Here is a 111,409-nt window from a genome sequence, read left to right as displayed (position 1 = left end):
AATGGCGGCTATGCGAACGAACCATGGCTGAAATCGCATTTCTCGGGCTGGGCGTCATGGGCTTTCCCATGGCCGGCCATCTGCAACGGGCGGGCCACAGCGTCACCGTCTACAACCGCACCGCGAAAAAGGCGCGGGACTGGGCCGCAAAACATGGCGGGACGGCTGCGGAGACCCCGGCCGCCGCTGCCGAGGGGGCGGAATTCGTCTTCGCCTGCGTCGGCCGCGACGAGGATCTGCGCAAGGTCACGCTTGGCGAGGACGGCTGCTTCGCCGCGATGACGTCCGGCAGCGTCTTTGCCGATCATACCACCGTCAGCGCCGCCATCGCGCGCGAGCTTGCAGAGGAGGGCGCCGCCCGCGGCATAGGCGTGCTCGATGCGCCGATATCGGGCGGCCAGGCAGGCGCGGAAAACGGTGCGCTGACCATCATGGTCGGCGGGGCGGAGGAGGCGTTCGCCCGCGCCGAGCCGGTCATGCAGGTCTATGCGAAGCGTGTCGGCCTGATGGGACCGGCGGGCAGCGGCCAGACGACGAAGATGGTGAATCAGATCTGCATTGCCGGAATCCTGCAGGGGCTTGCGGAGGCGGTGAACTTCACGCTCGAATCCGGGCTCGACCCCGAGGCCGTTTTCGACGTTATCGGCAAGGGCGCAGCGCAAAGCTGGCAGATGGACAACCGCGCCGGCACAATGGCCGCGGGCGAATATGATTTCGGCTTTGCGGTCGACTGGATGCGCAAGGATCTCGGCCTTGTCCTCGGCGAGGCGGAGCGGCTGGGCGTGTCGCTGCCCGTGACCGCGCTGGTCGACCAGTTCTACAAGGACGTGCAGGCGATGGGCGGCGGGCGCAACGATACCTCCTCTCTGCTGCGCCGCTTTCGCGGCTAGGTGAACCGATCCTAGCTTACCGCGGGCTCCAGCAGGGTCAGCGTTCCGGCCTGCGCGTCCATTTCGGCTTCGACGCCCAGCGGCAGCGTCCATTGCCGCGCCACATGGCCGAACTGCGCGCCGGCAAAGGCGGGAATGCCGAGCGGTGTCAGATGCTGGTCCAGCACCTGCATTACCGTGAAGCCGCCATAGCTTTCCCCGCCGGGCGTGCAATCGGTGCACTGGCCGAAGACGACGCCCGCAACCGCGCGAAGGATGCCCGCCAGTGCCAGCTGCGTCATCATGCGGTCGAGGCGGTAGGGCGGCTCGTCGACATCTTCGAGGAACAGGATCGCGCCGGACATGTCGGGCAAGTAGGGCGTGCCGACCAGAGAGGTCAGGACCGTCAGATTGCCGCCGATCAGGCGCCCGCGGGCGCGGCCCGGGCGCAGGACCTCGTGGCTTCCCGCCATTCGCGCCAGCCGGTCCTCTGCCGGCGCCGGGTTGCTGTAGACGGGCGTTGCGCCCTCGAACGCGACGCTGCGGAACGCCTCCCAGCTATAGGCCGGCCAGCTTGCCGCGGCGATCGGGGCGTGCAGCGTCGGGAATCCCGCCACGCGCTGAAAGGCGAGGTGCAGCGACGTGATGTCGCTATAGCCGACCAGCAGCTTCGGGTTCGCCCGGATGGTCTCCCAGTCGAGATAGGGGAGCGTGCGTGCGGATCCCCAGCCGCCGCGCACCGCGAAGACGGCGCGCACCTCGGCATCGGCATACATGGCGGTGAGGTCGGCGGCGCGCGCTGCGTCCTCTCCGGCCAGATAGCCGTAGCGGTCGGTCAGATGCGGGGCCAGGCGCGCCTTCAGTCCCATCGCCTCGATCGTGTCGACCACCCGGTTCAGCTGGAAGCGGTCGGGTGTGAATTTCGCGGGCTCGACCAGTCCCACCACGTCGCCGGGACGCAGGCGCGGGGGTTTTCGGTTGCCGGAGGGGTCAGACGGCGCCGGGGTACTCAGCCGCAGCGCGGCATGGCCGCCACCGCTCAGCGAGAGAGCGGCGGCCGCGGCAAGGCCCTGAACTGTCCGGCGGCGGTCGATCACGACACCAGTCTCTAGACCGTCTCCCCCGCCGGGCAAGCCTCAGGCTGCGTACCGGTCGAGGAGCACTTCCGCGACCTGTACCGCATTCAGCGCCGCGCCCTTGCGCAGATTGTCGCCTACCACGAACAGCGCCAGGCCATGCTTAACCGTCGGATCGCGGCGAATGCGCCCGGCGAACACGGGATCGCGTCCGGCGGCGTCCAGCGGGTTCGGCACCTCGGCCAGTTCGACGCCCGGTGCTGCCGTCAGCAGTTCGGTCGCCCGCTCAGCGCTCAGCGGCCGCGCGAATTCCAGGTTCAGCGACAGCGCATGGCCGGTGAAGATGGGCAGACGTACGCAGGTGCCCGAGACGGGCAGGTCCGGAATATCGAGGATGCGCCGCGTTTCGTTGCGCAGCTTCAGTTCTTCCTCGGTATAGCCGTCCTCCTGCAGCACATAGTTCATCGGCACCGCGTTGTAGGCGATCGGCACGGCCCATTTGCGTCCCTCGGGCAGATCGATGGCACGGCCGTCGCGGGCGAGACCACGAACGTCGCCCGGCGCGTCGAGCTGCTCCTTCAGTTCCTCGATGCCGGCAACGCCTGCGCCGGAGACAGCCTGGTAGGTGCTTGCGATCATGCGCAGCAGGCCCGCTTCCTCATGCAGCGGCTTCAGGACGGGCATGGCCGCCATGGTGGTGCAGTTCGGATTGGCGATGATGCCCTTCGGCAGGTGGGCGAGTTCGTCGGGATTCACTTCCGCAACCACCAGCGGCACGGCGGGATCGTCGCGCCAGGCGGAGCTGTTGTCGATCACCACCGCTCCGGCCGCCGCCGCTTTCGGGGCGATCGCTTTCGACGTGCTGCCTCCGGCTGAAAAGAATATGATGTCGAGGCCGCCAAAGTCTGCGCTGGCCGCATCTTCGACGGCGATTTCCCGCCCGTTCCAGGGGACGGTCTTTCCCGCCGAACGCTCGGACGCGAACAGGCGCAGCTTGCCGACGGGAAACTCCCGCTCGGCCAGCAGGTCTCTCATCATCTCGCCGACCATGCCGGTTGCGCCGACGATGCCGACATTGGGCGTCCGGGGAAGGGTGGGTGCTGAACTCATTTCGCTGCGTCTCCTGTTCGTCGTACCGGAGGGCGCGGGGGGAAAGGGCCGGCCGGGTCGCCGGCGGAAACCCCCGCAATCCGGCGGGGGCTTCGTGGACTGACCGGGCTAGACCATGCCCGCAGCAGCCACCGCCCCGCGCGTGCGGGTCGGTTTGATGCTAATGGATTTGGTCCGGTGGGCGGTCATCGCCGGTTGCGGTACCGGCGTGCGCGCGGCCTGTAAACTGCGTTCCTGGCTGGGGTTCGTTGCGACAGGCAGAAAAGCAATCGCTTTCCTACGGGACATACGCTCGCTTATGCTGGGCCGAAGTGGGGCCGCAGCGGGGAAGTGTTTCAATCGTCATGCCGAAACTCGAAGCCGCTAGCGGCCGTCAGCCAGCCTTCGCCGATCGGTTTGACCAGCCGGCATCTGCCCGCGCGCGCATATGGGCACGCGCAGGTGCACGTGCCCGCACGCCCGCAATCGAGTGTGACCTTCGTGACTTTCGCCCGGCGCTCCCCCTTGCGGCCTTGGCCTTTCTCGCTGCTGCCGCGCTCTTTCTCGCGCTCCTTCCTGCCGGTCCGGCAGCGGCCCGCACGATCATCGTCAACGCCAATGGGTACACGTTCGACGGCATTGGCAGGCTGCAGCATTTCACCACGCTGATCATCGGCGACGACGGGCGTGTCGAGGGCACGCGCGATGCCGGCGACGCCTATCCCGACGGCACCGTGATCGACGCTGACGGGGCCACGCTCCTGCCCGGGCTGATCGATGCGCACGGTCATGTCATGGGCCTCGGCGAAAGCCTGCTCAGTCTCGACCTTTCCGGCACCAGCAGCCTCGAACAGGCGCTCGAGGCGCTGCGCGCCTATGCGGACGCCAATCCCGACTTACCCTGGATTACCGGTCGAGGCTGGAACCAGGTGACCTATGGGATGGCGGATTTTCCCACTGCTGCCGATCTAGACGCCGTGGTTCGGGACAGGCCGGTCGTGCTCGAGCGCGTGGACGGTCATGCCACATGGGCGAACAGCGAGGCGCTGGCGCGCGCTGGCATCACCGCGGCGACGCCCGACCCCGATGGCGGGCACATTGTCCGCCTGCCCGATGGTTCGCCTGCAGGGGTTCTGGTGGATACGGCGTCGGCGCCGCTTAAGGCTGCCATTCCCGCGCCGACCGCTATGCAGCGCGCGGCCCGGCTACAGGCGGCGCTTGCCGTGATGGCCAAAGCGGGCATGACCGCCGCCGCCGACATGGGCACGGCCCCGGAGGACTTCGCCATCATGCGCCAGTTCGCCGAGGAGGGGCGGCTGACCGCCCGCATCGCCAGCTATTCCGCCGGTATGGATGCACTGGCCCAGATCGCCCCGGACGGGCCGACGGGATGGATGTACCGCGACCGTCTCGGCCTTCTCGGTGTGAAGCTTTACGTCGACGGTGCCCTCGGCTCGCGCGGCGCGGCGCTACTTGCGCCCTATTCCGACGCGCCGGGGACCAGCGGCCTGTTCATCACATCCGGCGCGACGCTCCGGAACCGTATGGCGCTTGCCGCGCAGCAGGGACACCAGCTTGCTGTGCATGCCATCGGCGATGCGGCCAACCGGGAAGTGCTCGATTCGCTTGCCGACATTCAGGACTATGTGCCGCTGAGCCGCCCCCGCATCGAACATGCGCAGGTCATCGCACCGGAAGATATTGCGCGCTTTTCGGGCCTTGGCGTGATCGCGTCGGTGCAGCCCACACATGCCACCAGCGACAAGGCGATGGCGGAGGACCGGATCGGCGCCGACCGATTGGAGGGTGCCTACGCCTGGCGCACGCTCGCCTCCTCTGGCGCGCGCCTTGCCTTGGGGTCGGACTTTCCGGTCGAGCCTGTACCGCCGCTCTACGGCCTGCATGCGGCCGTCACGCGGGAGGACCGCGCCGGCCAGCCGCCCGGCGGCTGGATCGCCGAAGAGTCCCTGCAGCCCGGCGAAGCGCTGGCCGGCTTCACCACGGGCGCCGCCTATGCGATGCAGCTTGAGGGCAGCGTCGGCACGCTGTCGCCCGGCAAGTGGGCGGATTTCGTGCTTCTTTCGGGTGACCCGGTCGCCGGAGACCCGGAGGAAATCTGGTCGCTGCAGGTGCTCGAAACCTGGGTCGCAGGGGAGCGGGTTTACCGCGCGGATCAGTAGCGCAGCACCGAGACGATGGAGCCGAAATCGTCGCGCCACGGGGCAACGTCCCGCTCCGGCATCACTTCCCAGTCACCGGTCTCGTCCAGCGCCTCGATACGCGCCGGATCGGGTGACATGACGGCATAGATTGAGCGGGCGTAGACCTCGTCTTCGGGCTGGTTGTCGCGTAGCCGCGCTTCCATCCCCAGCTCGCCAGCAATTGCGGAGACGACCGGTGCCAGGTCCAGATAGCGGTTCGAAATGTGGACGATCAGGACGCCGTCTTCCGCCAGCCGGTCGCGGTAGAGCCGGAACGCCTCGACCGTCATCAAATGCTGGGGGATGGCATCGGAGGAGAAGGCGTCGACGATCAGATAGTCGTAGGCGCGCTCCTCGGCTTCCAGCCGCAGGCGCGCGTCGCCCACGACGATCTCGGCGTTCGGCGTGCAGGAGGAGAGATAGGTGAAGCGGTCGGTGTCGAGCGCGATGTCCACGACGGCGGGGTCGATCTCGTAGAAGGTCCAGTCCTGGCCGGGTTTGGCATAGCAGGCGAGCGAGCCGACACCGAGGCCGACGATGCCGATGTCCGCGTCGGCGGCGGCCTCGTTCAGCAGCAGGGCCGGTCCGCTCCGCGGCCCGTAATAGCCGATCGGCTCCAGCGCGCTGTCGCCGATCCGCTGGGCTCCGTGGAGGGTGGTGCCGTGCATCAGGCGGCGCAGGCTCCCCCCTTCGTCCATCTCGATGGCATAGGTGCCGAAGAAGCTGCGGATGCGGGCCTCGCCGGACGTCGTCAGCAGGGTGAAGCCGCCCATCTGCAGGAGGAGAATGGCGAACACGGCGGCAAAGGCGGCGCGGCGACCGAGGAGGAACAGCGCGATGAGGATGGTGGCGAAGGGCATGATGCCGGAAACGGCGGGAATGAGCCCGCCGATCAGGGCCGCCAGAAGGGCAAGGCCGATGGCGGCGAATTCCACAAGACGGGCGCTCGGCCCCTCGAATATCCGCGCGATCGGTCGCAACAGCGGCGTGGCGGGAAGGAGCGCTGCGGCCCCGACGAGCAGGATCGGATGCTCCCAGACCCAGTCGAACAACGCCGGTGCCACGAGGGCGGGGAACAGGCCGCCGACCACTCCGCCGACCGACATGGTCAGATAGAAGCTCGTCAGCCGGGTCGGCGCCGGACGGGTGCGGGCAAGCTCGCCGTGCAGGGCGAGCGCGACATAGAACAGGAGGACGAGGCCCGCCATGGCGAACAGAAAGGCGAAGACGCCCTCCGCCTTGAACGAGTAGCTGCCGATGGCGATCAGGAGCAGCGGCGCGGCGAAGCGGGCCTGCCGCACGAAGACGGCACCGCCTTCCGAGAAAGCGACGATGAAGCTGAGCAGATAAAGACCGAGCGGGATAACCCAGAGCAGAGGTACCGAGACGATATCCATCGTCAGGAAGCTCGTCGTCGACAGCATCAGGCCCGACGGAACGGCGGCCAGTGCGGTCCAGTAGGCATAGGTGCCTATGCTGATGTGAGCATCTTCCGGCGCCGCGAGACGTGCAGGTTCTGCGCTGTCGTCGTCGGTGTCGGCCAGCCCGCGCGAGGCAAGGCCGGTCGCTGCCGCCAGCAGCAGGAAGCCTGCCGACCAGATCAGCCGCTGCTCCTCGACGGTGAAATAAGGTTCGAAGAACAGCGGATAGGCGGCAAGGGCGATCAAGCTGCCGGCATTGGACGCGGCGTAGAGAAAATAGGGATCGCGCCCCGCGGTGAACCGGCCATGGGCATACCAGTGCTGCAGCAGCGGGGCCTGAGCCGCGACGACGAAAAACACCGGTCCGATGGAAACGGTGAGCGTGCCGAGCAGCCAGAATGTCGGCCCCAGCTCGTCATATCCGCCGATGCCCCGCAGCGTGATGGGCAATGTGGCGGCGGCGAGGACGAACAGCCCCAGATGCACCATCGGCTGCCAGCGGCCCCGCGCTTTCACCAGCAAGTGAGCGTAGACATACCCGGCGAGCAGTGCCGCCTGGTAGAAGACGAGTGCAACGCTCCACACGCCCGGCGCACCGCCCAGCGTCGGCAAGGCCAGCCGGGCGAACATCGGCTGCACGAGGAACAGGAGGAAGGACCCCAGGAAAATCGTGAAGACAAACAGCGGCCGGCCGCTTGCAATGATGCCGAAGGAGCGGCTCTCGGCCTCAATAGTCATCGCTGATCCTTACGCCGATGCTGTTGCCGCCGAAGGTCGACACCCTTCCGAGCAGCGAAAAGGCGCGGTTGAGCGCATATTCGATTTGCGTGGAGGTACCGCCGCGGGTGTCCGCAGCGAATTCCAGATAGGTGCGACGGCCGATGAATTCGCCTGCTGCGATGCTTGTTCCGCCGTCGCTGCTGCCGCCGAGCCGGAGCCGGTCGATGCCGATGGCACTTCTGATGTTGCCGATTGGGTCGAGCACGCTGGTTTCTCCGGCCTGGAGCGAGGCGACCGCCCCGGCGAGCTGGATCGCCTCGGCCGCGTTCAGTTCGGCGATGGAGCTGCCGAACAGGATGCGTGAGAGAATTTCGTCCTGCGGTAGGGCGGGAATCGACGAAAGTTCGATTTCGGGCTGGTTTGCGGTGCCGCGTATGCGGATCTGCGCCGCGAAACCCTCGATGCGCGATTCGGCGTCGATGTCGAGTGCAGGGTCCGGGGGGTAGGCGCCCTGAAAGTCGATCTCGCCGCGGGTCAGCTCGAACCGCCGCCCCGCGAAATCATAGTCGCCGCGAACAAGGGTAGCGCGTCCGCGGAGCTTGGGCTCTTGCACATCGCCGGTAAGATCGATGGCGACCGCCCATTCGCTGTCGAGGCCCTGGCCGCGGGCCATGATGTTGCCGCTGCCGGTCGTGCGGACGTCGAGTTCCCATCCGGTGGGGGTCGCCACCGTCCTTGCCGTGCGGGTGAATTCGGTGCCGGTTTCCTCTACCTCAAGAAGCGGGATGGTACGCGTCTGCGCCGCGTCGGTGCGATAGCGTGCGCTGTCGACGGCCAGGTCACCGGAGATCCGGCCGCCCTCCGGCCTGCCTTCGACCAGAATGTCGCCGCTGACGCGCGCTCTAAGCGTCGCGATATCGACGAGATCGGCGCCGTCGCTCGCAACCCGGATGTCGAAGGGAAAGCCGCGTGCGAAGGACAGGTCGACCTGGCCTGCACCGGAAACCGTTCCGCCGCTTTGGCTTTCTCCCTCGAAGCGGGTGAGGGTGAGTGTAGGGCCCTCGAACCGACCGGCGAGTTCGAGGTCTTCGATCAGCGTACCGCTGGCGGCGCTTTCGAAGCGAAGTCGTTCGCCCGCCACATAGCCGTCGAAGTTCGGAGTATCGACGGTTCCGCCGATGTCCACGGCTGCCGAGACCGGTCCGCTGATGCGCGCGGCCGAAACCCCGGTCAGCGGCCAGACTGCCTCGGCGGGACCGTCGTAGCGGAAATAGGCATCGACGGGCGCATTGGCGATTGTTGATGCCGGCGCCGCGGCGAGCGACGAGAGGCCGGAGAGCCTTGCCTGAAGGGCTCCCAGCCGGGCTCCGCCATTTCCCAGGATGCGGGTCCGAACCGCCGCCTTCGGTCCCCGTAGCCGGGCGAGAATGCCGATATCGACAGGATCGGCCGCCGCCTCCGTCAGGCGCAGCAGGTCGTTCAGGCGAAGGCTGATATCCGCGCGCTGATCGCCTTCGCCCAGGCTTCCTTCTATTCGTCCGGTGGCGGTGCCGGAAAAGGATAGGCGGGGATCGGCAAGACTTAGCGGCGCAAGCGGCACCCCGTCGAAGATCGCCTCACCGCGCAGGCGGCCTCTCTCCGCGCTGGCGGCGAGCGTGGCCTGACCCGCGCCGATGCGCAGGCGTACTGGCGGCAGGCGCCACCCGGCTTCGGCATATTCGAACCGGGCGGGGCTGGTCAGCGACAGCTCGTCGTCGCCGAAAGTGCCCGAAAGGTCGACGGTAGTGGTCGTTTCGGCAAGCACCGCGTCCGCCGAAATGTCGAAGGGACGTCCGCGTTGTCCGCGAGCCGAAAGACCGAGCCGACCGCGGCCGTCGTCCGATCGGTAGGAGAGCTGGAGTTCGGACGCCGCCACGTCGCCCGCCTGAAGGCCTTTGCCTTCGAAGCCCAGGTCGACCTGCGGCGCCGAACCCGGAGACAGGAGAAATTCGCCCGTCACTGTGCCTCTGCCCACCGCCAGCTCCGCCGTCGGCCCCAGCCGCGCGCGGCGAAGGAGTGCGGTCGCAGCGATCCGCTGGTCGCTTCCTGCTGGACTGAATTCGATATCGCCGGAGATACCCGGACCCGACACATCCAGCGTTCCGGCAACCGGCACTCCCGTAGGCGACGAGAGGTGTCCGTGGGCACTGAGGCCGGCAACGGATGCCTGCTCGATCCGGAAGACTATGCCCTGACCAAGGTCGATGCGGCCGCGGCTCTGCACGGGTCCGACCATCGAGGAGCCCCGCAGCTCGAATGCATAGCCCTGCTCGTCGGGCTCGAACCGTGCGGCGATGTCGCGAATTGGGAGGCCGAGATCGTAGCGGACGACATCGACTCTTGCGGCGGGCCGGGATATCGCCCCGGACAGGTCCACGGCGATATCCCCGAACATCTCCTGCCTTCCCGCGGCGCTCGCCTCGATCTGGCCGCCGAGCAGATAGGCGGCGTCTCCTTCGAGCGAGAGGGAAGGGGCGGTGACGCGCGCGTCGCCGAAGCTGATGATGCCATCGGCGTCCCGGTCCATTTGGGCGCGCGCTCTCGGGAGGCCGCCGGCAAGGAAGCGCAGAAAGCCATTGTCGAGGCGGGTGGTCTCGATGCGGGATGGCCCGCTGACCCGTAATTTCCGCGGCAACGCCGGGTCGGGGCGCAGATGCAGGCGTCCCCGATAGGCCACCGCTCCGTAGCCGGGGATTTCATAGCTCGGCACATTAACGTCCGTCTGCACGTCATAGCGGCCGGTCCTTAGGTCCAGCCGAACCTGCCCGGTTGCGCGCCCGACGGGGTTTCGAAAGCGCAAATCTGGCGCTTCCAGGTTCAGGCCCTCCAGTCTAACGCCGCCCGAAAAGGCAGCCGAGCGCAGGAGGTCTTCGACGAAGTCTCCGGCCCCGGTCAGGCGATCGAAACGCCCGTTTATCGTAAAGCTGTCCTCGCCTAGCTCTGGACCGAAGCGTCCGCTTGCGGCCGGTGACAGAATGCGCTGATTTCCGAGCGAGAACCAGTCGGCGCTGAATTCATAACGCCCATCGGGATCGGCAAGGGCGCCGGTAAGCTCCGCGGTCAGCTGCATGTTCTCCCCGTCCAGAGTGGACAGGAGGTTGGCCGGCTGCAGCAGCGACAGGCGGACGCGGCCCTCGCTGACAGTGGAGAAGGACGGAGAAACCCGCCCGCGCGCAGAGAGCTTGATCGCGTCTCCGCTCGCCCGGACGATTAAAGGCAGCGCTTCCCTTTGCACCGCAAGGCTTCCGCGTACCGCAAGACCGCTGGGCGCCACTCTTTCGATCAGGCCGCCGGTGAGGGCCCCCGGGTTGGTCCTTCCCCCAAAGCGGAAAGATCCCTTCGTCCCGACGATCTGGAGCGCGGCGATCTCCTCCGTTCGGGAGTCCCCGGCCTCCGCGCGCAACCGGCCCTGCCATGCCGACCAGTTACCCGCTCCTGCAAGCTGCAGGCGAAAGGTCCGGTCCAGTGAGATCGCCTGCGACACCAGCCCGCCGGCTGGAAGATGCGCTTGACCCGAAATACCGAACCGGTCCTCGCTTGGGACCGCGTCGAGTTCGAAGGCGACGCGGTCGCCGCCAGCTGCACTCTGCAGCCTTGCCCTTGCAGATACTTCCTGCCCCCTCAGGCGCAGCGAGGTTGCAAGCGCGCCGGTGAGCGCCTGGCCGACGACGGGGCGGCCGAGCGCGAGGCTGTCGATGTGCAGCGAGGCAAGATCGACATCGACCTTCCTCCCCCCAGACGGCGGGCTTTCGACTACCGGCAGCCGGGCAAGCCGTGCCGACGGTACGTATGCCCTGTCGATGACGATTTCCTGATTCGAGATCAGCCGCTGCGGCTGCCAGCGGATCGTGACGGTCGGCGCCTCGAAAAAAGTCCCGCGCCGGTCGGCAAGCTGGAACTGCTCGATAACGAACTCGTCGCGAAGCGAGCCGGTGATGCGCTGAGCCCGGACTTCGACGCCCAGCTGGTCGGACAGCAAGCCAAGCTGTGTCAGCAGAAGGTCGCGGCCCGGCTGAGTGTCCGAAAGCGCGAGGAGAGCGGCAAGCAGGAGAAGCGGGACCGCCAGCGTCAGCGCGCCGATGCGGATCAGGTGGCGCCGCAGCCGCATCAGAACGCCTGCCCGAGCGAAACGTAGAAGGCGACCTGCGCGTCGCCGGTCCGCCGGTCGAGCGGAAAGGCAACGTCCGCCCGAACGGGACCGAAGCTCGTAAAGTAGCGGAGTCCGCCGCCGATCCCGAACCGAATGTCGTCGAAGCCCGGTGTTGTCGAGGTGTAGACCTGCCCGGCGTCGACGAACAGCGCGGCGCCCAGTGTCCCGAACCGAACCCGTGCCTCTGCCGACCCCTCGATCTTGCTACGCCCTCCCAGAGGGTCGCCGTCCTCGTCCTTCGGACCGACATCCTGGTAACCGAAGCCGCGCACCGAGCCGCCGCCGCCCGCATAAAGCCGGCGGGAGGGCGCGATGTCGCGCCGGCTCGATCCGGCGATACTCGCCATCAGGCCGCGCAGGGCAAGTACCGTGTTGCCGGATACGGGCAGGTATCCCGAGGCCCCGACCTGGGTAAGCGCGTAGGCGAAACTTTCGCCGCGAAAGGATGCTTCCGGCGTCAGAAGGCCTTCGAGCCGGATGCCGCGCGTCGGGTCGAGCAAATCGTCCGTGCCGTCATACGCCAGCCTCGCGGGCATCGCGGCAATGACATAGTCTCGCAGGACGGAGTCCGAGGACCGGTCGCGCTCCTGCGTGAACAATCCCTCGAGCCCGATGCGCCAGGTCCACCGTTTCTGCCAGATGATGTCGGTTTCACGGGCATAGGCTACCCCCAGCAGACCGCCGCGGTTGAAGAAAGCATCGCGGTCCTCGGAAAAGGCAGCGGCGCGTAGCGCGAGCGAATGGTCTCGCGCGCGCCAGTTCGAAAAGCGAAGTTCGGAGCCGGCCTCCCACTGCTGTTCGCTAAGGATGGCCGACAGGGTCAGCGCGCCCTCGGGCCTGACGAGGTTGCGATGCTGCCAGCTGCCCTGCAGGCGCGCGCCGTCCTCGCTGTCATAGGATAGCTGTCCTGAAATCGTCCGTGGTGGCGCCTGCGTCGTCGCGATCGCAATGTCCACGACGCTGGCCGCTTCCCCCCCGTCCGTATCGTCAGCGACGGCCCGCTGTTCGTCGATCTCCAGGCTGCCCATCAATCCGGTGGCGAGGAGCGCGCGGCGCAAATCTTCCACCAATAGCGGAGAATAGGGGTCGCCGGGTTCGAAGCGCGCAATTTCGGCGGCATGCTCTGCCGAGAAGGGCAAAGCGGTGCCCGTTTTCGCGATCACGCGCCCGAACCGGCTCGGGCTGCCGGGCGCGAAGGGCACCGACAAGGAAGCGGTTGCCGTCTCGTGATCCACCACCACTTGGGGATCGCCGATTTCGGCAAAGGCGTAGCCATCGGCGCGGACGCGTTCGCGCAAGGTCTCGACGGCAGCGAACACGTCGCTGCTGTCGACCGGGTCCCCGACTTCGATATCCAGCTGCGGCGGGCTGACGTCGGAAAAGCTGTAGAGCGGTCCCTCGTCGATTTTCAGTTCGACGCGGCCGCCGTCGACGGCCCCGACGAAATCCGCCGTCACAAGCGCATCGTAATAGCCGCGCTCCTGCAAAAGGGTCCGGATCGTCTCTGCATCTATCCGCAGTCGGCGATTCAGTTCGGCCTGGCCGGTAGCCAGCTCTTCGCCGAGCAGCAGCGAGAGTTCGCGAAACTCCTCTTCCAGACCTAGCCGCGCAAGTGTACCCGTCTGCACGATGTAGCGGATCGGTTGGGCAGAGCCCGCCTCTCCAGCGGCTTCGACCTGCCGCTCTGGAAGCAGGGCATCCATCTCCGCCTCGCTCGGAGCGGGCACGGGCGCAGGTTCCTGCGCCGACGCGGAGACTGGCACGCCGGCGGCCAGCGACACGGATATGAGGAACCGCCGGAACATGACCCCCTGTAGCGTGCCCGGAGATGGATGAAAGCTGAACTCGCCGCCGCAACGGCAGGCTATTCGGCAGCCGCGCCCACCTGCCGGAATCCATGCTCCTCATCGTCCTCCGTTGCCTGTGCGACCGGCGGCGGGACAAAGGAAGGGCGCTCTATGCTGGCCGTGGCTTGTTTCAGGCTTTCAGACCAGTCGCGGCTGAGATTGCGGAAATACTCGTCGTCTTCCTCGATCGTATGTTCGAGCGGCCGGCTGCCGGGGGCGGCGCGCAGCATGACGATGTCGATGGGAAGGCCGACTGCCAGGTTCGACCGCATGGTGGAATCGAAGCTGATCAGGCCGAGCTTCACCGCTTCGTTCATCCGTGTGTCGTAAGCCAGCGCGCGATCGAGGATCGGCTTGCCATATTTGATCTCGCCGATTTGCAGGAACGGGTTTTCGGGACGGCACTCTATCGCATTGCCGGCGTCATAGACCCGGAACAGCTTGAGCGGCTCGTCGCCCACGCGGCCACCGACCAGCAGGGAGGCGCCGGAGCGTATCCCGTCGGCTTTCAGCGCTTCGCGGACTTCCGCGCGCGCTTCGTGAAGCGCACGCCCGATCAGGCGGACGATGCGAAAGATATTGGGCTGGTTGTCGATGGTCTCGAGCTTGCGCTCGTCGGACCCTTCCAGGCCTTCGTCGAGGCGCAGAAGCGCGCTTTGGGTTACAGACAGGCTTCCGGCGGTACAGATGGCCACGAAGCGATCCGGCCGCTCATAGACATGCAGCTTCCGGTATGAAGAGATATTGTCCACGCCGGCATTGGTGCGGCTGTCCGACATCATGACGAGGCCGGCGTCGATACGCATCCCCACGCAATAGGTCATAAATCAGGTTCCGAGGGGTTAACTTACTGGTTCTGGCTCTGGCTCTGTCCCTTAGCGCCGCTGCTCTGGCTCTGCGACTGCCTTAATCGCTTGCCGGAGGTTTTCGCGGACACTTCGAGCTCCTCTCCGCCGCCGCCGATCCGCGTGCCCGCGACGGGGGCTGCGCTGCGATAGTCGGCGCCGACGGCCACGCGAACATAATGCTCGTCGGTGCTGATCCCGTGCGCCGGGTCGAAGGCGACCCAGCCCAGATCTTCTATATAGGTTTCCGCCCAGGCGTGGGCAGCGCTCTGCTCATTTTCTCCGTCCTGCCGGAACAAATGTCCCGAAACATAGCGTGAGGGCAGCTTCAGAGCGCGCGCGATTCCGCAGAACAGGTGGCTGAGATCCTGGCAGACGCCGGCACCGCGGTCGAAGGCTTCGATCGCGGTGGTATGGACGTCGGTCACGCCGGGCTCGAAGGAAATCCTGTCGTAGAGCGCGGTGAGCAGGCGGTGCGCGGCGTCCAGGCCGGTCGCGTCGCCGACGGCATCCCGGCCGAATTCGGTGATCTCGTGATTGACACGGCTGAGCGGTGTCGTTCGCAGGAAGACCAGCGGGTGCAGCGGTTCGTTGGCGCCGGAGACGACGCCGCTCGTCTCCTCCGTATCCACGGCTCCTTTTGCGACGATCTCGCATTCCTGGGGCGGGTCCTCCACGGTCAGAAGGTGCGTGATGTTGCCATAGGCATCGCGGTTCCTCATCAGGTCCGCGTTGCAATTCAGGTCGATCAGCCAGTCGTCCACGGTCTGTCCGTCGAAGTCGTCGGGCGTCAGGCGCAGCATCTGCACCAGCCGCCGGGGCGGCTCTTCGTAACGGTAGACCGTCCTGTGCGTGATATGGATGCGCATCGACCCGGCCCCTCTAAAAAGAAAACTGCTCGGCGATTTCGTTGCTCAGCCGGTTGTTCTCCGAAATGAAATCCTGAAGAAACTGGTGCAGGCCGGAATCGTAGACTTCCTCGATCGTCGTCGTCTTGAGCTTGTCCGACATGCGGCGTGCCAGCCGGTCAGCGGGGCCCACGCGGCTATGCTGCGCCCTGAGGTCGTGCAGATATTCGCTCGCAACGTCCATGCAATGACACAGGCTTCGCGGGATTTCCTCTTTTAGAAGAAGCAGGTCCGCGATCAGCCATGGTTTGAGGTTCTGCCGGTAGATGTGGCGATAGGCCGTCACGGCGCTGACGGACCTGAGGACGGCGGTCCACTGAGCCTGGTCGAGAGCGCCGCCCACATCCTCACCCTCGGGCAGGAGCGTATGATATTTCACGTCGAGAAGGCGCGCCGTATTGTCGGCCCGTTCGATGACGACGCCCAGCCGGATGAACCAGAAGTTCTCGCTGCGGACGAGCGTTCTCCAGATCGCCCCTTCGAAGTTGCGGACCTCCTGCTTCACGCGCTCTATCAGCATCTGAATGTCGATGGGTCGGTCCACGTGGCGGATGCGCGACTGCAGTTCGATCCAGGACTGGTTCAGCGTCTCGAAGGTTTCGCGGGTCAGGGCCGTGCGCACCACGCGCGCATCGAACCGCGCCTTGTCGAGGCAGGATCTGATCGAACTCGGGTTGTCGGCATCGAGCGACAGGAAATGGGTGACCGTGTCGCGGTTCGCCACAATGCCATATTCGTCGAACAAGCCGCCGGTGCCGGACGAGGCGACGGCGCTTCGCCAGCCCGAATTGGGATCGGGTTGGGGCAGGGCCTCGAAGCGGTAGGCCGCCTCCATGAGACGGGCGATGAAGTCGGCGCGTTCGACATGACGGCCGAGCCAGAAGAGCGAGCGGGCGGTACGGCTGAGCATCAGGCAAGCACCCAACTGTCTTTGGTGCCGCCGCCCTGGCTGGAATTCACGACGAGCGACCCCTCCTTGAGCGCGACGCGGGTCAGTCCGCCGGGCACCACCCGTGTTTCCTCGGGCGACGAGACGGCGAAGGCGCGCAGATCGACGTGGCGCTCGCAAACATTCTTGCCGGAGACGGTGGGACAGGTGCTGAGCGAGAGGGTGGGCTGGGCGATATAGCCCTCCGGGTCGTCGCGAAGTCTGGCGCGAAACTCTTCCAGTTCGGCCTTGGTGGCCTGCGGGCCGATCAGCATGCCGTAACCGCCGGAGGCATCGACTCGTTTGACGACCAGTTCGTGCAGATTGTCGAGCGTGTATTTCAGCGCGTCCGGCTCGCGGCAGCGCCACGTCTCCACATTGTCGAGCGTCGCGTCCTTGCCGGAGTAGAAGCGCACGATTTCGGGGACGTAGGAATAAATCGCCTTGTCGTCGGCCACGCCGGTGCCAGGCGCGTTCACGACGGTGACATTTCCGGCTTCATAGGCATCCATCAGTCCCGCTACGCCCAGGATCGAGTCCGGGCGGAAGGCGAGGGGATCGAGAAAATCATCGTCGATACGGCGGTAGATGACGTCGACGCGCTGCGGTCCCTCGGTCGTGCGCATGTAGATGAAGCGGTCCTCTGCGAAGAGGTCGGTTCCCTCGACAAGCTCGATACCCAGCCTGTCGGCAAGAAAACTGTGCTCGTAATAGGCGCTGTTGAAGGCGCCCGGGGTCAGGACGACGCCGAGCGGCTCGCCGCGAATTCCGGACGGCGCAACCTCGCGCATCATGTCCTGCAGGTGATCGATATAGGTTTCGACGGGGCGAACGCGGTGATCCTGGAACAGGGACGGAAACAGCCGCAGCATCGCCTCCCTGTTTTCCAGCATATAGGCCACGCCCGAGGGCGTCCTGAGATTGTCCTCAAGCACGAAGAAGCCGTCCTTCGTGCGGACCATGTCGATGCCGCTGATATGCGAGTAGATCCCGCCGGGCGGCTTGATGCGCGTCATGACGGGCTGGAACTGCGGGTTGGCGAGTACGAGTTCCGGCGGGATGATCCCCGCCTTCAGGATTTCACGGGGGCCGTAGATGTCGGTGAGAAACTGGTTCAGGGCCTCGATGCGCTGAACGACCCCTTCCTCGATGCCGGCAAATTCATCGTTCGTGACAATACGGGGAATGACGTCGAAGGGGATGATCTTCTCGTCGGCGTCCTCTTCGCCATATACGGCGAAGGTGATGCCTAGGCGACGGAAAGCCAGTTCCGCTGCAGCGTGTCGACGTTCCAGCTCGTCGACCGGCATGTCCGACAGCCAGCTTTCCAGTTTCTGATAGGCCTCGCGGACGTTGCCGTCGCTGCCGCGCATCTCGCTAAATGGTTCGGAAATGCCTGCCGGTCCCCCTGATTGAATGTTACACTGACAAAGCGAACGAGTTAGGATTGTTCCGAAACGACGCCAATTACAAGGGATTCCGCAATGCTTAGCTACGAGCCCGTGGGGGGCGAGGGATATGGTGTCCTGATTGTTTCAGGCCGAGTCGAAAGCGGGGACTTCGACACTGTGGTTCCCCTCATCGAGAAGGACATCGAGATGCACGGCCGCCTGCGCCTTCTTGAGAAGATCGAGAAGTTCACCGGCATGGAGCCCATGGCATTCGTGCGTGACATCCAGTTCGGGCTGCCGCTGATCGGGAAGATCAGCCATGTTGCCCTCGTTGCCGATGCGGCGTGGATGCGAACCGCGGGCGACCTGTTCGGCGGGCTGTTTCCCGGCAAGGTCAAGACGTTCGAGCCGGAGACGGCTGAGGCGGCGAAAATCTGGCTGAAAAGCGCCGCTTAGCGCCGAAAGACGAGCGACAGGTTGTTGGCAGGCATTTCCTCGAGCAGCGCGAGCGAAAAGTGGTTCGTGTCGGCAAGTGCCACCACCTCGTCGACCTCCCTCAGGCCCCACGCCGCATCGCGGGCACGCAAGCTCTCGTCGAAGCGTTCGTTGGAGGGCTCCAAGGGCCTGCTGCCGCGGCGGTAGGGGCCGTAGAGATATAGGGACGCGCCGTCCGGCAGGAGGCGGCTTGCACCGCGAAACAGGCCCTCGGTCGCAGACCATGGCGAGATATGCACCATGTTGATGCAGGTGATCGCAACTGCCTCGTCCACAGGCCAGCTATCGGCGGCGGCATTCAGGTCGATCGGCGCGAGGAGGTTCGTCAGGCCCTCCTCCTTCCTGCGCTCGGCGATGATGGACCGTGCTTCCGGGCCGGGATCGCTGGGCAGCCAGTCGAGCTGCGGAGCCTGCGCCGCGAAATAGGCGGCATGCTCGCCGGTCCCTTCGGCGATCATCAGGACCCTTCCCGAGGCTGGCAAGAACGGCGCCAGCGTCGTCCAGATAGCAGTCCGGTTTCGCTGCGCGGCGGGAGAGCGGGCGCTTGTCATGTACGCTATCTAGTCGAGCCGCCGCATCCTGCCAGCACCGATTGATTCCCGGGCCGATCAGGTCCTAAGGCAACGCGGCAATGAAAGTATTTGGGGGAATCATGCAATGACACGGATCGACCGGCGAAAATTCCTGCAGGCCGCCACGGCTCTTGCGGCGGCGGGCCCGCTCGGTGCGTGTACAACCGCCGTCAGGTCGACCGGCGCGGGCGGTTGGAAGGATGCGGTATCGCTCGCGTCCGCCGTGTCCAGCGGCAGCGCCAGCGCGCTGGAACTGACCAACGCGGCCATCTACCGGCTGGGGCTGGTCAACGACGACCTGAACGCTGTCGCCCTGCCGAATTTCGAACAGGCCCGAGAGGTCGCGGTCCAGGGAACGTCGGGGCCACTGGCGGGTGTCCCGACGCTGATAAAAGACAATTTGAAGGAAGCGGGGCTGCCCTACACACAGGGGTCCCGGGCGCTGCGGGGATATGTGGCTGCGGAAACCGATCCCTTTCGCACCGCGATCGCCGAGACCGGCATGATTTCCATCGGACGGTCGACCCTGCCCGAATTCGGCCTGACCGCAACGACCGAACCACTGCTTACCGGAGCGACCCGCAACCCCTGGAATACGGGCCATTCGACGGGCGGGTCGTCTGGCGGCAGCGCGGCTGCGGTCGCTGCGGGCGTCGTTCCCATCGCGCATGCCAATGACGGTGGCGGTTCGATCCGTATTCCTGCCTCGGCCTGCGGCCTGGTTGGGTTGAAGGCCTCGCGCGGACGCATGGCGGGCGAGTCGGAGGATGACAGCGCCACCGACCTGTCGATCCAGGGGTTCGTGACGCGCACGGTCCGGGACACCGCTGCGGCCTTCCACGCTGCGCAGGGCGGACCGCTCTATCCGGACGCACCGATGGTCACCGGTCCCGACGAGCGCCGGCTCAGGATCGGCGGGCGGGTGGCCCGTGCCGACGGCAGCCTTCCCGACCCGGAAGTTGCCCGCGTCTACGACGAGACGATGGCGCTTCTGTCACGCCTCGGCCACCGCACGGGCGCCGCCGACGCCTCCTTCATGGCACCCGACCTCGCCGAAACCTTCCTCGGCCTCTGGACGATGGGCGCCGCCCTGCGGCTGCAAAGCACGCGTCAAATGGCGGGGCTGGGCGAGGATGCCGACCTCAGCCAGCATTTCGAACCGCTGATGCTTGCAATGGCGCAGCGCGGCGCGAGCTATTCGCGCGAGCAGCAGGGCCAGGTCGTCGGGCGTCTGGAAGCCTTCAAGGCGGCCTATCGTGCGCAGTTCGAGGAGTATGACGTGCAGGTCACGCCGGTGCTCGGCAGCCCGCCCGCGCCGATCGGATATCTTGCTCCGACAGTCCCCTATGAGGAGCAGCAGCGCCGCCTTACGGACTATGCCTCCTACACGGGTTCCGAAAACGCAGCGGGCCTGCCGGCCATTTCGTTGCCCATGGGCATGAGCTCGGATGGCCTTCCCATCGGCATGCAGTTCGTCGGCGCGCCGGGAACCGAGCCGGTTCTGCTGGCGCTTGCCTATGAACTGGAACGCGAACTGGCCTGGTATGAGCGTACGCCGCCAATCTGGGTCGGCGGCAGGGAGGTCTGAACATGGTGACACTCTGGTTCAATCCGCGCTGCGGAACGGCACGCAATGTACGGGCCTGGCTCGAGGAGAACGGCATCGACTACGAGCTGCGCGACTATCAGAAGGACCCGCCGTCGCGCGCCGAGATCGAGGCCGTCCTCGACAAGGGTGACATGAAACCCTCGCACCTCCTGCGGGCGAAGGAACAGCTTGCCGCCGATCTGGGTGTTCGCGGGTCGGACGACGAGGAAGCCGTCCTTTCGGCAATGGCCGAGCACCCGATCCTCATCAACCGCCCGGTCGTCATCACCGCCGACGATGCGAAGCTCTGCCGGCCGGCCGATACCGTGGCGGAGTTTCTCGGCTGATCATATGACCGCTTTCCGGTTCGCCCCCAGCCCGACGGGCCATCTGCATGTCGGCAACCTTCGCACGGCCATCGTCAACTGGCTGGCGGCCCGGCAGAGCGGGGGCCGCTTCCACCTGCGGCTGGACGATACCGACCGCGACCGCTCCGACGAGCGCTTTGCCGAGGCAATCCGCAGCGATCTCGACTGGCTGGGCATCTCTCCGGACGGCGAAGTCAGGCAGTCTGACCGCCTGGCTAACTATGAGGCGGCCTTCGAACGATTACGGGCGGAGGGGCGGATCTATCCGGCCTACGAAACGGCGGAAGAGCTCGACGTTCGCCGCAAGATCCAGCTGTCTCGCGGATTGCCGCCCGTCTACGACCGCGCCGCGCTGCGTCTGACCGGGGAGGAGCGCGCGAAACTTGAAAGCGAACGGCGCCGACCGCACTGGCGCTTTCGCCTGGATGAAGGCGAGGAGATCGGCTGGACCGACCTGATCCGCGGCCCGAGTCACGTCGACCCTGCCTCGCTCAGCGACCCCGTGGTGCGCCGCGCCGACGGCAGCTTCCTCTACATGCTGCCGTCCGTTGTCGACGATATCGACATGGGCATCACGCATGTGGTCCGCGGCGAGGACCACGTCACCAATTCCGGCGTGCAGCTGCAGATGTTTTCCGCCCTCGGCGCGCAGGCGCCCTCCTTTGCGCATATGTCGCTTCTGGTGGATGCGGATGGAGGCAAGTTTTCAAAGCGTCTGGGATCGACGGGGCTGGAGAGTTTCCGCGGCGACGGCATCGAACCGGCGGCGATCCTCGATCTCCTTGGCCGGATCGGGACGTCACAGCCCGTCGAGCCATTTCTCAGCAGCGCGCCCCTGATCGACCAGTTCGACTTTGCCGCGTTCGGACGGGCCCCGGCGCGGTTCGATCCGGACGAGCTGAAGCAGCTGAACGCAAAGGTCGTCCATCAGCTTTCCTACGACGAAGTGGCGGATCGCCTCCCGGACGGAATGGGTGAGGAGGGATGGCTCGCCATACGGCCGAACCTGTCTACGGTCGCGGAAGCCGCCGACTGGTGGGCCGTCGTGACCGAAGCCCCGGACGGGAGCACTCTCGAAGAGGATCGGGAATTTCTGAACGAAGCTGCTGCGGTGTTGTCGTCGCTCGACGGCGAGGAGCAGCTCTGGTCGCGGCTCACCGCCGACCTGAAGCAATCCACCGGACGCAAGGGGCGGGCCCTGTTCCTGCCGCTTCGCCGTGCGCTTACCGGCCGCGATCACGGCCCAGAGATGGCCGCGATCCTGCCGCTTATCGGCCGCGAGGAGGCCGCCCGGCGGCTTCGCGGGTAACGGCCCGGCGGGCCACTTAGTTGGTGGGGCCGCCGCCGCCCGTCGGGATCGAACTGACGCGGCCGATATTCCCGAAAATCTCCTGGAACAGGCCGGTATCGCGGCCGAAGACGGGCGTCTCGTCGCTCGAGGGGTCGAAATAGGCAACCTGATCCATGCCCTCGCGCGATTCGACCGCAGCGACATTGCCCTGGGGATCGAAGCGGACGAGCGTCACATTCTGGCCCGTCGTCGTGGGCGGAAGGAAGGCAAGCTGTTCGGTATTGCGCGACACATAATACCAGATGCTGTCGTCCCACTGCGACTGGAAGGTGGGCCGTCCGAGCGTCCGTTCGACCGATTCGCGGTTGTCCACGCCCGGAGCGATAGCCGAAATCAGCTCGTTATCGCGGACATAGCCCTGATTGTCGCGGATACGCGCACAGCCGGAAAGCGTAAGAGAGGCAGCGACCGTAAGGAGAAGAAGGTTCGCGCCGCCGAGAGAAGTCTTGATGGAGTTCATGCGGGTTCACTATGCGGTGTCGAAAGGTCCGGCAAGCGTGCCGGGAGGCGTCTATAATGTATCTCGTAGCCTTAAGCGAAACTGAAGGGACCCACCTCCTTGTCACGGTTCAGGATTCCCTTCCTCTCTCGACGTAAGCCGAACGAGATCGCGGAGGCCGCCGCTGCGCTGTACCGGGATGTCGTCGAGAAGGCGCGCCGTCCCGAATGGTATCGGGAGGGTAATGTGCCCGATACCGTCGACGGCCGCTTCGACATGGTCGCGCTGATGCTGAGCCTGCTTCTCCTGCGGCTGGAAACGATAGAAGGCCGCAGCAGCCACCGGCTCGGCGTCCTCCTGACGGAACGCTTCGTCGACGACATGGATTCGTCTTTGAGGACGATCGGAATCGGAGATATGGCCATCGGCAAACAAGTGGGACGCACCCTGTCGGCACTGGGCGGGCGCCTCGGCGCCTATCGCGACGCCTTCCGGCAGGGCACGGGCCTGCGGCGCGCTCTGAACCGCAATGTCTATCGCGGCGAGGCCGATGCCGAGACGCTTGAGTGGATGGCCGAACGCGTGCGCGAAGAGGTTCTGCGGCTGGGCCAGATTTCCGATCAGGCATTTCTGTCGGGAGAGGCGGCATGAGCGCTGCTGAATTTTCGCGGATCGTCAGGGTGGACGAGGTTCGCGGCGGTCTCGCGAAAAGTATCGAGGCCACCGAGACCGAACGCAAGGCTCTCGCCCGCCGTTTCGATCTTATCCGGATCGAGTCGCTGGGCGCGAGCCTCGAACTGGCGCAAAAGGCGGAGGGCGTCGAGGTCCGCGGCACCGTCTACGGAGAGGCCGTGGCTTCCTGTGTGGTGTCCGCAGAGGAAGTAGCCCAGTCGATCGAGGAACGCGTCGACATCCTGCTGGTCGAAGGTCTTCCGGACATCCCCGGTGACGATGAGCTGGAACTCGGCGAAGTCGATCTCGACCGGTTACCCCTGGAAGGTGGGCGCATAGATTTGGGCGAGATTGCGGCCATGACCTTTGCGCTTGGCCTCGATCCCTATCCGCGCGCCGCCGAAACGACGCTGGCCGAAGCGCGTCGGCATCTCATGACCGAAGAAGAGGCCGCGGCGCAGGAAGAGGCGGACCGCATGTCCGCCTCGCCATTTTCGAAACTGAAGAACTGAGGCCATGGGCCGGCCCCCCGGGCCGGTCCTGCCCCAAGTGCTCAGAACGGGACGTCGTCGTCCAGCTCGTCGTCATATGTCGGCCTTTGCGGACGCGATCCGCCGCCGCCACCGGATCCGCCGCCATAGGACGAGTCGCCGCCATAGCCGCCGCCCGACCCACCGGATCCGCCGCCATAACCACCGCCCGATCCGCCGCCGCCATCACGGCTGTCCAGCATCTGCAGTTCGCCGCGATAGGATTGCAGTACGACCTCGGTCGAGTAGCGGTCCTGGCCGTTCTGATCCTGCCATTTGCGGGTCTGCAACTCGCCCTCGACGTAGATCTTCATGCCCTTTTTCAGATAGTCGCGCGCCACCTTCACCAGGTTTTCGTTGAAGATGGCTACGGAGTGCCACTGGGTATTCTCGCGGCGTTCGCCGCTCTGGCGGTCGCGCCAGGTGCGCGAGGTCGCGATGCGCAGGTTGCACACCTCCCCGCCATTCGCGAACGAGCGGAATTCGGGATCCTGCCCGAGATTTCCGATAAGCATGACCTTGTTGAGCGAGCCGGCCATAAGTCCCCTTCAAAATTATGTCAGCCAAGCAGAGCGCTGGCGATCCAATAGGTGAGTCCGGCACCGACATAGGCCATCGCGAACAGGTATGCGAACATGAAAACCGGCCAGCGCCACGAGTTGGTTTCGCGTCGCGTAACCGCAAAGGTCGAGATGCACTGCGGCGCGAAGACGAACCAGGCCAGGAAGGCAAGCGCAGTCGGAAGCGACCATGAGGCCCCCAGCCGGCTGGCAAGCTGTCCCTCCAGCACTTCCTCGTCCTCCGAATCGATGGCGTACACCGTGCCGAGTGCCGCGACTGCGACTTCCCGCGCCGCCATGGCGGGTACCAGCGCAATGGCGATGTCCCGGTTGAAGCCGATCGGGCTGACCACCGTTTCGATGCCGCTGCCGATCCGCCCGGCGAGAGAATAGTCGACCTGGCTTTCGCCTTCCGGGGCCACGGGATAGCTTGCGAACAGCCACAGGACGACCGTTGCCGCCAGGATGATGGTGCCTGCTCGGCGCAGGAAGGCATAGGCACGCTGCCAGATGCCGATCATCAGGTCGCGCAGCGCCGGCACCTGATATTTCGGCATTTCCATCATGAAGCCGGTCCCCGTGCCGCGGGTGACTGTCCGCCGCAGCGCGAGCGCGGCGACAAGCGCTCCGACGATGCCGAAGGCGTAGAGGCCGAACAGGACGAGGCCCTGCAGTCCGAAGGGTCCGACATTCGTGCTGGGAATGAAGGCCGCGATGATCACCGCATAGACCGGCAGCCGCGCGGAACAGGTCATCAGCGGTGCGATCATGATCGTCGTCATCCGGTCTTTCGGATCGGCGATGGTGCGCGTCGCCATGATCCCCGGAATGGCGCAGGCAAAGCTGGAGAGGAGCGGAATGAAGGACCGGCCGGACAGGCCGACGCTCGCCATCAGCTTGTCCATCAGAAAGGCTGCCCGGACCATGTAGCCGGACTGTTCGAGGACAAGGATGAAGGCGAACAGGATCACGATTTGCGGCAGGAAGATGATCACCGCGCCGACACCCGCCAGCAGACCCTCGATGATGAAGTCCCTGATGACGCCTGGCGGCATCAGGTCGACGGTCAGGTTCTGAAGCGCAGCGATCCCGCCATCGATCCAGTCCTGCGGCGCGCTGGCCCAGGCGAACACGGCCTGGAACATCAGGAACAGAATGGCTGCGAGGATCAGCGGGCCGGCAAGGGGGTGCAGGAACAGCCTGTCGAGGCGGCGGGTGAAGCCGCCGGCTTGGTTGCCGCCACTGACAACCGCATTGGCGATGTCCCGCGCCCGCCGCTGAAGCGCGCGCGTATCGAGCTGCGGCAGAGACGCTTTTTGGGCATCGCCGAGCAAAGGCAGCACGGTATCGGCAAGCCCTTCGAGGCCCCGGCGGCGTACGGCGACGGTTTCGACGACCGGAATGCCGAGTTCGCGCTCGAGTGCGGCCCTGTCGATCGTGAGACCGTCGCGCTGCGCGAGGTCCATCATGTTGAGCGCTACGACGACGGGCCGGCCGAGCTGAACGAGCTCGAGAACGAAGCGAAGCTGGTTGGACAGGTTCGTCGCATCGACGACGGCAATGACCGCGCGCGGTTCCGCCTCACCTTCCTGCCGACCCAGAAGAACGTCCCGCGTGACCATCTCGTCGGGTGAGCGGGGGTCGAGGCTATAAGCGCCGGGCAGGTCGATCAGGTCGGCGGAGGACCCGTCGGGAAGGCGCAGGACGCCGACTTTCCGTTCGACCGTGACGCCCGGATAGTTCGCCACTTTCTGCCGCGCGCCGGTGAGTGCGTTGAACAGGCTGGTCTTGCCGGCGTTCGGATTTCCGACGAGGGCGACCGCCGGGGCCGCGGCGACACTGGACATGGGCTGGCCTACTCCGCAGCCTGGGGGGTGAGTTCGGCTCCCTCGCGAATCGACACGGTTATATGCGCCGCCATGCTGCGACGCAGAGCAACGGACGCATTGCCGACCCGTACGGCGACGGGATCGGCGCCGAATGCGGCGCGGTGCAGCAACTCCACCTCGACGCCTTCGTCGAAGCCGTGCTCGCGCAGGCGCTTTTCGTCGGCCGGGGCGGCGTCGATGGTGTCGATGACGGCGCGAACGCCCGGTCGAAGGTCGCAGATCAGCATGCTGGGTTCCCGAGGGTTATTGCGAACCGTTAGCAGGCGAAGTGCAGGATTCCTAGGGGTTGCAAGCCAACGACTGCGAGGTTCCGGGATCAGACGCCTGGGTAGCGTAGCCGGCCGAGGAAACGGATGGGATTGGGAAGGTTCCCGCGTGCCTTCCGTATCTCGGCCTTCGCCTTTTCGATCTTCATGACATCGTCGATCCGGCGGTCCAGGAAGGCGCGTGTCTCGGCAAACTCTTCGCTGTCATCCTGCAGCCAGTAGATCAGCGTCGAGGAATAGACGCCGGATAGGGTCGCGCGTTTGGTATAGTGGTTCAGGTCCGTCGCCGTGTCGCCGGCCGCGCGCCACATCCGGTCGGCGGTGCGCCAAAGGCTGCGGGCAGCGTAAGCGGCATTCTGTGGGCGGCCGAGAATTTTCAGGGCTTCCCGCACGGCTTCGCGGTACGGGGCGGCCTGCTCCAGGCGGATCTCGACGCCGCGGCGGATGCGGTCGCGGATTTTCATGTCTGCCACCCCCTCGCGCGCCATGGCCTCCACCATGTCGGCGTCGGACAGCTCGACCCAACCCTCGATCATGTCGCGCTCGCGCCGCGGGAAACAGAGGCGTGCGCGCTCGGCAGGAACGCCGAGACGCTCGGCCGCCGCTTCGGCAGCCCTGATCGTCCAGCCGTCGAACGCGATGTCCGGCAACATTTCGCGCACCAGAACAGGCCGCAGCTCGTCGAGCGTCATCTCGGATGGCGTCATCTCGGACGGCGGCAGGTCGGTCTGCGGCACCGACGACGGAGATTTTCCGGGCTCGGGAGTGTCGTTGCTGTTCATTGCCGTCACACTGCGCCTTGCGGCGCCGGTGTGCAAGGCGGCGCGGCGACCCGCCACGCCGGACTTCACTCCGGGTGAGGGGGCTGGAAGCTCTTCCGTGCCAGGCCCTTGTCTGCCCGCGTTCGCCGGTTAAGATGTTGCTCTCTTCAGGCATCGCTGATAAAGACGCGCCGTTTTCGCCGTGCAGCCCTGTCTGCGCGGCCAATATGCATTGTGCTTATAATTTCTGACTGGAGTGACGGAACCCGCATGCAAATCATCGTTCGTGACAATAATGTCGACCAGGCGCTGCGCGCGCTCAAGAAGAAGCTGCAGCGTGAAGGCGTCTACCGCGAGATGAAGCTGCGCCGTCATTACGAAAAGCCCTCCGAGAAGCGTGCCCGCGAGCGTGCCGCCGCGATCCGCCGCGCGCGCAAGCTGGAGCGGAAGCGGATGGAGCGCGACGGGATCCGCTAAGCGCGGCATCTCCGCTTTCCTATTCCCTTTCGACCCTTTAGGCGGGGCTCATGGCCAAGCGTTCTACCATTACCGATCCGATGCCCGGCTCCGAAGTGCGTCAGCAGGGCATTGCCTTCTGGCTCGTATTGCTGCTGGTCGCGGTCGTCGCGATGGGCGCCTTTTCCTTCATCGGGACGGCGCATCTGCGCATGATCGAGACCGAAAGCGGCCTGCGTTATCAGGTCCTGCGAGAAGGCGAGGGGGAAACACCGGGTCCGAACGACCAGGTCCTCGTCCACTATGAGGGATCGCTGGAGGACGGGACGGTATTCGACTCCAGCTATCAGCGCGGTTCTCCTTCGGTCTTCGGCGTGAGCCAAGTGATCCCGGGCTGGACCGAGGGGCTTCAGCTCATGAAGCCCGGTTCGCGCTACCGGTTTCAGGTGCCGTCGGACCTTGCCTACGGCGCCGAGGGGGCTGCCGACGGCTACATTCCGCCGAACAGCGACCTGACTTTCGACGTCGAACTGCTTGACGTGGGACAGGCCGGCCCGCGCGGCTGACCTGCCGGCCCGGTGACCGCTCCGCTTCTGGCGTGCGAGGGGCTCGCTGCCGAACGGGGCTCCCGGACGCTGTTCACCGAAATCGGCGTCTCGCTTGCTCCGGGTGAGGTCGTCCGCCTGACCGGTCCGAACGGCAGCGGAAAATCGACGCTGCTCCGTATTTTGGCCGGATTGCTGCCCCCGTCGGCGGGGGAGGTGCGGCGAAACGGGAAACTCTCTTATCTCGGCCATGCGAATGGCTTCGACGCGCAGCGGTCTCTGGGCGCCGAGTTTCGATTCTGGGGCGCCGACCTCGCCGCGCTCGGCCGCTTCGGCCTCTCCGCGCTGGTGGACCTTCCCATGCGCTCGCTATCTCAGGGCCAGCAGCGCCGCGCCGCCCTGGCGCGCCTCGCGGCAAGCGGCGCCGGCATCTGGCTCCTCGATGAGCCCGGTGCCGGCCTCGACGATGCCAATCTCTCCAATCTCGACCGGGTGATTGCGGACCATGCAGAGGCCGGCGGCGCTGCCCTGATCGCGACGCACCGGGAAACCCGCTTCGCCGAGAGCAAGATTCTCGATCTGGGCGCAAGAGCATGACGGGCCTTGCGCTCTTTCGCAGGCATATACGTCCCGGCGATGCGTTTCTCCCGGTCGCCTTCTTCCTGTTAGTGCTCATTGTCGCGACGTTTGCGGGAGGGCCGGACCGGGACCTGCTTGAGCGGACGGGACCGGCAACCGTATGGACGGGGACCCTGCTCGCCTTTCTCCTTCCCGTGGCCACCCTGTTCAGGGCCGATGTCGATTCGGGTGTTCTCGACCAGCTGCGGATATCCGGTTTGGCCTGCGAGACGATAGCGCTCGTCCGCATCGCCGCTTTATGGGTCAGCGTCGGGATTCCGCTCGTCTTTGCGTCGCTGGCGGGGGCCGTGCTCCTCTATGCCGACCCGGCTGCATTGCTGCTGCCGCTCCTCCTCGGAACGATCGCTCTCGCCGCACTCGGCGTGACAGGCGGCGCGCTCGTGGCGGGGGCGCGGCAGGGCGAGGCGGTCGCCACGCTTGTCCTCCTGCCGCTTGCGGTCCCGGTCCTCATCTTTGGCGTCGCAGGGGAGCTGCGCCTGCTCGGCGCCGCGACACTATTCCTGTTGTTCACATGTCCGTTGGCGGCGGGGCCGGCCCTGCGCCTCACTAGCTGACGAGGCGTTCCAATTCGCTCAGCAGCGTCTCGGTCTGGCAGGGTTTGTTGCACACCGGCGCCTTGGCATATTGCTGTTGCAGCGTGCGGCTGTCGCCGTGACCGGTGTGGAACAGGAAGGGGACGCCCTTGGCGGAAAGCACTTCCGCGATGGGGAAAACCTCTTCGCCCTGCAGATTGATGTCCAGAATGGCGCCGTCGAATTCCTCGGCGGAATTCTCCGCGATCGAGAGGCCCTCCGCAAGGCGGGTGATAGGGCCATGGACCTTCGCACCCTGCATTTCGAGCGCGGTTTCGATATCGAGGGCGATCAGCACTTCGTCTTCCACGACCAGGATATGACGACCCGTCAGTCCGGCGTGTGTTTTCTCGGGCATGGCGCGACTTTGCAACTAACTGTGGTCAACATCATATGTTCGGGAATGGCAAAGGTTCCCAGAATGCAAGGCTTCGCGGGCGTGGCTCGCGAACATGCTGGTCTTTGAAGGGCGACTGGCCTAGCCGCAACCCATGCTGAAATCGCTTTACCGCTGGACGCTCGAGAAGGCGGCAAATCCGTTGGCGGAGCGCTGGCTCGCGCTTGTGTCGTTCCTGGAATCGAGTGTGTTCCCGATCCCGCCCGACGTCATGCTGGTGCCCATGGCGCTGGCGAGGCCGCACCGTGCCTTGAGGCTGGCCGGAATTTGCACCTTTGCGTCCGTTTGCGGCGCGGCCCTGGGCTGGATCATCGGCGCCAGCTTCTTCGAGGTGATCGGTGCACCCATCGTCTCCTTCTATGGAGCCGAGGACAAATTCGCGGAAATCCAGGCTGCATTCAACGAGGAGGGCGTGGCAATCGTCCTCCTGGCCGGATTCACTCCCATTCCGTTCAAGGTGATCACGATTGCCAGCGGCATGACCGGCATGTCGATCTATTCCATGTTGGCAGCCAGTATCGTTGGACGGGGCGCCCGCTTTTTCCTGCTCGCCGGACTGCTCAAATTGTTCGGAGAACCGGTGAAGCGGCTGATCGACCGCCATTTCGGCCTGATCACCATCCTCGTCGCCTTGCTTATCGTCGCGGGCTTCGCGGCGATTCACTACCTCCTGTAGCGGAACCGCGGCCCGCCGCCGGGCTTTGCATATCCAGACAAGGAGGTTGTTCATGCTTGGGAAATTCATCGGGGCGACGATTGGCCGAAAGGTCGCACGGCAGGTCGGAACGGCTGTCGGCGGTCCTGCCGGTGCGGCGATCGGCTATGGCCTTGCCTCACGCAGGTTTCGCAAGCTTGCGCTCGGCGGTCTGGCCGTCGTGGGCGGACTGGCGGCGGTTCGCTCGCTGAAGGACGGGCCGTTGTCGAAATACATCCCCGGCGGCAAAGCCGAGGATTCGGGCGTCGGCGATCTGCCCGAGACCAACAAGGATCCGCTGCCGGCTTACGCGCCCCATAGCTGAGGGCGCGTGTCGCGCTAGGCTGTAGCGGGCGGTTCGCCGAGGGCCTTGCGGACGATGTCGCGGGCGACGCGGACGGGCCGATGCGAATCCGCATCGACGCTGCACCAAGTGCTCTCGACTTCGGCCAGTACTTCCTCGCCGCGTCTTATGATGGTCCGATAGAAGGCGCGCACGCCCTTCACCTTCTGCAGCATGACGGACGCAGTAAGCTGGTCTTCAAGAAAGGCGGCCTTGCGGTAGGTGATCTCATGCTTCAGCGCGACCCAGAGATAGCGCGCTTGCGCCGCTTCTGGAGCGATGCGCTTCCAATGGCTGATCACCGCTTCCTGCACCCAGTTCAGGTAAACGGCATTGTTCACATGACCCATATGGTCGATATGCGCTTCTTCGATATCGAGCGGGTGATCGAGTTGAAACGCGGTCATACCTGTCAATATAGGGCTATTGTCACCGATGCCAATAACAATCCGCAAGTCTCGGCGAACCCCAGACGAAGTTCGTGAGGATGCGGTGGCGGCGGCCCGGGACCTGCTTCTGAGCGACGGTCCCCAGGCCGTGACGTTGAAGGCGGTCGCCACGCGTCTGGACATGACGCATGGCAACATCACACATCATTTCGGCTCGGTGGGTGGCTTGCATGCCGCCCTGATCGGCACAATGACCAGAGAGCTGACGTCGATCGTGCGGCACCTCGCCGAGGAAATGCGCGGCGGTCGGGCCAACCCCCGTGAAATCGTCGACACGGTGTTCGATGCCTTTGGGCGCGGCGGGGCGACGCGCATGATCGCCTGGGTCGAATTGTCCGGGAAACGCGCCGACCTTGCCCCCTTCCATGCCGCGGTCGCGGATCTCGTGGAGGCGCTTACGGGCTCTGTTCCTGGCCGCCGGAAAATCGACTCCGCCCGCGTAACGCTCGCGGTGCTACTGCCCGCTCTGGGGCACGCTCTCGTCGTCAGTGACCTCGCCGAGGAGCTGGATATCCCGGAGGACGAGGTACGCGCTCAGGTTGCGACCAGCCTCGAGGCATTGCTGCGGCTCCAGACGCGTGCCCGCAGCCGCGAACGGCGCGCCACTGCGGCTAGTGAACCTCGCCTACGACATCGACGAGTTGAAGCATGAGGATCGCCCGTTCGACGGTGCGCCACTGGGCGAAGCTCCGCTCGTCGCCGCGCGATCGATGAACGTCGGCGAGGAGCGCGGCTTCCAGCACGGCTTCGTCGCCATGTTCGGCGACAAGGTCGGAAGCGGCGTCGAATGACTGGCGGTCGGTCAGGCTTTGCAGGTACACGTATCGAACTCCTTGTCCGAACGTAAAAGCAGGAACCGTGCCAAAGGAATTTCCGGGGAAATCCGTGCCTCTGGCGTCCCCGGATAGGCCGCAAACTAACCCCGAGGCCGATCCAGATGTACCAAAACGAAACAAAGGTGGCGTAACGACCGATGCAGATTGCCGGAATTCTGATTGCCCTGTGCCTGCTCGCCGGGGCGTTTACAGGTATCTTCGTGGGTCAGCCGTCGCTTGGCGCCATCGCCGGCCTCGGCGTCGGCATTCTGCTGGCGATCATCATCGCGGTGGTTCAGCGTAGCTGACGCCCGACCCAGACCACCCGCCCGATCAGGTCGATGTCCGCCGGGTCGCAGTCACCGATATCCGGATAGACCGGATTGTCGCTGGTCACACGGACCATATGGCTTGCCGGGCTGCGGGTGACCCGCTTCACGATCAGCGTCTCCTCGCTACGCATGACATAGATGCCGTCGCGCAGTCTCTCGGCCGTGTCGCCGCGGTCGACGAGAATCGGGTCTCCATCTCCCAGCGTGGGTAGCATTGAATCTCCCTGCACCCGAATGACAGACAGATCGTCGGGTTTCGAAACCCCCAGCCGACCGATCCATTCCCGACGGAATGCGAGCGCGGTTTCGGCATCCTCCCGGTCCGCCAAGGTGGCGCCCGCTCCCGCCGAAGCACCGATTCCGGCGAAATAGGGAATCAGTAGGAAATCTCTCCCCTCGGTTTCGTGTCCGGCGGCAACACTTCTCACCGAGGGCGGGGGGCCACCCAGTTCGCTTTCGCGAACGCCGAAATGACGCGCGAGGATCCGCCGATCGTCGCCGTCCAGCTTCTTTGGCACGCCGCGTTTTATAAACTGCTGAATATAGGCCGCATTTCGACCGAGCAGACGCGATACCGAAGCATAGTCGTCTGCACTGTCGCGAATCAGCTCGTCGAGTCGTCTGCGGACCGCATCGGTATCAGTCACAGGTAGCTTTCTCTGTTTCGAACTAACTAGAACAAAAAGTGAACAGATTCAATATGATCATTTTTTCCTTAGCATAATAGGAATTTATCGATCTACCCTGCAGTGTAACGCACGGAGAAGGGGCCGCGATGTCAGTTCTGGTTCGTATTGATAGGGTCATGAGGAAAACGGGAATGTCCGCGACGAGGATTGGCCGCGAAGCGGTGAACGATCCCCGGCTGGTGTTCGACCTGCGCGGGGGGCGTACCTTGCGTCCGCAGACGGAGCGCCGGGTGAATGCCTATCTGGAATCTCGGCTGGGAGGGACGCTGTGACCGGTACGGACAGGACGCTGGTTCGGTTGCTTGAACACGCCATTCTTCTCGTTGCGGGCCGGGAGCCGGAGAGGTCGACCGAAGGGCGCGGTCCGCGCGTCACTCTGCACTCGTTTCGTACCGAACCTTGGGCCAGTGCAACATTCGAAGGTCATCGCCACCAATTCATCCTTCACCTGTCGGGACCGGAGGCGGCGGCAGACCGCTTGGCGGAAAAGCTCGAGGCCGACCTGAAGGCAGAGGAATTCGAGCTGGGCGGAACCCTGGTGGCCGATATCGAACGCACCGAGACCGAGAAGATCGTCGATGGAGACGGGACGTCTGCGCTCCGCATCCATTTCGAGGCGCTGACGATCGAGGAGTAGCTTCAGCGGAAGCGGTGTTCGGCGACCACCTCATCGAGCAGCGAGAAGAACCGGGCGGCAAGAACGTCGCGCCGGTGTGCGGAGAGGAAAGCGGCGCGTGGCTTTTCCCGAACCTGTGTCGGTGCGGCGACGAGCTTCTCCACGGCGTCGATCGAGGTGGTGACGATGCCCGTACCGGTGTCCTCGACGATTGCGCCGCTCTCGCCGCCATGACCCCAGACGACGATGGGGAGACCCGCGCGGAGATAGTCGTACAGTTTGGTCGGGCGATAGCGGCCGACACGCTCGTCCGTGAACAGGATTGCAGCGTCGCTGTCCGTCAGCTGTGCCTCGAGCCCTGAGCGCGGTACCTGACCAACGCGCTCGATCATCTCCGGATAGGGAAAGGCATCTAGGGCGGCCTCCATCTCGGGAGTTTTGCGGCCGGTAAACCGAACGACAATCCGCCTTTCCAATTCTGGATCGTCCCGCCGTGCATGCGCTAGCGCTCCAAGGAATGGTCGTGGGTCGAGCATCTCCGACAGGGTTCCGAGGAAAAGGAGCCTCTTGCGCGATGTCGCCAACCTGGGAGGGCGGCCCTGCATATTGTCATGTGAGAAGTCGGCGGGGTCCCAGCCATTTGGTAGGATTCTAGCCTTCTCGCCGATCTCGTCCGCGAAGCGGAGCAGGGCGGCGTCGCGCATCCCCGCCGTGGTGAACAGCACACGGCTTGCCGCGCGCAGCGCGCGTCGCTCGAGGAGTTCGTCGAACGGCTTGCGCTTCACGAAGTCGAACGGGTTCAGCGTCCACTCGTCCCGGTAGTCTAGCACGAGCGGCACGCCGTGGGTCTTGGCGAGGTGCTGCGCGGCCACGAAAGTATTGAACGGCGGCCCGGTGGCGATGACGACGTCCGGTGCCGTTTGCGCTTGCCGTGCCCCGGTCAGCATCGCCCGCATATCGGCAATGCCGCCGTCGAGAAGGCTGTCGATCCGCCAGTGGAGGCTGAACGGGGCTGGGGTTCGCATGACCCGGATACCGGCGGGGTCGCCATCATCTCCCTCGGGGTCGCCAGCCTGGCGGACCGTGAGGATGGTTCCTGTCCAGCTGTTCTCCGCTGCGTGGCGAGCGAAGGAACCGGCGCGCAGCCCCGCCGTGCTGGGGTTCGGCGGGAAATGCGTCACCAGCAGCCAGAATGTCTTTTGCGTCGGGCGGGGGGTGGTCACGGCATAGCACCACCCGAGTTGCGGTTACGGCCGCCCAGCAACGCGCCTCGTCCGGCCGCCAGAATCTTCTTGGCGCTGCGTACGGGCTCGTAGCCGTAGCGGATGGCGGCCAGCAGGCGCCGGGCACCTTCGCGGCGATGGCCAGGTCGCTGGATCAGGGCTTCGCCGGCATCGTGCCAGGCTTTCCCGAGCGCCCGCCGCGCATCCGCTGCGTCGATGCGGGAGCCGAACCGTCGCAGGTTCTTCTGCACCATCAGCAGCGGAAGGTCGTAGTCGGCTGCCGTTGCCCGGTCCATCGCGCTTCCCGGCAGGCGGCGGTATCGGAACAGCGGCGAGGGATGGAGGTACAGCCTGCCCCCAAGGGCTAGCCGTATCCACAGGTCCCGGTCCTCCGCGATGCGTAGACTCTCGTCGAACGGGCGCGCCGGAAGTTCGGGCCGGCGCACGGCAACGCCGCTGGTCTGCAGGTAGGATGACCAGAGAAGGGCGGCCGCCGGATCGCCGAGGTCGAAGACATAGTCGTAGATGACCGGCTCAATGTTCCGCCCCTCTCCATCTTCCACCATTCCCTGGACGCCGAGAATCGTAACGTCCCGTTCGCGTTCCAGGATCTTGCGGTAGGTGGCGAGCAGAGCGGGATCCCACAGGTCGTCGGCATCTAGAAAGGCGACAATTTCTCCGCGCGCCGACGCGATCCCGTCATTCCGCGCGGCGCCGGGTCCGCCGTTTTCGGCGCGCTTCAGAAGCTGGACGGGAAAGCTTGCCCGGGCGGCTTCGCCGCGGGCGCCCTCGATACTGGCGTCCTGGCTGGCGTCGTCGACGAGAACGAGCTCGAAATCGCGATCCGTCTGCGCCGACAGCGTATCGAACAGGCCGGGCAGGTGGGGCGCGGCATTGCGCATCGGCGTAACGACCGAGAAGGTCGGCGCCGCGCCGCTCACAGCCCGGGCGCGGTTTCGCCCGCCAGCAGGCGAAGCAGGTCCCGGATCGTCGCCAGCTGGGCTTCGTCGAGGCCGCCTTCGAGCCGTACCTTGGTGGCCTGTACCGCCACCAAGTCGGTAAGCAGGCTGCGACCCTCGACAGTAAGCTGCCACGTCCCGTCGTCGACGGAAATCAGGCCTCTATCGGCGAGGCGCCGGACCGGCTCTTCGGGAAGTCCCGCCGGTATGCTGGGGGTTTCCCCATCGTCCCCCGGACGCGGCATAACCCGTCCGTAGCTGCCGCCATGATAGATGAGCGGCGCGGCGGGGCGCTGCTCGAAGTCGACGACCTCGCCAACGAAAATGGCGTGGTCGCCGCCCTCATATTCGAACGTCGCGCGGCAGCCGAAACGGGCTGCACAGTTCTCGATCAGAGGTGCGCCTTCCGGTCCATTCTCGAAGCTGAGGCCGGCGAACTTGTCTTCTCCGCGCGCCGCGAACCGGTTCGAAATCTCTTCCTGCCCGGCTGCGAGCACGTGGACCGCCCAGCTGTCGGCCGCACGGAAGGCTGCCAGGCTCGAACTTGACAGGGCCAGGCTCCACAGGACCATGGGCGGTTTCAGTGACACGGAGTTGAAGCTGTTGGCGGTCAGTCCCACGGGCGAACCGTCCGCGTCACGCGCCGTCACGATCGTCACGCCGGTGACGAAGGAGCCGAGGGCTTCTCGAAATGATCGAAGGTCGATGTTGCTCATCTGTCCGGCACGCTTCCAGTGCCTTGTCCTTTAATTCCTCGGCTGGCCGCGCCAACCCGGTGCGGCGCTATTCTGCGTCGAGCTTCCCGATATCGGCAACTTCCGCAAGGATCCGCTCGGCAAGTTCGGGCCGGCAGATCAGAAGGTCTGGCATCGCCATGTCGGGATTGTTGTAGAGGCAGGGCGAACCGTCGACACGCGAGCAGTGCAGTCCATAGGCACTGGCGACGGCAACCGGGGCTGCGCTGTCCCATTCATACTGGCCGCCGGTATGAAGATAGGCATCCGCCTCGCCGCGCACGACGGCCATTGCCTTTGCGCCCGCGGAACCCATCGGTACGAGGTCGGCGCCAAGGCGCTTTGCCACTTCCACCGCCTCTTTCGCCGGACGCGTCCGGCTGACGACCATGCGCAAGGGGTCTCCCGCAGGGGGGAGTGTTCCGGTCTGGTCCGTCCTCAGAACGAGGTCGAGCCCCGGCAGCGCAACGGCGCCGATCTCCGGACGGCCATCGATCGTCAGGGCGATGTGGACGGCCCAGTCGTTGCGCCGCTCGCCATATTCGCGCGTCCCGTCGACCGGGTCGACGATCCACACGCGCGATTTGTCCAGCCGTTCCGGCGTGTCCTTGCTTTCCTCCGACAGGATGCCGTCGTCCGGTCGCTGCTGCGCGAGCGCCTTGATGATGAACTGGTTGGCGGTCTTGTCGCCCGCGTCGCCCAGCCCCTTGCCGCTCAGCAGCGTGCTTTCCCGGACCTCCAGCAGGATACGGCCGGCGGCAGCGGCGACGCGCGCCGCCAGTTCGGCATCGGAGCGTACGATGTGCTCCTCGCTCATGGGATCAGCTTCGCCACGATCATGTCGGCGGCTTCCTCGGGACTTAGTTCGGTCGTGTCGATGCGGATGTCCGGGTCCTCGGGCGGTTCATAGGGACTGTCGATCCCGGTGAAGTTCTTCAGCTTGCCCTCGCGAGCCTTCTTGTAGAGCCCCTTTACGTCGCGCTCTTCGGCGACCTCCAGCGGCGTGTCCACGAAGACCTCGACGAACTCGCCCTCGTCCAGCATCGCGCGGACCATATCGCGCTCCGCCCGGAAGGGAGAGATGAACGCGGTCAGGACGATCAGCCCGGCGTCCGCCATCAGCTTGGCGACTTCGCCAACCCGGCGGATATTCTCGATCCGGTCGGATTCTTCGAAACCCAGATCCTTGTTGAGGCCGTGACGGATATTGTCACCGTCGAGCAGGAAGGTGTGACGGTTCATCCGCACCAGCCGCTGTTCGACCAGGTTCGCCACGGTCGACTTGCCTGCACCGGACAGTCCGGTGAACCACAGCACCTTGGGCGTCTGGTTCTTGAGAGCGGAGCGCGTCGGCTTGTCGATCGCAAGCGCCTGGCGATGAACGTTCTGCGACCGGCGCAGGGCGAAATTCAGCATGCCGGCGGCGACCGTTCCGTTCGACATCTTGTCGATCAGGATGAAGCCGCCTAGCGCGGTATTGGGGGCTGCCTCGCCGTCCGCCTTATAGGGTTCGAAGACCATGTCCCGGTCGGTATGGATTTCGGCAACGCCGATGGCGTTCAGGTCCAGCGTCTTCGCCGCCAGCCGGTCCATGCTGTTCACATTGACCTGATATTTCGGCGGCTGGACCGTAGCGGACACCGTCCGGGTGCCCAGCTTCAGCCAATAGCTGCGGCCAGGAACGAGGGCCTCCTCGGCCATCCACACCAGTGTCGCCTCGAACTGGTCGGCGGCCTGGGGCGGATCTTCGGCGGCGGCAATGACGTCGCCGCGCGAACAGTCGATCTCGTCGGAAAAGGTCAGGGTCACGGACTGGCCCGCCACAGCCTTGTCGAGATCGCCGGAGAAGGTGACGATCCGCTCTATGCGCGAAACCTTGCCCGACGGGAGAACTCGTACCTGATCGCCCGGCCGCACGGTACCGGCGGCGATCTGGCCGGAGAACCCGCGAAAGTCGAGATTGGGCCGGTTCACCCATTGGACGGCCATGCGGAACGGCTTTTCGCGCGTGTCCGCCAGGTCGACCTCGACCGTCTCCAGGTGATCGATCAGCGTCGGCCCCTCATACCAGGGCGTGGTCTGGCTCTTGGTGGCGATATTGTCGCCGGCGAGACCGGAAATGGGGATCGGCACGAAGCCTTCGATGCCGATGCTCTCGGCAAAGGCGCGGTAGTCGGCGACGATCTCGTCGAACCGCTCGCGGCTATAGTCGACCAGGTCCATCTTGTTCACGGCCAGGACGATGTTCCTGATGCCGATCAGGTGCGCCAGATAGCTGTGCCGCCGGGTCTGTACGAGCACGCCCTTGCGCGCGTCGATCAGGATCACGGCAAGATCGGCCGTGGAGGCCCCGGTCACCATGTTGCGCGTATATTGTTCGTGGCCCGGCGTGTCGGCGACGATGAATTTGCGTTTCTCGGTCGAGAAGAAGCGGTAGGCAACGTCGATCGTAATGCCCTGTTCGCGTTCGGCAGCGAGGCCGTCGACCAGCAGGGCGAAGTCGATATTCTGCCCCTGCGTGCCGACGCGCTTCGAATCCGCCTCCAGCGCCGCGAGCTGGTCCTCGAAGATCATCTTCGAATCGTAGAGAAGCCGACCGATCAGCGTCGACTTGCCGTCATCGACCGATCCGCAGGTGATGAAGCGCAGCATAGACTTGTGCTGGTGCTGCTCCAGATAGGCGTCGATGTCCTCGGCAATCAGGGCGTCGGTCTTGTACACCGGGTCTTCGGAACGCGCGGCCATCAGAAATAGCCCTCCTGCTTCTTCTTCTCCATGCTGGCATCGCCCGCTTCCTTGTCGATGGCGCGGCCCTGGCGTTCGCTGGTCGTGGTAAGCAGCATTTCCTGAATGACTTCGGTCAGCGTCGAGGCCTCGCTCTCCACGGCGCCGGTCAGCGGATAGCAGCCGAGGGTCCGGAACCGGACCGACCGCATCTGCGGCTCTTCGCCTTCCTTGAGGGGAAAGCGATCGTCGTCGACCATGATCAGCAAGCCGTCGCGCTCCACGACAGGGCGCTTCTCGGCAAAATAGAGCGGCACGATCTCGATATTTTCGAGATGGATATATTGCCAGATGTCGAGCTCGGTCCAGTTCGACAGCGGGAACGCACGGATGGTTTCGCCGCGTGCCTTGCGCGTATTGTACAGGTTCCAGAGTTCGGGCCGCTGCGCCTTCGGGTCCCAGCGGTGGGTTGCCGTGCGAAACGAGAAGATGCGCTCCTTCGCCCGGCTTTTTTCCTCATCGCGCCGAGCGCCGCCGAAGGCGACGTCGAAGCCATATTTGTCGATCGCCTGCTTCAGCCCCTCCGTTTTCCACATATCGGTGTGAAGCGCGCCATGATCGAACGGGTTGATGCCGCGTTCCTTGGCCTCGGGGTTCTGGTGGACGATCAGGTCCATGCCGGCGTCCTCGGCGGCCTTTTCACGCAGTTCGTACATGGCCTGGAATTTCCAGGTCGTATCAACATGCATCAGCGGAAAGGGCGGCGGGGACGGGTAGAAAGCCTTTTTGGCAAGGTGCAGCATCACCGCCGAATCCTTGCCCACCGAATAGAGCATCACGGGCTTGTCCGCCTCGGCGGCGACTTCCCGCATGATATGTATGCTTTCGGCTTCCAGGCGCTCGAGATGGGTGAGCTTGTCTGATCCTGCGGACGGGAGGGTCACGGCAACTCCGGAACTGGACTGAAATTCAGCCCGACTATTTCCGGGCAAGTCCGTCCCGCCTATTCAAACGGAGCGCCCCCGCCAAGGGATGCCTGACTTTCACCAGGCAACGATTTATTGCCGGGGTCTAACCCTGTCTTGCCCGTGCGGCGTATGGGGCTGGGCTACAAGCCGCCCGAGACGGCCAGCCGCGGAACCCGGTCCGCAAACTCGTCGAAAATGGAAAAGCTCTGATCGTTCGGTTCGCAGCCGGCAAAGCGGATGGACGCGCCCAGCTGCTCCAGGCAGGCCTCGATGTCCGGATCGTCTTCGGCGCCGATCAGCTCTTCGATGTCGGCGATGTGACAGTCCTCAGCACATAATATGGCGCGGGCAGCCTGATTCCACAGCGCAGCCGGGTCGGTCACGGTCATGTTGAGGCTGAATTGGACTGACGCGGTCATACTGGCTCCGACTGGTCGGCGGTACGTCTCCGTTGAAGCGCATGGAGACGCGGTAAGAAAGAGAGGGGAACCCCTCAGTGGAAACTACTTAGCGACACCGGGTTACCTGGCTGGTGCCATCATCAATGTGCGGCCAGTTCCCGTCCGGAATACTGATCGAGACTGTCGTAGCTGCGGGCGCGGACATGCGCGCAGACGAGATTTAGTTCGGCGAACAGCTGATCCCAGAACGTGCTGCGTATCTCCAGGATAAGGCCGCTTTCCTGGGTGATACGGATGGCAGGAACAGGCTCCCTGACGGACTGGTAAACGGCGGCATAGGCGCCGACCGTATGCTCTTCGGGGACGGACCGTGGACTGGTCAGCCTAGTGGCCATGATGAAGCCGGCGAGAAGCTCCGCATTGTAGAGGTCGAAGAACATGGACGTCGAGGTGGCGACGTCTTCCAATTCGATTTGCAGGTCTCCGGCACCGCCGTAGATCCTGGTACGGAATTTCGACCCCAGCGAATCCGTAAGTTGGCGGCGTCTCACCTGCATCTCGCGTGCATTTCCTTAGCTGCGAACGGCCCCGGGCGACTTCGGAAAAGGGGGGCCGGAACGCTTTGGGAACGTTCCGGCCCAACAGAGAGGCTTGGAAGGGGACCAGATACGCGGCCCCCGACCAAAGCTTAACGGAACAGCGACAGAACCGTCTGCGGCGCCTGGTTGGCGATCGACAGAGCCTGAACACCGAGCTGCTGCTTCGTCTGAAGCGCCTGAAGCTTGGCCGATTCCTTCGCAAGATCGGCGTCCACGAGGTTACCGATACCCGCCTCGATCACGTCGGACAGCTTGCTGGTGAACTCGGACTGGGCGTCGATCTGACGCGAAGCCGAACCCAGCGTGCTGAGCGAGTCGTTGAGGTTGGTCTGCGTGGTCTCCAGCGTGTCGATCATCGCCTGGGCGGTCGCCTGCGTGGCGATCTCGTCCGTAGCGCCGACCGTCACAACGGTGCCGCCGAGGTCCAGACCCTGGTTCGCAACGGTGAGCGAATCCGGATCCCAGGTACCGCCGGCAGTGCCGTCCTGCAGCGACTGCAGAGCCGTCACAGAGCCGCCCGAAGCCTTCAGCAGGTTCGTGCCGTTGAACTCGGAAGAGTCGACGATGGTCGTGATCTGATCGCGGAGGGCCTTGAAGTCCTCGTTGATGGCATCACGGCTCGCCTGGTCGATGCCAGCGTCGGCCGACTGGTAGGCCAGCGACTTCATCTGGTTGACCACGTCCGAGATCTGCTCGGCACCCGCAACCGCCACGTCGGTCACGCTCTTGGCGCGGCTCAGCGACGAGCTGACGGACTGAAGGCCACCCAGGTCGCCGCGAAGCGTCTGGGCGATGGTGAAGGACGCGGAATCGTCCTTCGTCGAGCTGACGGACAGACCCGTGTTGATACGGGACTGCGTCGTGGAAAGACCCTGATTGGTTGCCTTCAGGGCCTGGAGCGCCGCCATGGCGCCGACATTGGTATTCACGGAAAGCATAATGACATCCTTCTTGGATCAGCGGCCGATTCTGCGGCCCGGCCAGAGATCGCTGGCCTCGACGACCGGCGGAATTCCGATCGCTCGACCATCATGGGAAGGGGGTGGGGGCGCGGTGGGGCTTTGCGTGAACTTTTTTTGCATTTCCGGGCATTAGGGAAAAATTTTCCGCCCTCCTGCCGAGTGGGAGGAAGTTTTTTCCGGGTCCGGCCAGCCGCTGCTGAAGCCGCTTTCCTATGAGAGGGAAGACCGCGGCCCCAGTCCGCCAAGACCGGAGACCAAAGGCAGCTCATGCCCGATCAGATTCATCCTCACCAATTGCCCTCCGCCCTCGACCTTGCGGCGGATGACATCCGCCTGCTGTCGCTCGACTGCTTCGACACGCTGATCTGGCGCAACGTTCACAAGCCTGCAGACCTGTTTTGCGACCTGTCCGCGAATGGGGTCACCCGTCAGCAGCGTATGTGGGCGGAAAGCTCGGCGCGTGTTCGCGCTACTCTTCGGGATCGCCGCAACGAGGCGACGATCGAAGAAATCTACCAGGCGCTGATGCCGCAGGCCGGCGACGAGCTGCGAAAGTATCATCTCGACGCGGAACTGCGAGCCGAGGCCGAGGCCTGTTATGCTTTCGCTCCGACCGTCAGGCTGATGCAGGCCGCGAAGGCAAAGGGCCTCGACATTGCCATCGTCAGCGATACCTACCTGAACGAAGAGCAGCTGCGGGCGCTGATCGAGGCCGCGGCGGGGTCCGAAGTGCTCGACCTGATCGACCATGTTTTCTGTTCGTCGGTCTTCGGCGTCAGCAAGACCGAAACGCTGTTTCGTCACGTTCTTGACGCTACCGGTGCAAACCCCGGCGAAATCCTGCACATCGGCGACAATTCGAAGGCGGACCTCGAGGGGGCCCGGCGCTACGGAATACCCGCGCTCCACCTCCTCCAGTTCGATACGGACGCACAGACCCAGCTTCGCCTCGAGGCGGCCGTCGGCAGCATGATCGAGCCGACCGGACGTGCCGATGCCGCGAGCGCGCAGCCGCACCGCGCCGCACTTGCAGCGGCCCTGCCTGGCATGCAGGATTCGGCCACGAAGCTGGGCTTTTCGGTTCTCGGTCCGGCTCTTCATGGCTTTGCCGAGTGGGTCGATGCCGAGGCCCGCGCTGCGCGTGCAAGCAGCGAGAAGCGCACGCATATTCTGTTCATGATGCGCGACGGTCACCTGCCACAGCGAGTGTTCGATGCCCTGCCCGGCGATGCGCAGCCTTCGACCGCGCTCGAGATCAGCCGGTTCACGGGCATTGCGTCCTCGCTGACGACGCGGGCAGCGATCACCTCATATGTCGAAGGTGAGATTCTCGGCTCCGCGCTTGAAGCCATTGGAAAGCAGCTTCTCTTGAAGCCGGGTGAAGTCAAAGCGGTTCTCAACAAGCTTCCGGCGGACCCGGTCAAGGCGAGGCGCGCCTTTGCCGCCGAAGTAACGGCGCAGCGGAACGTCCAAAAGATCATTCGCCGCGCGGAGGCGTTTGCCGACAGGCTGACCGCCTATGTCCGCAAGACCGTCAATCCAGCCCCGGGCGACACGCTGATGCTGGTCGACCTTGGCTATCACGGTACCGTTCAGGACCATGTCGAACGCCTGCTCGCGGAGCGCTTCGAGGTGAACGTCACCGGACGCTATCTGCTGCTGCGCGAGCATACGCTCAGCGGCTGCGACAAGAAGGGTTTCCTTGGGCCCGACAATTACGGGGCCGACACGCTGGAAGCGCTGGCGGGCAATGTCGCCGTCCTCGAACAGCTGTGCACCGTCGCGTGCGGATCGGTCGTCGACTATGAGGAAGACGGCACGCCGGTGCGCGGCGGAAGCAGCATCAAGTCGAGGCAGAGCGCGGTGCGCGACCGCGTCCAGCAGGGCTGTGTGCATTATGCCGAGATTTGCGACGGCTCGCTGGTCCAGCGGCCCCTGTGCGACGGCCCGGACAATCGCCGCCGCGCTGCCGCAGCCGCGCTGGGGCGCTTTATGTTCCTGCCGCAGCCGGCAGAACTCGCCGTGCTCAGCGACTTCGAGCATGACGTCAATCTCGGCACCGAGGACATGGTCGCATTGTTCGACCCGGCGGTGGCCGATGAGGGCCTGAGGCGTCGCGGCATGTTCTATCTGAAAAATGCCGACCGCATGTATCTGCCGGCGGAGCTTCGCGGGCACGGCCTGCCGCTCAGCCTGTCGCTTCTCGCGCAGCGCCGCTTCGGCCTCGATCTCCGCTTCGCCGACTTCTGCGACGGCGCCATCGACCTTCCGGTGTTTGTTGCGGACGGCACGAACGTCTGGAACGAGCTGGTGCGCGCGACGCCCACCCATGACGGCTATTATACCGCGGCGATTCCAGTCGGTACCGGGCAGTTCTCGATCGGGCTGCATTTCGGCAAGCTGTACGACTGGGTTCAGGTCGACAGCGTTCAGTTCATCGGTGCCGGTGATTTCCTGAAGGCAGCGGCACCCAGCCAGGACGCCATGCCGACGCTAGAGGGCATGCAGCAAATCGCGCCGCATCTGATGCACTGTCAGTCCGAAACCGCATTCATGATGGTCCCGCCGCCCCCGGCCGAGGGCAATCGCAATATGATGCTTACGGTAACCTTCCGTCCCATTGCGGAGCGCCAGATTGCCGAGCCTTCGGTCGCTCCAGACCGCTCTGCCAGACTCGAAAGGGTAGCCTGATGGCCAATCTTCTCATTCACTCCATGTCCGAATTTTCGGACATCATCATCGACTGCCTGACGCTTGCCGACGCCCGGAACATCGTCGAGATCGGCGCGGAGTTCGGCGGCATGTCGCAGGTCCTTGCCGACTTTGCGGGCAAGCAGGGCGGACGTCTGACCAGCATTGACCCGGCACCGAAGGCCCAGTTCCTGTCTTGGGTGGGCACCTCGCCGCACGTGACCCATGTCAATGGCCTCAGCCTCGATGTGCTTCCCGAGCAAAAGGATGCGGACGCGTGGGTCATCGACGGTGATCACAATTACTACACCGTCTTTCACGAGCTGAAGGGCATCGATGCGCTATGCCGCAGGGACGACCGCCCCTTCCTCGCGTTTCTGCATGACGTGTCCTGGCCGTCTGCACGCCGCGACATGTACTATGCGCCGGAACAGATACCGGCCGAGTGGCGCCATGAATACGACTATGAGGGGGGCGCCGTGCTCGATACCAACGCGCTCATTCCGGGTCGGGGTTTCCGCGGCTGCGGCAGCTTTGCCTTCGCCAGACAGCATGGTGGACCGCGCAACGGCGTGCTGACGGCGGTCGAGGACGCCATCGTTCACCTGCGCGAAACCGAAGGGCGCGATCTCGTCTTTGCGCATGTCCCTGCCGTGTTCGGTCTTGGCATTCTGTTCGACACGGCGGCGCCGTGGGCCGAGGCGGTGGCGCAGCGCGTGCTGCCGCTGCACCAGAACCAGCTACTTGCGACGCTGGAGGAAAACCGGCTGCGTAATTACCTGCAGGTCATCGATTTTCAGGACGATATGGCCGCAAGGGCGGCATAGCTTTCCGGTCCTCACCCTGGAAGCAGCAAGGCCGGTCGGGCGTCGTAGCCCGGCCGGCCTTTCCTTTTTGCGCAGGCCGAATCCGCATCTCCCCGCCCGCCCCCCTGAGCGAGCGGGCGCTAGCCCCTGGACGGCGAGCGCTCCGGCACCAGGCACCGAGGCGTCGTCGGTGGTAAGGCGCGCGAAGGGTGAGCGTCCACCTCCAACGAAAAGGGGCGCAGCCTCCCCCCGGGGAAGCCGCGCCCCGGGAGCACGGTGGTTCGGATCGTTGCGTCTCAGAAGGGGAAAAGCGCGTCGTAGATCTGCTGGCCCCAGCGCGCCTGCTGGGCGTCTGTCAGCTGGCCGCGGCCGCCGTAGATGATGCGTGCCTCGGCGATCTGACTGTGCAGGATCGAATTGTCGCGGCCAATGTCCTGCGGCCGGACGATCCCCGTGACGATCAGTTCGCGAAGCTCGAAGTTTACGCGCACTTCCTGGCGGCCGCGAATGGCGAGCGCGCCGTTCGGCAGCACGTCGGTGACGATGGCTGCCATCGTCATGTCGATCGATTCCGACCGGACCGTATTGCCGCCGCCGTTGAAGGTGGAGGAAGAGCTCGTCTCGGCAAGGTTCGTCGGGTCGATGCTGTCTGGGAGCAGGTCCGTCAGCCCCAGGAGAGACGCGACGCTTGCGCTCTCGCCGCCGCCGCGGGTGCGCGACGTCGTATTGCCCAGCTGCGCGCTGTCCTGGATATTGATGCGGATGGTCAGGATGTCGCCGATCTCTGACGCACGCTGGTCGCGGAACAGCGCGCCCGCACCTGTCCGGAACAGCGACGCGCTATGTTCGGCGGGCTGCCGGGTCTGGCGCGTGATCCGGTCGGCGAGCTGCTGCGACGCGATGGAGGGCTGTGCCGGCTGCGTCGGCAGCGGCTCGATCTCCGTCGTTTCGGGCGGTACGCCGATACGGTTGAGCTGACCGCCGCAGCCCGACAGGGTGACCGCCAGCAGGGAGGCGGCAAGTAGATGACGTGACATTCGTGTCTCCGATCAGACGTCAGTGGAGCGGCACGACGACCGCGCCGTTTGGCGCGACGATGCCCTCGAGCGTGCGGCTGTTCGCCGTGACGACCCGCACGCGCTCGCCCTCGGCTCCCGAGCCGAGAGCTTCGCCCCGCGATGTGATGGTCAGCGTGCCGCTGCGCACTTCGATCGACACGGGATCTCCGCGCCGGACGAGTTGCGGCTGGATCAGGTCGCTGCGCCGGACGATGCGTCCGGCGGCGAGGTTGCGGCGCGCCTCCAGGCCGTCCGCATCCTCGGGCCTCACGGCCCCGCGGGCACGGTTCGGCGCCAGTTCGGCGATCTCGAACAGGTCTGCGGAGAGGACGTCGCCGCGGTCGACAGGAACGGCAAGGACCGAAACGGCCTCCACGTCCCGGTCGGCGGCGAGGCCAGGCGGGCCGACGAAGATCATCGCGGCGCCGGCGGTGATGAAGGCGATGCGCTTCATCATCGGATCTGGCTCGTCGTGGCGAGCATTTCGTCCGCCGTCTTCACGACGCGGCTGTTCATCTCATAGGCGCGCTGCGCGGAAATGAGTGCTGTGATCTCGGACACCGGGTTCACGTTGGATGTCTCGACAAAGCCCTGCTCCAGCGTGCCGAAGCTGGGTTCGCCGGGAACCGCGATGGTCGGCTGGCCCGAAGCGGCCGTTTCCAGCAGCAGGTTTCCACCCATGGCTTCCAGGCCGGCTTCGTTGACGAAGGTGGCGAGCTCGATCTGGCCGATGGTCTGCGGCTGCGGGTCGCCGGCCAGCGTGACCTGAACTTCGCCGGTCTTGGCAATGGTGACGCCGATCGCTTCCTGCGGAACGACGATGCCCGGCTCGACGGCATAACCGTCAGCGGTGACCAGCTCGCCCTGGTCGGACAGCTGGAACGACCCGTCGCGGGTATAGGCAAGATCGCCCGAGGGCAGGGTAACCTGGAAATAACCACGGCCCTGGATGGCGACGTCATAAGGATTCGCCGTGGCGGTCAAGGCGCCCTGTTCGTTGATGCGGTAGATGCCGCCCGTTTTCACGCCGGAGCCGATCTGGATGCCGGTCGGGACCATGGTCTCGGTGCCGCCCGCTGCCGTGCCGGGGCGGCTCACCTGCTGGTAGAGAAGGTCCTGGAATTCCGCCCGCTGCCGCTTGAAGGCATTGGTGTTCATGTTCGCGATGTTGTTCGAAATGACATCGACGTTGGTCTGCTGCGCCAGCATGCCGGTCGCTGCAATGGAAAGAGTGCGCATGACTATTCGCCTTTCTTCAGAAGTCAGTTGATCCGGCCGAGCCGGTCGATGGCGCGCTTGCGCATGTCGGACAGGTCGTCCGCGATCCGCTTGCTGGTTTGGTAGGCGCGCATGATTTCGATCATGTCGGTGGTTTCGACGATGGCCTGGACGTTCGATCCTTCGATGCCGCCGGAGCGGATCTTGGTATCGGCGGCGGCCAGTTCCTCGCCTTCCGGCCCGGTCCAGATGCCGTCGCCGCGCTGGGCGAGAACGCCGTCATTCTCGAAGGCGGTAACGGCGATGCGGCCGAGCGGCCCGTCCGGGCCCATGACCGTGCCGTCCTCTACGACGGAAAGCTGGCCGGCTGCATTCTCCGGCACGGCAATGGGGGCACCGCCTTCGCCCAGGAGCACCGCGCCGTTCGCGGTGCCGAGGTCACCCGATTCAAGAACGCGCAGGAAGCCCGCGCGCGTATAGCCGGTCTCCCCGTTTTCCAGCTCGACCGCGAAATAGCCCGGACCGTCGATCATCAGGTCGAGCGAGTTGCCCGTGGCCTGGAACGCGCCTGCGCTTGTGTCATGAACGGTGCCGTAGTCGAGAACGTAGGACGTCTCGTTCTCCGGCGCGCGCGCATTTTCGCCTTCCATCAGATATTCGTGAAAGACCGGAGTTTCGCGCTTGAAACCCGCGGTATTCACGTTCGCCATATTGTTGGCGGCCACGTCCATACGGCGCCGAAGCGCCTGTTCGTGGCTCAGCAATACATAAGAAGAGACGTCCATTTCGTGCGTTCCGACGTGGTTTCAAAAAAGCCGTACCCCCCGGCACAATTTGCCGGGTGCCCTTCTATGATAGGAAAAACTGGCAGGGACGTTCGGCACGGACGCCGCTTTTCTCCCCCGCCGGTAAGACGCCGCATGATGGGACGGGTGACGCACAGTGAGCGATGTAGAGAAAACGGACGCCGAGGACGCAGCACCGGCCGAAACGGGCGGTAAGAAAAAGAAGCTCATCCTGATAGGCGGCGCTGCCGCCGTCCTGCTGCTTGGCGGGGGCGGGGGCGCCTTCATGTTCATGGGCGGAGACGACGCTGCGGCCGAGGAAGCCGAAGTCGCCGAAGTCGACGAGGCCGCCGATGCGGAGGCGGACGAAACTGCCGAAGCCACGGTCTTTGTCGATGTGCCGCCGATGGTCGTCAACCTGCGCTCCGCCGACGGCCAGGCCCGCTTCCTGAAGGTTCATTTCGTGCTGGTGCCCACCGGCGCCGAACATGTGCCTGAACTGGAACAGCAGATCCCGCTTTTGCTCGACTCCTATCAGCCCTTCCTGCGCGAACTGCGCCCCGAGGATCTCTCCGGCGCCGCGGCGGTCTACCGCATCAAGGAAGAGATGCTCGTACGGGCGCTCGACACGCTCGGCCACGGCAAGGTTCGCGACATTCTCATTCAGGATCTGGTGCAGCAGTGACCATGGCCGACGATTTCGACGATTTCGACCTGCCCGAGCCGCCCATGCCGGCGGACGGCGACGCCGCGGGCGCGCTCGACCAGGCTGGCATCGACGCCCTGTTCGGCGAGGTGGGGCAGAAGGAAACGCGCCGCACCGGCGTCCGGGCGGTCATCGAGACCAATGTGGTCAACCACGACCGCCTGCCGATGCTCGAGGTGATCTTCGATCGCACGGTGCGCACCTTCGCAACCAGCATGCGCAACTTCACGACCGATGCCATCGAGGTTAGCCTGGAGGGCGTCGATACGGTCCGCTTCGGCGACTATATGAACCATATCGCCCTGCCGGCGATGATCGGCGTTTTCCGAGTCAGCGAATGGGGCAGCGTCGGCCTGATCACCGTCGATGCGCCGATGATCTATGCCGTTGTGGATGCGCTTCTCGGCGGACGCCGGGGCAGCGGCGGCACCATGATCGACGGCCGCGGTTTCACCACGATTGAAACGCGCCTGGTCTCGCGCATGATCGAAGTCATTCTCTCCGACATCAGTCAGGCCTTTTCCTCGATTGCTCCGGCGGAGATGAAGCTTGAGCGGGTCGAGACGAGCCCGCGCTTTGCCGCCATCGCGGGCCCCACCAATGTCTGCGCCGCGGCGAGTTTTCGCGTCGACATGGAGGGACGCGGCGGACGATTCTCGATCCTGTTGCCCTACGCCACGCTGGAACCGGTTCGCGACCAACTGCTCGACGGTTTCATGGGAGAGGCCGAGGGCGGCCTCAACATCTGGGAAACGCATATGGAGGAAGAGATCCGGCGCACGAACGTGGAGCTGGATGTCGTCCTCGGCGAGACGGAGATGCGCCTCGCCGACATTAGAGCGCTGTCCGTGGGGCAGGCAATCCGGCTGTCTTCCGGTCCGGAAGATCCGATGGCCATGCAATGCGGAGGAATTGATCTAGCGCCGGTTCAGATTGGCCGGCTTCGTCAGAATGTGGCCGTTCGGCTGCTCAAGGGGATTTCGGAGACGTCGTCATGATCGGACTTGCTACTTTCACCAGCGTGCTCACCATTCTCTTCTGTACTGCCGTGCTTGTGCAGGCGGTCCGTCTCGACAGGCGCCTGAAGCTCATTCAATCGGCGGAGAACGGGAAAATGGTGCAGGCCCTCGACGAGGCTGCCCGGCGGGCCGAGGCGGCAACCGAAGCTCTCCGCGACCTTCTGCGCAACGAAGGCGCCCGCCTGCAGGGCGACATCGGCCGCGGCAAGGACATGGCCGACGAACTGACCGTGATGGTCGGGCTGGCCGACGCCGCCGCCGATCGGATTCTGTCGTCCATGCCGCGCGAAGCCACGGGTACAGCTCCTGCGAACGACGCCGCCGAGGCTGAGGTCGCCGCAGTCGCCGCGCAATGAAACAGGTCATCGACAGACTGTCCGGCCTGCGGCGCTACGTGCCGTCGAAGCGGATCACGTTCCTGCCGCTGATGGCGGCGGCGGCGGCCACCACGGCGCTGACACACGCGCTGGCGGTTGGTGCTGCGGAAACGAAACCGGCGGAGATCGAGGCGGAAGCAAGCAGCGTCGCGGAGAACCGCATGAGCGCCGCCATTCGCGGAGACCTTGAAAAGCGGGACGTGGATGCGGCCCAGCAGGCCCGGGCGCTGAAGCTTCGCGAGCGAAGCCTTGCGGCTGCGGAAAAGCGTATCTCGGACGCAGCGGCGACGGAGGAGCAGGCTGAAGAGCCCGCGGCGGAAGAGGATCCGCAGGCGGCGCAATATGATAGCTTGGCGCGCATCTATCAGACCATGAAGCCAAAGAAGGCGGCGGCCGTGTTCGAGCAGCTCGACCTGACGGTTCAGGTCGAGGTGTCCCGCCGCATGCGGGAACGTTCGGTCGCCCTGGTTATCGCGAATATGGGTCCGAAGCAGGCCGCGGCGCTAACGATGGCGCTGGCTCAGCCGGCCGGCGTGCCGGCGGCGTCCGGTACTGCGAAGGGGAAGGGCTAAAGCCCCGTAAGAAGTAATGGTTTGATTGCGGTCCGGCTTCCGCCGGTCCGCAATCGCTGTGCCACCCCCCGCAGGGGCGGCAAGCGATGACGAGCCTTGTTATTGGGGGCGGGCGGATAGCTCGATCACGCGCACGTGCGCGCCGGGCGCTTCGGCCTGCAGGCGCTCGTCGAGATGAGCGGCAAGCAGGCTCGCGTCGACCGGGGCGAATACCATGGCGTGAAGACGTGCGAAGTCGGCGACGCCTGCAAGCAGCAGCTCGCGCAGCATCGGCATGCGCCCGGTCAGTTTTGCCGCCAGCTGCGTGTCGGATGTCTCTACGGCGAGTGTGACTTGCAGGTTGCCGGTGGTTCGCGCTCCGTCGACGATAGGCGCGGATAGCGGCGCGAGCATGACGAAATGCGCTTCTCCCGGCGTTTCTTCACCGCCGGCAGCGGTTGCCGGGACCGAGGAAAGCATGCCGATCGACAAGGCCAGGAGCGGTGCCGTCAGCCTAGCCGCGAGGCGGGTTGCCTTGGTCGCCAATGCGAACTCCTCTCTCCAGAGTGCAGGGCCAAATTGCAGGTCGAAAGTCGGCCCCCGCGCCTCCAAAGGCGCGGCCTGTCACTACAATGATAGAAAGAAATCGAGGGACAATCGTGAGCTTCGACCAGAAACCGGCGCGGGTGCGCGTCTATTCTTCCGGCGTTCCTGCGGCGAACCAGGGCGACTCTACCGCCGTGGCCGTCGCCGGTGAGCCCGCGGCGCCTGCTGCCGGGAAGAAGGGATTCGGTCTTCTCGGCGCTGCCCTGTTCCTGGCCGGCTCCGGGTTGGGCGGTGCCGCCTTCGTCTACCTCGTTCATATGGGACTGCTGCCATGAAGGCCGCGATGCTCGCATCCCTGCTGCTGGCGGCGGCTTCGGTGTCCGCAGGGCCGGCAACCGACGGACTGCCCGAAGCGCGCCGTCCCGGGTTCGCCGCCAGGTTGGCCGAGCGGCCGCTGCCGCATTTCGCGCTTCCCGGGGCTCCTGCGCTAAACGATACCTTGCTGGCGATCGCGGCGGGGTCAGCCGACGACCGGCAGCTATTGCGATGGGATCATGCGCTCAACCTGCTAGCCCATAACCGCGCCGCGGATGCGAGCGGCGTGCTCCAGGTCATGCTCGATGACGACCCTGACCTGGCACTGGTCGCGAATTACCAGTTCGCGCTCGGCGCGGCCTATGCCTCGATGTACCGGGGGGAAGCGGCGCTGATGGCCCTGTCGGACCCGGTGCTGGCGGCGGAGCCGCGCGCGTGCCTATGGCGGATGCGGGCCTTCATGCTCCTCGGCATGCCCGCCGACGCGGAAGGTGAATGGGCTTGCGGCCGCGCGGGGCTGAAGGAACTGGAAGACGAGCGCCGCCGCGACTTTCGCTATGACTATGCCGCGGCCCTGCTTGCGGTCGGAAAGGCCGAGGAGGCCGTTACGGCTCTCGCTTCGTTTCCCGAGGACGATGCGGGCGCGAATCTCCTTCGCGGCAAGGCCCTCGTCGATCTGGGACAGCCGCAGGAGGCGCGGCACCTGTTTGCGCGGGTGGACCTGTCCGGTTCGCCGGAAGAGCGCGCGGATGCACAGTTTTCCACCATCGCCCTGACCAAGGCCGTCAATGGATCGCTCACGGAAGAGCAGGAGCGGCAGCTGGACCGGCTCTCGCTGTCCTGGCGCGGCGGCGATCTCGAACGCCGATTGCTGCGCTTCGAATTGCAGGAGGCGGGCGACGACGACGAGCGGGCGCTTGCGGCCGGCGCGGCTCTCCTTCGCTATCATCCTCCCGGTCCGCATGCCCGCGAGCTTGGAGAGGAACTGGCGTCCCGGCTGGAGCGCCGGCTGGAGGACGAGCGCGTACCGCTCGACCGCCTTGGCGGGCTGTTCTGGGAATATCGCGACCTGCTCCCAGGCGGTCTGGACGGAGACCGGCTCGTCGGGACGCTGGCCGATCGCTTCCGCGAAGCGGGCCTCTACGAGCGCGCGGCGGAACTGCTGGACTACCGCCTGCGGGTGCGCGCCCGCGACCTTGCGAAAGGTCCGCTCTCGATCGAGGTGGCGCGCCTGTTCCTACTGGCAGGGCAGCCGCAGCGCGCCGTCGACGCGCTGCAGGCGTCCGACGATGTGCGCTTTACCGATCAGATGCGATGGGACCGTCAGAAGCTCGAAGCGGTCGCGGTTTACAATCTCAGCCGCCCGAAAGAGGCGCTTGCCATTCTTCAGGACGTTCCCGGTTCGGACGACCTTGCGGCCGCCATGCACTGGGAAAGCGGCAACTGGACCGCCTTCACCGCAGCGAACCGGCACAGTCTGGCTGGCGCGGGAAATGCCGAGGTGCGTAAGGTGGCTGTGCTGAAACATGCCGTCGCCCTTGCCATGACCGGCGACAGGGCGGCGCTCGCGGCCCTAGACAGGGATCATGGCCGCGTGCTCGACGGCGACCCTCTCGAAGCGCTTTTCGATGTCCTCGTCACCGGCAGTCCGCCGTCGCGTTCGGACGTGTTCGCGGAGGCTCTCGCCGCGCTTCCGCGAAGCGCGAACGAACATGAATTTGCGAAGCTGATCCGCTCGCGGCGCGACGAGGCAGCCCGCGAGGGCTAGCGCTTCGGCCGGGTCAGGATGGCGCGAACCACGCGCCGACAACCGCGCTCAGCAGATCGGGATCCAGTTCGTCGAGTGCCACGCTGACGTCGGGCCGCTTGCTTCGGCCGACGAGGCCGCCATCGCTGTCCACCATCACGGCCAGGACCCGGCAAGCCTTGCCGAGGTTCTGGATGCAGAGCCCGCCAGGCTGGGGAAAGCGGCTGCGGTCTGCGATAAGAACTGCGGTTGCGGGCATCCCCATTCCCAGAACGGGCCTGCAGATGCGTAGGGCGAACAGATTGTCCGGCGATATGAGGACCGGCACTTCTTCTCCGGTCGGCCGCGGGTCTATCAGCCCGTCTGGAAGAGGAAATCCAAGCACGGGAAGATGTTCGCCGATATGCGGAGCTGAGGCTCCCAACGCTGCGTTCGGCCGTGACGGGCTTTCCTCCGTCAGGTGTCCGGCGGCCGTTTCGCGGAGCATGACCGCATGTTCCTTCGCCGCGCTCTCCCGGTCCTGGGCGGTCGGCAAGTGCGCAAGGAACGGGGTCAACAGGCCCGCTTCGAACTGCTCGGTCACGAAAGCTTTCAGGTCGCTCGCTTCCGAAACGCCCAGAAAGGCGCAGACTCGCTGCAGCATTTCCGGATTCCACTTCGAAAAGGGCCGCTGGGCATGTTCAACGCGGGACAAAGTGACCGGCGCCAGGTCGAACCGTTCATGTATCTTCGAAATCGTGAGTTCGGGATCGTTCGCGCGCCGCCGGCGGGCCGCGGCGGCCAGAAGAAGCGTGAACTTCTCCTCTTTTTCGTCGAAAGGCTGCTCGATCAGCGATCCGCACCAGTCGTCCATGTCGAAGGAGTCGTCGAAGCGACAGATCAGATCGTCGACACTTACGCCGAGAGTGGCCGCGATTCTTGCGAATTCTTCCGGCCTGGGAAAGACTTCTCCCCGCTCAAGTTTTGACAGGCGAATATAGGAGAGTTCAGGTATTTTTCGCGCGAATGTCAGCAGCGTATCGAATCCGCGCGTCTGCCTGATATGTCTGATCCGGTTGGGAAAAATAAAGTGTCGATAGGGATCGCACGCGTCGCCTAATATCGACTGACTAGATTCCGAATTCTCGCTCGCCACGCCATTCTCCACCCCCTCCTATATTCAAGTTAGTGGATAGAGCTTTCGTCGAAATTATTCAATATGCGAAATGAACTCGTATTGGGTACTTCGCCTAGGCAAGCAAAACTCAGCTGTCCGCTGTCCCAGTGATGGCGCCAGCTTGGTGACGTCGGATCCGGTTCCGCCGGACAGACGCACAGCGTATGCCCATCGCACAGCAACCCGATGCGGTTCGGACCGGCTCCTGCCGGCCAGCGGCGCAGCAGGTTGCCGATAAGGTCCCTGCCGATCGACTGGATCGTCAGCAGGCTGCGTGCCGCCGCGGCATTCAGTGGCAGGCGGGCGTCGGCAAGGTCGATCCATTCAGGCGTTTCGGAGGAACTGAAGACATAACAGATCACCGATCCGGCATCGTCTCCGACGGCTGTCAGGAATCGCCCGCCCACCGTCCGAAGCACCTGCTGCGCTGCGGCAATGAAGCGCTCCGCCTCAAGCAGGGAGCCTTCGTCCGCCGGAAGCTTCTCGATGATGGCCGGACTCCTGCCTGTCGTGCGAGCGATGGCGTTGCTGTGATCTGTTGTTCTCATACCCCATCATAGGCGGATCGGGCCATGGCGGGACGAAAACGGGCCGGGTTTTCTGGCCTAGCCCCGAACGATGCGCACACCTGTCTGCGACGGAAGGGGCGGCGTGCCCGATCCGTGGCCCGCGTCCGCCACGTCGTCCGTTTCGCTGGGAATCGTGACTTCGGCATAGGCGAGGTGCGGCGCGTCGGGGTTCGGCAGCAGGCTGCCGGTCGAACCCTTCGGCAGGGCGCGGCGGGCGGGCTTCTTCGGCGGCACCCAGTTGCGGAAGCCATCGCTGGACGCTTCGGCTTCGAGGAAGGCCACCGCATCGCGGACGATGCGGCGCACGCGGTCTTTGCTTTCGCCCGTATTCTCGCAGACGTCGTTCAGAGCGTCTCCTTCGAAGATGCGGCGCTCCACGATGTCGCGATGAACGTCGATCTCGCGATGGAAGGCGGAGATCTCGTCGGCCGACATGCCGTGGAACGGATTGTCGAGACGGGCGACGATTTCGTTCGGCTCCAGGGCTTCACCGCGCGCCTTGCGGCGGTTGCGTTCGCGCCGGCGCATCGTGTCGAGGTGAAGCTGGCGCAGGTGCGCGGTATACTTGTCGAGGGCGACGTCGCGGACATGGTCCGCCAGGCGGTCCGAGGCACCGGCTTCGGTGCGGTCGAGCGAGGCCTCGTCGGGAATCTGGGTCTCCAGCGTGGCAGCTTCGCTGTCTTCCTCGCCCATCGGCGTGTGCAGCGAGACGAGGCGCGCATTGACCTTCTTCGCGGTCGGACGCTGCTCTGCCATCAGGCGGAAGCGCAGGCTCTGCAGTTCGCCCTTGATCTGCCAGTTCACGAAGGTCGTGAAGGTCGCTTTCTCCGGGTCGTAGGCCTGGATCGCCCGGTGCACCGCAATGGCGCAGCACTGTTCGGCGTCGTCGGCGTGGGCTGTCAGGCCATACTGGCGGGTGAAGTAGCGAACGCGCGGGGCGATCAGCTTCATGATGTCCATGAACGCCAGGTCGATATTGCGCTTCTGGCGCCGGGTCTGCGCCGCCTCGTCGGCAGGCGTGTTATCGATGATGATCTGAACGGCTTCTTCGAGACCGCGGCTGACTTCCGACATGAGACTTTCCCCTTCCACCGGCCGGCGACGACCGTTTGCTGATGAAAGGACTTAAAGCCTCTTGGACGATTTCATCCAATATAGAACTTCTACCTATCCTATAGGTAAATCCCACAGGAAAGATAGTAACCATTCCTTAACCATGGCGGAATTCTGCGTAGAATTACGCAATTCCTAGGGGGTGCCCGCAAAGCTGCGGCTCACTCCTTCAAGTATATAGGATTATATTGGACTAGAGGTAGCGGTTGGGCTGAATCTTGCGCTCCACAAAGCCGTGAAGCCAGGATTCATGGGCGCTGCGGGCGCCATCGGCCGCAGCGATGTGCTGCTGCGCACGCCGCGCGCCCACCTGCGCCGACAAGAGCAGCTTGGCGCGCCCTTCGCTCAGACCCTCGCCGAGGAAACGGCGTGCATCGCCGAGCCCCAGATGGTGGGCGAGGTAGGCGGACTTCGCGATCGACTCGGTATCTCGGCCGACATCGACGCCGCTCCGCTCGAGTCCTTCGAGATTCTGCTTTGCGAAATCCGCGATGCTCTGCAGCGAGGCATTCGCGTCGAAACGCAGGGCGAGCAGAGCCGGGCGCGACTGAGACGTCACCCGGCCGCGCGAATCGAGCCAGCCGCGGTCCTTGGCGACGTCTTGCAGCCATGTACCGGGCGTTTCGGCCAGCGATTCCCAGGTCCCCTTGAGGAACTGTCCGAGCCCGGATGCGGAAGACCGCGGATTCTTCGCCTTGGTATTCCAGCTGCCGTCCGCCGTCCTGCCGGCTTCGGCATCGACGATGGCAGCCAGCGCCGCCGCCGGGATGCCGGTTCTCGCAGCCGCGGCCTTCAGCATCGGCTCGAACCGGCTGTTGGCGCCCAGCCCCGACAATTCGGTGGGTTCGCTCTTCGCTACGGGAGCGCGCGCGGTTACCTGCTCGGGGCGGCCCAGCTGCGCATCCGCTTGTTCTGCGAGCGATTCGATCCCTCTCGTGGCTGCCTGGCCGAAGCCGTTGTCGAACAGGGCGCGGTGGATCGATCCCGAGAGAAGCGAGCCGAATCCGGGCGTGCTGCCGAAGCCGGGGACCGGTGCGGCGCGGTCGGCGTCGCCCCCGGAGTTACCGAGCGCGGCGCGCCACAGGCTCTGTGAGGCGAGCTGACGTGCGTCGAGCTCGATCAGGCGGGCCCGCTGAGTGGGGTTCAGCTGGTTCCATGAGGGGATCATGTCGATCATGGGTCACATTCCTCTCGCGGCGCGCGCGGGAAGCGGAAGCGGGCGCATGGCGGCCCGGTCGTCGATTTCCGTCTGCTGGCGCAGGTCTTCGCGTCGGCGCTCTTCGAGGGCGAAGCGCTCGGCAACCTGTTCGAAGGCGAGCTTCTGCGCCGTATGCTCGGTCAGGCTTTCCCGCAGAAGAGCCAGCTCCGACTCTAGTTCCTTCCGCCGGGCCGACAGGCGCGCGCGTTCTGCGCGCAGCCGCTCGCGCCAGGCATCGCACGGCAAGCGCACATCGCCGCTCGGCAGGGACTGCCGCGCCTGGTCCGCCAGCTTGCGCTGGTGCATTTCCAACCGCGCGATCAAAGCCAGCCTGTCGCCGACTTCGCCGCGGATTTCGCGAACCGTGCGATCCTGAAGTCGAAGGAGGCCGGCAAGCGGGGCGGTCACTGGTCAGCTCCCTGATCCGGGATCTCGCCGGCCAGAATCCCGGCCAGTGCTGCGAAGTCTTCCTGGAAGCTGCCGACATCGTGCGGCCCCTGCGACAGAAGGGCTTCGATCGCGGGAACACGGGCGACGGCGTCGTCCACGGCCTGGTTGGATCCGGGCTTGTAGGCGCCCAGTCGAATCATTTCCTCCATATCCGCATAGACGGACAGATATTGCAGTGCGGCGCGGCGCACGTCGTTCAACTCGCCCGGCAGTGCACGGGGCAGAGTGCGTGAGACGGATTTCAGCAGGTCGATGGCCGGATAGCGTCCGCGCTCTGCAATCTTCCGGGACATCACGACGTGACCGTCCAGGATGCCGCGCACCGCGTCGGCGATCGGCTCGTCATGGTCGCCGCCGTCCACCAGCACGGTGAACAGGCCGGTGATCGTTCCGGCGCCGACGTGGCCGGGGCCTGCTCGTTCGAGCAGGCGCGGCAGCTCTGCAAAGACGGTCGGGGTATAGCCCTTGGTCGCCGGCGGTTCGCCAAGCGCCAGGCCGATCTCCCGCTGTGCCATCGCAAAGCGCGTGGTGGAGTCCATCAGGCACAGGACGTTCAGTCCTTCGTCCCGGAAATGTTCGGCGATGGCGAGTGTCGTCCATGCAGCCTGCCGCCGCATCAGAGCGGGTTCGTCTGATGTCGCCACGACGACCACGCTTCGCGCAAGGCCTTCCTCACCGAGGTCGTTTTCGATGAACTCGCGCACTTCGCGGCCGCGTTCGCCGATCATGCCAATGACGGCGACATCGCAGTCGGTTCCGCGCGCCAGCATGGAGAGAAGGACGGACTTGCCGACGCCCGAACCCGCGAACAGACCCAGACGCTGTCCAAGACAAAGCGGCGTGAACATGTCGAGTGCGCGTACGCCCGTCGTCACGCGCTCGCCGACCGGAGCCCGGTCCACGGCCGCAGGCGGCGCGGCCGTGGCCTCGCGACCCGAAAGGCCGGCTACAAGCGGCCCGCCATTGTCGGCCGGTCGTCCCAACCCGTCTACCACCCGGCCAAGCCAACCCTGGCTGGGCCGGATGACCTGGCGGCGTCCGGCGAAGCGCGCGCGTCCGCCGGTGCCGAGGCCGATGACATGCTGGAAGGGCATGCACATGGCCGTGCCATGGTCGAGACCGATGACTTCCGCGTCCACTTCGCCTTCGCCCGAGTCGATGCGTAGCTGGGACCCGATCCGGGCCGCCCCCTCCAGGCCCTCGACCTCGATCAGCGGACCGCGCACGGCCACCACCCGGCCCGCACGCTCATCGAGCGGCAGGTCGCGCAGGGCCCGTTCCATGGAGTCGAAGCGGCTGGAGCACATCATGTTACGCGGCTTCGGACGCTTCCGGGAGGGTATCTTCGGCGGCCATCAGCTGACGGCAGTCGGCCAGCGCGGCATAGAAGTCGCCCTGAGCGACCTTCTGCGCCATCGCCACGGCCGGCTGGACGACGCCCGGGCCGCTCGCCTGGTCGAAGATGATCTTCAGCACCTCGAGCAGGCGCTTCTGATGGTCCTGGCGGAATTCGGGCTCCACATAGGCCATCTGGCAGCAATAATAGAGTTCGCGCGCGGGGCTCGTGGCCTGGTCGGGCATCATGATGTCGCGGCCGCGCAGGACGGTGCACTGGTTTTCCAGCGTGAAGTCCGTGCGGCCACGGGCGCGGAGGAGAGCACCGTTGATGATCACCGGCTCGCCGTCGCGCAGTGAAATGCGGAGGGTCATGGCAGTTCCTTCAAGTTGACCCCGCTCTTCTAGGAAAAAATTTCCGCTCGGGACGAAGGGGGCGGGCAATAAATTCTGCCTGCATGACCCGACCGTCATCCGACACGCCCCTAAAATGGTGCCGAAGCGCGGTGGAGACCCGCCGTGCGGCTATCGTGAAAGGGAGACTGGTCCAGTGAGCCTCTATTCCGCTCTGTACGCCGGCGTGTCCGGCCTGGGATCAAATGCCACCGCCATGGCTGGCGTGGCCGACAATATCACCAATATCAACACGACCGCGTACAAGGGCGTGCAGACCCAGTTCAAGACGATGGTCGCCGTCGGCAATTCCGGCACGACCTACTCCGCGGGCGGCATCGCCGCCGCGCCCCAGACGCTGATTTCCAAGCAGGGCGTCCTTCAGGCTTCGGCCAGCAGCACCGATCTCGGCATCGACGGCGCCGGTTTCTTCGTGGTGCGTCAGGGCCCCGAAGCGAACGACTCCGTTGCCTATACGCGGGCAGGCTCCTTCACTCCGGACGAGGACGGCTTCCTGCGCAATGTCGGCGGCTACTATCTTCAGGGCTGGCGCCTCGATGCGACCGGTTCCTTCGTGAACGACGGCGATCTCGGCCGTCTGGAACCCGTCCGCCTGAACGAGCTTGCGGGTACTGCGACGCCGACGACGAATGTGGAATTCCGCGCGAACCTCGACTCCAGTTCTCCGGTGTTCACCGGCGCCTATGCGTCGGGCGACATCGCCTCGGGGAATGTCGCTCCGCAGTTCTCCCGCTCGATGGATATCTTCGACGAGCAGGGCAATTCCCACCGCGTGTCCGTCGGCTTCATCAAGACCGGCGTCAACCAGTGGGCCGCCGAAATCTATGCCGATCCGTCCGAAGTGACGACGCCGACAGGCGTTCTCGCCAGCGGCACGATCGCGTTCAATCCGGACGGCAGCATCGATGCCGGCAACACAACGCCTGCATTGCTGTCGCCGATCACGCCGCCGTGGTCGAACGGCGCCGGTGCCCAGGCGATCAACTTCGACCTCGGTACTGACGGCGAGATCAACGGCCTGACCCAGTTCGGAGCCGAGTCCGCGCTGATCTCCTCCTCGGTGAACGGCGGCATGATGGGCACGATCACGTCCGTTTCCGTCTCCGACGAGGGCGTTGTCAGTGCTCTCTTCGACGACGGTTCCTCAATCCCCGTCTTCCAGTTGCCGATTGCGACCTTCCCCAATCCGGACGGTCTGTCGCTGCTTAACGGCAATGCGTACGAAGTCTCGAACGACTCCGGCTCCGCCGCGATCAACCAGCCCGGTTCGCTGGGTGCGGGATCTCTCGCCGCCGGTGCCCTGGAGGCCTCGAACGTCGACCTGGCGGAAGAGTTCACCAACATGATCCGCTTCCAGCGCGCTTACAGTGCGTCCTCGCGCATCATCACCACGGTGGACGAAATGCTCCAGGAAGTGGGCAATCTGAAGCGCTAAACCTCTAGGTCCTGACTGGTCGGCACTATGGGTCTGAACGACGTTCTCGGTTCGGCGGTCTCCGGGCTTTCCGCTTCACAAGCGGGCCTGAAGACCGTGTCGAACAACATCGCCAATGTCGGCACGCCCGGCTATGCGCGCGAACGCGTGGCCTTGTCGACCAGCGCGACCGGCGGGCGGGTCACCGGCGTTTCGGTTTCGGAGGCCACGCGGGTGGCCGACCGGTTTCTGGAAACGACGGTCTATACCCGTTCGGGCGATGCAGGCCGGGCCGATGTCACCTCGGCCTATCTCGACCGGATGCAGGCGCTTCTCGGCGCACCCGGTTCGCCGACCGCTTTGCCTGCGCGTCTCGATGCTGTTGCGGCATCTGCCACGGTCCTTACCGGCGCGCCGGCGTCGAACGAGGCGGCCAGCGCCTATATTGCGGACGTGTCGAGTGCGCTCGGGTCGCTGCAGCAGCTAGAGGGCGACATCGACACGCTTCGCAGCGATGTCGAGGCCGAGGTCAGCTATACGGTCGACCGCGTCAACACTCTGCTCGAACGCATCCACGAACTGAACTCGACCGTCTCGCGGCTCGACGGCCTCGGCCGCAGCTCTGCCGGCGCGGGCGACCAGCGCATGTCCGCCATCGAGGAACTTAGTGGTCTTGTCGCCGTAACGGTCCGTCATCAGTCGGACGGCCGGGTCACCATCGATACGGCATCGGGCGCCGTTCTGCTCGACCGCCGTTTGCGCCAGCTCGACTATGCGCAGACGTCGGGTGCCGGGGCAGCGCTTCCCGACTACCCGGCGATCGAAATCCGCTTTGCCGAAGCGCGCGGGCAGGAAGCTGTCGCCACCGGAGAGCGGATCGAATCGGCCTCGGTGGGCGGCAAGCTTGGCGGCCTGATCGATCTTCGCGACCGCGCGCTGCCGCGCATGTCGGAGGAACTCGGTGTCCTGTTCGGCGGTCTCGCCCACACTCTCAACGCCGCCAGCAACGCAGCGACGACAGTTCCCGCGCCCTCGTCTTTGCAGGGGCGTCAGACGGGACTGGCGGGAGGCGATCGCCTGGCCTTCACCGGTACGGCGCACTTCGCGGTTACCGATGCCGGCGGCAAGCTCGTCGCAAAGACGACGCTCGACTTCGATGCGCTCGGTGCAGGCGCGACGGTCGACGACGCGGTTGCCCAGATCAACGCAGGACTCGGCGGTGCAGCAACCGCAAGCTTTACGAACGGCGTCCTTAGCTTTTCCGCCGCTGCCTCCGGCCACGGCGTCGTCGTGGCGCAGGATTCCGCCGCGCCCAGTGACCGGGCCGGCTCGGGCTTCTCGCAATATTTCGGCCTAAACGACCTTGTCCGCAGCGAGGGGCATTCGCTCGTGGCACCCGGTTTCGCCGGCGACGAGCCGCACGGGTTCGGCGCGGGCGAGACCGCGGAGCTTGTGCTGCGCGACACGAGCGGCAAGGCGCTCACACGCTATACGCTGACCATGACCGCCGGTCAGACCTTCGGCGACATCGTATCCGACCTCAATGCCAGCGATCTTGGCCAGTATGGCAATTTCTCGCTCGATGACGGTGGCCGCGTTCAGTTCGATCCGAATGCCGACCTTCGCGGCGCGCTTATCGCCATCCCCACGGATTCGACGAACCGCCTCGGTACGGGGCGCACCTTCTCCGAGCTTACCGGCCTCAGCGGCCTGTCTTCGGGTCTGTCCGAAGCGCAGGTCCAGCCGAGCCTGGCATCCAGCGGCAGCCGCCTGCCGCGCGCGATCCTGTCGGAGAGTGCAGCGGTCGGCGACATTGCCATCGGCCGGGGCGACAATCGCGGCGATGCCAAGCTCGTCGAACTGCTGTCGCAGGAAGTCGATTTCGGCAAGAACGGTCGCTCTACGCTGACCAGCTTCGCCGCCGCCCTGCTCGGCGGTGCGGGCGCCGAGGCGGCCACGGCCGCCGACAATCTCGCCGACGCGAATGCGCGCCGCAGCGACGCGGTCAATCGCCGTGACGCCTTTTCCGGCGTCAATCTGGACGAAGAACTGTCCCAGATGGTCGTCCTTCAGAACAGCTACGCGGCTTCGGCGCGCATCATTTCCACGGTCGGCGAGATGTACGACGCACTTCTCGCCATGACGTCATAAGGGTTCTTCGTCATGCGTATCGCCACCATGCCCCTTCAGCTGACCATGTCGGACGCGATCCAGCGGACGCAGGGGCGGCTTGCCGACATCCAGTCCCAGCTTTCCACGGGTAAGAAAGCGCCAAACCTCGCTGCGCTGGGCAACGAGACCGTGCGCAACATGTCCGCCCACAGCATGGTGTCACGGCAGGAGGCCGAGCTGCAGGTCGCGCAGCGCCTGCAGACCACCATGTCGCTCTACGATGCGCACATCACGCAGATGGACGACGTCACGAGCGGACTGAAGAACGACCTTCTGACAGCAATCGGCACCGGCCGTGCGGAAGGCCTCCAGGCGGCCATCGAAAGCGCGTTCGACCAGCTGCGCGGCTCGCTCAACACGTCGGAAGGCGATGTGTATCTGTTCGGCGGCTCGCAGACCGACAAGACGCCGTTCCTGCCCGAAAAGGTTCAGGATCTGGCGGGCCTTCCCGACGCCGATGTCTTCGCGAATGACGATGTCAAGGCGAAGGCCCGCGTCGCCGAGGGCGTCGACATCACCTACGGCGTTCTTGCCAGCGATGTGGCCGGCAAGCTGACGTCCGCATTGCGGACTCTGGCCGAAGCCGGCCACATCGGCGCTACGCCGACCGAGGCGCAAAAGACAGCTCTGCAGACGGCGGTCGGCCAGATCGACGATGCGCTGGCGGATATTCGCAGCAGCAACGCCGCCAATGGTCGCCGCCAGCTGCAGGCAGATCAGCTGACCGAGCGAACCGAAGACCGTATCCTCGTCCTGAAATCGGTGATCGCCGAAAACGAGGATGCCGATCTTGCCCAGGTGGCCGTCGACCTTGCTCAGCAGCAGGCAAGACTGGAAGCGAGCTACCAGGTGTTTGCCCGGCTCTCGAGCCTCTCGTTGGGCGATTATCTCCGCTGATTTCCGCGATCCCGGATATTTGAGAGGGCGCGCTCGGCCATCTTGAGGCCGGGCGCGCATTTTCGCGTCTGCATATCAGCTTCCGGTCGGCGACTGGGCGGGAGGGCTGGCCGCAGGTGCCGCCATGTCCGGCGTCGCTCCTGCTCTCGCGGGGAGGAGGGTTTCCGTGTGCGGAGGGATGGACCGCGGCGCCAGGGGAAAGGGGGCGCGGCGCCGCGGTCCTGGGCATAGCCCGTATTGGCCGGGTCCATTGGGGGATGGGGTGTCCCGCGGAAGACTAGGACCGGCTTGATTCCATTATAGAAAAGGCGCGCAGGGAAACGCTGCGTTAACGATGAATTTTCGTTATTCCTCAGCTTCCCTGGGCAACGCGGACAAGGTCCGAGACCGGCACGGCCACGCCGCCCGCCATCAGGTCGACCGAGGCCCCCGAACTCAGGACTTCGGTCACCCGGCCGGAGCCGCGAACCGATACCGGCAGGCTGCGGCCGTCTTCGGAAAGACCGCTCAGGGAGAGGCGGTAGATGCCCGCCGGCGCGCTCTGACCGTTGGCAAGTTCGCCGTTCCAGCTGAACGTGCCAGAGGCCTGCCCGCTCTCTACGACATTGCTGTAGACCGTCTGGCCACCGGCATCGAGGATGCTGACCTTCAGATTGGGGACCGTCACCGAACTGTCCCAGGCCCAGCTCGCCGGCTGTTCGCCAAGGCCGGAGTAGGCGCCCTGATATTCGATCGTGCGGCCGATGAATCCGGCGGCCTGCGCGACGTCCTGTGCGGACAGCTGCGCCGAAATGTCCTTGAGCACCTGCGTCTGCTCGATCGACTGTTCGACCTGGGCATATTGCACCAGCTGCTGGGTATACTGGCTCGAATCCATCGGATCGAGCGGATCCTGGTTCTGCATCTGCGTCGTCAGCAGGTTCAGGAACATGTCGAAGTCCGCCGTGGCCTTGGACAGGGCGCTTTCGGTCGGCAGCGACGCCTGCGAGGCCGCGGCAGCGGATGAAATGGCTGTCATGTGGGTGGTCTTTCCTAGGCCATGATGTCGATGCGGCCGTTCGCGACGCGGATGTCAGCCGCCTCGCTCATGGCCTGCGTGGAGGCGTCCGAAGTCTCGCCGAGATCCGGGGAGGAGGCAGCCGACGCGCTGCGGCGCTGGCCTTCGCCGGACCGTCCGCCGCTGAAGTCCAGGCTGTTCGCATCGGTGCGAACGCCGGCATCCTGAAGTGCGCGCGTCATCTCGCCCGCTTCCCTGCGCAGCAGGTCGAGCGCGGCGGCGTTGTCGGCCGAGAACAGGGTCCTCAGGGCGCCGGTCTCGTCGAAGCCCAGGCGGATCTCGACCCGTCCGAGATCGGCGGGTTCAAGCCGCACGGTAAGCTCGGTCTGACCGGCCTGGATCCGCTTGGTGATTTCTAGCGACAGGCCCTGCCCCATGCGCCCGGACTGGGCGTGAACCTTTGGCATGTTCGCCTCTGCGCGTTGCAGGGTTTCCGTCGTCACGCGTTCGCTCGTCCGCTCTGCCTGCACCTCGCCAAGCTGCGCGTCCGGCAGATGATCGGAAAATGTCTCGCCCAGGGGCGCCTTGGCGGCGTCGGGTCCAGCTGCAGTCGTAGTGGCCTGAGCGGTGGCTGGTCCCTTTTCGGCGCCCGTCTGGGTATCTGCGCGCGCACCGGCGTCTGACCGGGCAGCACTCTCGGCGGTTCGTGAACTTGCCGGTGCGCTTTCCAGCGCATCGGCGTCAGAATCGGCGCTCTCCGGGGCCGCCGCCACAGGGTCCTGGTACGCTGCCAGCGGTTCGGCGGACTGCACCGTCTGTGCAGCGACGTAGCTGTCATTCGCGGCCATGGGCTGAGCGGCGTCGTCGGCAGCGGAAACGTCCCGCGGCTCGTTCGCGGCGTCAGTGCTGACAGGTCCAGTCTTGGCGTCCATGGTCTGGGTATCGATGCGGCGGGAGCCTGCAGCGGATGCGGACGGCTCGGCGTGGGTCTCGGCATCTGCCGCGACGTCGCCGTTTCCGGCGAGGGCGGGAGCGGGGGCGCGGGCTTCGGCGCGATCGCCACCGGCACCGGCCACGCGTTCGGCGGAGGCCTGCTCGCCCTTGGCGGAAGTCGGAGGAGCTGTCCCCGGACGGCCATTGCCGACATGCTGGGGCGCTGCTGCGGCGTCTTTGGCGCGCGTCGCAGCCGCAGCGGCGCGTTCAGTCCCGCCCTCTGCCTGCCGGGCCACGTCACGATCTGTCGAGGTGGCCGCCTGGGCGTTCGGCTGTTTGACGTCCGCGGAGGATGCCTGAGCGGGTACATGTTTCGCAGGTGTCGCAGGCGTCGCCGCCGAAGTGGTCAGCTTGCGTGCCGGTCGCTCGGCCGAGGCGCCATCGTCGGCGCGTGTCGCTTCGGTCTCTGCAGCAGCGCGGTTCGCGGCGGAGGGGGTTTCCGTGGCGGGCGCAGGTGCTGCGGTCGCAGAATTAGGGCGGGTGCGGGACGCCCCCATCAGCGCTTCGGGCGCTTTTGTGGCGCTCGGAATGCCGCCGGCGTCGTCTTTTACGGCGACTTGCTGCGCTGTCGAAACGGTGCTCGCTTGCGAGGGCGGTGATGCTGCAGTTGTCGGTGCGGGCGCTGCCGTCGCTGGCGGGGTTGCCTCCTTAGCCGATGAGGGCGCCGCACCCGGTCGTGGGGGAACTGCCTCACTCGATGTCGGCTCGGCCGAGCGAATGGCTTCCGGCGGGGCGCTCTGGAAAGCAGTCGGCGCAGCTCCGGGCGGGGCAGGTACGGATGTCGCGCTTCCCGCCGCTGAGGCGATTGCGGTCATCGACGACAGTGGTGTCCCCTGGGACGGCAGCCCGAAGGCGGAGGCGAGTTGTCGCGCGCTGGCTGTGACCGGGTCCCCGGCTACCGGCTGCATCGGCGGAGCCGCAGCCACGCCGCGTCCGGCAGGCGAAAGCAGGGCGGCGAAGGGCGCGCCGGCCCCCTTGCCCGTGCCCGGGACGGCGGAAACGGACGGTACGGCCTGGCCGGTCACTGCCGGAGCGCCGGTCGGCGCGGAAAAGGGGAAGGCAATATTCAAGCGTCGGGTTCCCGAAAGGGTTTGAGTCTATTCTAGGAAAGTTTCCGCAGGCGCGGGGGCGCCTTCGATGGTTCCGAGCGCACGCACCCGCGACCGGCTGTGAACTTCGTTCTGCGACAGCACGACCGTGGCGGGCCGGATACGTTCGATGATCGAACGGACGAACGGGCGAACGCCGGGGTTGGTCAGCAGGCAGGGAACCTGGCCCTGCTGCGCGAACCGGTCATAAGTGTCGCGGATGGCAGTGATGAAGGCCTGCAGCGCGGCCGGCGGCATGGCCAGCTGTCGGTCGTCGCCCGTGCCGATGATATTCGCCGCGAAGGCTTCTTCCCATGCCGGGGAGAGCGTCACCACGGGAATGGAACCGTCGATCATATACTGCGCGGAAATCTGCCGCGCGAGGCGCGCCCTGACATGCTCGGTGATCATCATCAGATTGCCGCTCATCTGCGACGCCTCGGCCATGCCTTCCATGATGGTCGGGATGTCGCGGATGGACACACCCTCTCCCAGCAGGTTCTGCAGCACCCGCTGGACGGCGGACATGGACATCTTGTTCGGCACCACGTCGTCGACCAGCTTGGCGGTGTCGCTATGCACCTGCGACAGCAGCTTCTGCGTCTCGGTATAGGACAGCAGGTCGGAGATATTGTCCTTTACCACCTCGGTCAGATGCGTGGTGATGATGGTTCCGCAGTCGACCACGGTCAGGCCGCGCAGGCCCGCCTCGTCGCGCAGGCTGCGTTCGATCCACAGGGCGGGCAGTTTGAAGACCGGCTCCTCGGTCGGCTCGCCGCTGATGCCGTCGACGCCGCCGCCGGGATTGATGACCAGCAGCTTGTCGAGACGGGCCTGGCCGCGCGCAGCCTCCGTTTCGCGGACATAGACAATATATTCGTTCGGCTGCAGCGCCAGATTGTCGGTGATGCGAACCGACGGCAGCACGAAGCCGTAGTCGAGCGCCATCTGCCGCCTGAGTGCCTTGACCTGGTCGTCGAGGCGCGGCTCCTGGTTTTCGCCCTTCACGATAGGCAGCAGCGCGTAGCCGATCTCGACGCGCACGGCGTCGATCGACAGGGTCTCGCTGATCGGCTCCTCCGCTTCCAGAGCAGCCTTTTCCTCGGCAGCGGCCTTTTCGAAGGCAGCCTGCACTTCGCGGTCCTGCGCCCGCTTCGACAGCGTCCAGGCGGCATAGCCGGTCGCGCCGGCGAAGGCGGCGAAGGGAAGGAACGGCATGCCCGGCATGAACGCCATGATGGCGGTCAGCCCCGAAGCCATGCCGAATGCCTGCGGATAACGGCCCAGCTGCTCGCCGAGCGCAGCCCCCGTCTTGCCGCGCATGCCGCCCTTCGACACCAGCAGGCCGGCCGCCGTCGAAACGATCAGCGCCGGGATCTGGCTGACTAGCCCGTCGCCGGCGGTCAGGATGGTGTAGGTACGGAAGGCCTCTCCGAATTCGACGCCGTAGATGGCGACGCCGACGATCAGGCCGACGATGATGTTGATGCCCGTGATCAACAGGCCGGCGACGGCATCGCCTTTCACGAATTTCGAGGCACCGTCCATGGCACCGTAGAAGCCGCTCTCGGCCTCGATTTCCTCGCGCCGGGCGCGCGCGTCCTTTTCGTCGATCAGACCGGCGGACAAGTCGGCGTCGATGGCCATCTGCTTGCCCGGCATGGCGTCGAGGCTGAAGCGCGCTGCCACTTCGGCGATCCGCCCCGCACCCTTCGTGATGACCACGAAGTTGATGACGACGAGGATTGCGAAAATGGTCAGGCCGATGACCGTTTCGCCGCCCATCAGGAACTCGCCGAAGGCGGCGATGACGTTGCCGGCCGCCTGCGGACCCTCGTGACCCTTGCCGAGGATGAGCCGCGTCGAGGCCAGGTTCAGGCCCAGCCTCAGCATCGTGGCAATCAAAAGGATGGTCGGGAAGGCGCTCAGCTGCAGCGGCTTCTCGATGAACAGCGCGGTCATCAGGATCATGACCGAAAAGGTGATCGACAGGGCAAGCCCGAAATCGAGCATCCAGCCCGGCATGGGGAACAGCAGCATGGCGATGATTGCCACGACGCCGCCCGCAAGGAACAGGTCGCGGCTCTCGCCGATACGCTCGAACAGCGCCGCGAAGAGGGCCGCTCCGACTGCCTGGTTGCCGCTCATCTTGGGTTATCCGGCCGGGTGTACGGGAATGCCGGCTTCGGCGAAGCTGCGCAGCTTGTTGCGCATCGTCCGGACGGAAATTCCCAGGATGTTGGAGGCGGAGGTGCGATTGCCCTGGCAATGCTCCAGCGTCTCGAGGATCAGGGCGCGCTCGACCTCGTCGACCGTGTGGCCGACCAGGCTCGAAATCGGCTGCCCGCTGACGCTGCGCATGCTCGGCTGTTCGGCGAGCGGCGTGCCGTCCGCCAGGACGAGGTGGCGCGTTTCGATCGCTTCGGCGTCCGACAGCAGCACTGCGCGGTGAACCAGGTCTTCCAGTTCGCGGATATTGCCGGGCCAGGTATAGCCGGCGAGCAGGCGGTGAGCCTCCTCGGTCAGGCGGCGAAGGCCGGTGCTATCCAGCTCGGAGTAGCTCTGCGTGAATGCGTCGGCCAGCAGGCGGATATCCGATCCGCGGTCGCGCAGGGGCGGAAGCTTGGCCTGAACGAAGCCGAGGATTTCGGCCAGGTCGGCGCGCAGCCGTCCCGCCCTCACTTCTTCGTCCGGGTTGGCGGCCGTCGTCGCCGTGATCCGCGCGGTCAGCGCAATCCGTTCGCTCCCGCCGATGCGTACGAAGGACCGGTCGCGCAGGCTGCGGCTGAGCTGGGACTGGTTTTCGAGGCCGAGATTCTCCAGCCCGCGCAGGACGAGCGTGCCCTCCGCAGCCTTTTCCAGACCGCCGCGGCGGGTTTCCCGGGCAGCGGCGAAGGCCCCGGCTTCATGGCCGAACAGTTCCGATCCAACGATGTCCTGTGGCCCGCTGCACTCTACGACGACGAACCGGCCGCTGCGGCGAGAGGCCTCGTGCACGGCATGGGCAAGCATCGTCTTGCCGGTTCCGCGCTCGCCGGAGAACATCACCGGGGCCGAACTTTCCGCAACGCTGAGGCTGAGCGAGACTGCCTTCCTCAGCGCCTCGTCCTCGCCGTGAAGCTGTACCGGAGGGCGCTCGATCAGCGAATTTATGGCCGCAACGATCAGGTCGCGCTGCGGCGGCAGGGGGACATAGTCGCGCGCACCCGCCCGGATGGCCGCGACGGCCTGGCGCGCCGGCGCATCGACCCCGCAACCCAGGATTGGCACCACCATCCGCTCGGCTTTCGCCTGCGAGTGGAACGCGCCGATGTCGAGCGAGACGTCGATCAGGGCCAGGTCGGCGCCAGAGGTGCGCAGTTCCTGGAGACCCGCCTCGATGTCGGCGTTGATCGAGACCTCGGCGCCCTCGTTATAGGCGATCGCCGCGGCTTCCAGGATTTCGCCCTGCGACGGCGCGATGATCAGCATCCGGATGGAGCGTGGCATGGTCTAGCTGTCCTGCCGCACGACTTCGGTCAGCGTGACGCCGAGCGAGGAGTCGATCATGACAACTTCGCCGCGCGCGATCAGCCTGTCGTTCACATAGACGTCGACCGGTTCGCCGACGCGGCGGTCGAGCTCGACGACCGCGCCCGCTTCCAGTTCCAGCAGCCGTTCGATGCGCATGCGCGACCGGCCGAGGACGACCTTCACCTTCACCGGCACATCGTGCACGGCGAGGAGGCTCGACCGCAGGCCGCCCACGCCCTTGGCCTCGGCCGGAGCGGCGTGCTCGGCACGGGCGTCTGCTGCTGCGGTGGCCGGATCGGAGGCTGGCTCGGCAGCTCCCAGATCTTCGAAGGCCGGGGTGACGGCCACGTCGGCAGGTATCTGTGTCATGTTCGCTTCGTTATCCATTGCCTGTCGAATTTCCTCAGCTGTTCAGCCAGTTGCGGATTACTACCGCGGCCTCGGACGGGCTTTCCGAAATGGCATCGCCCACCTTCATCACTGCGTCTTCCGCGACGCTTCCGGCGAGCTGGCGCCGTGAGATTTCCTTGCTCAGCTGGTTCTGCGCGGCGGCGGTCTCCTCCGGCCCTTCCAGCGCGGCGGCCGAGCCCTCTGCTCCCTGCGCGCCGTTTTCGTTCACCAGATCGATGGGATCGCTGCCCGGCAGAGCCGCCACCTCCGCACCGGCCGCCGCGAGCGCTTCGCGCGGCTTCATCATGCGCAGGGCGATCAGGCCGGCTGCGCCGATCAGCACCAGCTTCAGCAGGTCGACGATCATGTCGGTCGTGACGAAGCTGAACATGCCCGGTTCGCCCAGCGGTTCGAAGGCGGTGTCGGTAAAGGGCATGCTCTCGACGACGACCGTATCGCCGCGCTCGGCGTCGACACCGACCGCCGTTTCGACCAGCCGCGTCAGGCGCTGGATATCCTCGGCTGCAAGACCCTCTTCACCGCCGTCGATCATCACGGCCACGGACAGGCGCTCGACGGTGCCGGGACCTTCGGTCACGATGCGGCGGGTCTGGCTGTTCTGGTATGTCGTATCCTCGGAGCTTTCGGTGCGCGCGGCGGCCCGGGTCGGCCCGCCAGCACCGGCGGCGTCGAAATTCTCGGGCAGCTGGTCGGCAACGGTGGCCGCCTCGTCGGCGCCCGCATTTTCCGTGTCCTGGTCGCTAGATTCGACGCTCACCTGGCGTGCGATCACCTGCCCGTCGGGATCGAAGATATTGGCTTCTTCGCGCATCACGCGGCGATTGATCCGGGCGGAGACCTTGGCGCGCACCTTGCCCAGGCCGACGATCGGCTCGAGCAGGGCTTCGACTTCGGTCCGCAGCCGCTCTTCAAGCGCGAGCTGGCGCTCGTCGGCCTCGGCCGCGCCGATCTCCCCGGGTGCGCCGGCCCGCGCGAGGAGCGCGCCGGTATTGTCGACGACGGAAACCGACTCCACGGTCAGTTCCGGGACGGCGGACGCCACGAGGTAGCGGATCGACTGCACCGTCTCCGAGGGCAGGCGGCCTCGCGTCGCCACGGTGACGGCGGCGGTGGCCTTGCGGCCTTCGGCAGCGAACATTGCCCGCTCGGGCATGACGATGTGCACGCGTGCGCGGGTGACGGCCTCCAGGCTCTGGATCGAGCGGATCAGCTCGCCCTCCAGCGCGCGCGTCTCGTTGAGGCGCGCACGGGAGGCGGAAATGCCGAACGGCTCTTCCTCGTCTAGGATATCATAGCCGATCTTTCCACCCAGCCGCTCGCCGGCCATCTGCATGCGCAGGTCGGCAAGGCGGTCCTGCGGTGCCATGATCGAGGTGCCGTCGGCGGAGAGTCGGAAGGGGATGTTCTGCGCCTGCAGCTGCTCGGAGATGGACTGCGCTGCCCCCGGATCCAGATCGGTGAACAGAAAGCCCATCTGCGGCGACGATCCGCGTACCGCGACGAACGTCATGCCGGCGAGCAGAAGCACGGCGACGCCGCCCATCATGGCAAGGCGGCGCGCGCCCAGGCTCTCGAGAAATGTCCGAAGTCGCTCCACCAGGCTTCCCACAACTGCTTGGCGGGTCCGTACGGCCCGCTTTCCTTCTTAATAGGAGGGGCGGGCGAGCCGGGTCTGGCTGAGGGGGGAAAAATTTGCCGGGTGGGAAATAAGCGCCCCTCCGGCCTAAAAGCTATTCGGCGGCGGGGAACAGCGCTTCGAATTCGCGGCGCACGGCATCGGCGCGCGTTTCGGCCGACAGGATCAGTTCGCCCTGGCCCCAGTCGATGCGCGCATCGTGGCGGGCAAGCTCGGAATCGGGGACGACCACGAGGTTCAGGCGGCGCCTGTCGCGGCGCTGCCGCTCGGTGACAAGCGCTTCCACTTCGCCTGCCATGGCGGGATTGACGAAGATGCGTAGCTCGTCGCCGCGGGCGGCCTGGGTCAGGGCGCGGCCGATGGCTTCGTCGATGGTTTCAGCAGGCGAATCGTTCAACGCCCGGCCGGCAATGACTTCGGCTGCCGTGCGCGCGATCGTGGCCGCCTGGCCTTCCAGGCGTACCGTGGCGCTGTCGAGGGCATCGTCGAGGTGGCAGAGCTGGTCGAGAACGGATCGGGCAAGGAGGCGCATGTCCTCTTCGCGCTTCGCCCGTTCCTGCGCGGCGCCCGCTTCGAACGCTTCTGCGCGCACCCGCTCCAGTTCTTTCTGATGGTCCTGCATCTCGCGTTTCAGGCGAGTCAGCTCGGCTTCGGACTCGGCCAGCTTCAGATGCAGGTCGGCCGTGCTCGCCGGCGTGTTCGCGGCTGGCGAGAAAATCCGGTCGAACTCGAACTTCCGGACCGAACTGGAAAGGGCCGAAGACATCTCTGGTGGCTTTCCGCGCTCAGACAATCATCGACTCTTCGCTGCCCGGATCGACGAGCGCGATTTCGCCCCGTTCGGCGAGCGTCTTTGCAAGCGCCACGAGCGCGCTCTGCGCCTCTTCGCAGTCGCGGGCGCGGACGGGACCCATGGTCGCGATGTCGTCGCGCAGCATCTTCGCGGCGCGCTCGGTCAGGGTGCCGAAGAACAGCTCCCGCATTTCTTCCGTTGCGCCCTTCAGGGCCAGCGCCATCTGGCGCTTGTCGGCGTTCTTGACGATCGCAGCGAGCGCGGTCGGCAGCAGCGTCGCCAGGTCCTCGAAGGTGAACATCAGCTGGCGGATCCGTTCGGCCGAATCCGGGATATTCTCTTCCAGCGCCGTCAGCAGCGCCTCTTCGTTCGATCGGTCCATGGCGTTGAAAACGTCGGCCATCTGCTCGTGCGGATCGTTCGTCTGGGCGCGCGACAGGTTGTTCATGAATTCCGAGCGCAGCGTCTGCTCGACTTCGGTCAGCACCGACTTCTGCACATGGTCGAGCTTCAGCATGCGCTGGATGACATCCACCGCGAAATCGCGCGGCAGGGCGCCAAGTACCCGTGCGCAGTGATCCGGCTTCAGCTTCGACATGATGACGGCGACGGTCTGCGGATATTCGCTGCGCAGATAGGCCGCCAGGACGACCTCGTTCACGTTGGACAGCTTGTCCCACATGGTGCGTCCCGATGGGCCGCGAATGTCTTCCATGATCTCGTTCAGCCGGTCCTCGGGAACGACGCCGCGCAGCAGGCGCTCGGTCGTTTCAAATGAGCCGTGCAGGGACTTCATATGCCCCATCTCGCCGGAGAAGGTGACGAGCAGATGCTCGGCGACATTGGTCGGAACCCGGCCCAGCTGGGCGATCGCCGCCGACAGTTCTTTCATTTCGTCGACCGACAGCTCTTCCCAGATGGGAGCACCCATTTCGGGCCCGAGCACAAGCATGACGACGGCCGCGCGCTGCGGTCCCGTGAACCGCTTCAGCTCGGCCGGCTCGCCGACAAGGTTCGTCCCGGTCATATCGTCTCCGTGAAAAAAGAGCGCCCTTGCCCGCCCCTCGGGCTCGTACCGGCTTACTATAGGAGGAGTTCGGGGCTTCGTCGGTGAAGGTGGGAAAAATTTTATGAACCTCTCGAACGCTCTGATCGGCTACTCCCTGCTCTCCGGTACCAATGCGATTGCAGGCTATTCGGCGCTGTCGCCGGCCTTCGAAAGCCAGCGTGTCAGGGATGCGAAGGCGCTCTTCACGCTGCCCGGCACCACGCCGCCCTGGAAGGTCGAGGGCGCCGAGTCACCCCAGGTCAGCGCAGTGCGCGCCCTTCGCAGCTTCATCGACCCGCCGACGACCGGCCCCGACAAACTGCCGGGCGACGTGCAGACGACCTTCACCACCTACAAGGCGCTCGACCGCCTGAAGGTGCTGGCCGAGGCGGCGAACAGTTCCACGGCGAACGACGCGGTGAGGGCGCGGCTGAACGAGACATTCACCAAGGGGTTGGCAGAGCTTCAGGGATTCCTGGCGGGCGCCGCCTCCGACAAGCTCGACCTCTCATTCGCGCGGCCCTCCAGCCGGGCGGAGACCGTTCCCATTCGCGATCAGGGCGCGGCGATGGAGATTGCCGGGACGGGGGTTGTGCCGACACGGGATACGCCGCTTCCGGGCGTTTCCGGCAGCGAGGTGCTGCAGATCACGATGTCGAAGGCGGGCGGGGTGACGGATACGGTCACCGTGGACCTCTCGACCACACCGCAGCCGCCCACTCTCGACAGCATCGCCGACGCGCTGAACAATGCCATCTCGGCCATTCCGCTGATGGGAAGCGACGGAAATCCGGTGCTCGATGCGGACGGCAATGTGTTGCCGCGCTGGAAGGTCGTCCTGACGGCCGAGAAATTCGGCGACAAATGGGGCTTTTCGATCAGCCGTCTGGGCTTCGAGACGATTTCGATCGATCAGGTCGGCGCCGCAGATGCCTTGATGGTCGCCGCCGACCGGTCCGGACGGGACGAGCCGACCGAAACGCAGATATTCCGCTTTTCCGACCCGGCAGCAACGCTCGACCCGGCCCGGCTTGCCACCGTGACGGCGCTCGACAGCGCGGGCGAGGAGAAGGCGGCACTCACGGCGCCGAAACCGGCCTCCGATGAGGAGGAACCCGCGCCTCTGACGGCTCCGCGCGCCACCGCGGCTTCGGTTACCGATGCGCAAGGGTTTACATATCTGATCGGCTCTACGAGCGGCGACGTCGGCAGCTCGGTCGCCACCGGCCGTGAGCGCATGGTGCTGAGCAAGCTCGACAGCGAAGGCAATACGGTCTGGGAGCGTGCACTCGACTCGGGCGGCGAGCTTACGGGTGCCTCGCTCAGCCTGTCGGCGCAGGGCGGGGTCGTCGTTACGGGCACGGTCAACGGCCTCTTCGACGGCGCCAATACCGATGGGGATCTGCTGGTCGCCCGTTTCGGCGCCGACGGATCGGAGGCCTTTTCGACGGCCGTGCGCGCTATCGGCGCAGACGAAGCGCTTGCGGTTTCGACCGCCGCCGACGGCTCGGTCGTCGTGGGTGGCCGGTCCGCGAGCGGCGACGCTGTGGTTGCGAAGCTGAGCGCCACGGGCGCGCTCCAGAGCCGCCAGCTGCTGGATTTCGGCGGCAGTGAGCGTGTGCGCGGCATTCAGGTCGAGGCCGACGGCAATGTTCTCGTGCTCACGCAGGGGGACGGCAATGGCTGGGTGCGCCGGCTCGACGGCACGGATTTCTCGAATGTTCTTCAGAGCTATGATCTCGGCACGCAAAGTGTTTCCAGTCTTGCGGTAGGCGATGACGGTACCGTTGCGGTGGGCGGTCGCACCATTGCTGCAGACGGGTTCTACGAAGGGCGCGTCACGCTGCTCTCGGGCGATCTCGTCACTGCAAACAGCCTGTCCATCGACACGCCGGGCAGCGATCAGGTCGACAGTCTCAGCTTCATGAACGGCAAACTCTACGCCGGCGGGCGCACGAGCGGCGATTTCGGAGATGGACGGCTCGGCGCGGTGGATGGATTCGTCGCGCGCATCGACGTGGCGGGCCAGGCAGTCGAAACCGTCCAGCAGTTCGGACGGCCGGCGTCGACGATGGAAGCGGTCCATGTCTCTGCGGCTGCCGGAGGTGCCGGCATCCTTCCGGCGCTCGGCCTCCATCGCGGCACGCTCACCCCGAACGAATCCTCGCGGCTCGTCGACCAGACTGCGCTGCGGGCGGGCGACCAGTTTGTCCTGCGCGTGGGCGACGGCGCGCAGCGTACGATTACCGTCGAGGCCGGAGATACGCTGCAGGACTTCGCCGACCGGATCACCAACGCCGCCCGCGGCAAGCTGACGGTGATGACGCCGATCAAGGACGGCATGCGATCGCTTCAGATCACTGCCAAGGCGGGCGAGGACATCCAGCTGATCGCGGGCACGACCGGCCGCGACGCGCTGTCGAAGCTGGGACTTGCGCCGACGCGGCTGGCCGCGCCCGACCTTCCCGACGACGATGGACCGAAGGTCCGTCCCGGCGGCGCGTACGGCCTCGACCTTACGTTGTCGCTGTCTCTCGATACGGAAGCGGATGCCGCGCTGGCGCTCAAGCGGATCAAATCGGCAATCTCCACGTCCCAGTCGGCCTATCGCTCTCTATATTGGGACGATGCGAAGGCAAAAACTGCCGACCCCATAGCCAGCGGCGCGTCGGCGTCTCGCTGGAACACCGTCGCCGCCAACTACCAGGCCGCACTGGACCGGCTCTCGTCGGGCAGCGGCTCTACCATCATGTTTGGAGTCTGACATGAATAGTGGTTCGATCGCACTGTTTTCCGGCATCAAGGACCGCATGAGCGGCCTGTCCCAGCGCCAGAAAGTGGTTTCGGAGAACATCGCCAACAGTGAAACGCCGGGCTTCCGCGCGCGCGACGTGAAGTCGCAGGACTTCAGTTCTTTGCTGAACAGCGTCTCATCCGGAGCATCGTCTGCCGGCGTCAGCAAGCCTACTGTTCAGATTACATCCAGAATGTCTCAGTTAGGGGCGGCCCAACATCATGCCGGAAATACAGTAGAAGTTCGGGACGGAATAGAAACGAAACCGAACGGAAACAATGTCAGTCTAGAAATGGAAATGCTGAAAGTAGGTCAGATTCAGGCTGATTTCACTGCCATGACCAACTTGTACAGGAAGAATATCGGCCTGATCAAGACTGCCGTAGGGTCTGGCGGTAGGTAAATATCTGATCGCCATAACTTTGCCCGGGCCGACGTTCATGTTATGGACGATGAGTTTGCATGCGTATGGAGGTTCGGCTTGGGGAGCTGGGACAAAGGCGGCGTTCTCGTCGTCGAGGACGAACCGGACTTGCTTGGCGAGCTTATCGAGCTTTTCGATTTGCGCGGCTATTCGGTAAGAGGAGTTAACTGCGCGGAAGACGCGCTCGACTTCATGCATTTGGGTCGCGAGGCCATTGCTATTATTTGCGACTTAAACCTTCCTGGCCGTTCGGGTATCGAATTCCTCGCCGACATAGGTATAAACCCGGAATTGCGAGCAAGCATCTCATGCTTCATCCTCATGACTGGGCATATGGATCTGGAAGCAGGCGCCCGCGCGATCGTTGATCGGTATGGGGCCACGGTCCTGACGAAGCCGATCAGCGCACGCGAACTGCTCCCACTTGTCGAAAGCAAGCTCGGGGCTGCGGATACGCGCTGTCATGGAAACGCGAACGAATGACCGGATCGCGCCGCTTGCCCTGCGGTCTTCCTTGTCGCGCCAGGTCGGGACCTTCAACCTGACCCGGCTGCGCTCGCGCTTGGAAAGCGTCAGCCCGCTCGTCCTCCTTCTTTGGGCGATCGGCGCCGTCGCAGCCCTTCTGGCCAGTTGCGAGCGCATCGTCATCGCGCCGGGAATGGAGCTCTACCTCGCTCCGTTTTTCTATTTTCTGGTCTATCGCTGGTTCGGGTTCCGCTGGGGCGTTCTGGCGGCCTTCGTCTTCAGCCTGCCTTCGCTCATGTGGTGGGGACATTGGTTCACCATCGGCTTGTCGGTCGGCAATGTCGTCTTCCTTGGTCTCCTCAGGAACCGGATCCAGTCGCTCGCCCTGAAGACGTTCGTCTATTATCTGACGGTGGGCGCATTGGCGTCCTACCTGTTCCTGACGCTTCATTACGATGCTCCGGGCATCGTCATCCAGGTTTCGATGCTGCGAAAGCTTCTCACCGACGTGATGCTGGCGGCGCTGGCCGATGCCGTCACACTGGCGCTGGCCCGGAACTGGCGGACCGGAAAACTGCAGCTTCGGCGGTTCATCTATCTGCAGGAGGTTCTTCCCGCGAGCGTCCTGTTCGTCGCCATGCTTGGCGGTCTCGCGGTCCTCCTATCCGGTGTCCGCGATTTCCCCGCCGCCTTCGAAAGCGAGCAGCGTCACGTCTATCACGAGATTGCGATCCAGGCCTTGCGCGGCAATCTGCAACCGGGCCCCACACCGATCTACTGGCCGCTCCACGACAACGGCTCCGAAGTGGCCGTCTCCACGAGCCTCGACGCGTTGCGCGAGCCGGAGGTTCTGTCCCGGCTTGGCTGTGATTTCCTCGACCGCGACCGGGCGGACGGAGGCGCGAACGATCGGAACACCTTCGCCTACTGGCTGCGGGCCTGCATCGCCCAGAACGACACGAGCAACGGGGTCGACTACGCGTTCCTCTATCCGACTTCCTCAATCTATCAGGGGCTTTTCGCGAACCTGCTGGAGAAGTTCCGCCTGCCGGCCATGGCGGTCGGCCTCCTCATTCTGCTCGTCATCAGCCTTCAGCGCCTTCTGCGCAGTTCGCTTGACGTGTGGACCGATGTCGTCAGCAACTTCGCCAATCCAGACCTGAAACGGCCCAAGGGCTTCACCTTCGCGGAATTCCGCATTCCGATCGGCCAGTTCGTCGAGGAGAACAACCGCCATGCGTCGCTGCTTGCCGAGCGTCAGCGGCTGGTGACCGAGGTTCGTGACCTGCAGAAGAATATCAACCTGCAGCTGCTGACGGAGATCGCCTTCGACCCGCGGCGCGGTCTTCTCGTCTATCAGCGCATCAACCTCGAGGGACCGACCGCGCCGTCCCGGATGCGGGTTCACCCGAACGACCTGAACTCGCTCGAGGCGCGCGAGGGCGACGAGAATATCTATGTCGAATTTCGCGACGCGGACGATCCGGACACCTGGTATCTGCTGATCGCGCGTGAAGGGCGCGGCAACTACTGGATGACCGGCTGCCTGTTCGAGATGCGTCAGCACAAGCTGGGCCGCGAAACCCAGATGCAGCAGGCGCGTCTGATGGAACTGGGCGGTATGGCCTCTGCGCTCAGCCACGAATTGAAGCAGCCGCTGTTCACCATTTCACTCTCGGCGGAGAATGCCGAGTTCATTCTCGAAGACGAGGACTCCCCGCGGGTCGCCAAGGCCAAGGTAAAGCTTGACCAGATTGCCGAGCAGGTGAAGCGCGCGCGCTCGATCATCGATCGCATCTCGCGCTATGCGCGGGTCGATTCGGCGCGCGAAGAAGTCGTCGACTTGGAGGACACGGTCAATTCCGCTGCGGGGTTCATGCGCCCGCTTCTGGTTCAGAAGAATGTGCGCCTGCAGGTCGCGCTCTCGTCGACATGCTGGATGATCATGTCGAAGGTCTGAAGCTGCTCGAGGAAGTTCATCGCGAAACGCTCGTCCGAGACGAGGACTTCGGCCATCTGTTCCAAGAGAGCTCGCACATGGCGGATCTCCTCCGCGATCGCGGATTGCAGGAATTTCGCCAGGTGATCGGTTGATCCGGCTTGGGCGGCCGCCTTGATCGACTGTGGTTGTATCATCTCAAAACAGCTCCACTTCTCCGGTCTTGGGCGCCTCGGGCTGCCGCATCGGCGGCGCGGCGTCGGCGCTGACCGCGATGCAGCGGGCACGGCCTTCGCAAGGCATGAATTCCAGCTTCCTGGCGCAGGTGCCGCCCAGGTCCGTATGGACCAGGGTGATCCCTTCCATCTCCAGGAAGCCGATGGCGAACTCGGCATTGTCGGTGCCAATGCGGCCTAGGCCGGACATCATGTTCGCGCCGCCGTACAGATGCGCCGCCAGTCGGCGCCGTTCGACGCCGCGACGCATCAGGTCGTTGATCAGCAGCTCCATGGCGTGGACGCCGTAGCGCTGCATGTCGCGCGGGTTGATGACCTGGTCGTTCGCCGGCTTGCCGAGGAGGAAGTGGTTCATGCCCCCCAGCTTGGCCTGGCGATCGTACAGACAGACCGACACACACGACCCTAGGATGGTCGTGATCACCGTGTCGGGCTGGTCGGAGACCGCATATTCGCCCTGTATGATAGGAATGCGCGCCATCGATCAGTTCAGCGGACCGAAAACGCGTTCGATCTTTTCCTTCAGAACGGCGGGAGTGAAGGGCTTCACGACATAGTTGTTCACGCCGAGCGCGGCAGCCTTCTGTACGACATCCTTCTCGGCAGAGCCGGTCAGCATGATGAACACGGTCTTGCCGATGACGGGGTCCTTGCGCACCTCGCCCAGGAACTCGATGCCGTCCATTCCCGGCATGTTGTAGTCGGAAATGATAAGGTGGACGCGGTCGTCGCGGACCGAGGCCAGCGCCTCGCTGGCGTCGCCCTTGTCGCGCACGTCCTTGAAACCGAAGTCCTGCAGGGACCTGCGGATCATGGCCCGCATGCTGGCCTGATCGTCGACGACCATGACTTTGATTGCCGAAGCGGCACGCATTGCCTGCCCGAGGTCCGTGACTTCGGAGGCGTCGATGCGGTCGACCGTGCCGTCGTTGAGGAGCGGCCAAAGCTCCTTCGCGACCGTGAGATTACAATGTGGCGGCAGCTTCACGCTGCCTTGGTCATGCTGGAGCGGCATTGAGATCGGCCTTTGCTTCGTCGAGAGCGGTTTCGAGTTCCTGGAAGGAGGGGGCGTAGGTCGACGGCGTCATGCGTCGGGCCAGCTCCACGGCAACCTGCGTCGGCAGGCCGTGGGCGTGAGCCACGATGGCGACCTTGACGAGGTCGAACATCTTCGCGTCGTCGTCGACGGTGGCGTGAAGCTTGGACGCCAGCGGACCGACCACGCAGTAGGACAGCAGCACGCCTAGGAAGGTACCGACCAGCGCGCCGCCGATCATGCCGCCCAGAATTTCCACCGGCTGGTCGATCGACCCCATGGTCTTGATCACGCCGAGCACGGCGGCCACGATGCCGATGGCCGGCAGGCCGTCGGCCATGGTCTGCAGCGCATGCTGCGGCGCCAGCTCTTCATGATGATGCCGCTCGATATCGGCTTCCATGGCCGCCTCGAGCTGGTGCGGGTCCTCGAAGCTGACCGTCATCATGCGCAGATAGTCGCAGATGAACTCGACCAAGTGATGGTCCTTCAGCAGCTTTGGATAGGCGCCGAACAGCGAGCTGTCGTGCGGATTGTCTAGGTGCGGCTCGATTGCGGTCGCGCCGCCCTTCTTGAATGTCGAAAGCAGTCCGAACAGCAGCGTCAGCAGGTCCCGGTAATCGGATTCCTTCCAGCGTCCGCCTTTGAAGCTGCGGCCGAGGCCTTTGGCCGCTGCCTTCACGGTGCCCATCGAGTTGGACACGAGGAAGGCGCCGAGGGCCGCGCCGGCGATGGCCATCATCTCGTACGGCAGCGCATACAGCACGATGTCCATCTTGCCGCCGGCGAGGATGAAGCTGCCGAAGACGCAGCCGAGAATGATCAAGAACCCGATGCCGTTGAACACGGTCGTTCCTTCTGCGCTGTTTGGCCCAATATCCCGAAATTATAGGCGACTGGACTTCGGACGGCGGGGGCCGGCGAAACAAATTCTGTTTCACCGGCGGCGAAATTGCGGGGCTAGGAGGCCAGCCCCTCGATCATGGTGCAGTTCACGTCGATCAGGTCGTCTATGGGCTCACGTCCGGCGATGACGTCGCTGGTGAACTTGTCGACCCAGATGGCGAGCGAGATGATGCTGGCCCGAAGCTGCTGCGGCAGTTCGTTCCCGCGGGCACCGCAGGCCGAGGAGAAGGCAGTCCAAACTTCCCGGTTGTGGTGGAGCACGGGCATCAGCGCGACACCCTTCAGACCACTGTCGCGTGCGGAAATCATCCGGCCCGTGACAAGGTTGAGAAGCCGGCGCTCGGTATCCCGCGGCTGCTCGATAATTGTGCTCGTCTTCTGATAGGCGGCAAGCGACATAGGATCTTCCTGTCGTTTCTACGCTTCTATTCTAGGCAGGACTTGCGCCGGACGCGGGCGTCCGGCGGCAAGTTTTTCCTCCTGCTCAGAACGCGGTCCATTCGCCTGCCGGCTGGGACGCCGCGGCATGCGCCAGCGCCGGGCCCGCCGGTACGGCGCGCGTCGCGGGTGTGGACGGCGCGGGAAGCGCGGCAGTGCGGGGCGTACTGCTGACGTCGCTGCGGGACAGGCCGAGATCGAAACGGGCCGCCTGCGAGGCGAGTTCGTTCACTTCGCTCGAGAGGCTGCGCGCGGCGGCGGAGGTTTCCTCGACCATCGCGGCATTCTGCTGCGTGGATTTGTCCATTTCGCCGATCGCCGAGGAGACCTGGGTCAGCGCGCTCGACTGCGCTTCATTGTCCTTCGCCATCGATCCCAGTAGTTCGTGCACGGCGCTGACCCCGGTCGAAATCTGCGACAGCGCGCCATCGACCTTCTGGACCGCGTCGACAGCCGTTCCGATGCCGGTCTGCGTCAGGGTTAGCTGCGCACGCGCGCTCTGCGCCTCTTCCTCGGCGCGCATGGCGAGCGCGGAGACGAGGTCGGCGACGACGGCGAAGCCGCGGCCCGCTTCACCGGCGCGGCCTGCCTCGACCGCGGCGTTCATGGCGAGAACGCGGGTCTGGAAGGCGATCTTGTCGAGGCCCTCGATAACGGCATCGATGGCCTGCGCATTCTCAGAGACGCGCTCCATCGCCTGCACCGCGTCGCCGGTCACCTGACGCCCGCTCGCAACGGATTCCGTCGCCTCGTTCGCGCGCTCGACGGTATTGCGCGCCGCGGTCGCGGAAGCTTTCACCCGTCCTTCGACTTCGACCAGAGACGCTGCGGTCTGTTCCAGGCTGGCAGCGTTCGCTTCGGTGCGGCGCGCCAGGTCTTCCGACGCCTGCATGATCTCGCCCGCACTGCCGCGGATCGAGGTCGTGCCTTCGGCGACCGAACCGACCAGGTCGCGGAGCTGCTCAAGCGCGCGGTTATAGCTCGCTTCCAGCTCGGCGAAGCTTTCCGGCAGTCCGTTGACGGCGCGGGTAAGGTCACCCTGTGCGAGCGCCGACAGGCCGTCGGCAAGCGCGCTGACGGCGGCTTCGCGGTCCGCCTGGGCTTCCTCGAAATAGACCGAGACCGACATTTCCATGTCGAGGAGCGCTGCCTTTACGAGAGCAACCACCGCGTCCGACTTGCGCGAGCGGCGCAAAAAGGCCGGCAACCAGGCGGGGCCGCCGCCAATGTCTCTGATCAGGTTTTCAAGAACAAGCCCATAGGCGCCGATGTACAGGCGCGGTTCCAGGCCGATACGCGCATGAACAGACCCGATGCGGCGCACGCTGTCATAGTAATGATCGTCGAAAGTTCCGGAAGCGAGCCGTTCCCAATGTTTCGCCTGAGCGGACTTTGCCGTGCGCATATGCGATGCGCTGCTGAAGAACTCGGCTGTTTCCGGGGTTGCTTCGACCTTGCGGTAAAACCGGTCGAGAGCCTTGTCTATACTCGCGGCGACCCGCCGCTGCATGCGCGACAATATGGACCGCTGCCGCTTGTCGAATTCCATGAAATCCAAGCGAGATTGAATTTCTTGCTTCACTATGGCCTCCTTAGCCCCGAAAACTTGATGGGACTCTATAGGATGCCGCCAGATGGGGGATTGCCGCTTGGAGTTATTTTTAACCAAAAAGCTACTCAGGTTAATCGCAAATAGGTAAAAAATCTATTGCGCAAATATACTCATAATTTGGGATCATGTACTTATAAATCGGGCCCCGCCTGCGGGAAATGCAGGCGAGGCCCTTAAGCTTTCATGATGACGTCGGCTGCGGTCAGAAGGCCGTCCAGTCCCCGTCATTCGCAGCGCCGTTCGCCTTGGCGGCGACCGGGAGCGCCGGGGCGGGCTCGGACGTGCGGCTCGGCAGGCTGATCACGTTGCGACTGGTGGAGGAGGTTCCGCCCGTCTTGAACCGTCCCGCCTGGTTGCTCAGCATCTCGACCTCGCCCGACAGGCTGCGCGCGGCGGCGGAGGTTTCCTCGACCATCGCGGCATTCTGCTGCGTGGACTTGTCCATCTCGCCAATGGCTGCGGCGACCTGGGTCAGCGCCGAAGACTGCGCCTCATTGTCCTTCGCCATCGAATCAAGCAGGTCGTGGACCTCGCTGACGTCGGAGGAGATGTCGGCAAGCGCGCCGTCGACCTTTTCAACCGTTTCGACCGCCGACTGGATACCCGTCTGGGTCAGGGTCAGCTGCTCGCGGGCATTCTTCGACTCTTCCTCGGCGCGCATGGCGAGCGCGGAGACGAGGTCGGCGACGACGGCAAAGCCGCGGCCCGCCTCACCGGCACGGCCTGCTTCGACCGCCGCGTTCATGGCAAGGACGCGGGTCTGGAAGGCAATCTTGTCGAGGCCCTCGATGACGGCATCGATGTCCTTCGCATTTTCGGAGACGCGGCCCATGGTGCGGACGGCCTCGCCGGCCACGCTGCGGCCTGCGCCGACGGTAGAGATGGCCTTGTCGGCGCGGTCGACGGTACGACGTGCGGCCTGGGCGGAGGCTTTCACCCGGCTGTCGACTTCCACCAGGGAGGCTGAGGTCTCCTCCAGGCTGGCGGCATTCGATTCGGTGCGCCGCGCCAGGTCTTCCGACGCCTGCGTGATTTCGTTGGAGCCATTGCGGATGGCCGCGGCGCCTTCGGCGACGGATCCGACCAGTTCGCGCAGCGATGCCAGCGCATCGTTATAATTGCTCTTCAGCTCGCCATATTCCGGCGGGAATTCCGCCGTGACATCGCTGGAGATATCGCCTTCCTTCAGGGCCGAGAAGCTGTCCTTCAGGGTGCCGACCATCGCCTTCAGCTTGCGCGATTCCTCTTCGCGCACGGCGTTGTTCGCCCTCTCTTCGGCCAGGCGCCGGGCACCTTCTTCCTGCGCCTGCGCCAGGAAGGCGACCGTGCGCTGGGCAAGCCAGACGAGGGCGGCGGTCTCGACGACAAGGATGACGGCGTGAAGCCCGACGCGAAGGACAGACCCGCCGTTCAGGAAGACCCATTCCGGGGCGATGATGCTCAGGCCGACATGATGCAGTGCAACGAGAACCGTGCCCGCCAGGATCGCCTTCAGGTCGTAGACCATCACGACCGTCGCAAGGATCGCGAAGAACAGCATGTGCAGGTCGGTCTGCCAGGCGAAGCCCGCGAAGACATAGAGGAGCAGCGCCGGCATGGTCAGCAGCGCCAGCGTCATGGCGATGCGCGGCCCGCTGCCGGCGGCTTTCGTGACTGCGGCGAACGCGGGATACGCACATAGCGCCAGTGCGATCGGCGCCGCGAGCCAACGGTCACCGCCCACGACGATGGCGGATATGCAGACAATCAGGGCAAGTGCCGCCAGTTCGGCGGCCAGCAGGCGCATTCCTTGTGCGCGCAGATCGTCCAGAGTGATATTGGTCATTGAACGGCTCCGGTAAGCTTAGGCACATCCGCGAAAGGGGATGGCGAGAACGAGTTTGCGAAAAGGCGACGGCGACGCGGCCAGCGCATCCCTGTTGGCCCAGACCGCCAGAGATCCGGCGTAGGGACCGGGACCGAGGGGCCGCGCGTCGGCGCCGGCGGCGTAGGTCACGGCCTCTGCCGCGCTTGTGTGCTCTAGGGGCAGGATCAGCATCGGACCCTCTGCAGGCGGAAAGAAGATCAGACCCGCGCCCAACGTCACGACGGCTGCATGCATTCCGATCGCGGCGCGCGTTTTCCACGCGGCCGGGAGCGGGAACAGTCGGTTGCCGGGGCGTCGGCCGGTCATGATGGGCGATGTCTCCATCCGGGTTGAGTTTTCTTCCGGCCTTGAAGAGGGAGTCCCTCCCGGCGCTCTGGGGGTTCCATCACCATAATAGAAGGTGCGCGGCCGCCTGTGGGTGCTTGGCAAGCTTTATGCCTGCCGTGTCACTGTGCCGGCCGGCAGTTTTCCCAAAGGGAACGCCCCGCCCACCATATTTGGCGGACGGGGCGTATGGGGACCGGGGGGTGAGGGGAGCGTCCTCCGGTCGTTAGAAGGCGGTCCAGTCTCCGTCTGCGGCATGGCCGTTGCTCATGGCGGCGACGGGCAGCTTGGGCGCCGGGTCGGCGGCGGGCTGGGACGTCATCACGATGGGCTTGGCGGTGCGGACGGTGGACCCGGCGGCGCCGATGCGGAAGCGGCTGGCCTGGTCGCTCAGCTGGGTGACCTCGCCCGACAGGCTGCGCGCGGCGGCGGAGGTTTCCTCGACCATCGCGGCGTTCTGCTGGGTGGCCTTGTCCATGTCGCCGATCGCGACCGACACCTGGGTCAGGGCATTCGACTGCGCCTCGTTGTCCCGGGCCATGGAGCCGAGCAGTTCGTGCACCTCGCCGACGCCGGTAGCGATATCGGCAAGCGCACCGTCGACCTTGCGGACTTCCTCCACGGCCGACGAGATGCCGGTCTGGGTGACGGTCAGCTGTTCGCGGGCATTCTTCGACTCTTCCTCGGCGCGCATGGCCAGCGCGGAGACGAGGTCGGCGACGACGGCGAAGCCGCGGCCTGCCTCACCGGCACGGCCTGCCTCGACGGCGGCGTTCATGGCAAGGACGCGGGTCTGGAAGGCGATCTTGTCGAGGCCCTCGATGACGGCGTCGATGTCCTGCGCATTTTCGGAGACGCGCTCCATCGCCTGCACCGCGCACTGGGCGACGCTGCGGCCCGACCCGACGGTCTCGATGGCTTCGTCGGCGCGGGTGACGGTCTGGCGGGCGGCCTTGGCGGTGGCCTTCACGCGGCCGTCGACCTCGGTCAGCGACGCGGCGGTCTCCTCCAGGCTGGCGGCGTTCGATTCCGTCCGCCGCGCCAGGTCTTCCGACGCCTGCATGATCTCGTTCGAGCCGTTGCGGATCGCGCCCGCACTGTCCATCACCGACCCGATCAGCTCGCGCAGCGACGCAACCGCGTCGTTATAATTGCGCTTCAGCACATTATATTCGCCGGGGAAGTCGGCGGAGATGTCCGCCGTCAGGTCGCCGTCGGCCAGCTTGTGCAGCTGTGCGGCGAACGTGTCGACGACAACCTGCTGCTCCGCCGCACTCTTGGCGCGCTCTTCGGCAGTGTTGCGGAAGGTCTGCATGGCGACGGTCATGCGTCCGACGCAGTCCTTATAGTGGGTGAACTCGATCGGGGAGGCCAGGTCGCCGTCGGCCAGTGCTTCCATGCGCACGACGGTCGAGACATAGGGATGGCAGATGGCGCTACGGAACCAGAAGCCGCAGATCAGCGCGATCGCTGTCGTAGCGAGCCCGACGGGGAGTGCCACGGCCGGACCGAAAATACCGGCAAGGGCGGTGATGGCAGTCAGCATCGTCATAAACCCGAAGCTGACCAGCATTTTCAAGCGGATGGGAGCGTCTGCGATAAACCAGTTCATGAGTTATTCCCTCTTCCAGATTGCGCGCAGGCCCCGTGCGCATCCAAAATTATTTGTGCTGCTTGCTATTTTACGAGGGAATTCTCGGACTGACGTAAATTAACCAGAAAAATATTGCGATTTTTCGCCCACAAGGCCTGGGAAATTAATTCAGGGTGCGGCAAATACCCTCGGATTACGTATTAGTAACTGCTTGACCCGCAGCGTTTCCTGTTCTGGCGCATCGCTTTGCGTAACCCTCGGTCCCGCCGCGTAGGGTGCAGCCGAGCATCAGAAGCCTCAAAATAAAAAAGCCCCGCCCGCCATATTTGGCGGACGGGGCGTATGGGGACCGGGGGGTGAGGGGAGCGTCCTCCGGTCGTTAGAAGGCGGTCCAGTCTCCGTCTGGGGCATGGCCGTTGCTCATGGCGGCGACGGGCAGCTTGGGCGCCGGGTCGGCGGCGGGCTGGGACGTCATCACGATGGGCTTGGCGGTGCGGACGGTGGACCCGGCGGCGCCGATGCGGAAGCGGCTGGCCTGGTCGCTCAGCTGGGTGACCTCGCCCGACAGGCTACGCGCGGCGGCGGAGGTTTCCTCGACCATCGCGGCGTTCTGCTGGGTGGCCTTGTCCATGTCGCCGATCGCGACCGACACCTGGGTCAGGGCATTCGACTGCGCCTCGTTGTCCCGGGCCATGGAGCCGAGCAGTTCGTGCACCTCGCCGACGCCGGTAGCGATATCGGCAAGCGCACCGTCGACCTTGCGGACTTCCTCCACGGCCGACGAGATGCCGGTCTGGGTGACGGTCAGCTGTTCGCGGGCATTCTTCGACTCTTCCTCGGCGCGCATGGCCAGCGCGGAGACGAGGTCGGCGACGACGGCGAAGCCGCGGCCTGCCTCACCGGCACGGCCTGCCTCGACGGCGGCGTTCATGGCAAGGACGCGGGTCTGGAAGGCGATCTTGTCGAGGCCCTCGATGACGGCGTCGATGTCCTGCGCATTTTCGGAGACGCGCTCCATCGCCTGCACCGCGCACTGGGCGACGCTGCGGCCCGACCCGACGGTCTCGATGGCTTCGTCGGCGCGGGTGACGGTCTGGCGGGCGGCCTTGGCGGTGGCCTTCACGCGGCCGTCGACCTCGGTCAGCGACGCGGCGGTCTCCTCCAGGCTGGCGGCGTTCGATTCCGTCCGCCGCGCCAGGTCTTCCGACGCCTGCATGATCTCGTTCGAGCCGTTGCGGATCGCGCCCGCACTGTCCATCACCGACCCGATCAGCTCGCGCAGCGACGCAACCGCGTCGTTATAATTACGCTTCAGCTGGGCATAGGCCGGGGCGAATTCTACATCCACATTGGCGGTGAGGTCACCTTCGGCGAGGGTAGCAAGGCGTTCGGACAGCGTGTCGACCACGACCTTCTGCTCCTTGTCTGCCTCGACCTTCTCCTGGCCGGTGTCGCGAAAGACGTTCAGGGCGCGGGCAATCGCGCCTACCTCGTCGGCCCGGTCCGTACCCGTAATGTCGATGTTGTAGCGACCCGCTGTCAGATCATCCATCTGACGCGTCAGGCCTTCCAGCGGCTGGGTGATCTGCTTGCGCACGATCCAGAGTACCGTGCCGCCGATCAGCAGCAGGCCCAGGGCGGACACGATGATGAGCTGCCACGTGGCGAAGCTGGCGTCGGACTTGGCTTCGGCGACGCCGAAAATCAGGGCTTCGCGCTGTTCATCCACGATCTCGGTCAGCGCCGCATCCATCGTCTCGAACGGTTCCTTCGCTTCGTGCTGCAGAACGTCCTCGGCTTCGTCGCGCATGCCATCATACCACAGGGCCGGGATCTGGTCGGTCGCGGCGCGGTACGTCGCCATTTCCCGCTCGACGATCGCCAGGTTCGCGGCATTCTCGCCAGACAGCATGGGGCGCACCTTCTCGAAATAGCCGTCGACTGCACCGCGCTCTTCGGCGATCTCATCCATGAAGACTTCGAAGTCGGGCGCGTCGTTCTCGATCACGGTCTGGAACCAGATCTGGTGTTCGCGGGTCTTGGCCTCATTCGCTTCGGAGGCGATCTCCAGGATGAGTGCGGTCTCGCCGGCGAGCTTTTCCGTTACTGCAGCGTTCTGGTTGAGCGTGATCGTGCCATAGGCGGTGATGAAGATCGCCAGCGCCACGAACAGGCTGAGACCCGCCGCAATTTTCGCGGAGATCTTCAGATGCGAAAACTTTTCTAACATATCAGTTCCTTGGGCAATTTGGCTTCGGTTTGGATCGGCTGCTAAGCCAGGAAGCGACCGCCGCCGATCCTCGCCGACGGATTGCGTCACGGGACTATTTCTAGGACGTCCGGCGCACCGCCTTCGGACGCTCTCCACCTTTTTTTAAGATGTGGCCGAATGCGGAGGCTGAGTAGTTCCCGCAATTTCCGAAGAAACCGTTTCAGTCGAACGTCTCAAAGCGTGTCCCGGCCTAAAAAGTGGCATTGGCCCAAACACTCGGACGGTATTTCATGAACATTTCCCCCCGCCGCAGCTCTTCGCTGCTGGCTGGCTTCTTTTGCTGTACAGCCGGTTTCTCGACGCCCGGCCTTGCGGGTCCGCTTCAGGACGCGCTCGGCAATCCCGACGGTCTCACCATCGGCGGCAGCATCCGCCCGCGCGTCGAGGTCATCGACGGTCAGTTCCGCCCCGGCAAGAATGACGAGGACGCCTTCGTGTCCATCCGCACCATCGTTGCGGGCGAATATGATTTCGGTGGGTTCCGGCTCGGCGGCGAGCTGCGCGACGCGCGCGGTTACGCCTATTCGGACGGCGCTTCCATCGGCGTCAGCGACGTGAACGCGCTTGAGCCGCTGCAATTTTATGCCGCGGTCGATGCCGAAGGTGTGATTGCCGACGGCGATGCGCTGTCGCTGATCGGCGGCCGCACGACGCTCGACATCGGTTCGGGCCGCGTCATCGGCGAGCCCGGCTTCGCCAACTCCGTCAACAGCTTCACCGGCGGACAGCTGCGCTGGAAAAGCGCGGCGGGCGACGAGTTCATCGGCCTGTTCGTCATGCCGAGCAACCGCCAGCCCACCGATGCGGACTCCATTGAGGACAACGAGGTCGACTGGGATGTGACCAACGACGACATTCAGCTTTACGGCGCGCACTTCCGGAAGGCCGATCTTATTCCCGGCCTCGCCGGCGAAATCTACGCCTTCGGCCTGTCGGAAGACGACAGCACGGGCAGCAATACCCGTAATCGCGACTTCGTGACCTACGGTGCCCGCCTTGTGGGCAAGCCGGGCGGCGGCGCCGTCGATGTCGATTTCGAGCTGATCCGCCAGACGGGCGACACCCGTGCGAGCGCCGCACCGACGGACCTGACCGACGTCGATGTCGATGCCTGGTTCGCACATGGTGAGGTGGGCTATGCCATCGCCAGCCCGGGCAAGCCGCGCCTGTTCGTCTTCGCCGATTACGGCACCGGTGACGATCCCGCCACCGCCGACCAGGAAGGCTTCGATAAGCTGTACGGCAAGCGTCGCGGCGACTTCGGTCCCACCGGGCTCTACGGCCTTCTCTCGCGTGAGAACATCGCCTCGGTCGGCTTCGGCGCCACGGCGAAGCCCTTCGACGGGTTCGACGCCGAAGCGACGTTCCGCGGTGCCTGGCTGGATGAGAAGACCGACAGCTTCGCCGCCACCAAGGTGCGCGATGCCTCCGGTAACTCCGGCGATTTCGCCGGCACCCAGCTTGCCCTGCGCACGCGCTACTGGCTGGTGCCGCAGCGCTACCGGCTCGAAGTCGGAGGCGTCTACTTCACGAAGGGCGAGTTCCTGGAAACCGCGCCCAATGCCAACCGCAACGGCGACACCCGCTACGGCTATGTCGCGCTGACGGCGAGCTTCTGACCGAAACTTTCTGACCGCGCGCCGCGTCCCGGCATCTTGCTCCTGCCGGAGCGTGCGCACGGGAGGCCTGGCTGTCTATCCCTCGGACAGCCAGGTCTCGATCTTCTGTTCGAGGACCGCCATGGGCAGGACGCCCGTGTCGAGCACCTGCGCATGATAGTCGCGAACGTCGTATCGCGGCCCCAGCGCTTCGGCTGCCTCGGCCTTCAGCCGCTGGAGGGTCAGCTCGCCGATCTTGTAGGCACAGGCCTGGCCCGGATAGGAGATATAGCGGTCGATCTCGACAATCACGTCGCGCTCCGCCATCGACGTGTTGGCGAGCATGAAGTCGATCGCCTGCTGGCGGCTCCACCCCTTGGCATGCAGGCCCGTGTCGACGACGAGGCGCACGGCGCGCAGCATCTCCATGTCCAGATGCCCGAACAGCTGCATCGGATCGGTGAACATGCCCAGTTCGGGGCCGAGCGATTCGGCATAGAGCCCCCAGCCCTCGGTATAGGCGGTCGCCCGCCCAAAGCGCAGGATCGGCGGCAGGTCCTCATTCTCGATCGCCTTGGTGATCTGGAAGTGATGGCCCGGAATGCCCTCGTGCAGCGTCAGCGTCTCCAGCGTGGGGATCGGCCGCGTATCGAGCATCGACATGTTGAAATAGAGCGTGCCCGGCGTCGTCCCGTCGGGCGGGCCCGGGCGGTAATAGCCGGTGCCGCGCTGGTCGCCGAGCGCGGGCAGCGGCGCCACGCGGAAGGGCGCGCTCGGGCGGTCGTGGAACAACTTCGGAATCGATTTCCAGATTTCCGCCTCGATGGAGGCGAAGCGTTCGAGCAGCTGTTGCGGCTCGGTATAGTAGAATTTCGGATCGGTGCGGACATGGTCGAAGAAGGCGGAGAGGTCGCCGTCGAATCCGACCGTGCTCTTCACCTCCTCCATGCGGGCAAGGATGCGCGCGACTTCCGACTGGCCCAGCGCATGGATTTCATCCGCGCTCATGTCTGTAGTGGTGTGGAAAGACAGCTCCCAGTCGTACAGGCGGCGGCCGTCCTTCATGGCCCAGCGGCCGGGTTCCTCGGTCGCCGCCGGCAGATAGTCGGCGGTCAGGTAGGTCCTCCACAAGTCGTAACCCGGATAGACGCGGTCGCGGATCGCGGTGCGATAGGCGCCGGCCAGCCGCGCCCGCTCTTCGGCGGGCAGCGTCTCGGGCATCGTGCGGATCGGCGCATAGAAGGGACTGGCGTCCTGCGGCAGGGCAAGCATCGCCTCCACCTGCGACAGGATATTGGTAACGATGATCCTGGGCTGCACATAGCCGGCGGCGCGGCCCCGTTTCAGGCGCGCGACCGTCTGTTCCAGCCAGTCTGCGAAGCCCTCCAGCTGCGCCAGCCCCCGCTCATAGTCGGTCACTGTCGCGAAGGGCGCCGCGCCGCCCGACATATAATCGGGAAATTCCACCTGCAGGCCGAAGGAGGGGTTCAGCGGTGCCATCTGCTGCACCTCGAACAGGGTTGGCTCGGCCCCGTCCGCGTCGAACAGCTCCAGCGTTTGCGCCGTCTTGTACGCGAACACGTCATAGGCGATGCGGTCGGTCGGGCTCAGCGCGGCGCGGTCGATCGTGCGAAGCTCGGCGAGTTCTGCGCGCTTATTCTCTTCCAGCGTCCGGCCGAACGCATCGCCCAGCGGGTCGACGAAGGCATCGCCGAGCGGCTTGCCGTCGCGTCTGGTGGTGTCGAGCGGGCTCAGCAGGTCGTCGGCCCGGGCGGAGCGCTCCAGGAGGGCGGCGAGGCGCGCGGCTGCACCCGATTGCTGGGCCAGGACCCGCATGGGCGACAGCATCGCGCCAGCTGCCCCTGCCGACAGAAGCGTACGGCGGCTGAGCTGGAATAGTGAACCTGCGGACATGAACTTCCTCTCCTCGGTTGCGCGCAGACTGACGACAGATTGCGCGGGTTTTGCAAGTCGTTCGCCGAGGACGGCGGTTCATGCGGGGTGATCGCCTATCGACGCAGTGAGGCCTAAAAAGCTGTTCTATAACAATATGGTAGATCCTATGCGCGCACTCCGATGAAGCCTGAACATCATTCAAAATTGCACTTATCGCAACAAAGTGCACGATATTGTTGCATTGAGCGTTCGGGTTCGGGGGCGCAACACTGGGACATCAATTGCAGGTCCGGTCTGCCGGGGGGACATATGAAATCCGTAATCGCGCGCCTTGGCGCATTTTTGTTCGTTCTGATGTCTGTCATGCCCGCATCGGCTCAGGCGCCGGAACCGGTAGTGGCGCTGACGGGCGGTAACATTGTCGATGTGATGACAGGTGCCGTTACCGAAAACGGCGTCATACTGGTGCGCGGAGAGCGCATCGCGGCGATAGGGGCGCAGGGTGAGGTCGAAATTCCCGCCGGTGCCCGCACCGTGCCCATGACCGGCAAGTGGCTGATCCCCGGTCTTATGAACATGCACACGCATTTCAGCCTCATCCTTCCCGGCGCGGAGGGGAACCGGCTGGCGAACGAGACGCCCGACGCCCAAGCGCTCAGGATGGCAAACAACGCCTATCACTCGCTTTGGTCCGGCGTGACGGCCGTGCGCACGCCCGGCGAATTCGGCGGTGTCGACTTTGCCCTGAAGGCGGCCATCGAACGCGGCGAGGTTCTGGGGCCGCGCATCGAGACGTCCGGCACGATCATCGCTCCGACGGGCGGACATGGCTATACGGAGGCAGACGGGCCTTACGATTTCGCACACGTCGCGCGTGAGCAGATCAAGCGCGGCGCGAGCTGGATCAAGATCGCCATATCTGGCGGCATCGCCGATACGCATGGCAGCATCTCTGCGGCGCCGATGACCGACGAGGAACTGTCGACTCTGATCGAGGTGGCGCACCGGAACGGCGTCAAGGTAACCGCCCATAACGGGTCGGTGGAAGCGGCCCGTCAGGCGCTCGACTTCGGCATCGACTGCTTCGAACATGGCTATCATCTCGACGAGCCCACCCTGCGCCGCATGAAGGATGAGGACGTCTGGCTCGTGCCGACCATCGTGGTCAGCCAGCCGGGCGCCTACGAGTTCTTCCGCAAGATCGGGTCCCCGGACTGGTATCTTGAGCGGGTCGAATCCACCGGCAAGGATCACTGGCAGATGCTGCAGAACGCTATCCGCATCGGCGTCAACATCGCGCTTGGGTCGGATCAGCATCCGTTCGAACCGAATGACGGCACCACGGCAACGGTCGCGGAGGCGGAGCTTTACCAGAAGGCGGGCATGACGCCGCTGCAGGCGCTTCAGGCCGCCACCATCCAGCCGGCGCGGCTGATGGACCGCCAGCAGGACATCGGGTCACTCGAAGCTGGGAAATACGCCGATGTCGTCGCTGTGGACACCAACCCGCTGGAGACGATTAGCGCCTTGAGATCGCTCGACTTCGTGATGAAGGGCGGCGCGATCATCCGCAATGACGATGCGCCGGCGACTGTCACGCATCCATTCGACTGATGCGGCGTGGACGGGGTTAAGGGAGAGAAAAGATGAATTTGCGCTCTGTACTTGCCGGGGCATGGACCCGGATCGCGCTTGCCTCATGCGCCGCGCTGCTGTCTGCGGTCCCGGGTCAGGCCCAGATGACCGCCCTTGTCGGCGGCACTGTCGTCGATGTCACCGACGGGCGCAGCATTCCGAACGCGGTCGTTCTGGTTGACGGCGAACGGATCACTGCTGTCGGTTCCCGCAGCGATGTAGCCGTACCTGCCGGGGCGGAGACCGTGGACATGACCGGGAAGTGGCTGACCCCCGGTCTCATGAACATGCATGTCCATCTCGACCTTAACCTACCGGGGGAATCGCACGTCTATAACGAGACGCCGGATGCTCGGGCGCTGCGTATGCTCGACAATGCGCAGAAGTCTCTGGCGGTGGGCGTCACCACGCTGCGCCTGACGGGGGCGACCGGCGGGGCCGACTTCGCCGTCAAGCAGGCCATCGACAGCGGCGTCTTTCCCGGGCCGCGGATCCATACGGCGGGCGAGTCCATCGTTCCCACAGGCGGGCACGGCCGGACGGAGGCGAACGGCCCCTACGAGTTTGCAAAAGCGGTGCGTGAGCAGATCAAGGCCGGTGCGACGTGGATCAAGCTTGGCATTTCTGGCGGTATCTCGGACGTGCGCGGCGCGATCGGTGCGTCGCCCTTCACGGACGAAGAGCTTCAGACCGCGATCGAAGTCGCCCATCGGAACGGCGTGAAGGTAACTGGTCACACCGGCTCTCCCGTCGCGTCGAAGGTCGCGATCGAGGCTGGGATCGACGCCTTCGAACATGGCTATTTCTTTACGCCCGAAGTGCTCGACCTGATGGTGGAGAACGGCACCTGGTATGTGCCCACCATCGTGGTCAGCCAGGAAGGGGCGCTGGAATTCTACCGCAAGATTGGCTCGCCGGACTGGTATCTGGCCCGCCAGGCGTCGGTCGGAAAGGTGCATTGGCAGACCTTGCAGAACGCAATTGCGGCGGGCGTCAACATCGCCCTCGGCAGCGATCAGTATCCGTTCGAGCCCAATAGCGGCACCAACGCCACCGTCGCCGAAGCCGAACTCTACCGCGATGCCGGCATGAGCGATCTCGAGGCGCTGCAGGCCGCGACCATCGAGCCTGCGCGTATGCTGGAGGTCGACGATGAAGTCGGCCTCATCGCGCCGGGCTTCTACGCGGACATCGTCGCCATGGACGCCGACCCGCTGGCCGACATCGGCGCTCTGCGCAGCATCGATTTCGTTATGAAGGGCGGCGAGGTGTTCCGCAGCGAACCCTAGCGCGCCAGCCCCGACAGGCGCTGCCGTCCTTCCTGCGGCCACGGACCCCGATCCCTCCCGGCGGTCCGTGGCCCTTTTTTTGCGTTCCGCATATCGCGCGTTCTCGACGGAGCGAAACTTTCTTGCGCTTGTTGCGTAGGATGCAACGAACCCCGTATTACAATGCTGTTGCAACAACAGTCGTCATGATCGACAGTCTGTGTCGAGGATAGCCGAGGGGGGCTGGTCGGCTACGCGAACCAGTAAAGGGGGAGATACCCAATCATGAAACCAAGTGCATTTCTTTCCACTGCGGCGCTGCTGTTTGCGGCCTGCTCCAGCGCATCTGTGGCCGCTCCCGAGGCGGACGACGAGTTTCAGACTTTCTTTGCCTGGTGGAATGAGGCGTTTCAGACTCCGGGTGCCTTCACGGCTGAGAATTTCAGCGAATACCTTACCGAGGATGCAACGCTCACTCTGGAAGGCGAAACCGTTATCAACGGTGTCGACGAATGGGCAACGCACTTCCAGCGCATTCAGGCTGGTGGCGGTGAAGTGGAGCTCGTCGTTCCGTTCAAGGAAGCTTTCAAGGCTGACGACAAGATCTACACCTACCATGTGATCCGCTCGCGCCGTGACGGCGAGGTCGGTTGTTCCCTGGCGGCTGGTCATGCCGATATGGAAGGCGACAAGATCGCTGCCATTACGCTCGTCCGGCAGGATCTCGACATGGAGAACGGTCCCGTCGACCCGGAATGCTGGACCGAGTGACCCGCTCCTAGACCACCAGACTTTTCAAATTCGGTCGCGCGCCAGGGGGGTGTCATGGCCGTACAAGGAGATGCTTGATGCATAAAATTAATTCCAGGACTGCTGCCTTCCTGACGGGCGCCGCTTCGAGCGCCGTCGCCTTGCTGCTTGCGGCGACGCCGGCAGCCGCACAGGAGGCGCCTTCCGCCTCGTCGGACGTCTACGAGCCGCCCGTGATCGTCGTGACGGCGCAGCGCCGCGAGGAATCGCTGCAGGACGTTCCGGTCGCCATTTCCGCCGTGTCCGAACAGACCCTCGAGCGGCAGAATGTGGACGATGTCGAAGACTACTTCGCCCTCGTTCCGAATGTCAGCTTCCAGTCGAACGGTTCGCGCGACCGTAAGGACCTGTCGATCCGCGGCATTTCGAACCTGCTCAATCCCTATGCCGATGTGCGTCAGGGCACCTACGGCTTCTATATCGACGAATTCAACGTCGCGCCGGGTACCAGCAACCCGCAGCTCGCCGACTTGCAGCGCATCGAGGTGCTGCGCGGCCCGCAGGGGACCTATTTCGGTCGCAATTCGGTCGGCGGTGCGATCAACATCGTCACCAACAAACCGGTGAACGAGTTCGAGGGCGAGATCGGCCTCGGCTATAGCAGCTTCGACACTTGGGAAGGCCACGGCGTTCTCAACGTGCCCGTCGTCGACGATCTGCTCGCGGTGCGCGCGGTCGGCCAGTTCGCGACCTCGGACGGCAACATCGAGAACATCAACCCGATCGGCGGCGGCAACGACAGCGAATATTATAACGGCCGTATCCAGGCGCGCCTGACGCCGACGGACCGCCTGACCTGGGACTTCACCTACAGCTATTCCGACGAGACCAACGGCATGCGCGCCGGTGTCCCGACCGGCTACCTCACAAACACCTGGCGCTCTGTGTACTATGGCGCCTCGGGCGACGGCACGACCGACCGGACGGAGATCACCGATCCCGACGGCGTCGGCTTCTACCCTGAAAATGACGACCAGGTGAACTTCAACCGCGAACAGGAAGTCGGCAGCGAGTATCAGTTCGTGTCGACGCGGGCGCAGTATGATTTCGACACCATCAGCGTCGTCGGCATCCTCGGTCACATCGAGTCCGACCTGTTCAACTATGGCGATGTCGATGGCGGCAGCCCGGACTTCTTCTACGAGGACCTGCTGCTTTCCCGCGAGTCCACCAGCGGTGAACTGCGCGTCCAGTCGCTCGGCGCCCAGGTTTTCGAATGGAGCGTCGGCGTCACGGCCGGCAAGGACGAGGGGTCGAACGACCAGTCCACTTATCACGGTGCCGACAGCCCGCTTTGCGACAGCTGCGAAGGGCTCGAAGTCACCGGAGCGGACTCTGAATCCGAAAGCGAATACTGGGCGGTCTTCGGCCAGGCGACCTACAATTTCAGCGACACCTTCTCGGCGATGGTCGGCGGCCGTTACTCGTACGAAAAGACGAGCAACGTCTCGCAGACCCGTTCGAACGAAGTGATCACCGGGACGAACGACCGCGAAGCGTCCTTCAAGGACTTCTCGCCGAAGTTCACGCTGACCTACACGCCGCAGGACGACCTCCTCGTCTATGCCACCGTCTCGCGCGGCTTCAAATCCGGCGGTACGCAGACGTCCGGCAGCGAGCAGCTGAGCGACGAGTTCGATCCTGAGACCCTCTGGAACTACGAGGTCGGCACCAAGTTCGAACTGTTCGATCGCCGTCTGCGCTTCGACGTCACGGCCTTCTACATGGACTGGACCGATGTACAGCGTAACATCCGCTTCCAGTTCATCGATCCCGACACCGGCCTTCTGCGCGGTGTCAGCGGTGTCGCGAACGCGGCGTCGGCCGAAAGCTACGGTCTCGAGCTCAGCTTCGATGCCAACATCACGCCGCAGTTCATCCTGTCGGGACAGGCCGGTTACAACCATGCCGAGTTCGTCGATTATCCGAACGCGCTGATCGACGGCGGCGAGCTCGACCTGTCGGGTGAACCGCTCCCGAACGCACCGAAATGGACACTCAGCGCGCAGGCGCAGTATTTTGTCCCGCTCAGCGACAGCTATGAGGGCTATGTCCGCGGCGAGTACAAGTATCGCGACGAGATTCTCTCGAACGACTACGCATACCGCTACGACTATTACCCCTTCATCTCGCCGAGCTACAACACGGTGAACCTGCGCATCGGTGTCGAGGGGCAGGCGACGCGGCTCGAGGCTTATGTCGAGAACCTCTTCGACGAAGAGTATTTCCCGAACGTCTACACCAAGGCCTTCTACAGCGGCGCTCAGGTTGAGCCTTCGGTTCGCCGCTGGGGTGTTCGCGCTTCCTATAAGTTTTAAGGAAGCCGGCGTCGGGGCGGCCGGAGTATTGGCCGCCCCGTCCCACCGATAGCACAGGGGGTTTTTGCTTGTTCACCCGCCGTACCTTTCTCGAGAGCGCCGCTGCGGGCGCTCTTTTTGCCCGTGCCGGCCTCGCCTTCGCGGCCCAGCCGGGCACGGCCGATGCCGCGCTTCAGGCGATGCTCCAGCGCCACGCCGAGGACATGCTCGCCCGCTCTCCGCAGGAGGCGACGGGCGCCGGCTACGACATCGGCGACCATGCCGCGCTTCGCGGAATGCTCGACGACCGCTCGCTGGCCGGCCGCGCGCGTGACCGTGCCGCGGTGGCAAGCGCCCGCGTCGAGCTCGAAACGTCGATCGACCGCACCGCGCTCTCACCGCGCAGCCGCCTCGACTACGACATCGCGCATTTCGTCTACGAGAACCTGGCCTTCGGGCTTGGCAGCTACGGCTATATGGACCTCAATCTCAGGCCCAGCCCCTATGTCGTCAGCCAGATGAACGGCGCCTATTACTGGCTGCCGGATTTCATCGGTTCGCGCCATCCGCTTGAGACCGCCGCCGACCGGGAGGCGTGGATTTCGCGTCTTCGCGCCTATGCGGAGGTCATCGACCAGGAAACGCAGCGCATCCGTCACGACGCCTTGCAGGGCGTTTCGCCGCCCGGCTTCGTCATCGACCGCACCATTCCGCAGATCGAACTTCTGCGCGATACGCCGGTGCTCGAAAGCAACCTCACCGCGCCCGCGATCCGCCGCGCGCGGGAGGCCGGGCTCGCCGATCTTCAACGGCCGGCCCAGCAGATCTTTACAGCCGAAGTCGTGCCCGCCCTCAACCGCCAGGTCGAGATGCTGCGGTCGCTGCGTGCGGACGCCAGCGACATTGGCGGGGTCTGGCGACTTCCCGAGGGCGACCGCTACTATGCCGGTGCGGTCCGCTCGAACACCACATCCGACATCTCGCCCGGCGAGCTCCACCGCGAAGGTCTTGCCCAGTGCGAGGACCTAATCGCCCGGATCGACACGCTACTCAGGGCGCAGGGGATGACGAGCGGTACGGTCGGCGAGCGCATCGCCGCGCTCGACCGCGATCCGCGCTTCCTCCTTCCGGCGACCGACGCTGGCCGCGAGGCGCTGCTCGAGCGCGCGCAGGGATTTGTCGAGGAGGCGGTGGCGCGTTTGCCGCAGGCCTTCGGCAACACGCATGTAAATCCGCTGCGCGTTCGCCGCATTCCCGAGGCTATCGAGAACGGGGCGCCCGGCGCCTTTTACTCCGGAGGCGCGGACGGCGAGCCGGGCATCTACTCGCTCAATCTTAAGAATCCGGCCGAGCATCCGCTCTGGCGCCTTGCCACGCTGACCCACCACGAGGCGGTTCCGGGCCATCATTTCCAGTATAGCGTCCTGTCGACGGCAGGCGATCTGCCGCTGTTCCGCCAGATCGTGCGCTTTTCCGCCTATACCGAGGGCTGGGCGCTCTATGCCCAGCAGGTCGCCCGCGAAATGGGCGTGTTCGAGGGCGAGCCCTTTGCGGTGATCGGCGAGCTGCAGTCGCAGCTCTTCCGCGCCGCGCGCATCGTGGTCGACACCGGCATGCATCACGAACGCTGGAGCCGCGAACAGGCCGTCGACTGGATGGTGAACAACGCCGGCGAACAGCGCGAATCCACGGAGCGCGAAGTCGTCCGGTACAGCGTCTATCCGGGGCAGGCGTGCAGCTTCAAGGTGGGCGCCAACTCGATCGTCGCGGCGCGGGAGGCGGCGCGCAGCCGTCTCGGCGCCAGCTTCGACGTCCGCAATTTCCACGATCTCGTGCTCGAATCCGGCCCGATGCCGATGGCGGTCCTGGCTCAGGCCGTCGAGCAGTGGGACGGCGGTCCGGCAGCAGGGGCGGCGACCGATGGATGATCGCCCGGCCAGCAGGTCCGGCTGGCGCCATTACCGCCTGCTGCTGATCATTCCGTTCATCTGGCAGATCGGCCTCGTGCCCTTCGCCAATTCGGTCGACATGCGCGTTCTGTCGCTGCCCTTTCCGATGGTGTGGCAGATGGTCGGCATTCTCGTAACCTCCGGCATCATCGCCACGGTCTTCACGCTCGATCGCAGGCGTGACCGCGCCGAAGGCGCGCCGGAAGGAGAGGATCTGTGATCCTCGCCCTGACCATCGCCATCATCCTCGGCACCATTCTCGGGGCGATCTTGTATGGGCGGCGTCAGCAGAAGGCGGCGCAGTCGATGACCGAATGGGCCGTCGGCGGGCGCCGCTTCGGCGTATTCATCTTCTGGTTCCTGAACGCGGGCGAGATTTATACGACTTTCGCCGTGCTCGGCATATCGGGCTATGCCTGGGCCTTCGGGGCGCCAGCCTATCTGGCCTTCACGTCCGTGTCGCTTGCCGCGACGGTCGGCTATCTGCTGATGCCGCGCATCTGGGCGGCGGGAAAGAAGGGCGACCTCGTCACGCAGGCGGATTTCTTCGCCGATCATTACCGCGCCCCCTGGCTGGGCATCGTGGTCGGTCTCGCCGGCATCGCCGCGCTCATCGTCTATGTTCAGATTCAGATCGTCGCGCTCAGCCTTATCGTGCGGCTGACCCTCGGCGAGCAGGTCGGTACGGTGCCGGCCGCGATCATCGCGGCCGGCTCGATGCTTCTTTTCGTGTACTTCGCCGGACTGCGCTCGGCCGCTTTCGCCGCCGCGGTGAAGGATATCCTCATGCTCGTCATCGTCATCGGCCTATGCCTGACGGTGGCCGACCGGGTGGGGGCAAGTTCGCTGATCGACGTCTACCGGCTGGCGCAGGACAGCTATCCGGGTATCGGCCATCTTCCGGGCCTGCAGCCGGACGCGGGACTGTCGACGACCTGGCTGATGACGGCCGCGCTCAATGTCGCGCTCGGCACCTGGGTGCTGCCGCACATGTTCCAGCTCTGCTATTCGTCGGGCACGCTGTCGACGATCCGCCGCAACGCCATCTGGCAGCCGCTCTATTCGCTGTCCTATTTCTTCATTATCCTTCTTGGCTTCGCGGCACTTCTGGCCGGCACGCAGCCGCTCGGCGGCGATCCGAATGCCGTGTTGATCGAGTTCGTCGCCGAAACCTACCCGTCCTGGGCGGTAGGGCTGTTCGCGGGCACGGCGTGCCTTCTGGCGCTCGTTCCGGGATCGGTGCTGCTCCTGACGGCAGGGTCGATCTTCAGCCGCAACGTCGCGGCGCCGCTTTTTCCGGCAATGGGCGAGCGGACCAGCCTGTTCGTCTCGCGCGGGGCGATGATCGTCTCGGCGGCTATCTCGGTATATCTCACGCTCGGCGGCTCCGAATCGCTCGTTGAGATCGGCCTGTCCGCCTACGCCGCCATCGGCATGCTCGCGCCCGGCGTATTCCTCGCCTTCCTGTGGCCGCGCGCGCATGCGGGCGGGGTCTTCGCCGGCATCGTGGCGGGCTATATCGCGCTGCTCCTGCCGGCCGCGCAGAAGTTCTGGAATGGCTATTTCCCGGAATGGGACCACGGCCTCCTCGCCATGGCGGTGGGCTTCATCGTCACGATTGCGGTCTGCCTGGTCTGGACCCCGGCCCGGACCGCGCCGCAGCCCGCATCCGCTTGACGACTTTCGGCGCGGAAAGTCAGATGGACAGCGGCTAGCTGTCGGTCCAGGTCTTCAGCCGCGCTTCCAGCAGTTGCAGCAGCCGGGCGGGCGCCCCGTCGAGCTGGCGGCCCAGGCGGTAGATCAGGCTCAGCGAGGAATGTTCCAGGTCCTCGTCGCGCAAGGGCACGGAGACAAGCGAGCCTTCCTCCAGTTCGGCGACGATGGAAATGGTGGGAAGAATGGTCACCATCTGGCCGTCCTTCGCCAGCTCCCGCATCATGTGGATCGAGGTCGTCGTCATGGCGGGGTTCAGCCAGGCCTGCGCGCGCTTTTCGGCCGCGCGCAGGGCTTGCCGGATCCTGAATTCCAGCGGCGGCAGACACAGGTCGTGCTTTGCGAGGTCCGCCAGCGTTACAGAGGTCTTGCCAGCCAGCGGGTGACCGGGGGAGCAAACGGCGTTCAGCGGCTGCGCAACCGACACGCGCGTGCGAATTTTCGGTTCGGCGGTGGTGCTCAGGATCATGCCGATATGCGCTTCGTCCTCCAGCACCATTCGGATGATCTCGGCGGTGGGCGGCGACTGGATGGTCAGCGATATGCCCGGATTGCGCTGCTGAAACTGTTCCAGTGCTTCGGTCACGGAGCGGTTCAGGAAGCCCTCGCCGATCGCCAGGTCGACGCGGCCCGACTTCATTTCGCGAAGCTCCTGCAGGCGATTTGTCAGCGCCTCGCTGTCCGCCAGCTGCTGCTTGTAGAAATCATGCACCAGCCGGCCGGCCTGCGTCAGCCGGATGGACCGGCGGCCCCGCTCGATCAGCGCAACGCCGAACACTTGTTCCAGCTGCGAAATCTGGCGGCTGATCGAGGAGACCGCGACGCCGATACGGTCGCTGGCGAGGCGCATCGACCCGAGATTCGCGGCCTCGTAGAAATAGCGCAGGCGCGCATCGAGAAGGACGGATTGCTGGCTCATGACGCCTGCTTACAGCGCCATTGCACCATATGCAACGAAAGCTGGCAGTCGTTGCTATTGCCGAATAGAAGCCCGCACCGCATCACGTTCGCGGGCAAAAAAATAAAGACGGGGGTTTAGTTTGGCCGACAAACGCGCACGTGCGCCATGGCAGGGATATATTCCTGCCATCACCACGCCCTTTGCAGCCGACGCGTCGTTTGATCGGTCTGCGTTCGCACAGCTTCTCGAGTGGCTTCATGCCGAGGGAATGCACGGGCTCGTAGTGGCAGGGACGACTGGCGAATGGCCGGTCCTGTCCGATGCTGAACGCGCGGACCTGTTCGCCGCGGCGGGGCAGCAACTCAGCGGCAAGCTGCCGCTTATCGCGGGCTGTTCGGACTACACCGCCGCGCGGGTTCTGGCGCACGCCGCTGCCGCGCATCAGGCAGGCTTCGACGGCATTCTCGTGACGCCGCCGCCATATATCCGGCCGAACGCCGCGGAAATCTACGAATTCTACGCTTCGATTTCCGAACATACGCCGCTGCCCATCTGCGTTTACAACTGGCCGCCGGGAACGGGTATCGACATGGAGCTCGAACTGCTCGAGCGCCTTGCCACCCTCGAAAATGTGGTCGCCATCAAGCAGTCGACCAGCGACCTGCGCCGCTTCGCCCAGACCTTTTTCGCGCTCAACGATCAGGTCCGCGTTTTCGGTCACAGCATGGACGAACACGGTCTTGCTCTTCTGGAAGCGCGCGGCGGTGACGGCACGATGGGCGCCGGCGGCGTTCTCGGCCGGACGCATGCCGACTTCTACAACCACCTCTGGGCGGGCGAGATCGACCAGGCCCGGGCCTGTGGTCAGAAGGACCGCCTCATCCTCGACGAATGGTACACCAAGGATCTGGTCGGGCGCTTCGGCTCCGGTCCGGCAATCCTGAAGGCCGCGCTCAACGCCCAGGGTCTTCCCGGCGGCTACGTGCGCCGCCCGCTGTTCGATGTTGAGGGCGACCATCTCGCCGATATCCAGGAAACGCTGCGCAAGCTAGGAAAGCTGTAGCGGCAGGCGCGCCGGCTCCTTCGGGGCGCCGCCCGGAACGATGGGAGAGCCGGACATAGCACCTGAGGGCAAGGTTGATGCGCTGGTGATCGGCGGCGGGCTGATCGGCTGCGCGGCCGCTTGGCATCTGGGCCGCGCAGGCGCCTCGGTGCTGCTGCTCGAGGCCGGGGACCTCAACCGCGGCGCCTCGGGTCAGAATGCCGGCTCGCTGCATTTCCAGATCGAGCGGCGCTTTCTTGAAAATGGGGAGGCGCTGGCGGAGCAGGCGGCACGGGTCGTGGCGCTCAACAATCTCGCCATCGAGGACTGGCGCGGACTCGAAGACGCTCTGGACCGGGACCTTCACATCCACATGTCGGGCGGGCTGATGGTTGCCGAAACGGCCGAGCAGGCGAGGCTGCTTGAGGCGAAGGCCGCCCGCGAACAGTCCTACGGCCTGTCGACCCGGCTGGTCGACGGAGACGAGGCCCGCAGTATCGCGCCCTATCTCTCGGACGCCGTTCTCGCCGCGAGCCACGCTCCCGACGAGGGGCATGCCGACCCGCGCAGCCTGACGCCTGCCTTTGCCGAGGCTGCGGCCGCTGCGGGCGCTGCCATCGCATTGCGGGCGTCGGTGACCGCGATCGAACCGCGCGCGGGCGGGTTCGACATCGACTATGAGCAGGGGGGGAGGGGCCACCGTGTCCGCACCGACCGCATGCTCGTCGCTGCGGGTGTCTGGACTCCTGAAATTTGCCGTCTCGCCAATTTGCACATGCCGCTCTTTCCGGTCGCGCTGCAGATGAATGTCAGCGAGCGCGCGGCGCCGTTCATGCCGCATCTGATCCAGCATGTCGGCGCGCGGCTGTCGATGAAGCAGGCGCATGCCGGGAACGTCCTGGTCGGCGGCGGCTGGCCGTCGCGCCTGCGCCGGCGGGACGGGTCGTTCGACTTGGCGGCGAGACCTGACCTCCGCCCGGAAAATCTCGCGCCGAACCTTGCCGTGGCGGCCCGGCTGGTGCCGGAGCTTGCCGAGCTCAATCTCATTCGCACATGGACCGGCAAGACCGCCGTCAGTGCAGACCAGCTTCCCATTGCCGGCGAAGTGCCCAGCATGCCCGGCTTCTGGGTCGCCGGCGGCGGCTCCGCCTTCACGCTCGGGCCCACGCTCGCGCGCCTCGTGGCCGAGGAGATGGGCGGCGAGCGCCAGGACGCTCTGCAGGTCGTGTCGCCCGCCCGGTTCGAACATCTCAACAGCTTCATGGGTTGATCGTCATGCGCATCGGACAGGAGGAAGAGCGCGGGCCCCGTATCTCGCTGGTCGTCGATGGCCGCGATGTCGCGTGCCATGCCGGCGAAAGCATCGCCGCGGTTCTTCTTGAGGCGGGCGTCACGCATTTCCGCACCAGCCGTACCGGCACCCCGCGCGCACCCTGGTGCAACATGGGCACATGCGGCGAATGCTATGTTCGCATAGACGGCCGCCGCCGCCGCGCCTGCCTGGTGGCGGCGCAGCGCGGCATGGAGGTCGTCACCGATGGCTGAGGCGCATGAGATGGATGTCGCAATCGTCGGCGGCGGCCCGGCGGGACTCAACGCCGCGCTCGTCCTCGCTGGCGCGGGGGCCTCGGTGTCGGTCATCGACGAGCAGGCGCGTCCGGGCGGGCAGATCTTGCGCCAGCCGCCGACAGGGTTCGCGGTGACCGATTGGCTGACCGGGCGACCTTATACCGGCCTGAAGCGCGATCTTGCCGCCTTCGAAGATAGCGGCGCTACATGGCGCGGCGGCCGCTCGGTCCTCTCCATTCAGCGGGCGCCCGAAGGCGCGCGCCGAGAGGATTCAGGCGGGGCAGGCGCGTTCGACCTCGTGACGGCGGGCGGCGAGGGCGCCGCGACCTACCGCGCGCGCCATGTCCTCGTCGCGGGCGGCTGCCAGGACCTTGCGGTTCCCTTTCCAGGCTGGACTCTGCCCGGCGCCATGACCGTCGGCGGCCTTCAGGCCTTCGTGAAAAGCCAGCGCATCGTTCCCGGCGGCCCGGTGCTCCTCGCCGGCACGCACCCCCTCATGCTGGTCCTCGCCGAGCAGCTGCTCGAGGCGGGCGCCCGGATCGCCGGCGTCGTCTTCGCGCAGGGAAGAGCGAGGTTCGCCGGGCGTCTGGGGCGCGGTCTCCTCGGCGCGGCATCGGGCGCAGGCAATCTCCTTGCCGGCGCCGAGGCGATGGCGCGGCTCGTCCGCAGCGGCGTCGATGTCCGCTTCGGCGATCCGCTGACGGGCCTCTTGGGCCGCGACCGGGTCGAGGCCGCGCGCTTTGCTTCCGGCGAGGTCGTTCCCTGCGGCCTTGTCGGCACCGGTTATGGTTTCGTGCCGCAGGCCGAGCTCGTCCGGCAGGCCGGTGCGAATGTGCGCCCGGCGGGCCGTGCGGGCGGCTGGGCGGCCGCGGTGGACAGCGGCTTCCGGACCAGCGTTCCCGGCCTTTACGCCGCCGGCGAGACGGTCGGCGTTGCGGGCGCGGAAGCGGCGCGGCTGCGCGGGCGCATCGCGGGAGGCGTCATCGCGGACGCTCTTGGGCGTCGCCCCGTCGGCGATATGGCGAAGGCCCGCAGCGACCTTGCGAAGGTCGAGCGCTTCGCCGATCTTCTCGACCGCATCGCCGATCCGCGGCCTTATTTTCCCGCCTTGCCCGCCGAGACCTTCGCCTGCCGCTGCGAGGATGTCAGCGCGGGCGAGATCGAGAACGCGATCGCGGCCGGCGCCGGAACCGCGGACGCGGTGAAGCTGCGCACCCGCTGCGGCATGGGCGTCTGCCAGGGCCGCAATTGCGAGCCCACCCTCCTTCGTCTGCTCGCCGCCGAGGGGTGCAAGGACGATCCCGGCTTCGGCGCGCGCTTCCCGGCACGTCCCGTCCGTATCGGCGACCTCATCGACTAAGTTGCACCCCGCGCAACAACCCGCCGTATCATGTGCGCTTGCTGCACGGGGTGCCGCCTCTAGGGTTTTGCCCGAACCGAGGAGAGGAACCGCCCATGTCCGACCAGATAGCTCGTCCGAAATTCGAAGCCGACCATGTGTCCTGGACGGTCGCCGATGCCGATGCGGTCGCCGCCTTCTACAAGGAGGTCTTCGGCGCCGAGGAACTGTTCCGCATGGGCCCGATGGACGCCGCCGACATTCCCGCGGGCGAAGATGGCCGCGACTGGATGGAAAGCCATGTGAACGTGGCGGGCGCTAAGCTGACGCTGATCATGCTGAAGCTCACAGAGACGCTGAACTTTCAGCTCGCCCAGTATGACAAGCCCGCCGACCGGCGCACCGAGCTGCCGCGCAACTGCGATGCCGGGGGTCACCATCTCGGCCTGCGCGTTGCCGACGTTCCCGCGACCATCGCCTATCTCGAGGCAAATGGCTGCAAGGCGATGGAGACCATCGACATCACCGAGGGGCCGCTTGCCGGCAAGAAGAACGTCTACGTCCTCGATCCCTTCGGGCACCAGCTAGAGATCGTCGACTGAGCCCGCCGTCGTCCATCAGGAGAATTCCATGACCAGCAAGCGCATCAACCCCGCCAGCCTCTACGAGAGTGTCGGCTACGGCTTTTCCCATGCGACCGTCGATACGAAGGGCGGCACGGTTCACCTCTCGGGCCAGGTCGCCTGGGACAAGGACTATGCCGTCGTCGGCGGTGACAATCTCGGGCTGCAGGCACGCCAGGCGCTGAAGAACCTGCGCGAGGTGCTGGAGGCGTCGGGCTCGGGGATCGAACAGTTGCTGCGCCTGCGCACCTATATCGTCGACCATAACCCCGAAAAACTCGGCATCGTCTCGAAGGAACTGGCCGATTTCTACGGCGACGTGGTCCCTGCCGCCAATACGGTGGTCGGTGTCCAGGCGCTCGCGCTGCCGGACTTCCTCGTCGAGATCGAGGCGACGGCGGTCCTGAAGGATTAGCGGCTCAGCTGTCGTCGCCCTGGTGTTTCGCCGCCGCATAGTCGGCGAAGACCGGACGGCTCATCTGGAACAGGTCGCCCGTGCGGGTATACCAGCCCGCCCCGTGCATGCGGCCAATCAGGCCCAGCGCCGGACCGTCGACATGCAGGCGGTCGGCGTCGACGAAACGGTCGTCGATCCTCATATGCACGACCTCGCCGAGGACGATGCTGCTGCTGCTGCCGGTGGGGACGATGGTCTCGTACAGGCGACATTCGAAGCTGACGGGTGCGGACGCGATCTGCGGCGGCGCGACCACGGCCGACGGGCGGGGTTCCAGGCCGGCGGCGGCGATCTCGTCGAACTCCGGCGGTGCGTCGATGCAGGTGAAATTCATTGCGGCGGCGTCGTCCTCGCTCACCAGGCTGATGGTGAACTCCTGCGTCTCGGCGATATTGGCCGCGCTGTCCTTCAGGCCGCCGCCCGCACGACCGAGAAAGCCCAACACGATCAGGGGCGGGTCCGCCGATACCATGTTGAAAAAGCTGTAGGGTGCGGCGTTCAGGGTGCCCGCCTTGTCCTGCGACACTACCCAGGCAATGGGGCGGGGAAGGATGGTCGACGCCATCAGTTTGTAACGGTCCTGGGTCGCCATTTCGGCGAGCGCGAAATCCATTCCGGGCTAGTCCTTCGTCTCGTTCGTCATAGTCGCCGTCATCGGCGCGACAGCGCGCTGAGGCCGTTCGTCGACCTGCAGGCGGAAGACGTCGGGCCGTGCATAATGGCCGACGACATCGAAATCATATTTTCCGCGCACGACAGCGCGCTGGTCGATCTCGGCATAGAGAATGGTCTCTCCTTCGTAATGCGGCCCGGCGAGCACTTCGCCCAGCGGTGCGACGATCATGCTGCCACCGCGCATCAGGACGGTGTCGGGATCGTCACCCAGCGCGCAGTCGGCATCTTCGGGGAAGGCGCCGCGGCGGATATGCTGGCAGGAGGACAGGACGAAGCAGCGCCCCTCCAGGGCGATATGCTGCATGCTGGCTGCCCAGCCGTCGCGGTCGTCGGCGGTCGGCGCACAATAGATCGTCACCCCCTTGTCGTACATCGCCATGCGCAGCATCGGCATGTAGTTTTCCCAGCAGATCACCGCACCGATCCGACCCAGCGGCGTGTCGAAGACGGGCAGGGTAGAGCCATCGCCGAAGCCCCAGATCAGCCGCTCGGCTCCCGTCGGCATCAGCTTGCGGTGCTTGCCGGCAAGGCCCGCCTTTCCGTTGAAGAACAGCGCCGTGCAGAACAGCGTGCCGCCGTCTCGCTCGATCACCCCGATCACGACGAAGCTGTCGGTTTCCGC

Annotated in this window: 110 protein-coding genes (1 of these 110 running past the window's edge); 49 read left to right on the top strand and 61 right to left on the bottom strand. The window is 65.1% G+C overall.

From position 1 onward, the window contains the following. Positions 1-23 precede the first annotated feature (23 nt). Positions 24-890 (top strand): NAD(P)-dependent oxidoreductase, encoded by an 867-nt coding sequence (locus KCN53_RS11670; protein ID WP_088712278.1) that lies wholly within the window; start codon positions 24-26, stop codon positions 888-890. Positions 891-901: 11 nt separating this feature from the next. Here KCN53_RS11670 and KCN53_RS11665 read toward each other — a convergent pair whose 3' ends face one another. Continuing rightward, the gene (locus tag KCN53_RS11665) at positions 902-1,912 is read right to left on the bottom strand and encodes a S66 peptidase family protein (RefSeq protein ID WP_263435114.1); all 1,011 of its coding nucleotides are present in this window, start codon (positions 1,910-1,912) and stop codon (positions 902-904) included. A gap of 93 nt (positions 1,913-2,005) precedes the next feature. Beyond that, positions 2,006-3,055, bottom strand: coding sequence for an aspartate-semialdehyde dehydrogenase (locus KCN53_RS11660; protein WP_088712280.1), 1,050 nt, complete (start codon positions 3,053-3,055; stop codon positions 2,006-2,008). A gap of 344 nt (positions 3,056-3,399) precedes the next feature. Here KCN53_RS11660 and KCN53_RS11655 point away from each other — a divergent pair, with 344 nt between their 5' ends. Beyond that, positions 3,400-5,214 carry an amidohydrolase gene (locus tag KCN53_RS11655; RefSeq protein WP_088712281.1) on the top strand — a complete coding sequence of 605 codons (1,815 nt, stop codon included), beginning with the start codon at positions 3,400-3,402 and terminating at the stop codon, positions 5,212-5,214. Here KCN53_RS11655 and KCN53_RS11650 read toward each other — a convergent pair. Genes KCN53_RS11650 through KCN53_RS11620 form a run of 7 tightly spaced genes read right to left on the bottom strand, consistent with a single transcriptional unit; the run spans position 5,208 to position 17,466 of the window. Then, positions 5,208-7,394 (bottom strand): fused MFS/spermidine synthase, encoded by a 2,187-nt coding sequence (locus tag KCN53_RS11650; protein ID WP_088712282.1) that lies wholly within the window; start codon positions 7,392-7,394, stop codon positions 5,208-5,210. The genes KCN53_RS11655 and KCN53_RS11650 overlap by 7 nt on opposite strands. Continuing rightward, a complete protein-coding gene (locus tag KCN53_RS11645; protein WP_088712283.1) occupies positions 7,384-11,523 on the bottom strand; it encodes a translocation/assembly module TamB domain-containing protein in 4,140 nt (1,379 codons plus the stop codon). Before KCN53_RS11645 ends, KCN53_RS11650 begins: the two co-directional genes overlap by 11 nt. Beyond that, positions 11,523-13,370, bottom strand: coding sequence for an autotransporter assembly complex protein TamA (locus KCN53_RS11640; RefSeq protein WP_088712284.1), 1,848 nt, complete (start codon positions 13,368-13,370; stop codon positions 11,523-11,525). Before KCN53_RS11640 ends, KCN53_RS11645 begins: the two co-directional genes overlap by 1 nt. Before the next feature lie 59 nt (positions 13,371-13,429). Then, positions 13,430-14,236, bottom strand: a complete 807-nt coding sequence (locus KCN53_RS11635) for a peptidase (protein WP_224199630.1) — start codon at positions 14,234-14,236, stop codon at positions 13,430-13,432. A 23-nt stretch (positions 14,237-14,259) separates the two neighbouring features. Beyond that, positions 14,260-15,126: a transglutaminase family protein gene (locus KCN53_RS11630; protein ID WP_088712285.1), complete on the bottom strand. Its 867-nt coding sequence runs from the start codon at positions 15,124-15,126 to the stop codon at positions 14,260-14,262. 13 nt (positions 15,127-15,139) lie between these two features. Continuing rightward, positions 15,140-16,075: an alpha-E domain-containing protein gene (locus KCN53_RS11625; protein ID WP_088712286.1), complete on the bottom strand. Its 936-nt coding sequence runs from the start codon at positions 16,073-16,075 to the stop codon at positions 15,140-15,142. Beyond that, on the bottom strand, positions 16,075-17,466 hold the full coding sequence (locus KCN53_RS11620; RefSeq protein ID WP_088712287.1) for a circularly permuted type 2 ATP-grasp protein: 1,392 nt from the start codon (positions 17,464-17,466) through the stop codon (positions 16,075-16,077). The genes KCN53_RS11625 and KCN53_RS11620 overlap by 1 nt, the downstream gene beginning before the upstream one ends. Positions 17,467-17,577: 111 nt before the next feature. Between KCN53_RS11620 and KCN53_RS11615 the strand changes: the two genes are divergently transcribed. Then, a complete protein-coding gene (locus KCN53_RS11615) occupies positions 17,578-17,940 on the top strand; it encodes a SpoIIAA family protein (protein ID WP_088712288.1) in 363 nt (120 codons plus the stop codon). On the opposite strand, the gene KCN53_RS11610 is transcribed toward KCN53_RS11615, so the two are convergent. Continuing rightward, positions 17,937-18,530, bottom strand: a complete 594-nt coding sequence (locus KCN53_RS11610) for a DUF938 domain-containing protein (RefSeq protein WP_088712289.1) — start codon at positions 18,528-18,530, stop codon at positions 17,937-17,939. The two genes, KCN53_RS11615 and KCN53_RS11610, sit on opposite strands and share 4 nt — an antisense overlap. 106 nt (positions 18,531-18,636) lie before the next feature. Here KCN53_RS11610 and KCN53_RS11605 point away from each other — a divergent pair, with 106 nt between their 5' ends. Genes KCN53_RS11605 through gltX form a run of 3 tightly spaced genes read left to right on the top strand, consistent with a single transcriptional unit; the run spans position 18,637 to position 21,816 of the window. Continuing rightward, the gene (locus KCN53_RS11605) at positions 18,637-20,139 is read left to right on the top strand and encodes an amidase (RefSeq protein WP_088712290.1); all 1,503 of its coding nucleotides are present in this window, start codon (positions 18,637-18,639) and stop codon (positions 20,137-20,139) included. Positions 20,140-20,141: 2 nt separating this feature from the next. Further along, complete coding sequence (locus KCN53_RS11600) at positions 20,142-20,486, top strand: arsenate reductase family protein (protein WP_088712291.1); 345 nt, start codon at positions 20,142-20,144, stop codon at positions 20,484-20,486. Between the two features lie 4 nt (positions 20,487-20,490). After that, positions 20,491-21,816: a glutamate--tRNA ligase gene (gene gltX, locus KCN53_RS11595; RefSeq protein WP_088712292.1), complete on the top strand. Its 1,326-nt coding sequence runs from the start codon at positions 20,491-20,493 to the stop codon at positions 21,814-21,816. A 16-nt stretch (positions 21,817-21,832) separates the two neighbouring features. Here gltX and KCN53_RS11590 read toward each other — a convergent pair whose 3' ends face one another. Next, positions 21,833-22,318, bottom strand: coding sequence for an outer membrane protein assembly factor BamE (locus tag KCN53_RS11590; protein ID WP_088712293.1), 486 nt, complete (start codon positions 22,316-22,318; stop codon positions 21,833-21,835). Between the two features lie 99 nt (positions 22,319-22,417). Here KCN53_RS11590 and KCN53_RS11585 point away from each other — a divergent pair, with 99 nt between their 5' ends. Further along, complete coding sequence (locus KCN53_RS11585; RefSeq protein WP_088712294.1) at positions 22,418-22,948, top strand: ubiquinol-cytochrome C chaperone family protein; 531 nt, start codon at positions 22,418-22,420, stop codon at positions 22,946-22,948. Continuing rightward, positions 22,945-23,481: a YceD family protein gene (locus KCN53_RS11580; RefSeq protein WP_088712295.1), complete on the top strand. Its 537-nt coding sequence runs from the start codon at positions 22,945-22,947 to the stop codon at positions 23,479-23,481. Before KCN53_RS11585 ends, KCN53_RS11580 begins: the two co-directional genes overlap by 4 nt. Before the next feature lie 41 nt (positions 23,482-23,522). Here the strand turns inward: KCN53_RS11580 and ssb are convergent, their stop codons facing one another. The 4 genes from ssb to KCN53_RS11560 form a co-directional block, all read right to left on the bottom strand. Continuing rightward, positions 23,523-24,038, bottom strand: coding sequence for a single-stranded DNA-binding protein (gene ssb, locus KCN53_RS11575; RefSeq protein ID WP_088712296.1), 516 nt, complete (start codon positions 24,036-24,038; stop codon positions 23,523-23,525). 20 nt (positions 24,039-24,058) lie between these two features. Further along, the gene (gene feoB, locus KCN53_RS11570) at positions 24,059-25,906 is read right to left on the bottom strand and encodes a ferrous iron transporter B (RefSeq protein ID WP_088712297.1); all 1,848 of its coding nucleotides are present in this window, start codon (positions 25,904-25,906) and stop codon (positions 24,059-24,061) included. Between the two features lie 8 nt (positions 25,907-25,914). Further along, on the bottom strand, positions 25,915-26,175 hold the full coding sequence (locus KCN53_RS11565) for a FeoA family protein (RefSeq protein WP_088712298.1): 261 nt from the start codon (positions 26,173-26,175) through the stop codon (positions 25,915-25,917). A gap of 89 nt (positions 26,176-26,264) precedes the next feature. Then, entirely contained in the window at positions 26,265-26,996 is a 732-nt protein-coding gene (locus KCN53_RS11560; RefSeq protein ID WP_317988421.1) for a COQ9 family protein, read from the bottom strand. A gap of 249 nt (positions 26,997-27,245) precedes the next feature. On the opposite strand from KCN53_RS11560, the gene rpsU reads away from it, so the two are divergent. From rpsU to KCN53_RS11540, 4 genes are read left to right on the top strand one after another with little or no spacing between them, the layout of a single operon-like run. After that, complete coding sequence (rpsU, locus tag KCN53_RS11555; RefSeq protein ID WP_008603513.1) at positions 27,246-27,452, top strand: 30S ribosomal protein S21; 207 nt, start codon at positions 27,246-27,248, stop codon at positions 27,450-27,452. A 50-nt stretch (positions 27,453-27,502) separates the two neighbouring features. Next, on the top strand, positions 27,503-27,997 hold the full coding sequence (locus KCN53_RS11550; protein ID WP_088712299.1) for an FKBP-type peptidyl-prolyl cis-trans isomerase: 495 nt from the start codon (positions 27,503-27,505) through the stop codon (positions 27,995-27,997). Positions 27,998-28,009: 12 nt separating this feature from the next. Beyond that, the gene (gene ccmA / locus KCN53_RS11545) at positions 28,010-28,573 is read left to right on the top strand and encodes a heme ABC exporter ATP-binding protein CcmA (RefSeq protein WP_088712300.1); all 564 of its coding nucleotides are present in this window, start codon (positions 28,010-28,012) and stop codon (positions 28,571-28,573) included. Continuing rightward, complete coding sequence (locus tag KCN53_RS11540; RefSeq protein WP_088712301.1) at positions 28,570-29,169, top strand: heme exporter protein CcmB; 600 nt, start codon at positions 28,570-28,572, stop codon at positions 29,167-29,169. The genes ccmA and KCN53_RS11540 overlap by 4 nt, the downstream gene beginning before the upstream one ends. Here KCN53_RS11540 and KCN53_RS11535 read toward each other — a convergent pair. After that, complete coding sequence (locus KCN53_RS11535; protein WP_088712302.1) at positions 29,162-29,545, bottom strand: response regulator; 384 nt, start codon at positions 29,543-29,545, stop codon at positions 29,162-29,164. The two genes, KCN53_RS11540 and KCN53_RS11535, sit on opposite strands and share 8 nt — an antisense overlap. Before the next feature lie 133 nt (positions 29,546-29,678). On the opposite strand from KCN53_RS11535, the gene KCN53_RS11530 reads away from it, so the two are divergent. Together KCN53_RS11530 and KCN53_RS11525 are read left to right on the top strand one after the other, a co-directional pair. Next, a complete protein-coding gene (locus KCN53_RS11530; protein WP_088712303.1) occupies positions 29,679-30,260 on the top strand; it encodes a YqaA family protein in 582 nt (193 codons plus the stop codon). A gap of 52 nt (positions 30,261-30,312) precedes the next feature. After that, a complete protein-coding gene (locus KCN53_RS11525; protein ID WP_088712304.1) occupies positions 30,313-30,603 on the top strand; it encodes a hypothetical protein in 291 nt (96 codons plus the stop codon). Positions 30,604-30,617: 14 nt separating this feature from the next. Here KCN53_RS11525 and KCN53_RS11520 read toward each other — a convergent pair whose 3' ends face one another. Beyond that, positions 30,618-31,028 (bottom strand): acyl-CoA thioesterase, encoded by a 411-nt coding sequence (locus KCN53_RS11520; protein WP_088712305.1) that lies wholly within the window; start codon positions 31,026-31,028, stop codon positions 30,618-30,620. Positions 31,029-31,056: 28 nt separating this feature from the next. On the opposite strand from KCN53_RS11520, the gene KCN53_RS11515 reads away from it, so the two are divergent. Beyond that, positions 31,057-31,722: a TetR/AcrR family transcriptional regulator gene (locus KCN53_RS11515; protein ID WP_143712214.1), complete on the top strand. Its 666-nt coding sequence runs from the start codon at positions 31,057-31,059 to the stop codon at positions 31,720-31,722. Here the strand turns inward: KCN53_RS11515 and KCN53_RS11510 are convergent. After that, the gene (locus KCN53_RS11510; protein ID WP_088712307.1) at positions 31,682-31,891 is read right to left on the bottom strand and encodes a hypothetical protein; all 210 of its coding nucleotides are present in this window, start codon (positions 31,889-31,891) and stop codon (positions 31,682-31,684) included. The two genes, KCN53_RS11515 and KCN53_RS11510, sit on opposite strands and share 41 nt — an antisense overlap. Positions 31,892-32,043: 152 nt before the next feature. Between KCN53_RS11510 and KCN53_RS11505 the strand changes: the two genes are divergently transcribed. After that, positions 32,044-32,193: a hypothetical protein gene (locus tag KCN53_RS11505; RefSeq protein ID WP_172406214.1), complete on the top strand. Its 150-nt coding sequence runs from the start codon at positions 32,044-32,046 to the stop codon at positions 32,191-32,193. On the opposite strand, the gene KCN53_RS11500 is transcribed toward KCN53_RS11505, so the two are convergent. Next, positions 32,181-32,864 (bottom strand): S24 family peptidase, encoded by a 684-nt coding sequence (locus KCN53_RS11500; protein ID WP_088712308.1) that lies wholly within the window; start codon positions 32,862-32,864, stop codon positions 32,181-32,183. The two genes, KCN53_RS11505 and KCN53_RS11500, sit on opposite strands and share 13 nt — an antisense overlap. Positions 32,865-33,037: 173 nt before the next feature. Between KCN53_RS11500 and KCN53_RS11495 the strand changes: the two genes are divergently transcribed. Together KCN53_RS11495 and KCN53_RS11490 are read left to right on the top strand one after the other, a co-directional pair. Next, complete coding sequence (locus KCN53_RS11495; RefSeq protein ID WP_317988420.1) at positions 33,038-33,178, top strand: hypothetical protein; 141 nt, start codon at positions 33,038-33,040, stop codon at positions 33,176-33,178. Further along, positions 33,175-33,543: a hypothetical protein gene (locus KCN53_RS11490; RefSeq protein ID WP_088712310.1), complete on the top strand. Its 369-nt coding sequence runs from the start codon at positions 33,175-33,177 to the stop codon at positions 33,541-33,543. Before KCN53_RS11495 ends, KCN53_RS11490 begins: the two co-directional genes overlap by 4 nt. 2 nt (positions 33,544-33,545) lie before the next feature. Here the strand turns inward: KCN53_RS11490 and KCN53_RS11485 are convergent, their stop codons facing one another. The 9 genes from KCN53_RS11485 to KCN53_RS11445 all read right to left on the bottom strand — a co-directional run bounded on the left by KCN53_RS11485 (position 33,546) and on the right by KCN53_RS11445 (position 42,071). After that, positions 33,546-34,745, bottom strand: coding sequence for a glycosyltransferase (locus KCN53_RS11485; RefSeq protein ID WP_088712311.1), 1,200 nt, complete (start codon positions 34,743-34,745; stop codon positions 33,546-33,548). After that, positions 34,742-35,686 carry a glycosyltransferase family 2 protein gene (locus KCN53_RS11480; RefSeq protein WP_088712312.1) on the bottom strand — a complete coding sequence of 315 codons (945 nt, stop codon included), beginning with the start codon at positions 35,684-35,686 and terminating at the stop codon, positions 34,742-34,744. The genes KCN53_RS11485 and KCN53_RS11480 overlap by 4 nt, the downstream gene beginning before the upstream one ends. Beyond that, a complete protein-coding gene (locus KCN53_RS11475; protein WP_088712313.1) occupies positions 35,683-36,420 on the bottom strand; it encodes a flavin reductase family protein in 738 nt (245 codons plus the stop codon). Before KCN53_RS11475 ends, KCN53_RS11480 begins: the two co-directional genes overlap by 4 nt. A 67-nt stretch (positions 36,421-36,487) precedes the next feature. Further along, positions 36,488-37,255, bottom strand: coding sequence for a 3'(2'),5'-bisphosphate nucleotidase CysQ (locus KCN53_RS11470; RefSeq protein WP_088712314.1), 768 nt, complete (start codon positions 37,253-37,255; stop codon positions 36,488-36,490). Next, the gene (gene cysN, locus KCN53_RS11465) at positions 37,252-39,183 is read right to left on the bottom strand and encodes a sulfate adenylyltransferase subunit CysN (protein ID WP_088712315.1); all 1,932 of its coding nucleotides are present in this window, start codon (positions 39,181-39,183) and stop codon (positions 37,252-37,254) included. The genes KCN53_RS11470 and cysN overlap by 4 nt, the downstream gene beginning before the upstream one ends. Continuing rightward, positions 39,183-40,106: a sulfate adenylyltransferase subunit CysD gene (cysD, locus tag KCN53_RS11460; RefSeq protein ID WP_088712316.1), complete on the bottom strand. Its 924-nt coding sequence runs from the start codon at positions 40,104-40,106 to the stop codon at positions 39,183-39,185. Before cysD ends, cysN begins: the two co-directional genes overlap by 1 nt. Before the next feature lie 164 nt (positions 40,107-40,270). Then, positions 40,271-40,549, bottom strand: a complete 279-nt coding sequence (locus KCN53_RS11455) for a hypothetical protein (RefSeq protein ID WP_088712317.1) — start codon at positions 40,547-40,549, stop codon at positions 40,271-40,273. 122 nt (positions 40,550-40,671) lie between these two features. Next, a complete protein-coding gene (locus tag KCN53_RS11450) occupies positions 40,672-41,088 on the bottom strand; it encodes a hypothetical protein (RefSeq protein ID WP_088712318.1) in 417 nt (138 codons plus the stop codon). 131 nt (positions 41,089-41,219) lie between these two features. After that, on the bottom strand, positions 41,220-42,071 hold the full coding sequence (locus tag KCN53_RS11445) for a flagellin (protein WP_088712319.1): 852 nt from the start codon (positions 42,069-42,071) through the stop codon (positions 41,220-41,222). A gap of 288 nt (positions 42,072-42,359) precedes the next feature. Between KCN53_RS11445 and KCN53_RS11440 the strand changes: the two genes are divergently transcribed. Together KCN53_RS11440 and KCN53_RS11435 are read left to right on the top strand one after the other, a co-directional pair. Continuing rightward, positions 42,360-44,783 carry an HAD family hydrolase gene (locus tag KCN53_RS11440; protein WP_088712320.1) on the top strand — a complete coding sequence of 808 codons (2,424 nt, stop codon included), beginning with the start codon at positions 42,360-42,362 and terminating at the stop codon, positions 44,781-44,783. Continuing rightward, complete coding sequence (locus KCN53_RS11435; protein WP_088712321.1) at positions 44,783-45,610, top strand: class I SAM-dependent methyltransferase; 828 nt, start codon at positions 44,783-44,785, stop codon at positions 45,608-45,610. The genes KCN53_RS11440 and KCN53_RS11435 overlap by 1 nt, the downstream gene beginning before the upstream one ends. Positions 45,611-45,885: 275 nt before the next feature. On the opposite strand, the gene flgH is transcribed toward KCN53_RS11435, so the two are convergent. The 4 genes from flgH to KCN53_RS11415 are packed head-to-tail and all read right to left on the bottom strand — an operon-like array spanning position 45,886 to position 48,650. Beyond that, complete coding sequence (gene flgH / locus KCN53_RS11430; RefSeq protein WP_088712322.1) at positions 45,886-46,626, bottom strand: flagellar basal body L-ring protein FlgH; 741 nt, start codon at positions 46,624-46,626, stop codon at positions 45,886-45,888. A 19-nt stretch (positions 46,627-46,645) separates the two neighbouring features. Beyond that, a complete protein-coding gene (flgA, locus tag KCN53_RS11425) occupies positions 46,646-47,104 on the bottom strand; it encodes a flagellar basal body P-ring formation chaperone FlgA (RefSeq protein WP_088712323.1) in 459 nt (152 codons plus the stop codon). Continuing rightward, positions 47,101-47,886: a flagellar basal-body rod protein FlgG gene (gene flgG, locus KCN53_RS11420; protein WP_088712324.1), complete on the bottom strand. Its 786-nt coding sequence runs from the start codon at positions 47,884-47,886 to the stop codon at positions 47,101-47,103. The genes flgA and flgG overlap by 4 nt, the downstream gene beginning before the upstream one ends. A 23-nt stretch (positions 47,887-47,909) precedes the next feature. After that, positions 47,910-48,650: a flagellar hook basal-body protein gene (locus tag KCN53_RS11415; protein ID WP_088712325.1), complete on the bottom strand. Its 741-nt coding sequence runs from the start codon at positions 48,648-48,650 to the stop codon at positions 47,910-47,912. Positions 48,651-48,807: 157 nt separating this feature from the next. On the opposite strand from KCN53_RS11415, the gene KCN53_RS11410 reads away from it, so the two are divergent. Genes KCN53_RS11410 through KCN53_RS11395 form a run of 4 tightly spaced genes read left to right on the top strand, consistent with a single transcriptional unit; the run spans position 48,808 to position 51,324 of the window. Further along, a complete protein-coding gene (locus KCN53_RS11410) occupies positions 48,808-49,335 on the top strand; it encodes a flagellar basal body-associated FliL family protein (RefSeq protein WP_224199628.1) in 528 nt (175 codons plus the stop codon). A 2-nt stretch (positions 49,336-49,337) separates the two neighbouring features. Next, positions 49,338-50,354 (top strand): flagellar motor switch protein FliM, encoded by a 1,017-nt coding sequence (gene fliM / locus KCN53_RS11405; protein WP_088712326.1) that lies wholly within the window; start codon positions 49,338-49,340, stop codon positions 50,352-50,354. Continuing rightward, positions 50,351-50,731 carry a DUF6468 domain-containing protein gene (locus tag KCN53_RS11400; protein WP_088712327.1) on the top strand — a complete coding sequence of 127 codons (381 nt, stop codon included), beginning with the start codon at positions 50,351-50,353 and terminating at the stop codon, positions 50,729-50,731. The genes fliM and KCN53_RS11400 overlap by 4 nt, the downstream gene beginning before the upstream one ends. Then, on the top strand, positions 50,728-51,324 hold the full coding sequence (locus KCN53_RS11395) for a MotE family protein (RefSeq protein ID WP_088712328.1): 597 nt from the start codon (positions 50,728-50,730) through the stop codon (positions 51,322-51,324). The genes KCN53_RS11400 and KCN53_RS11395 overlap by 4 nt, the downstream gene beginning before the upstream one ends. A gap of 99 nt (positions 51,325-51,423) precedes the next feature. On the opposite strand, the gene KCN53_RS11390 is transcribed toward KCN53_RS11395, so the two are convergent. Next, positions 51,424-51,849 carry a hypothetical protein gene (locus KCN53_RS11390; protein ID WP_088712329.1) on the bottom strand — a complete coding sequence of 142 codons (426 nt, stop codon included), beginning with the start codon at positions 51,847-51,849 and terminating at the stop codon, positions 51,424-51,426. Between the two features lie 113 nt (positions 51,850-51,962). On the opposite strand from KCN53_RS11390, the gene KCN53_RS11385 reads away from it, so the two are divergent. Continuing rightward, positions 51,963-52,184 carry a hypothetical protein gene (locus KCN53_RS11385; RefSeq protein WP_088712330.1) on the top strand — a complete coding sequence of 74 codons (222 nt, stop codon included), beginning with the start codon at positions 51,963-51,965 and terminating at the stop codon, positions 52,182-52,184. Next, complete coding sequence (locus KCN53_RS11380) at positions 52,181-53,932, top strand: hypothetical protein (RefSeq protein WP_088712331.1); 1,752 nt, start codon at positions 52,181-52,183, stop codon at positions 53,930-53,932. Before KCN53_RS11385 ends, KCN53_RS11380 begins: the two co-directional genes overlap by 4 nt. Positions 53,933-53,945: 13 nt before the next feature. On the opposite strand, the gene KCN53_RS11375 is transcribed toward KCN53_RS11380, so the two are convergent. The 7 genes from KCN53_RS11375 to KCN53_RS11345 form a co-directional block, all read right to left on the bottom strand. Beyond that, positions 53,946-54,764 (bottom strand): hypothetical protein, encoded by an 819-nt coding sequence (locus KCN53_RS11375; protein WP_172406215.1) that lies wholly within the window; start codon positions 54,762-54,764, stop codon positions 53,946-53,948. 311 nt (positions 54,765-55,075) lie between these two features. After that, a complete protein-coding gene (locus KCN53_RS11370; protein ID WP_088712333.1) occupies positions 55,076-55,615 on the bottom strand; it encodes a hypothetical protein in 540 nt (179 codons plus the stop codon). A 57-nt stretch (positions 55,616-55,672) separates the two neighbouring features. Then, the gene (locus tag KCN53_RS11365) at positions 55,673-56,710 is read right to left on the bottom strand and encodes a sigma-70 family RNA polymerase sigma factor (protein WP_088712334.1); all 1,038 of its coding nucleotides are present in this window, start codon (positions 56,708-56,710) and stop codon (positions 55,673-55,675) included. A 232-nt stretch (positions 56,711-56,942) separates the two neighbouring features. Then, positions 56,943-57,926, bottom strand: a complete 984-nt coding sequence (locus tag KCN53_RS11360; RefSeq protein ID WP_224199626.1) for a peptidoglycan-binding protein — start codon at positions 57,924-57,926, stop codon at positions 56,943-56,945. Positions 57,927-57,929: 3 nt separating this feature from the next. Further along, complete coding sequence (locus tag KCN53_RS11355) at positions 57,930-58,355, bottom strand: hypothetical protein (protein WP_088712335.1); 426 nt, start codon at positions 58,353-58,355, stop codon at positions 57,930-57,932. Continuing rightward, on the bottom strand, positions 58,352-59,707 hold the full coding sequence (gene fliI / locus KCN53_RS11350; protein WP_224199624.1) for a flagellar protein export ATPase FliI: 1,356 nt from the start codon (positions 59,705-59,707) through the stop codon (positions 58,352-58,354). Before fliI ends, KCN53_RS11355 begins: the two co-directional genes overlap by 4 nt. A 1-nt stretch (position 59,708) precedes the next feature. Further along, on the bottom strand, positions 59,709-60,107 hold the full coding sequence (locus KCN53_RS11345) for a flagellar biosynthesis repressor FlbT (protein ID WP_088712336.1): 399 nt from the start codon (positions 60,105-60,107) through the stop codon (positions 59,709-59,711). A gap of 175 nt (positions 60,108-60,282) precedes the next feature. On the opposite strand from KCN53_RS11345, the gene KCN53_RS11340 reads away from it, so the two are divergent. From KCN53_RS11340 to KCN53_RS11330, 3 genes are read left to right on the top strand one after another with little or no spacing between them, the layout of a single operon-like run. After that, entirely contained in the window at positions 60,283-61,581 is a 1,299-nt protein-coding gene (locus KCN53_RS11340) for a flagellar hook protein FlgE (RefSeq protein ID WP_224199623.1), read from the top strand. A 27-nt stretch (positions 61,582-61,608) separates the two neighbouring features. Next, positions 61,609-63,711, top strand: coding sequence for a flagellar hook-associated protein FlgK (flgK, locus tag KCN53_RS11335; protein ID WP_088712338.1), 2,103 nt, complete (start codon positions 61,609-61,611; stop codon positions 63,709-63,711). Positions 63,712-63,723: 12 nt separating this feature from the next. Continuing rightward, a complete protein-coding gene (locus KCN53_RS11330) occupies positions 63,724-64,629 on the top strand; it encodes a flagellin (RefSeq protein ID WP_088712339.1) in 906 nt (301 codons plus the stop codon). Between the two features lie 352 nt (positions 64,630-64,981). On the opposite strand, the gene KCN53_RS11325 is transcribed toward KCN53_RS11330, so the two are convergent. Then, positions 64,982-65,647, bottom strand: a complete 666-nt coding sequence (locus tag KCN53_RS11325; RefSeq protein ID WP_088712340.1) for a flagellar hook assembly protein FlgD — start codon at positions 65,645-65,647, stop codon at positions 64,982-64,984. 14 nt (positions 65,648-65,661) lie between these two features. Continuing rightward, entirely contained in the window at positions 65,662-67,116 is a 1,455-nt protein-coding gene (locus KCN53_RS11320; protein WP_172406216.1) for a flagellar hook-length control protein FliK, read from the bottom strand. Between the two features lie 220 nt (positions 67,117-67,336). On the opposite strand from KCN53_RS11320, the gene KCN53_RS11315 reads away from it, so the two are divergent. Further along, positions 67,337-67,714: a hypothetical protein gene (locus KCN53_RS11315; protein WP_143712217.1), complete on the top strand. Its 378-nt coding sequence runs from the start codon at positions 67,337-67,339 to the stop codon at positions 67,712-67,714. 2 nt (positions 67,715-67,716) lie between these two features. Here the strand turns inward: KCN53_RS11315 and flhA are convergent, their stop codons facing one another. The 6 genes from flhA to KCN53_RS11285 form a co-directional block, all read right to left on the bottom strand. Next, on the bottom strand, positions 67,717-69,855 hold the full coding sequence (gene flhA, locus KCN53_RS11310) for a flagellar biosynthesis protein FlhA (protein ID WP_088712342.1): 2,139 nt from the start codon (positions 69,853-69,855) through the stop codon (positions 67,717-67,719). A 6-nt stretch (positions 69,856-69,861) separates the two neighbouring features. Next, positions 69,862-71,196, bottom strand: a complete 1,335-nt coding sequence (locus KCN53_RS11305) for a sigma-54-dependent transcriptional regulator (protein ID WP_088712343.1) — start codon at positions 71,194-71,196, stop codon at positions 69,862-69,864. Between the two features lie 3 nt (positions 71,197-71,199). Next, positions 71,200-71,589 (bottom strand): flagellar motor switch protein FliN, encoded by a 390-nt coding sequence (gene fliN, locus KCN53_RS11300; RefSeq protein WP_088713419.1) that lies wholly within the window; start codon positions 71,587-71,589, stop codon positions 71,200-71,202. Between the two features lie 34 nt (positions 71,590-71,623). Beyond that, complete coding sequence (gene fliF, locus KCN53_RS11295; RefSeq protein ID WP_088713420.1) at positions 71,624-73,228, bottom strand: flagellar basal-body MS-ring/collar protein FliF; 1,605 nt, start codon at positions 73,226-73,228, stop codon at positions 71,624-71,626. A gap of 133 nt (positions 73,229-73,361) precedes the next feature. Continuing rightward, positions 73,362-74,033, bottom strand: coding sequence for a FliH/SctL family protein (locus tag KCN53_RS11290; RefSeq protein ID WP_088712344.1), 672 nt, complete (start codon positions 74,031-74,033; stop codon positions 73,362-73,364). A 19-nt stretch (positions 74,034-74,052) separates the two neighbouring features. Next, the gene (locus tag KCN53_RS11285; protein ID WP_088712345.1) at positions 74,053-75,087 is read right to left on the bottom strand and encodes a flagellar motor switch protein FliG; all 1,035 of its coding nucleotides are present in this window, start codon (positions 75,085-75,087) and stop codon (positions 74,053-74,055) included. Between the two features lie 103 nt (positions 75,088-75,190). Here KCN53_RS11285 and KCN53_RS11280 point away from each other — a divergent pair, with 103 nt between their 5' ends. Genes KCN53_RS11280 through KCN53_RS11260 form a run of 5 tightly spaced genes read left to right on the top strand, consistent with a single transcriptional unit; the run spans position 75,191 to position 80,885 of the window. Continuing rightward, entirely contained in the window at positions 75,191-77,872 is a 2,682-nt protein-coding gene (locus tag KCN53_RS11280) for a hypothetical protein (RefSeq protein ID WP_088712346.1), read from the top strand. A gap of 1 nt (position 77,873) precedes the next feature. After that, positions 77,874-78,305, top strand: a complete 432-nt coding sequence (gene flgB / locus KCN53_RS11275; RefSeq protein ID WP_088712347.1) for a flagellar basal body rod protein FlgB — start codon at positions 77,874-77,876, stop codon at positions 78,303-78,305. A 42-nt stretch (positions 78,306-78,347) separates the two neighbouring features. Next, the gene (locus KCN53_RS11270) at positions 78,348-78,809 is read left to right on the top strand and encodes a response regulator (RefSeq protein WP_088712348.1); all 462 of its coding nucleotides are present in this window, start codon (positions 78,348-78,350) and stop codon (positions 78,807-78,809) included. Further along, on the top strand, positions 78,790-80,751 hold the full coding sequence (locus KCN53_RS11265; RefSeq protein ID WP_088712349.1) for a histidine kinase dimerization/phospho-acceptor domain-containing protein: 1,962 nt from the start codon (positions 78,790-78,792) through the stop codon (positions 80,749-80,751). Before KCN53_RS11270 ends, KCN53_RS11265 begins: the two co-directional genes overlap by 20 nt. Then, positions 80,724-80,885 carry a hypothetical protein gene (locus KCN53_RS11260; RefSeq protein ID WP_172406217.1) on the top strand — a complete coding sequence of 54 codons (162 nt, stop codon included), beginning with the start codon at positions 80,724-80,726 and terminating at the stop codon, positions 80,883-80,885. Before KCN53_RS11265 ends, KCN53_RS11260 begins: the two co-directional genes overlap by 28 nt. A 43-nt stretch (positions 80,886-80,928) precedes the next feature. On the opposite strand, the gene KCN53_RS11255 is transcribed toward KCN53_RS11260, so the two are convergent. From KCN53_RS11255 to KCN53_RS11215, 9 genes are all read right to left on the bottom strand, one after another. Beyond that, positions 80,929-81,447 (bottom strand): chemotaxis protein CheD, encoded by a 519-nt coding sequence (locus KCN53_RS11255; protein ID WP_088712350.1) that lies wholly within the window; start codon positions 81,445-81,447, stop codon positions 80,929-80,931. A 3-nt stretch (positions 81,448-81,450) separates the two neighbouring features. Beyond that, the gene (locus tag KCN53_RS11250) at positions 81,451-81,840 is read right to left on the bottom strand and encodes a response regulator (RefSeq protein ID WP_172406308.1); all 390 of its coding nucleotides are present in this window, start codon (positions 81,838-81,840) and stop codon (positions 81,451-81,453) included. A 124-nt stretch (positions 81,841-81,964) separates the two neighbouring features. After that, the gene (gene motA / locus KCN53_RS11245; RefSeq protein ID WP_088712351.1) at positions 81,965-82,849 is read right to left on the bottom strand and encodes a flagellar motor stator protein MotA; all 885 of its coding nucleotides are present in this window, start codon (positions 82,847-82,849) and stop codon (positions 81,965-81,967) included. 113 nt (positions 82,850-82,962) lie between these two features. After that, positions 82,963-83,307: a flagellar biosynthesis regulator FlaF gene (locus tag KCN53_RS11240; RefSeq protein ID WP_088712352.1), complete on the bottom strand. Its 345-nt coding sequence runs from the start codon at positions 83,305-83,307 to the stop codon at positions 82,963-82,965. An 85-nt stretch (positions 83,308-83,392) separates the two neighbouring features. Then, positions 83,393-84,928 (bottom strand): protoglobin domain-containing protein, encoded by a 1,536-nt coding sequence (locus KCN53_RS11235; RefSeq protein ID WP_224199621.1) that lies wholly within the window; start codon positions 84,926-84,928, stop codon positions 83,393-83,395. Positions 84,929-85,160: 232 nt separating this feature from the next. Then, complete coding sequence (locus tag KCN53_RS11230; RefSeq protein ID WP_088712354.1) at positions 85,161-86,783, bottom strand: methyl-accepting chemotaxis protein; 1,623 nt, start codon at positions 86,781-86,783, stop codon at positions 85,161-85,163. An 18-nt stretch (positions 86,784-86,801) separates the two neighbouring features. Next, positions 86,802-87,131 carry a hypothetical protein gene (locus KCN53_RS11225; protein WP_143712218.1) on the bottom strand — a complete coding sequence of 110 codons (330 nt, stop codon included), beginning with the start codon at positions 87,129-87,131 and terminating at the stop codon, positions 86,802-86,804. A gap of 244 nt (positions 87,132-87,375) precedes the next feature. Next, the gene (locus KCN53_RS11220) at positions 87,376-88,761 is read right to left on the bottom strand and encodes a methyl-accepting chemotaxis protein (RefSeq protein ID WP_224199620.1); all 1,386 of its coding nucleotides are present in this window, start codon (positions 88,759-88,761) and stop codon (positions 87,376-87,378) included. A 361-nt stretch (positions 88,762-89,122) separates the two neighbouring features. Then, positions 89,123-90,973 (bottom strand): HAMP domain-containing methyl-accepting chemotaxis protein, encoded by a 1,851-nt coding sequence (locus KCN53_RS11215; protein ID WP_224199619.1) that lies wholly within the window; start codon positions 90,971-90,973, stop codon positions 89,123-89,125. Between the two features lie 272 nt (positions 90,974-91,245). Between KCN53_RS11215 and KCN53_RS11210 the strand changes: the two genes are divergently transcribed. Beyond that, positions 91,246-92,634 carry an alginate export family protein gene (locus tag KCN53_RS11210; RefSeq protein WP_088712356.1) on the top strand — a complete coding sequence of 463 codons (1,389 nt, stop codon included), beginning with the start codon at positions 91,246-91,248 and terminating at the stop codon, positions 92,632-92,634. A gap of 75 nt (positions 92,635-92,709) precedes the next feature. On the opposite strand, the gene KCN53_RS11205 is transcribed toward KCN53_RS11210, so the two are convergent. After that, a complete protein-coding gene (locus KCN53_RS11205) occupies positions 92,710-94,527 on the bottom strand; it encodes a DUF885 domain-containing protein (RefSeq protein ID WP_088712357.1) in 1,818 nt (605 codons plus the stop codon). Between the two features lie 291 nt (positions 94,528-94,818). Here KCN53_RS11205 and KCN53_RS11200 point away from each other — a divergent pair, with 291 nt between their 5' ends. The 7 genes from KCN53_RS11200 to KCN53_RS11170 all read left to right on the top strand — a co-directional run bounded on the left by KCN53_RS11200 (position 94,819) and on the right by KCN53_RS11170 (position 104,145). Then, the gene (locus KCN53_RS11200; RefSeq protein WP_088712358.1) at positions 94,819-96,123 is read left to right on the top strand and encodes an amidohydrolase family protein; all 1,305 of its coding nucleotides are present in this window, start codon (positions 94,819-94,821) and stop codon (positions 96,121-96,123) included. Between the two features lie 32 nt (positions 96,124-96,155). After that, entirely contained in the window at positions 96,156-97,433 is a 1,278-nt protein-coding gene (locus KCN53_RS11195; RefSeq protein ID WP_088712359.1) for an amidohydrolase family protein, read from the top strand. A 264-nt stretch (positions 97,434-97,697) separates the two neighbouring features. Continuing rightward, positions 97,698-98,183 carry a hypothetical protein gene (locus KCN53_RS11190; RefSeq protein ID WP_088712360.1) on the top strand — a complete coding sequence of 162 codons (486 nt, stop codon included), beginning with the start codon at positions 97,698-97,700 and terminating at the stop codon, positions 98,181-98,183. A gap of 77 nt (positions 98,184-98,260) precedes the next feature. Further along, complete coding sequence (locus KCN53_RS11185) at positions 98,261-100,540, top strand: TonB-dependent receptor (RefSeq protein ID WP_088712361.1); 2,280 nt, start codon at positions 98,261-98,263, stop codon at positions 100,538-100,540. 68 nt (positions 100,541-100,608) lie between these two features. Continuing rightward, positions 100,609-102,447 carry a DUF885 domain-containing protein gene (locus tag KCN53_RS11180; protein WP_088712362.1) on the top strand — a complete coding sequence of 613 codons (1,839 nt, stop codon included), beginning with the start codon at positions 100,609-100,611 and terminating at the stop codon, positions 102,445-102,447. Beyond that, entirely contained in the window at positions 102,440-102,688 is a 249-nt protein-coding gene (locus KCN53_RS11175) for a DUF3311 domain-containing protein (RefSeq protein ID WP_088712363.1), read from the top strand. Before KCN53_RS11180 ends, KCN53_RS11175 begins: the two co-directional genes overlap by 8 nt. Next, positions 102,685-104,145, top strand: coding sequence for a sodium:solute symporter family protein (locus KCN53_RS11170; RefSeq protein ID WP_088712364.1), 1,461 nt, complete (start codon positions 102,685-102,687; stop codon positions 104,143-104,145). The genes KCN53_RS11175 and KCN53_RS11170 overlap by 4 nt, the downstream gene beginning before the upstream one ends. A gap of 34 nt (positions 104,146-104,179) precedes the next feature. Here the strand turns inward: KCN53_RS11170 and KCN53_RS11165 are convergent, their stop codons facing one another. Further along, entirely contained in the window at positions 104,180-105,100 is a 921-nt protein-coding gene (locus tag KCN53_RS11165) for a LysR family transcriptional regulator (protein ID WP_088712365.1), read from the bottom strand. Between the two features lie 121 nt (positions 105,101-105,221). Between KCN53_RS11165 and KCN53_RS11160 the strand changes: the two genes are divergently transcribed. The 6 genes from KCN53_RS11160 (at position 105,222) to KCN53_RS11135 (ending at position 110,070) form a co-directional block, all read left to right on the top strand. Then, positions 105,222-106,145, top strand: coding sequence for a dihydrodipicolinate synthase family protein (locus tag KCN53_RS11160; RefSeq protein ID WP_088712366.1), 924 nt, complete (start codon positions 105,222-105,224; stop codon positions 106,143-106,145). Between the two features lie 40 nt (positions 106,146-106,185). Continuing rightward, on the top strand, positions 106,186-107,394 hold the full coding sequence (locus KCN53_RS11155) for an NAD(P)/FAD-dependent oxidoreductase (RefSeq protein WP_088712367.1): 1,209 nt from the start codon (positions 106,186-106,188) through the stop codon (positions 107,392-107,394). 5 nt (positions 107,395-107,399) lie between these two features. Next, entirely contained in the window at positions 107,400-107,669 is a 270-nt protein-coding gene (locus tag KCN53_RS11150) for a (2Fe-2S)-binding protein (RefSeq protein ID WP_088713423.1), read from the top strand. Further along, positions 107,662-109,053 (top strand): FAD/NAD(P)-dependent oxidoreductase, encoded by a 1,392-nt coding sequence (locus KCN53_RS11145; RefSeq protein WP_088712368.1) that lies wholly within the window; start codon positions 107,662-107,664, stop codon positions 109,051-109,053. Before KCN53_RS11150 ends, KCN53_RS11145 begins: the two co-directional genes overlap by 8 nt. A 95-nt stretch (positions 109,054-109,148) precedes the next feature. Then, a complete protein-coding gene (locus KCN53_RS11140) occupies positions 109,149-109,634 on the top strand; it encodes a VOC family protein (RefSeq protein ID WP_088712369.1) in 486 nt (161 codons plus the stop codon). A 28-nt stretch (positions 109,635-109,662) separates the two neighbouring features. Continuing rightward, the gene (locus KCN53_RS11135) at positions 109,663-110,070 is read left to right on the top strand and encodes a RidA family protein (RefSeq protein ID WP_088712370.1); all 408 of its coding nucleotides are present in this window, start codon (positions 109,663-109,665) and stop codon (positions 110,068-110,070) included. 4 nt (positions 110,071-110,074) lie between these two features. On the opposite strand, the gene KCN53_RS11130 is transcribed toward KCN53_RS11135, so the two are convergent. Both KCN53_RS11130 and KCN53_RS11125 read right to left on the bottom strand, forming a co-directional pair. Then, on the bottom strand, positions 110,075-110,725 hold the full coding sequence (locus KCN53_RS11130) for a flavin reductase family protein (RefSeq protein WP_088712371.1): 651 nt from the start codon (positions 110,723-110,725) through the stop codon (positions 110,075-110,077). A 6-nt stretch (positions 110,726-110,731) separates the two neighbouring features. After that, positions 110,732-111,409, bottom strand: the 3' portion of a protein-coding gene (locus KCN53_RS11125; protein ID WP_088712372.1) for a carbon-nitrogen hydrolase family protein. 282 nt of this gene lie beyond the right edge of the window; only the last 678 of its 960 coding nucleotides appear in the window; its start codon lies beyond the right edge, outside the window; it ends in the stop codon at positions 110,732-110,734.

The organism is Pacificimonas aurantium (genome assembly GCF_020092905.1).
GTDB classification, from domain to species: domain Bacteria; phylum Pseudomonadota; class Alphaproteobacteria; order Sphingomonadales; family Sphingomonadaceae; genus Pacificimonas; species Pacificimonas aurantium.
This window is presented reverse-complemented; position numbering and strand designations above follow the sequence as displayed.

Bases quoted from the DNA above. Each gene is read 5' to 3' on its own strand.
- KCN53_RS11670 (WP_088712278.1), top strand. From the start codon at position 24: ATGGCTGAAATCGCATTTCTCGGGCTGGGCGTCATGGGCTTTCCCATG.
- KCN53_RS11660 (WP_088712280.1), bottom strand. From the start codon at position 3,055: ATGAGTTCAGCACCCACCCTTCCCCGGACGCCCAATGTCGGCATCGTC.
- KCN53_RS11655 (WP_088712281.1), top strand. From the start codon at position 3,400: ATGCCGAAACTCGAAGCCGCTAGCGGCCGTCAGCCAGCCTTCGCCGAT.
- KCN53_RS11650 (WP_088712282.1), bottom strand. From the start codon at position 7,394: ATGACTATTGAGGCCGAGAGCCGCTCCTTCGGCATCATTGCAAGCGGC.
- KCN53_RS11645 (WP_088712283.1), bottom strand. From the start codon at position 11,523: ATGCGGCTGCGGCGCCACCTGATCCGCATCGGCGCGCTGACGCTGGCG.
- KCN53_RS11640 (WP_088712284.1), bottom strand. From the start codon at position 13,370: ATGTTCCGGCGGTTCCTCATATCCGTGTCGCTGGCCGCCGGCGTGCCA.
- KCN53_RS11635 (WP_224199630.1), bottom strand. From the start codon at position 14,236: ATGACCTATTGCGTGGGGATGCGTATCGACGCCGGCCTCGTCATGATG.
- KCN53_RS11630 (WP_088712285.1), bottom strand. From the start codon at position 15,126: ATGCGCATCCATATCACGCACAGGACGGTCTACCGTTACGAAGAGCCG.
- KCN53_RS11625 (WP_088712286.1), bottom strand. From the start codon at position 16,075: ATGCTCAGCCGTACCGCCCGCTCGCTCTTCTGGCTCGGCCGTCATGTC.
- KCN53_RS11620 (WP_088712287.1), bottom strand. From the start codon at position 17,466: ATGCGCGGCAGCGACGGCAACGTCCGCGAGGCCTATCAGAAACTGGAA.
- KCN53_RS11615 (WP_088712288.1), top strand. From the start codon at position 17,578: ATGCTTAGCTACGAGCCCGTGGGGGGCGAGGGATATGGTGTCCTGATT.
- KCN53_RS11610 (WP_088712289.1), bottom strand. From the start codon at position 18,530: ATGACAAGCGCCCGCTCTCCCGCCGCGCAGCGAAACCGGACTGCTATC.
- KCN53_RS11605 (WP_088712290.1), top strand. From the start codon at position 18,637: ATGACACGGATCGACCGGCGAAAATTCCTGCAGGCCGCCACGGCTCTT.
- KCN53_RS11600 (WP_088712291.1), top strand. From the start codon at position 20,142: ATGGTGACACTCTGGTTCAATCCGCGCTGCGGAACGGCACGCAATGTA.
- gltX (WP_088712292.1), top strand. From the start codon at position 20,491: ATGACCGCTTTCCGGTTCGCCCCCAGCCCGACGGGCCATCTGCATGTC.
- KCN53_RS11590 (WP_088712293.1), bottom strand. From the start codon at position 22,318: ATGAACTCCATCAAGACTTCTCTCGGCGGCGCGAACCTTCTTCTCCTT.
- KCN53_RS11580 (WP_088712295.1), top strand. From the start codon at position 22,945: ATGAGCGCTGCTGAATTTTCGCGGATCGTCAGGGTGGACGAGGTTCGC.
- ssb (WP_088712296.1), bottom strand. From the start codon at position 24,038: ATGGCCGGCTCGCTCAACAAGGTCATGCTTATCGGAAATCTCGGGCAG.
- feoB (WP_088712297.1), bottom strand. From the start codon at position 25,906: ATGTCCAGTGTCGCCGCGGCCCCGGCGGTCGCCCTCGTCGGAAATCCG.
- KCN53_RS11565 (WP_088712298.1), bottom strand. From the start codon at position 26,175: ATGCTGATCTGCGACCTTCGACCGGGCGTTCGCGCCGTCATCGACACC.
- KCN53_RS11560 (WP_317988421.1), bottom strand. From the start codon at position 26,996: ATGAACAGCAACGACACTCCCGAGCCCGGAAAATCTCCGTCGTCGGTG.
- rpsU (WP_008603513.1), top strand. From the start codon at position 27,246: ATGCAAATCATCGTTCGTGACAATAATGTCGACCAGGCGCTGCGCGCG.
- KCN53_RS11550 (WP_088712299.1), top strand. From the start codon at position 27,503: ATGGCCAAGCGTTCTACCATTACCGATCCGATGCCCGGCTCCGAAGTG.
- KCN53_RS11540 (WP_088712301.1), top strand. From the start codon at position 28,570: ATGACGGGCCTTGCGCTCTTTCGCAGGCATATACGTCCCGGCGATGCG.
- KCN53_RS11535 (WP_088712302.1), bottom strand. From the start codon at position 29,545: ATGCCCGAGAAAACACACGCCGGACTGACGGGTCGTCATATCCTGGTC.
- KCN53_RS11530 (WP_088712303.1), top strand. From the start codon at position 29,679: ATGCTGAAATCGCTTTACCGCTGGACGCTCGAGAAGGCGGCAAATCCG.
- KCN53_RS11525 (WP_088712304.1), top strand. From the start codon at position 30,313: ATGCTTGGGAAATTCATCGGGGCGACGATTGGCCGAAAGGTCGCACGG.
- KCN53_RS11520 (WP_088712305.1), bottom strand. From the start codon at position 31,028: ATGACCGCGTTTCAACTCGATCACCCGCTCGATATCGAAGAAGCGCAT.
- KCN53_RS11515 (WP_143712214.1), top strand. From the start codon at position 31,057: ATGCCAATAACAATCCGCAAGTCTCGGCGAACCCCAGACGAAGTTCGT.
- KCN53_RS11505 (WP_172406214.1), top strand. From the start codon at position 32,044: ATGCAGATTGCCGGAATTCTGATTGCCCTGTGCCTGCTCGCCGGGGCG.
- KCN53_RS11495 (WP_317988420.1), top strand. From the start codon at position 33,038: ATGTCCGCGACGAGGATTGGCCGCGAAGCGGTGAACGATCCCCGGCTG.
- KCN53_RS11475 (WP_088712313.1), bottom strand. From the start codon at position 36,420: ATGAGCAACATCGACCTTCGATCATTTCGAGAAGCCCTCGGCTCCTTC.
- KCN53_RS11470 (WP_088712314.1), bottom strand. From the start codon at position 37,255: ATGAGCGAGGAGCACATCGTACGCTCCGATGCCGAACTGGCGGCGCGC.
- cysN (WP_088712315.1), bottom strand. From the start codon at position 39,183: ATGGCCGCGCGTTCCGAAGACCCGGTGTACAAGACCGACGCCCTGATT.
- KCN53_RS11455 (WP_088712317.1), bottom strand. From the start codon at position 40,549: ATGACCGCGTCAGTCCAATTCAGCCTCAACATGACCGTGACCGACCCG.
- KCN53_RS11450 (WP_088712318.1), bottom strand. From the start codon at position 41,088: ATGCAGGTGAGACGCCGCCAACTTACGGATTCGCTGGGGTCGAAATTC.
- KCN53_RS11440 (WP_088712320.1), top strand. From the start codon at position 42,360: ATGCCCGATCAGATTCATCCTCACCAATTGCCCTCCGCCCTCGACCTT.
- KCN53_RS11435 (WP_088712321.1), top strand. From the start codon at position 44,783: ATGGCCAATCTTCTCATTCACTCCATGTCCGAATTTTCGGACATCATC.
- flgH (WP_088712322.1), bottom strand. From the start codon at position 46,626: ATGTCACGTCATCTACTTGCCGCCTCCCTGCTGGCGGTCACCCTGTCG.
- flgA (WP_088712323.1), bottom strand. From the start codon at position 47,104: ATGATGAAGCGCATCGCCTTCATCACCGCCGGCGCCGCGATGATCTTC.
- flgG (WP_088712324.1), bottom strand. From the start codon at position 47,886: ATGCGCACTCTTTCCATTGCAGCGACCGGCATGCTGGCGCAGCAGACC.
- KCN53_RS11415 (WP_088712325.1), bottom strand. From the start codon at position 48,650: ATGGACGTCTCTTCTTATGTATTGCTGAGCCACGAACAGGCGCTTCGG.
- fliM (WP_088712326.1), top strand. From the start codon at position 49,338: ATGGCCGACGATTTCGACGATTTCGACCTGCCCGAGCCGCCCATGCCG.
- KCN53_RS11400 (WP_088712327.1), top strand. From the start codon at position 50,351: ATGATCGGACTTGCTACTTTCACCAGCGTGCTCACCATTCTCTTCTGT.
- KCN53_RS11395 (WP_088712328.1), top strand. From the start codon at position 50,728: ATGAAACAGGTCATCGACAGACTGTCCGGCCTGCGGCGCTACGTGCCG.
- KCN53_RS11380 (WP_088712331.1), top strand. From the start codon at position 52,181: ATGAAGGCCGCGATGCTCGCATCCCTGCTGCTGGCGGCGGCTTCGGTG.
- KCN53_RS11375 (WP_172406215.1), bottom strand. From the start codon at position 54,764: ATGGACGACTGGTGCGGATCGCTGATCGAGCAGCCTTTCGACGAAAAA.
- KCN53_RS11370 (WP_088712333.1), bottom strand. From the start codon at position 55,615: ATGAGAACAACAGATCACAGCAACGCCATCGCTCGCACGACAGGCAGG.
- KCN53_RS11365 (WP_088712334.1), bottom strand. From the start codon at position 56,710: ATGTCGGAAGTCAGCCGCGGTCTCGAAGAAGCCGTTCAGATCATCATC.
- KCN53_RS11360 (WP_224199626.1), bottom strand. From the start codon at position 57,926: ATGATCGACATGATCCCCTCATGGAACCAGCTGAACCCCACTCAGCGG.
- fliI (WP_224199624.1), bottom strand. From the start codon at position 59,707: ATGATGTGCTCCAGCCGCTTCGACTCCATGGAACGGGCCCTGCGCGAC.
- KCN53_RS11345 (WP_088712336.1), bottom strand. From the start codon at position 60,107: ATGACCCTCCGCATTTCACTGCGCGACGGCGAGCCGGTGATCATCAAC.
- flgK (WP_088712338.1), top strand. From the start codon at position 61,609: ATGGGTCTGAACGACGTTCTCGGTTCGGCGGTCTCCGGGCTTTCCGCT.
- KCN53_RS11330 (WP_088712339.1), top strand. From the start codon at position 63,724: ATGCGTATCGCCACCATGCCCCTTCAGCTGACCATGTCGGACGCGATC.
- KCN53_RS11325 (WP_088712340.1), bottom strand. From the start codon at position 65,647: ATGACAGCCATTTCATCCGCTGCCGCGGCCTCGCAGGCGTCGCTGCCG.
- KCN53_RS11320 (WP_172406216.1), bottom strand. From the start codon at position 67,116: ATGGGGGCGTCCCGCACCCGCCCTAATTCTGCGACCGCAGCACCTGCG.
- KCN53_RS11315 (WP_143712217.1), top strand. From the start codon at position 67,337: ATGGCTTCCGGCGGGGCGCTCTGGAAAGCAGTCGGCGCAGCTCCGGGC.
- flhA (WP_088712342.1), bottom strand. From the start codon at position 69,855: ATGAGCGGCAACCAGGCAGTCGGAGCGGCCCTCTTCGCGGCGCTGTTC.
- KCN53_RS11305 (WP_088712343.1), bottom strand. From the start codon at position 71,196: ATGCCACGCTCCATCCGGATGCTGATCATCGCGCCGTCGCAGGGCGAA.
- fliN (WP_088713419.1), bottom strand. From the start codon at position 71,589: ATGACACAGATACCTGCCGACGTGGCCGTCACCCCGGCCTTCGAAGAT.
- KCN53_RS11290 (WP_088712344.1), bottom strand. From the start codon at position 74,033: ATGTCTTCGGCCCTTTCCAGTTCGGTCCGGAAGTTCGAGTTCGACCGG.
- KCN53_RS11285 (WP_088712345.1), bottom strand. From the start codon at position 75,087: ATGACCGGGACGAACCTTGTCGGCGAGCCGGCCGAGCTGAAGCGGTTC.
- KCN53_RS11280 (WP_088712346.1), top strand. From the start codon at position 75,191: ATGAACCTCTCGAACGCTCTGATCGGCTACTCCCTGCTCTCCGGTACC.
- flgB (WP_088712347.1), top strand. From the start codon at position 77,874: ATGAATAGTGGTTCGATCGCACTGTTTTCCGGCATCAAGGACCGCATG.
- KCN53_RS11270 (WP_088712348.1), top strand. From the start codon at position 78,348: ATGGACGATGAGTTTGCATGCGTATGGAGGTTCGGCTTGGGGAGCTGG.
- KCN53_RS11265 (WP_088712349.1), top strand. From the start codon at position 78,790: ATGGAAACGCGAACGAATGACCGGATCGCGCCGCTTGCCCTGCGGTCT.
- KCN53_RS11260 (WP_172406217.1), top strand. From the start codon at position 80,724: ATGCTGGATGATCATGTCGAAGGTCTGAAGCTGCTCGAGGAAGTTCAT.
- KCN53_RS11255 (WP_088712350.1), bottom strand. From the start codon at position 81,447: ATGGCGCGCATTCCTATCATACAGGGCGAATATGCGGTCTCCGACCAG.
- KCN53_RS11250 (WP_172406308.1), bottom strand. From the start codon at position 81,840: ATGCGTGCCGCTTCGGCAATCAAAGTCATGGTCGTCGACGATCAGGCC.
- KCN53_RS11240 (WP_088712352.1), bottom strand. From the start codon at position 83,307: ATGTCGCTTGCCGCCTATCAGAAGACGAGCACAATTATCGAGCAGCCG.
- KCN53_RS11230 (WP_088712354.1), bottom strand. From the start codon at position 86,783: ATGACCAATATCACTCTGGACGATCTGCGCGCACAAGGAATGCGCCTG.
- KCN53_RS11225 (WP_143712218.1), bottom strand. From the start codon at position 87,131: ATGACCGGCCGACGCCCCGGCAACCGACTGTTCCCGCTCCCGGCCGCG.
- KCN53_RS11220 (WP_224199620.1), bottom strand. From the start codon at position 88,761: ATGAACTGGTTTATCGCAGACGCTCCCATCCGCTTGAAAATGCTGGTC.
- KCN53_RS11215 (WP_224199619.1), bottom strand. From the start codon at position 90,973: ATGTTAGAAAAGTTTTCGCATCTGAAGATCTCCGCGAAAATTGCGGCG.
- KCN53_RS11210 (WP_088712356.1), top strand. From the start codon at position 91,246: ATGAACATTTCCCCCCGCCGCAGCTCTTCGCTGCTGGCTGGCTTCTTT.
- KCN53_RS11205 (WP_088712357.1), bottom strand. From the start codon at position 94,527: ATGTCCGCAGGTTCACTATTCCAGCTCAGCCGCCGTACGCTTCTGTCG.
- KCN53_RS11200 (WP_088712358.1), top strand. From the start codon at position 94,819: ATGAAATCCGTAATCGCGCGCCTTGGCGCATTTTTGTTCGTTCTGATG.
- KCN53_RS11195 (WP_088712359.1), top strand. From the start codon at position 96,156: ATGAATTTGCGCTCTGTACTTGCCGGGGCATGGACCCGGATCGCGCTT.
- KCN53_RS11190 (WP_088712360.1), top strand. From the start codon at position 97,698: ATGAAACCAAGTGCATTTCTTTCCACTGCGGCGCTGCTGTTTGCGGCC.
- KCN53_RS11185 (WP_088712361.1), top strand. From the start codon at position 98,261: ATGCATAAAATTAATTCCAGGACTGCTGCCTTCCTGACGGGCGCCGCT.
- KCN53_RS11175 (WP_088712363.1), top strand. From the start codon at position 102,440: ATGGATGATCGCCCGGCCAGCAGGTCCGGCTGGCGCCATTACCGCCTG.
- KCN53_RS11165 (WP_088712365.1), bottom strand. From the start codon at position 105,100: ATGAGCCAGCAATCCGTCCTTCTCGATGCGCGCCTGCGCTATTTCTAC.
- KCN53_RS11155 (WP_088712367.1), top strand. From the start codon at position 106,186: ATGGGAGAGCCGGACATAGCACCTGAGGGCAAGGTTGATGCGCTGGTG.
- KCN53_RS11150 (WP_088713423.1), top strand. From the start codon at position 107,400: ATGCGCATCGGACAGGAGGAAGAGCGCGGGCCCCGTATCTCGCTGGTC.
- KCN53_RS11145 (WP_088712368.1), top strand. From the start codon at position 107,662: ATGGCTGAGGCGCATGAGATGGATGTCGCAATCGTCGGCGGCGGCCCG.
- KCN53_RS11140 (WP_088712369.1), top strand. From the start codon at position 109,149: ATGTCCGACCAGATAGCTCGTCCGAAATTCGAAGCCGACCATGTGTCC.
- KCN53_RS11135 (WP_088712370.1), top strand. From the start codon at position 109,663: ATGACCAGCAAGCGCATCAACCCCGCCAGCCTCTACGAGAGTGTCGGC.
- KCN53_RS11130 (WP_088712371.1), bottom strand. From the start codon at position 110,725: ATGGATTTCGCGCTCGCCGAAATGGCGACCCAGGACCGTTACAAACTG.